This is a genomic window from Agrobacterium sp. S7/73 (genome assembly GCF_019355535.1).
In the GTDB taxonomy this organism is placed as follows: Bacteria; Pseudomonadota; Alphaproteobacteria; order Rhizobiales; family Rhizobiaceae; genus Agrobacterium; species Agrobacterium tumefaciens.
In genome coordinates, this window is sequence record NZ_CP072137.1 from 576,715 (window position 1) to 692,057 (window position 115,343).

Annotated in this window: 104 protein-coding genes and 1 riboswitch (1 of these 105 running past the window's edge); of the genes, 53 read left to right on the forward strand and 51 right to left on the reverse strand. The window is 59.7% G+C overall.

Going from position 1 to position 115,343, the window contains the following annotated elements:
* Window positions 1-83 precede the first annotated feature (83 nt).
* The 5 genes from J5276_RS17555 to J5276_RS17575 form a co-directional block, all read right to left on the reverse strand.
* On the reverse strand, window positions 84-566 hold the full coding sequence (locus tag J5276_RS17555; protein WP_065704224.1) for a pseudoazurin: 483 nt from the start codon (window positions 564-566) through the stop codon (window positions 84-86).
* Window positions 563-1,363, reverse strand: a complete 801-nt coding sequence (locus J5276_RS17560) for an ABC transporter ATP-binding protein (protein WP_035199503.1) — start codon at window positions 1,361-1,363, stop codon at window positions 563-565. The genes J5276_RS17555 and J5276_RS17560 overlap by 4 nt, the downstream gene beginning before the upstream one ends.
* Window positions 1,360-2,388 (reverse strand): iron ABC transporter permease, encoded by a 1,029-nt coding sequence (locus J5276_RS17565; RefSeq protein ID WP_003511052.1) that lies wholly within the window; start codon window positions 2,386-2,388, stop codon window positions 1,360-1,362. The genes J5276_RS17560 and J5276_RS17565 overlap by 4 nt, the downstream gene beginning before the upstream one ends.
* Window positions 2,385-3,416 (reverse strand): ABC transporter substrate-binding protein, encoded by a 1,032-nt coding sequence (locus tag J5276_RS17570; protein ID WP_019564729.1) that lies wholly within the window; start codon window positions 3,414-3,416, stop codon window positions 2,385-2,387. The genes J5276_RS17565 and J5276_RS17570 overlap by 4 nt, the downstream gene beginning before the upstream one ends.
* A gap of 164 nt (window positions 3,417-3,580) precedes the next feature.
* Window positions 3,581-3,817: riboswitch (cobalamin riboswitch) on the reverse strand.
* 39 nt (window positions 3,818-3,856) lie between these two features.
* Window positions 3,857-4,735, reverse strand: coding sequence for a GNAT family N-acetyltransferase (locus J5276_RS17575; RefSeq protein WP_065704227.1), 879 nt, complete (start codon window positions 4,733-4,735; stop codon window positions 3,857-3,859).
* 211 nt (window positions 4,736-4,946) lie between these two features.
* On the opposite strand from J5276_RS17575, the gene argE reads away from it, so the two are divergent.
* The 7 genes from argE (at window position 4,947) to J5276_RS17610 (ending at window position 11,703) form a co-directional block, all read left to right on the forward strand.
* Window positions 4,947-6,071 carry an acetylornithine deacetylase gene (gene argE / locus J5276_RS17580; RefSeq protein ID WP_065704229.1) on the forward strand — a complete coding sequence of 375 codons (1,125 nt, stop codon included), beginning with the start codon at window positions 4,947-4,949 and terminating at the stop codon, window positions 6,069-6,071.
* A 24-nt stretch (window positions 6,072-6,095) separates the two neighbouring features.
* Window positions 6,096-7,019 (forward strand): glyoxylate/hydroxypyruvate reductase A, encoded by a 924-nt coding sequence (locus J5276_RS17585; RefSeq protein WP_065704231.1) that lies wholly within the window; start codon window positions 6,096-6,098, stop codon window positions 7,017-7,019.
* 26 nt (window positions 7,020-7,045) lie between these two features.
* Entirely contained in the window at window positions 7,046-7,402 is a 357-nt protein-coding gene (locus J5276_RS17590; RefSeq protein WP_013761644.1) for a cupin domain-containing protein, read from the forward strand.
* Window positions 7,403-7,491: 89 nt separating this feature from the next.
* Window positions 7,492-7,680 carry a hypothetical protein gene (locus tag J5276_RS17595; RefSeq protein ID WP_003511063.1) on the forward strand — a complete coding sequence of 63 codons (189 nt, stop codon included), beginning with the start codon at window positions 7,492-7,494 and terminating at the stop codon, window positions 7,678-7,680.
* 29 nt (window positions 7,681-7,709) lie between these two features.
* The gene (locus J5276_RS17600; protein WP_065704234.1) at window positions 7,710-9,173 is read left to right on the forward strand and encodes an aldehyde dehydrogenase; all 1,464 of its coding nucleotides are present in this window, start codon (window positions 7,710-7,712) and stop codon (window positions 9,171-9,173) included.
* 13 nt (window positions 9,174-9,186) lie between these two features.
* Window positions 9,187-10,230 (forward strand): tartrate dehydrogenase, encoded by a 1,044-nt coding sequence (locus tag J5276_RS17605; protein WP_065704236.1) that lies wholly within the window; start codon window positions 9,187-9,189, stop codon window positions 10,228-10,230.
* A gap of 15 nt (window positions 10,231-10,245) precedes the next feature.
* Entirely contained in the window at window positions 10,246-11,703 is a 1,458-nt protein-coding gene (locus J5276_RS17610) for an NAD-dependent succinate-semialdehyde dehydrogenase (protein ID WP_065704238.1), read from the forward strand.
* A gap of 269 nt (window positions 11,704-11,972) precedes the next feature.
* On the opposite strand, the gene J5276_RS17615 is transcribed toward J5276_RS17610, so the two are convergent.
* Window positions 11,973-13,247 carry an FAD-binding oxidoreductase gene (locus tag J5276_RS17615; protein WP_065659587.1) on the reverse strand — a complete coding sequence of 425 codons (1,275 nt, stop codon included), beginning with the start codon at window positions 13,245-13,247 and terminating at the stop codon, window positions 11,973-11,975.
* A gap of 14 nt (window positions 13,248-13,261) precedes the next feature.
* Complete coding sequence (locus tag J5276_RS17620) at window positions 13,262-13,930, reverse strand: haloacid dehalogenase type II (RefSeq protein WP_003511068.1); 669 nt, start codon at window positions 13,928-13,930, stop codon at window positions 13,262-13,264.
* A 324-nt stretch (window positions 13,931-14,254) separates the two neighbouring features.
* Between J5276_RS17620 and J5276_RS17625 the strand changes: the two genes are divergently transcribed.
* From J5276_RS17625 to J5276_RS17655, 7 genes are all read left to right on the forward strand, one after another.
* Complete coding sequence (locus J5276_RS17625; protein WP_065662552.1) at window positions 14,255-15,091, forward strand: GNAT family N-acetyltransferase; 837 nt, start codon at window positions 14,255-14,257, stop codon at window positions 15,089-15,091.
* A 14-nt stretch (window positions 15,092-15,105) separates the two neighbouring features.
* Window positions 15,106-16,479: an aspartate aminotransferase family protein gene (locus tag J5276_RS17630; RefSeq protein WP_003511070.1), complete on the forward strand. Its 1,374-nt coding sequence runs from the start codon at window positions 15,106-15,108 to the stop codon at window positions 16,477-16,479.
* 256 nt (window positions 16,480-16,735) lie between these two features.
* The gene (locus tag J5276_RS17635; RefSeq protein WP_112178389.1) at window positions 16,736-17,449 is read left to right on the forward strand and encodes an HAD-IA family hydrolase; all 714 of its coding nucleotides are present in this window, start codon (window positions 16,736-16,738) and stop codon (window positions 17,447-17,449) included.
* An 88-nt stretch (window positions 17,450-17,537) separates the two neighbouring features.
* A complete protein-coding gene (locus J5276_RS17640) occupies window positions 17,538-19,148 on the forward strand; it encodes an ABC transporter substrate-binding protein (RefSeq protein WP_013761652.1) in 1,611 nt (536 codons plus the stop codon).
* A gap of 198 nt (window positions 19,149-19,346) precedes the next feature.
* Window positions 19,347-20,297, forward strand: a complete 951-nt coding sequence (locus J5276_RS17645; protein WP_003511075.1) for an ABC transporter permease — start codon at window positions 19,347-19,349, stop codon at window positions 20,295-20,297.
* On the forward strand, window positions 20,297-21,148 hold the full coding sequence (locus J5276_RS17650) for an ABC transporter permease (protein WP_013761653.1): 852 nt from the start codon (window positions 20,297-20,299) through the stop codon (window positions 21,146-21,148). The genes J5276_RS17645 and J5276_RS17650 overlap by 1 nt, the downstream gene beginning before the upstream one ends.
* Window positions 21,148-22,803, forward strand: a complete 1,656-nt coding sequence (locus J5276_RS17655) for an ABC transporter ATP-binding protein (protein ID WP_065704244.1) — start codon at window positions 21,148-21,150, stop codon at window positions 22,801-22,803. Before J5276_RS17650 ends, J5276_RS17655 begins: the two co-directional genes overlap by 1 nt.
* A gap of 103 nt (window positions 22,804-22,906) precedes the next feature.
* Here J5276_RS17655 and J5276_RS17660 read toward each other — a convergent pair whose 3' ends face one another.
* Window positions 22,907-23,383 (reverse strand): Lrp/AsnC family transcriptional regulator, encoded by a 477-nt coding sequence (locus J5276_RS17660; RefSeq protein WP_013761655.1) that lies wholly within the window; start codon window positions 23,381-23,383, stop codon window positions 22,907-22,909.
* A gap of 231 nt (window positions 23,384-23,614) precedes the next feature.
* On the opposite strand from J5276_RS17660, the gene J5276_RS17665 reads away from it, so the two are divergent.
* Complete coding sequence (locus J5276_RS17665) at window positions 23,615-24,940, forward strand: FAD-binding oxidoreductase (RefSeq protein WP_060642327.1); 1,326 nt, start codon at window positions 23,615-23,617, stop codon at window positions 24,938-24,940.
* Between the two features lie 88 nt (window positions 24,941-25,028).
* Here J5276_RS17665 and J5276_RS17670 read toward each other — a convergent pair whose 3' ends face one another.
* The 7 genes from J5276_RS17670 to J5276_RS17700 all read right to left on the reverse strand — a co-directional run bounded on the left by J5276_RS17670 (window position 25,029) and on the right by J5276_RS17700 (window position 33,103).
* Window positions 25,029-25,964, reverse strand: coding sequence for an ABC transporter substrate-binding protein (locus tag J5276_RS17670; RefSeq protein ID WP_035199520.1), 936 nt, complete (start codon window positions 25,962-25,964; stop codon window positions 25,029-25,031).
* A gap of 133 nt (window positions 25,965-26,097) precedes the next feature.
* Complete coding sequence (locus J5276_RS17675; protein ID WP_013761658.1) at window positions 26,098-27,036, reverse strand: ABC transporter substrate-binding protein; 939 nt, start codon at window positions 27,034-27,036, stop codon at window positions 26,098-26,100.
* A 25-nt stretch (window positions 27,037-27,061) separates the two neighbouring features.
* Window positions 27,062-28,867: an amino acid ABC transporter permease/ATP-binding protein gene (locus J5276_RS30740; RefSeq protein WP_080671286.1), complete on the reverse strand. Its 1,806-nt coding sequence runs from the start codon at window positions 28,865-28,867 to the stop codon at window positions 27,062-27,064.
* 13 nt (window positions 28,868-28,880) lie between these two features.
* A complete protein-coding gene (locus tag J5276_RS17685) occupies window positions 28,881-29,438 on the reverse strand; it encodes a GNAT family N-acetyltransferase (RefSeq protein WP_065704246.1) in 558 nt (185 codons plus the stop codon).
* 23 nt (window positions 29,439-29,461) lie between these two features.
* Window positions 29,462-30,649, reverse strand: coding sequence for a M20 aminoacylase family protein (locus J5276_RS17690; protein WP_065704250.1), 1,188 nt, complete (start codon window positions 30,647-30,649; stop codon window positions 29,462-29,464).
* 85 nt (window positions 30,650-30,734) lie between these two features.
* Window positions 30,735-32,075: an LLM class flavin-dependent oxidoreductase gene (locus tag J5276_RS17695; protein WP_065704252.1), complete on the reverse strand. Its 1,341-nt coding sequence runs from the start codon at window positions 32,073-32,075 to the stop codon at window positions 30,735-30,737.
* 23 nt (window positions 32,076-32,098) lie between these two features.
* On the reverse strand, window positions 32,099-33,103 hold the full coding sequence (locus J5276_RS17700) for an LLM class flavin-dependent oxidoreductase (protein ID WP_065704254.1): 1,005 nt from the start codon (window positions 33,101-33,103) through the stop codon (window positions 32,099-32,101).
* Window positions 33,104-33,407: 304 nt separating this feature from the next.
* Between J5276_RS17700 and J5276_RS17705 the strand changes: the two genes are divergently transcribed.
* Window positions 33,408-33,857: an Rrf2 family transcriptional regulator gene (locus tag J5276_RS17705; protein WP_003511094.1), complete on the forward strand. Its 450-nt coding sequence runs from the start codon at window positions 33,408-33,410 to the stop codon at window positions 33,855-33,857.
* Window positions 33,858-33,864: 7 nt separating this feature from the next.
* On the opposite strand, the gene J5276_RS17710 is transcribed toward J5276_RS17705, so the two are convergent.
* The 5 genes from J5276_RS17710 to J5276_RS17730 all read right to left on the reverse strand — a co-directional run bounded on the left by J5276_RS17710 (window position 33,865) and on the right by J5276_RS17730 (window position 37,975).
* Window positions 33,865-34,809, reverse strand: coding sequence for an acyl-CoA dehydrogenase family protein (locus J5276_RS17710; RefSeq protein ID WP_065704256.1), 945 nt, complete (start codon window positions 34,807-34,809; stop codon window positions 33,865-33,867).
* Window positions 34,810-34,860: 51 nt separating this feature from the next.
* The gene (locus J5276_RS17715) at window positions 34,861-35,406 is read right to left on the reverse strand and encodes a flavin reductase family protein (RefSeq protein ID WP_003511097.1); all 546 of its coding nucleotides are present in this window, start codon (window positions 35,404-35,406) and stop codon (window positions 34,861-34,863) included.
* A gap of 195 nt (window positions 35,407-35,601) precedes the next feature.
* Window positions 35,602-36,771 carry an FMNH2-dependent alkanesulfonate monooxygenase gene (ssuD, locus tag J5276_RS17720; protein ID WP_003511099.1) on the reverse strand — a complete coding sequence of 390 codons (1,170 nt, stop codon included), beginning with the start codon at window positions 36,769-36,771 and terminating at the stop codon, window positions 35,602-35,604.
* Window positions 36,772-36,942: 171 nt separating this feature from the next.
* Window positions 36,943-37,140: a hypothetical protein gene (locus tag J5276_RS17725; RefSeq protein WP_035199524.1), complete on the reverse strand. Its 198-nt coding sequence runs from the start codon at window positions 37,138-37,140 to the stop codon at window positions 36,943-36,945.
* Window positions 37,141-37,357: 217 nt separating this feature from the next.
* On the reverse strand, window positions 37,358-37,975 hold the full coding sequence (locus J5276_RS17730; protein WP_065704260.1) for an alpha/beta hydrolase: 618 nt from the start codon (window positions 37,973-37,975) through the stop codon (window positions 37,358-37,360).
* 399 nt (window positions 37,976-38,374) lie between these two features.
* Between J5276_RS17730 and J5276_RS17735 the strand changes: the two genes are divergently transcribed.
* Complete coding sequence (locus J5276_RS17735) at window positions 38,375-39,445, forward strand: LLM class flavin-dependent oxidoreductase (protein WP_065704523.1); 1,071 nt, start codon at window positions 38,375-38,377, stop codon at window positions 39,443-39,445.
* A 57-nt stretch (window positions 39,446-39,502) separates the two neighbouring features.
* On the opposite strand, the gene J5276_RS17740 is transcribed toward J5276_RS17735, so the two are convergent.
* The 3 genes from J5276_RS17740 to J5276_RS17750 all read right to left on the reverse strand — a co-directional run bounded on the left by J5276_RS17740 (window position 39,503) and on the right by J5276_RS17750 (window position 43,426).
* The gene (locus J5276_RS17740; protein WP_065704262.1) at window positions 39,503-40,678 is read right to left on the reverse strand and encodes an acyl-CoA dehydrogenase family protein; all 1,176 of its coding nucleotides are present in this window, start codon (window positions 40,676-40,678) and stop codon (window positions 39,503-39,505) included.
* A complete protein-coding gene (locus J5276_RS17745; RefSeq protein WP_065704525.1) occupies window positions 40,675-41,706 on the reverse strand; it encodes an ABC transporter substrate-binding protein in 1,032 nt (343 codons plus the stop codon). The genes J5276_RS17740 and J5276_RS17745 overlap by 4 nt, the downstream gene beginning before the upstream one ends.
* 112 nt (window positions 41,707-41,818) lie before the next feature.
* A complete protein-coding gene (locus J5276_RS17750) occupies window positions 41,819-43,426 on the reverse strand; it encodes an ABC transporter substrate-binding protein (protein ID WP_076845533.1) in 1,608 nt (535 codons plus the stop codon).
* A 269-nt stretch (window positions 43,427-43,695) separates the two neighbouring features.
* On the opposite strand from J5276_RS17750, the gene J5276_RS17755 reads away from it, so the two are divergent.
* The 7 genes from J5276_RS17755 (at window position 43,696) to J5276_RS17785 (ending at window position 50,958) form a co-directional block, all read left to right on the forward strand.
* A complete protein-coding gene (locus J5276_RS17755) occupies window positions 43,696-44,685 on the forward strand; it encodes an ABC transporter permease (protein ID WP_026330697.1) in 990 nt (329 codons plus the stop codon).
* The gene (locus J5276_RS17760; protein WP_065704266.1) at window positions 44,682-45,677 is read left to right on the forward strand and encodes an ABC transporter permease; all 996 of its coding nucleotides are present in this window, start codon (window positions 44,682-44,684) and stop codon (window positions 45,675-45,677) included. Before J5276_RS17755 ends, J5276_RS17760 begins: the two co-directional genes overlap by 4 nt.
* A complete protein-coding gene (locus J5276_RS17765; RefSeq protein ID WP_065704268.1) occupies window positions 45,674-46,672 on the forward strand; it encodes an ABC transporter ATP-binding protein in 999 nt (332 codons plus the stop codon). Before J5276_RS17760 ends, J5276_RS17765 begins: the two co-directional genes overlap by 4 nt.
* Window positions 46,650-47,585, forward strand: a complete 936-nt coding sequence (locus J5276_RS17770) for an ABC transporter ATP-binding protein (RefSeq protein ID WP_174012028.1) — start codon at window positions 46,650-46,652, stop codon at window positions 47,583-47,585. The genes J5276_RS17765 and J5276_RS17770 overlap by 23 nt, the downstream gene beginning before the upstream one ends.
* Before the next feature lie 18 nt (window positions 47,586-47,603).
* On the forward strand, window positions 47,604-48,659 hold the full coding sequence (locus tag J5276_RS17775; RefSeq protein ID WP_003511118.1) for an aldo/keto reductase: 1,056 nt from the start codon (window positions 47,604-47,606) through the stop codon (window positions 48,657-48,659).
* A gap of 69 nt (window positions 48,660-48,728) precedes the next feature.
* Window positions 48,729-49,967, forward strand: a complete 1,239-nt coding sequence (locus J5276_RS17780) for an acyl-CoA dehydrogenase family protein (protein WP_019564762.1) — start codon at window positions 48,729-48,731, stop codon at window positions 49,965-49,967.
* A 19-nt stretch (window positions 49,968-49,986) separates the two neighbouring features.
* Window positions 49,987-50,958: a LysR substrate-binding domain-containing protein gene (locus J5276_RS17785; RefSeq protein WP_065704272.1), complete on the forward strand. Its 972-nt coding sequence runs from the start codon at window positions 49,987-49,989 to the stop codon at window positions 50,956-50,958.
* A 16-nt stretch (window positions 50,959-50,974) separates the two neighbouring features.
* On the opposite strand, the gene J5276_RS17790 is transcribed toward J5276_RS17785, so the two are convergent.
* From J5276_RS17790 to J5276_RS17825, 8 genes are all read right to left on the reverse strand, one after another.
* Complete coding sequence (locus tag J5276_RS17790) at window positions 50,975-52,327, reverse strand: LLM class flavin-dependent oxidoreductase (RefSeq protein WP_003511124.1); 1,353 nt, start codon at window positions 52,325-52,327, stop codon at window positions 50,975-50,977.
* 55 nt (window positions 52,328-52,382) lie between these two features.
* Entirely contained in the window at window positions 52,383-53,978 is a 1,596-nt protein-coding gene (locus J5276_RS17795) for an ABC transporter substrate-binding protein (protein ID WP_065704274.1), read from the reverse strand.
* Between the two features lie 41 nt (window positions 53,979-54,019).
* Window positions 54,020-54,358, reverse strand: coding sequence for a DUF3088 domain-containing protein (locus tag J5276_RS17800; RefSeq protein WP_026330699.1), 339 nt, complete (start codon window positions 54,356-54,358; stop codon window positions 54,020-54,022).
* A gap of 296 nt (window positions 54,359-54,654) precedes the next feature.
* The gene (locus J5276_RS17805; protein ID WP_065704276.1) at window positions 54,655-56,244 is read right to left on the reverse strand and encodes an ABC transporter substrate-binding protein; all 1,590 of its coding nucleotides are present in this window, start codon (window positions 56,242-56,244) and stop codon (window positions 54,655-54,657) included.
* Window positions 56,245-56,278: 34 nt separating this feature from the next.
* Complete coding sequence (locus J5276_RS17810) at window positions 56,279-57,478, reverse strand: M20 aminoacylase family protein (protein WP_065704278.1); 1,200 nt, start codon at window positions 57,476-57,478, stop codon at window positions 56,279-56,281.
* 93 nt (window positions 57,479-57,571) lie between these two features.
* Window positions 57,572-58,741: an LLM class flavin-dependent oxidoreductase gene (locus tag J5276_RS17815; protein WP_065704280.1), complete on the reverse strand. Its 1,170-nt coding sequence runs from the start codon at window positions 58,739-58,741 to the stop codon at window positions 57,572-57,574.
* Window positions 58,732-59,628 (reverse strand): NmrA family NAD(P)-binding protein, encoded by an 897-nt coding sequence (locus J5276_RS17820; protein ID WP_065704284.1) that lies wholly within the window; start codon window positions 59,626-59,628, stop codon window positions 58,732-58,734. The genes J5276_RS17815 and J5276_RS17820 overlap by 10 nt, the downstream gene beginning before the upstream one ends.
* 7 nt (window positions 59,629-59,635) lie before the next feature.
* Window positions 59,636-60,691 carry an ABC transporter substrate-binding protein gene (locus J5276_RS17825; protein WP_065704287.1) on the reverse strand — a complete coding sequence of 352 codons (1,056 nt, stop codon included), beginning with the start codon at window positions 60,689-60,691 and terminating at the stop codon, window positions 59,636-59,638.
* A 359-nt stretch (window positions 60,692-61,050) separates the two neighbouring features.
* On the opposite strand from J5276_RS17825, the gene J5276_RS17830 reads away from it, so the two are divergent.
* Entirely contained in the window at window positions 61,051-62,358 is a 1,308-nt protein-coding gene (locus tag J5276_RS17830; RefSeq protein ID WP_065704290.1) for an NtaA/DmoA family FMN-dependent monooxygenase, read from the forward strand.
* Window positions 62,359-62,419: 61 nt separating this feature from the next.
* On the opposite strand, the gene J5276_RS17835 is transcribed toward J5276_RS17830, so the two are convergent.
* Window positions 62,420-63,448 (reverse strand): LLM class flavin-dependent oxidoreductase, encoded by a 1,029-nt coding sequence (locus J5276_RS17835; protein ID WP_065704527.1) that lies wholly within the window; start codon window positions 63,446-63,448, stop codon window positions 62,420-62,422.
* Between the two features lie 385 nt (window positions 63,449-63,833).
* On the opposite strand from J5276_RS17835, the gene J5276_RS17840 reads away from it, so the two are divergent.
* The 3 genes from J5276_RS17840 (at window position 63,834) to J5276_RS17850 (ending at window position 67,293) form a co-directional block, all read left to right on the forward strand.
* A complete protein-coding gene (locus tag J5276_RS17840; RefSeq protein WP_003511150.1) occupies window positions 63,834-64,982 on the forward strand; it encodes a mandelate racemase family protein in 1,149 nt (382 codons plus the stop codon).
* Between the two features lie 4 nt (window positions 64,983-64,986).
* On the forward strand, window positions 64,987-65,616 hold the full coding sequence (locus J5276_RS17845) for an SGNH/GDSL hydrolase family protein (RefSeq protein ID WP_065704292.1): 630 nt from the start codon (window positions 64,987-64,989) through the stop codon (window positions 65,614-65,616).
* A 78-nt stretch (window positions 65,617-65,694) separates the two neighbouring features.
* Window positions 65,695-67,293 carry an ABC transporter substrate-binding protein gene (locus J5276_RS17850; RefSeq protein ID WP_025595510.1) on the forward strand — a complete coding sequence of 533 codons (1,599 nt, stop codon included), beginning with the start codon at window positions 65,695-65,697 and terminating at the stop codon, window positions 67,291-67,293.
* Between the two features lie 282 nt (window positions 67,294-67,575).
* Here the strand turns inward: J5276_RS17850 and J5276_RS17855 are convergent, their stop codons facing one another.
* Genes J5276_RS17855 through J5276_RS17870 form a run of 4 tightly spaced genes read right to left on the reverse strand, consistent with a single transcriptional unit; the run spans window position 67,576 to window position 71,084 of the window.
* The gene (locus J5276_RS17855; RefSeq protein WP_003511153.1) at window positions 67,576-68,334 is read right to left on the reverse strand and encodes an ABC transporter ATP-binding protein; all 759 of its coding nucleotides are present in this window, start codon (window positions 68,332-68,334) and stop codon (window positions 67,576-67,578) included.
* Complete coding sequence (locus J5276_RS17860) at window positions 68,334-69,170, reverse strand: ABC transporter ATP-binding protein (RefSeq protein WP_013761686.1); 837 nt, start codon at window positions 69,168-69,170, stop codon at window positions 68,334-68,336. Before J5276_RS17860 ends, J5276_RS17855 begins: the two co-directional genes overlap by 1 nt.
* Window positions 69,171-69,174: 4 nt before the next feature.
* A complete protein-coding gene (locus J5276_RS17865; RefSeq protein ID WP_003511156.1) occupies window positions 69,175-70,062 on the reverse strand; it encodes an ABC transporter permease in 888 nt (295 codons plus the stop codon).
* On the reverse strand, window positions 70,062-71,084 hold the full coding sequence (locus J5276_RS17870; protein WP_065704295.1) for an ABC transporter permease: 1,023 nt from the start codon (window positions 71,082-71,084) through the stop codon (window positions 70,062-70,064). Before J5276_RS17870 ends, J5276_RS17865 begins: the two co-directional genes overlap by 1 nt.
* Window positions 71,085-71,415: 331 nt before the next feature.
* Between J5276_RS17870 and J5276_RS17875 the strand changes: the two genes are divergently transcribed.
* Complete coding sequence (locus J5276_RS17875; RefSeq protein WP_065704529.1) at window positions 71,416-72,051, forward strand: LysE family translocator; 636 nt, start codon at window positions 71,416-71,418, stop codon at window positions 72,049-72,051.
* Window positions 72,052-72,078: 27 nt separating this feature from the next.
* Here the strand turns inward: J5276_RS17875 and J5276_RS17880 are convergent, their stop codons facing one another.
* Together J5276_RS17880 and J5276_RS17885 are read right to left on the reverse strand one after the other, a co-directional pair.
* Window positions 72,079-72,810 carry a FadR/GntR family transcriptional regulator gene (locus J5276_RS17880; protein WP_003511162.1) on the reverse strand — a complete coding sequence of 244 codons (732 nt, stop codon included), beginning with the start codon at window positions 72,808-72,810 and terminating at the stop codon, window positions 72,079-72,081.
* Window positions 72,811-72,931: 121 nt separating this feature from the next.
* Complete coding sequence (locus J5276_RS17885) at window positions 72,932-73,918, reverse strand: GlxA family transcriptional regulator (RefSeq protein WP_174012029.1); 987 nt, start codon at window positions 73,916-73,918, stop codon at window positions 72,932-72,934.
* 129 nt (window positions 73,919-74,047) lie between these two features.
* Between J5276_RS17885 and J5276_RS17890 the strand changes: the two genes are divergently transcribed.
* The 7 genes from J5276_RS17890 (at window position 74,048) to J5276_RS17920 (ending at window position 78,864) form a co-directional block, all read left to right on the forward strand.
* Entirely contained in the window at window positions 74,048-74,875 is an 828-nt protein-coding gene (locus J5276_RS17890) for an alpha/beta fold hydrolase (protein ID WP_065704297.1), read from the forward strand.
* Between the two features lie 27 nt (window positions 74,876-74,902).
* Window positions 74,903-75,694 (forward strand): SDR family oxidoreductase, encoded by a 792-nt coding sequence (locus J5276_RS17895; protein WP_065704299.1) that lies wholly within the window; start codon window positions 74,903-74,905, stop codon window positions 75,692-75,694.
* A 13-nt stretch (window positions 75,695-75,707) separates the two neighbouring features.
* Window positions 75,708-76,193, forward strand: a complete 486-nt coding sequence (locus tag J5276_RS17900) for a hypothetical protein (RefSeq protein WP_065704301.1) — start codon at window positions 75,708-75,710, stop codon at window positions 76,191-76,193.
* Between the two features lie 193 nt (window positions 76,194-76,386).
* The gene (gene blh / locus J5276_RS17905; protein ID WP_174012031.1) at window positions 76,387-77,682 is read left to right on the forward strand and encodes a bifunctional sulfur transferase/dioxygenase Blh; all 1,296 of its coding nucleotides are present in this window, start codon (window positions 76,387-76,389) and stop codon (window positions 77,680-77,682) included.
* Window positions 77,676-78,029: a sulfite-sensing transcriptional repressor BigR gene (bigR, locus tag J5276_RS17910; protein WP_003511171.1), complete on the forward strand. Its 354-nt coding sequence runs from the start codon at window positions 77,676-77,678 to the stop codon at window positions 78,027-78,029. Before blh ends, bigR begins: the two co-directional genes overlap by 7 nt.
* Complete coding sequence (locus J5276_RS17915) at window positions 78,026-78,433, forward strand: YeeE/YedE family protein (RefSeq protein ID WP_003511172.1); 408 nt, start codon at window positions 78,026-78,028, stop codon at window positions 78,431-78,433. Before bigR ends, J5276_RS17915 begins: the two co-directional genes overlap by 4 nt.
* Window positions 78,430-78,864, forward strand: coding sequence for a YeeE/YedE family protein (locus J5276_RS17920; RefSeq protein WP_013761694.1), 435 nt, complete (start codon window positions 78,430-78,432; stop codon window positions 78,862-78,864). The genes J5276_RS17915 and J5276_RS17920 overlap by 4 nt, the downstream gene beginning before the upstream one ends.
* Window positions 78,865-78,924: 60 nt before the next feature.
* Here the strand turns inward: J5276_RS17920 and gpmI are convergent, their stop codons facing one another.
* From gpmI to J5276_RS17950, 6 genes are all read right to left on the reverse strand, one after another.
* On the reverse strand, window positions 78,925-80,442 hold the full coding sequence (gene gpmI / locus J5276_RS17925) for a 2,3-bisphosphoglycerate-independent phosphoglycerate mutase (protein WP_019564782.1): 1,518 nt from the start codon (window positions 80,440-80,442) through the stop codon (window positions 78,925-78,927).
* 212 nt (window positions 80,443-80,654) lie between these two features.
* Window positions 80,655-81,908, reverse strand: a complete 1,254-nt coding sequence (locus tag J5276_RS17930; protein ID WP_019564783.1) for a dihydrolipoamide acetyltransferase family protein — start codon at window positions 81,906-81,908, stop codon at window positions 80,655-80,657.
* A gap of 2 nt (window positions 81,909-81,910) precedes the next feature.
* On the reverse strand, window positions 81,911-82,924 hold the full coding sequence (locus tag J5276_RS17935; protein ID WP_013761697.1) for an alpha-ketoacid dehydrogenase subunit beta: 1,014 nt from the start codon (window positions 82,922-82,924) through the stop codon (window positions 81,911-81,913).
* A 3-nt stretch (window positions 82,925-82,927) separates the two neighbouring features.
* On the reverse strand, window positions 82,928-84,166 hold the full coding sequence (locus J5276_RS17940) for a 3-methyl-2-oxobutanoate dehydrogenase (2-methylpropanoyl-transferring) subunit alpha (RefSeq protein WP_003511177.1): 1,239 nt from the start codon (window positions 84,164-84,166) through the stop codon (window positions 82,928-82,930).
* A gap of 44 nt (window positions 84,167-84,210) precedes the next feature.
* Window positions 84,211-85,338 (reverse strand): acyl-CoA dehydrogenase family protein, encoded by a 1,128-nt coding sequence (locus tag J5276_RS17945; protein ID WP_065704306.1) that lies wholly within the window; start codon window positions 85,336-85,338, stop codon window positions 84,211-84,213.
* Between the two features lie 12 nt (window positions 85,339-85,350).
* Window positions 85,351-86,466 carry an acetyl-CoA C-acyltransferase gene (locus J5276_RS17950; RefSeq protein ID WP_065704532.1) on the reverse strand — a complete coding sequence of 372 codons (1,116 nt, stop codon included), beginning with the start codon at window positions 86,464-86,466 and terminating at the stop codon, window positions 85,351-85,353.
* A 230-nt stretch (window positions 86,467-86,696) separates the two neighbouring features.
* Between J5276_RS17950 and J5276_RS17955 the strand changes: the two genes are divergently transcribed.
* The 8 genes from J5276_RS17955 (at window position 86,697) to panB (ending at window position 95,554) form a co-directional block, all read left to right on the forward strand.
* Complete coding sequence (locus tag J5276_RS17955; protein ID WP_003500312.1) at window positions 86,697-87,170, forward strand: Lrp/AsnC family transcriptional regulator; 474 nt, start codon at window positions 86,697-86,699, stop codon at window positions 87,168-87,170.
* An 81-nt stretch (window positions 87,171-87,251) separates the two neighbouring features.
* The gene (locus tag J5276_RS17960; protein WP_035199562.1) at window positions 87,252-88,424 is read left to right on the forward strand and encodes an isovaleryl-CoA dehydrogenase; all 1,173 of its coding nucleotides are present in this window, start codon (window positions 87,252-87,254) and stop codon (window positions 88,422-88,424) included.
* A gap of 8 nt (window positions 88,425-88,432) precedes the next feature.
* On the forward strand, window positions 88,433-90,034 hold the full coding sequence (locus J5276_RS17965) for a carboxyl transferase domain-containing protein (protein WP_065704308.1): 1,602 nt from the start codon (window positions 88,433-88,435) through the stop codon (window positions 90,032-90,034).
* 7 nt (window positions 90,035-90,041) lie between these two features.
* On the forward strand, window positions 90,042-92,027 hold the full coding sequence (locus tag J5276_RS17970; RefSeq protein WP_209159629.1) for an acetyl/propionyl/methylcrotonyl-CoA carboxylase subunit alpha: 1,986 nt from the start codon (window positions 90,042-90,044) through the stop codon (window positions 92,025-92,027).
* A gap of 1 nt (window position 92,028) precedes the next feature.
* Window positions 92,029-92,955 carry a hydroxymethylglutaryl-CoA lyase gene (locus tag J5276_RS17975; RefSeq protein ID WP_065704312.1) on the forward strand — a complete coding sequence of 309 codons (927 nt, stop codon included), beginning with the start codon at window positions 92,029-92,031 and terminating at the stop codon, window positions 92,953-92,955.
* Window positions 92,945-93,721, forward strand: coding sequence for an enoyl-CoA hydratase-related protein (locus tag J5276_RS17980; RefSeq protein WP_065704315.1), 777 nt, complete (start codon window positions 92,945-92,947; stop codon window positions 93,719-93,721). Before J5276_RS17975 ends, J5276_RS17980 begins: the two co-directional genes overlap by 11 nt.
* 118 nt (window positions 93,722-93,839) lie before the next feature.
* Window positions 93,840-94,718 (forward strand): pantoate--beta-alanine ligase, encoded by an 879-nt coding sequence (panC, locus tag J5276_RS17985; protein WP_065704317.1) that lies wholly within the window; start codon window positions 93,840-93,842, stop codon window positions 94,716-94,718.
* The gene (gene panB, locus J5276_RS17990) at window positions 94,715-95,554 is read left to right on the forward strand and encodes a 3-methyl-2-oxobutanoate hydroxymethyltransferase (RefSeq protein WP_003511192.1); all 840 of its coding nucleotides are present in this window, start codon (window positions 94,715-94,717) and stop codon (window positions 95,552-95,554) included. The genes panC and panB overlap by 4 nt, the downstream gene beginning before the upstream one ends.
* Window positions 95,555-95,755: 201 nt before the next feature.
* On the opposite strand, the gene rhaI is transcribed toward panB, so the two are convergent.
* Both rhaI and J5276_RS18000 read right to left on the reverse strand, forming a co-directional pair.
* Window positions 95,756-97,048 (reverse strand): L-rhamnose catabolism isomerase, encoded by a 1,293-nt coding sequence (rhaI, locus tag J5276_RS17995; protein WP_003511194.1) that lies wholly within the window; start codon window positions 97,046-97,048, stop codon window positions 95,756-95,758.
* A gap of 99 nt (window positions 97,049-97,147) precedes the next feature.
* Window positions 97,148-99,244, reverse strand: a complete 2,097-nt coding sequence (locus J5276_RS18000; RefSeq protein WP_065704319.1) for a bifunctional rhamnulose-1-phosphate aldolase/short-chain dehydrogenase — start codon at window positions 99,242-99,244, stop codon at window positions 97,148-97,150.
* A gap of 201 nt (window positions 99,245-99,445) precedes the next feature.
* Between J5276_RS18000 and J5276_RS18005 the strand changes: the two genes are divergently transcribed.
* From J5276_RS18005 to J5276_RS18035, 7 genes are all read left to right on the forward strand, one after another.
* Window positions 99,446-100,276 (forward strand): DeoR/GlpR family DNA-binding transcription regulator, encoded by an 831-nt coding sequence (locus J5276_RS18005; protein WP_065704321.1) that lies wholly within the window; start codon window positions 99,446-99,448, stop codon window positions 100,274-100,276.
* A gap of 48 nt (window positions 100,277-100,324) precedes the next feature.
* Window positions 100,325-101,335, forward strand: a complete 1,011-nt coding sequence (gene rhaS / locus J5276_RS18010; protein WP_003511200.1) for a rhamnose ABC transporter substrate-binding protein — start codon at window positions 100,325-100,327, stop codon at window positions 101,333-101,335.
* 208 nt (window positions 101,336-101,543) lie between these two features.
* Window positions 101,544-103,079, forward strand: coding sequence for a sugar ABC transporter ATP-binding protein (locus J5276_RS18015; protein ID WP_065704323.1), 1,536 nt, complete (start codon window positions 101,544-101,546; stop codon window positions 103,077-103,079).
* 13 nt (window positions 103,080-103,092) lie between these two features.
* The gene (locus J5276_RS18020; protein WP_065704326.1) at window positions 103,093-104,094 is read left to right on the forward strand and encodes an ABC transporter permease; all 1,002 of its coding nucleotides are present in this window, start codon (window positions 103,093-103,095) and stop codon (window positions 104,092-104,094) included.
* A complete protein-coding gene (locus J5276_RS18025) occupies window positions 104,091-105,101 on the forward strand; it encodes an ABC transporter permease (RefSeq protein ID WP_065704328.1) in 1,011 nt (336 codons plus the stop codon). The genes J5276_RS18020 and J5276_RS18025 overlap by 4 nt, the downstream gene beginning before the upstream one ends.
* A gap of 3 nt (window positions 105,102-105,104) precedes the next feature.
* Complete coding sequence (rhaM, locus tag J5276_RS18030) at window positions 105,105-105,428, forward strand: L-rhamnose mutarotase (RefSeq protein WP_065704329.1); 324 nt, start codon at window positions 105,105-105,107, stop codon at window positions 105,426-105,428.
* A complete protein-coding gene (locus tag J5276_RS18035) occupies window positions 105,425-106,807 on the forward strand; it encodes an FGGY-family carbohydrate kinase (RefSeq protein WP_065704331.1) in 1,383 nt (460 codons plus the stop codon). The genes rhaM and J5276_RS18035 overlap by 4 nt, the downstream gene beginning before the upstream one ends.
* Before the next feature lie 55 nt (window positions 106,808-106,862).
* Here the strand turns inward: J5276_RS18035 and J5276_RS18040 are convergent, their stop codons facing one another.
* The 4 genes from J5276_RS18040 to J5276_RS18055 form a co-directional block, all read right to left on the reverse strand.
* On the reverse strand, window positions 106,863-107,699 hold the full coding sequence (locus tag J5276_RS18040) for an alpha/beta fold hydrolase (protein ID WP_065659631.1): 837 nt from the start codon (window positions 107,697-107,699) through the stop codon (window positions 106,863-106,865).
* Between the two features lie 335 nt (window positions 107,700-108,034).
* Entirely contained in the window at window positions 108,035-108,730 is a 696-nt protein-coding gene (locus J5276_RS18045; protein WP_003511210.1) for an FkbM family methyltransferase, read from the reverse strand.
* A gap of 164 nt (window positions 108,731-108,894) precedes the next feature.
* Window positions 108,895-110,817, reverse strand: a complete 1,923-nt coding sequence (locus tag J5276_RS18050; protein WP_236742517.1) for a bifunctional diguanylate cyclase/phosphodiesterase — start codon at window positions 110,815-110,817, stop codon at window positions 108,895-108,897.
* A 21-nt stretch (window positions 110,818-110,838) separates the two neighbouring features.
* On the reverse strand, window positions 110,839-111,345 hold the full coding sequence (locus J5276_RS18055) for a molybdopterin-dependent oxidoreductase (protein ID WP_003511212.1): 507 nt from the start codon (window positions 111,343-111,345) through the stop codon (window positions 110,839-110,841).
* A 625-nt stretch (window positions 111,346-111,970) separates the two neighbouring features.
* On the opposite strand from J5276_RS18055, the gene J5276_RS18060 reads away from it, so the two are divergent.
* The gene (locus J5276_RS18060) at window positions 111,971-113,407 is read left to right on the forward strand and encodes an NAD-dependent succinate-semialdehyde dehydrogenase (RefSeq protein WP_003511213.1); all 1,437 of its coding nucleotides are present in this window, start codon (window positions 111,971-111,973) and stop codon (window positions 113,405-113,407) included.
* 317 nt (window positions 113,408-113,724) lie between these two features.
* Window positions 113,725-114,822 carry a DNA alkylation repair protein gene (locus J5276_RS18065; protein ID WP_174012036.1) on the forward strand — a complete coding sequence of 366 codons (1,098 nt, stop codon included), beginning with the start codon at window positions 113,725-113,727 and terminating at the stop codon, window positions 114,820-114,822.
* 18 nt (window positions 114,823-114,840) lie between these two features.
* On the opposite strand, the gene J5276_RS18070 is transcribed toward J5276_RS18065, so the two are convergent.
* Window positions 114,841-115,343: the end of a sulfate/molybdate ABC transporter ATP-binding protein gene (locus tag J5276_RS18070; RefSeq protein WP_003511215.1), read on the reverse strand. It continues 523 nt past the right edge of the window; only the last 503 of its 1,026 coding nucleotides appear in the window; the start codon falls outside the window, past its right edge; the stop codon is at window positions 114,841-114,843.

Below are 115,343 nucleotides of genomic sequence, written 5' to 3' on the forward strand. Positions count from 1 at the left end.
AATAGTTTCTCACGGTGAAGACGCGCCTTGGCTGGATGCCGGATCTAGTCCGGCATGACGCATGAAAACGCGACGAAGGCACCTCATTTTTCCGCCCGCTCGAATAGCTCCTCAAAGCGCGGCTTCGCCCGGCCTGGGACCTCTACCGTCCTGTAGCTCTGCGGCAAAACCGCGTCCCCCACCTTGATCAGCATGACCATGCCCATGCCGTAATGCGGCGAGCATTTGATGCCGTAAAAGCCTGGCTTTTCGAAACCGGTCTCGAATTCGTCGTTGATCCGGCTTTTGAAACCTTCAATATCTTCGGGAACCATACCATCGATCGTCGCGGCATTATGGCTCTTGTGGCTCGGCACGAAGCGCACGCGGTCGCCGGGAGCGATCTTCAGAAAATCGGGCTCGAACACCATGGACCCCTTTTCGCCACGGTTCAGCATCTTCACCTCGAAGGTCTCGGCTCCGGCTTGAATGGAAAACCCTGTGGCCACAACCATGGCAAGTCCCGCGGAAACGCAAAGCTGTCGGGCGCAAAAGCGGAGATTTGCAAGTCTTTTCAATTTCATCATCGTGCCGTTGCTTTCCTTGCGTGATCGGCCGCACCGTGGGCCGGCAGAAAACGAATATGTGAAAATCCGCTTTCATCCGTGGTGACGACGGATTGCACCCCGAACACATCGGCGATGGTCGAAGAGGTGAGAACTTCGCGCGGTGGGCCGACAGCGATCATTTCACCGCGATGCATGATGGCGACGCGGTCGCAGAACATGGCGGCGTGATTGAGATCATGCAGCGCCGCCACAACCGTCAGTCCCTGCCTGCGCACCAGATCGAGCAGACCGATCTGGTGGCCTATATCGAGATGGTTGGTCGGTTCGTCCAGCAGCAGAATATGCGGCTCCTGCGCCAATGCGCGGGCAATGTGCAGGCGCTGGCGTTCGCCGCCGGAAAGGTGATGCCAGTTTCGCTCGGCCTTGTCCGCCATATCGACATTTCCGAGCGCCGCATCGACGATGGCGTCGTCCTTTGGCGACCATGCGGAAAGCGGGCCGAGATAGGGCGTGCGCCCCAGTTCCACGGCCTGTCGCGCGCTGATGCGCTCGGTGGTTTCGGCCTGCTGCTCCACAAAGGCCAGCCTGCGGGCAAGTTCGCGCCGCCCGAATGTGGCAAGCCGTTCCTCACCAAGCATGACATGACCCCGACGCGGCATGCGAATGCCGGCCAGCATGGAAAGCAACGTGCTTTTGCCCGAACCGTTCGGCCCGATGATACCCAGAAACTCGCCCGTGGCGACCTCCAGCGAAACACCGCGCACGATGTCGAGATTGCCGGCATGGAAATGCAGATCGTGGGCGGATAATTTCATGACCGGCCTCTCTTCTGCCCGAGAATAAAGGCGAAGGCGGGCGCGCCGACCAGCGCAGTGATCACGCCGATCGGCAGCACCTGCCCCGGAATGACGGTGCGCGAGAGAATATCTGCGATGATCATGAAAATTGCACCGGTCAGCGCCGTCACCGGCAGCAACATGCCGTGGCGAACGCCAACGAAGATGCGCGCCGCATGCGGGATGACGAGACCGACGAAGCCGATGGAACCGACCAGCGACACCATGACTGCCGTCATGACCGCCGAAACCGAGATCAGCACCGCATAGACCCGGCGCACCGGAATACCGAGCGAAGCTGCTGCCTGACCGCCGAAAGCGAAAGCATCAAGCGCGCGTGCGTACCAGAGGCACACCCCAAGACCCGCAATACTGACCGGCAAAGCCAGCCAGACATCCGGCCAGCGCACGCCCGAAAGATTGCCCAGCAGCCAGAACATGATGCCGCGCGCCTGTTCGGCATTGGCGGATTTGGTGACGATGAACGACGTCATGGCGTTGAACAGTTGCGAACCGGCGACCCCCGCCAGGATGATGGCGCTGTTGCCGTGCCCTGCCCGCACCGCCAGAAGGCTGACAAGCGAAAAAGCCACAAAAGCCCCGATCAGGGCGCCGGCCGGCATCGTCAGGAACCCCGCCCCGAAGCCCAGAAGCGCCACGGCCACGGCACCGGTTGAGGCGCCTGCTGAAATACCGAGGATATAGGGATCGGCGAGCGGGTTGCGCAGAAGTGATTGAAGCACCGCACCGGCCAGCGCCAGCGAGGCGCCACAGCACGCGGCAACAACGGCGCGGCTGAGGCGGTAACTCCAGACGATGCCCTCATCCAGCGGCTCCAGCGGATAACCCGCATGGAAGACACGATTGGCAATGGTCTTTGCCACCACGTCGAACGGAATGGCAGTCTCGCCGATGGCCGCACCGGCCATCAGCGCGACGAGCAGCAGGGCGAGTGCGGCAAAAGCCAGACCCGCCCTGCCAAGATTGACGGAAAGACCGTTCACTTGGCGAGACCGGCTGTTGAAATCGCCTCGGCCAGCGTTTCAATGCCTTCGATCGTGCGGATGGTCGGGTTCATCGCCTGCGCGTCCATTTCGAAGACATGGGCCGCCTTGACGGCGGGCATGATGCTGGCAACCGGATCGGTAGCGAGGAACTTGAGCTTGACGGCGACGTCATCGGCGGGGAAACGCCGGCGGTCCATCTTGCCGGCAACGATCACGGACGGATTGGCCTTGGCGATGGTTTCCCAGCCAACAGTCGGCCATTCCTCATCGCTTTCGATAACGTTCTTCAGCCCGAGCGCGGACATGATGTAACCCGGCGCACCATTGCGGCCCGCCACGTAGGGATCGATATCCAGCTCGGCGCTGGAAAACCAGAAGACTGCTGAAATCTTGCCATTCGCCGAAGCGATCTTGGCGCGGGCGGCTTCCTCACGCTTTTTCAGGTCGGCAACGACTTCCTCGCCGCGATCCTGCACGTTGAAAATTTTCGCAAGGTCGCGGACCTCCTGGTAGATCAGGTCCATGGTGAAAACGGACTTGCGCACGCCGTCGCCGCCGCCGGAATTGTCCTTGCCCATGCAATCGGCAGGCGAAGTATAAACGGGAATACCGAGTTCGGCGAATTGCTCCGGTGTTCCGACAACGCCTTCGGGACCGATCTGCCACTGGAACTGCGTCGTCACGAGGTCCGGCCTCTTGCCAACCACCGCCTCGAAGCTCGGATCATTGTCGGCAAGCCGCTCCACCTTGGCATTGGCGTCTTCGTAACCCTTCAGAACCGGGCCGATCCACAGCGCCGTGCCTACGACCTTGTCGGCCACGCCGAGCAGATAGAGAACCTCGGTCGTGCTCTGGCCGACCGATACTGTGCGGGCGGGCGCCTGCTTGAAGGTGATTTCGTGGCCGCAGCTATTGATCGTCAGCGGATAGGTGGTTTCGGCAGCCTGAGCGGCACCGGCGGGCAAGGCCGCTAATGCGACAGCCAGAAGACCGGCGGAAACCGGCAGGCGTTTGAAATGAAACATATGTTCTCCAGTCTAAATAAAGTGGCGTGATCCGCAGGCCGCGCGTCAAAACGCGTAGTGACAGAGCGACAACAAGTGTGGAGATGGAGAACGGGACTCTAAATACGTTTCCGCGGACGGAAAGGTCATAATAAGCTCCTCTTCCGGGCATCCCCGCCCGTAACGATGGTCAATATTATGACGGCAGGTCTCCTGGCTCACGAATATACGCCGTTCATCTGCCTTCCCGCACCTTGAAGGGTGCAGTGGCATGACGCTTTTCAGGCGTCACGAGGATGAACGGCAATCCGCTTACAGTTGCGGGGGCAGCCACGGCATTGGGCGATAGAAATCACCCGCACCATGTTCCCTATTAATCCCTTTGCCCTTCGGCTTCAGGAACCGTCGCTTTCTGACATAAGGGGCAAGCGCCGGGGCGTCAATTGCGATAGTGCTGCAGCTCAGCACAAAGACGGACCCGCCAACGCGAAAATTTTTGTAGCGCCGGAAAGCGCCGGTTGCGGCGCGTCTTTGGACATGGTGGTAAGGGTTTCAATCACGACCAGCCCGGATTGCGCAATAAAATCAATAAAGAGACTATTGTCGCTGATGGTGTCGAGACGCACCAGCTCATCATCCAGATCGGTAAAATGCCGCCTCACAAGCGCAATCGCATCCATGTCCGCACCCGCAACGACCGGACCGATAATGTGGCCCCGCCCCGCCGCACGGCGCAGCGCAAAAGCGGTAAGACGGTCCGCCTCAAACACACCGTAACCCGCATTCTGCGTCAAAAGTCGCTGCAAAACGTTCCGGCGCGAAACGCCAAAAGCCGCCCGGTCTAGTTCCACCACATCAGTCAGATGACCTGCGGATAACGGCTCTATTCGTTGTTTTCTGCCGGGCGGCGGTATCTCGAAAAGGCAATTCGCCCTTCCCCGGAACAGATATACTTTTTCCGTATCACCGGCAAAACCCAACCTTGAAAACAACCGCCGCGACGCTCCCGTCGCGTTCAATCGCAGGGAGACAGTGGGGAATTTCGCGACAAGTTTCTGCACCAGCCATGGTGCTACGCCCTGCCCCTGCAAACGGGGGGAAACAATGACCATGCCAAGCGTCGCAAACCCCTGATCATAGGGAAAGAGCATCGCGGTTGCGACAACACGGTCGATCTCATCGAGGGCGGCGAGACCCACGCCGCATTGCCGCAGAAAACACCATTCATTCGCGTGATATCGCCATCCGACGGCCATGGAGAGTGCATGCAGATGATCGGCATCCACGTCCGCGATATCCACGGTCCGCAGCTCGAAACTATCGACTTTGAGCAGGTCCATAACCAACGGCCCTCATCCCCTACGGCTCACAACCTTCATCCGGTCCCGGCCTAGCCCACGACATCCGACGGTAGCCGGTTACGCCAGCACGAATTTTCTGAAAGCACTGGAAGGTCACAACAATCTACCGAAATCATTCGCATTTCAGCAGATAAACGTCGCAGTCCATTCTAAGCTTTCGGGATGACAATCCGGTCAGCGGAGACGACCATTGAACGCAATCGAAATCCTTGAGCGTCTCGTCGGTTTCCCGTCGGTCGTTGGAACCGCCAATGGCGATATTGCCGGCTGGATCGCCGATTATCTTGAAAGCCACGGCGCGAAAGTATCGCTGCTTGCGGGACCGGAGGGCGACCGCGCCAATCTCTTCGCCACCTTCGGCCCGGCCGATCGCGCCGGCTATGTTTTGTCCGGCCATATGGATGTCGTACCCGCCAGCGAGCCGGAATGGTCTTCCGATCCCTTTATACTGCGGGCGGAAAATGATCGTCTCTACGGGCGCGGAACCACCGACATGAAGGGTTTTCTGGCCACGGTTCTCGCCGCGGCGCCTGCATTTTCGCGCATGGCGCTGAAACGTCCCGTGCATATCGCCTTTTCCTATGACGAGGAGGCGGGTTGCCGTGGCGTTCCGCATCTTCTCGCCAGATTGCCTGAACTGTGCGCCGCACCGGCCGGCGCAATTATCGGCGAACCGAGCAATATGCGGGCGGTTCGTGCACACAAGGGCAAAGCAGCAGCTCGCATTACCATCCGTGGCCGTTCCGGCCATTCATCCCGGCCTGATCAGGGGGTGAATGCCATTCATCTGATGACCGGCATCATGGCAAAGGCCGTAGAGACGGCACATGAGCTGACGAAAGGCCCCTTTGAAGCGACTTTCGAGCCACCCTACTCCTCGCTGCAGGTCGGCACGATGAAGGGCGGCCAGGCGATCAACATCATCCCCGATTTCTCGGCCATCGAGCTGGAAGCGCGGGCGATTTCCGGCATATCGCCGCTTGAACTCCTCGGGCCGGTTCGCGCAAGCGTCGAGGTTCTTGCAGCAAAGGGTGTCGATATCGAATGGACGCCTATGAGCGATTATCCGGCGCTTTCGCTTGCAGCCAATGCTCCGCTTGTTCTGCTTCTGGAGGAATTGACCGGCACCCCCTGTCTCGCCGCCGTCAGCTACGGCACGGAGGCGGGGCTGTTCCAGGCGGCGGGCATCGACGCCATCATCTGCGGACCAGGAGATATCGGCCGCGCCCACAAGCCGGACGAGTTCATAACGACGGGCGAACTTTCGGCCTGCCAGTCGATGCTGGAAACACTCGCAAGCCGCTGTGCGGCTTGAACCTTCGGGAAGCATAGATTTCAGATGACGTTTCTCTTCAATTCCGACGCCAAGCGCGGCGAGATTTTCCGGCAGGCTCTAGCTGCAGAACTGCCTGATCTGCCGTTTTCGATGGATGCATCAACTGTCGATCCCGATGCAGTCCGTTACCTCATCACCTGGACGGTACCGCAGGACATTGCCCGTTACCGCAATCTCGAAGTCCTGTTTTCGATCGGCGCGGGTGTCGACCAGTTTCACATCGAGGCGATCCCTGAGACGGTAAAGGTCGTACGCATGGTGGATGAGGGCATCATCCGCATGATGCAGGAATATATCTGCCTCGGTGTACTTTCCCTCCACCGCAACCTGCCAGTCTATTTAAACCAGCAGCGCCACCAACTGTGGAATGCCCTGCCCCAGCGTCAGGCGGAAGAGTGCCGGGTGGGCGTTCTCGGCCTCGGCATGCTGGGCGTTGCGGCGCTGGAGCGGCTGAAACCTTTCGGCTTTCCGCTTTCCGGCTGGAGCCGCTCACAGCGTCAGATCGATGGCGTCACCTGCCATCATGGCGACGACGGCCTCAAATCCATTCTCTCCACCAGCGATATTCTCGTCTGCCTGCTGCCTCTCACCGAAGAGACCACGGGGCTTCTGAACGCCGAGCGTCTGGGGATGCTTCCCGAAGGGGCTGCTCTGGTTCACGCCGGGCGCGGCAAACAGCTCGATCATGACGCTTTGCTCGATGCACTCAACAGCGACAGGCTTTCAGGTGCGGTGATTGACGTTACCGATCCGGAGCCCCTGCCCAAAGACCACCGCTTCTGGACCCATCCGAAAATTCTCCTGACGCCGCATATTGCCAGCGTCACCCAGCCCCATTCCGCTGCCCGCACCGTCGTCGAAAATATCAAACGATACGAATCCGGTCTCGAACCGCTCGGCCTCGTTGACCGTAGCCGCGGATATTGATCCTACCGTTCCAAGAAAGGACACCCATGTCTCTCCTCAAGACCATCGACACCAATCCCGCCTTTGAACCGAAAGCCTCCAAGGCCCTGCCCGAACGCCTCATCGCCGGCGACCCGTCGTTCAAAACCTGGCCGCTAGATGAAGCCCGTGATGGCACCGTGCATACCGGCATCTGGGAAGCGACCCCCGGCGAAAGCCGCTCGATCAAGGGCGAGACATTCGAGTTCTGCCACATTCTCGAAGGCGTCATCGAGATCACACCGGAGGGCGGCGCGCCGCTGCGTTACACGGCGGGCGACAGCTTCGTCATGAAGCCCGGTTTCGTTGGCGTCTGGAAGACAATCGAAACCGTGCGCAAGATCTATGTGACCGTGAACGGATGATTTGCCGAACAGCATGCCTGGCATCCCGGCTGATGCAGAGGCATTTTTGAGAACAGCGATGGCTGGCAATCCGCAGGTGGATGCCAGCCATGGTTTACATGGGTATCCTGCCCGGATGCCTTTCGACCGGATTTACGGCCCTCGATCGGACCCGTCGCAAGGTTTTCGGCGCGGTCTTCATGCCCGCCGAAGATTGCGCTGTGGGCCACCAGCAAAACAGGATTTTCGTTCACCGCCCCCGCCGCAGTCGGTCGATGCTGCTTGCCATCAGGGAGTAGCTTTGGCGCATATCCACAGAGGATCATCCATGACGCTCAGCTTCGATCCAGACAGCCTGTCCCTGCCGATCGGCCATTTCATCGGCGACCGGCTGATCCCGGCTAAAAACGGCATCGACATGCATCGTCCTTCGGACGGCATCGAATATGCCGGTTGCCCGAAGGCGGATGCGGCACTTGTCGATGAGGCGGTGCAAACCGCCAAAGCCGCACTGAAGAGCAGTAACTGGGGCGGCGTGCGCCCGCGTGAGCGCACCAGGGTGCTGCAACGCTGGGCAGACCTGATCGAGCAGGAAGCCGAGACGCTGGCGAAAATCGAGGCGCTCTCCTCAACCCGGCCCGTGGGCCACCTGATTGCCGGCGATATCGCCGTCACTGCCGAACAGATCCGCTTCTTTGCCGAATTTGCGGACAAGGAGGGCGGTGATCTCGTGCCGACCGACGACACAAGCGTCGGCATGATCATGACCGAGCCCTATGGCGTCGTGGGCGCCATTACGCCTTGGAATTTTCCGGTGTCCATGGCGGGCTGGAAGCTTGGCCCGGCACTCGCAGCCGGCAATGCCGTGGTGCTCAAGCCATCGGAGATGACGCCCTTCTCCAGCATTTTCATGGCGCAACTCGCCATCAAGGCAGGGCTGCCCGCCGGGCTTATCAACATCGTGCTGGGTGACGGGCCAGTGACAGGCAATGCCATCACCGGCCATCCCGAAATTTCCAAGGTCAGCTTCACCGGATCGACGGCAGCAGGTTCGGCCATCATGGCAAATATCGCGCGTACCGGCGTCAAGCCCATGACGCTGGAACTGGGCGGCAAAAGTCCGCAGCTGGTTTTTGCAGATGCCGATATCGAAAAAGCCGCCGCCGCGATCGCCGGCAACATTCTGTCCAATGCCGGGCAGGCCTGCGTTGCCGGCTCGCGCATCATCGTTGAAGAGAGTGTCGCAGAGGCGCTTTCCGCCGCAATCGTCGCCCGCATGAAGACGGTGAAGCCCGGCCCGACCTGGGACGAAGCAACACAGTATTCGCCGATCATCTCCGAAGTGCAGCGCCAGCGCATTGACGGCATCGTGCAGGCGGCTGTCGCCCATGGCGGCGAATGCCTGACGGGCGGCGCGATCATGGACGGTCCGGGTTATTTCTACCAGCCGACCTTGATCGCAAATGTCGACCAGACCTCACCTGCTGTCACAGAAGAGATATTCGGGCCAGTGCTGACCCTGCAAACCTTCAAGACGGAAGAAGAGGCGCTGGCGCTCGCCGATCATCCTACCTACGGTCTTGCCGCGGGTCTTTTCAGCCGCGATATCTCGCGCGTCATGCGCCTGTCTCGCGCCATCCAGGCAGGAACGATCTGGGTCAACCGTTATGGCCGCTCCCGCGACCATATCCTGCCGACCGGCGGTTACAAACGCTCCGGCATCGGCAAGGATCTCGGGCGGGAGGCCTATCTCGCCAACCGCAAGAGCAAAAGCGTCCTGATCGGACTGTAACAGGGGAAACATCTTGAAAACGCATCGCATCGCACTCATTCCCGGAGACGGCATCGGCAAAAGCGTGACTGATGCCGCCTGGCAGGTTCTCAACACCGCAGCAAAAAGCTCCGGTTTTGCGCTTGAAGGCACCGAATTCCCCTGGTCCTGCGCCTTCTACAAGGAGACCGGCGCGATGATGCCGAAGGATGGCATCGAGACCCTGCGCGGCTTCGACGCCATTCTGCTGGGCGCGGTCGGCTGGCCAGCGGAGGTGCCGGATTCGGTGTCGTTGCACGGCCTGCTTCTGCCGATTCGCAAGGCTTTTGTGCAATACGCCAATATCCGCCCGCACCGGCTTCTGCCCGGCGTGCAGGGACCGTTGAAAGCGGATGGATTCGACATTCTCTGCATCCGCGAAAATACCGAAGGTGAATATTCCGGTGCCGGCGGACGCGTGCATCAGGGCACCGAAGACGAGGTCGCTGTCGAAACCTCCATCTTCACCCGCAAGGGCGTGGAACGCATCCTGCGCTTCGGCTTCGAGCAGGCGCAAAAGCGTCGCGGCAAGTTGGCTTCCGTCACCAAATCCAACGCCCAGAAATATTCGATGGTGTTCTGGGACGAGGTGACGCAAAAGCTCGCCGCCGAATATCCGGATGTTGAAGTTTCCAGCTACCATATCGACGCCATGGCGGCGCGCATGGTGATGGCGCCGGAAAGCCTTGATGTCGTTGTCGCCTCAAACCTCTTCGGCGATATCCTGACTGATCTTGGTGCGGCCATTCAGGGCGGCCTCGGTTTTGCCGCCTCCGCCAATATCAATCCCAACCGCACGGCACCCTCCATGTTCGAGCCGGTGCACGGTTCGGCCCCTGACATCGCCCATCTCGGCATTGCCAACCCCATCGCCGCCATCTGGTCCGGCGCCATGATGCTGGAGCATCTGGGTGAGGCGGATGCGGCCAGGCGGGTCATGGCGGCGCTGGAAAAGGCGACCGGCCAGGGCATTGGCACCGTGCCGGGCAAGGACAACACAGACGTAATAACTGCCGCAGTTCTTGCGGCTCTCGACTGATTTCGGAGACAGATAATGCAGGGCTTGAAGGACAAGGAACTCTTTCGCCAAACGGGTTTGATCGGCGGGGAATGGAAAGCGGCCGCATCAGGCAAGACGGTCGACGTGATCGACCCGGCGACGCAGGCGGTGATCGGCACCGTGCCGGATATGGGCAGCGTGGAAACCCGCGCGGCCATCGAAGCCGCCAACGCTGCCTTCGTGCCGTGGAAGAAGAAAACGCACGCGGAGCGCGCGGCGCTTCTGGAAAAATGGTTCGCGTTGATGATCGAACACATCGACGATCTCGGCCTGATGTTGACCATCGAACAGGGCAAGCCACTTGAAGAGGCCAAGGGCGAAATCCGTTACGGAGCATCCTTCGTCAAGTGGTTTGCGGAAGAGGGCCGACGCATCAGCGGCGGCACCATTCCCTCTCCGACGCCGGATCGCCGTATCGTGGTGCTGAAGGAGCCGGTCGGTGTCTGCGGCATCATCACACCGTGGAATTTCCCGAACGCCATGATCACCCGCAAGGTCGCACCTGCATTGGCGGCTGGCTGCACCGTGGTCATCAAGCCCTCGGAATTCACGCCCTATTCGGCCCTAGCGCTCGGCGTTCTCGCCGAACGTGCAGGCATCCCGGCTGGCGTCATCAACATCGTCACCGGCATGCCGACGGAGATCGGCAACGAGATCATGGCCAATGAGACGGTGCGGAAAATTTCCTTCACGGGCTCTACCCGTGTCGGTTCGCTGCTGATGCGCGGTGCGGCCGACAGTGTAAAACGACTGTCGCTGGAACTCGGCGGCAATGCCCCTTTCATCGTATTCGACGATGCAGATCTCGATCTCGCCATCGAAGGCGCGCTCGTTTCGAAATTCCGCAATGGCGGTCAGACCTGCGTCTGCGCCAACCGCATTCTCGTTCAGGCGAGCGTTTACGATGCGTTTGCGAAAAAACTGGCTGATCGCGTCGATGCCATGCGTGTCGGACCCGGAACGGAGCTAGGTGTTTCCATCGGTCCGATGATCAACGAGCCGGCAATCGCCAAAATCCGCGCGCATATCGATGACGCCGTTTCCAAGGGCGCCGAGATCATTACCAAGCCTCATGATCTGCCTGAAGGTTCGCAATATACCGCACCGGTGGTGCTGACGGGCGCAACAACCGCCATGCGGCTGGCGAGCGAAGAGACCTTCGGGCCAGTCGCCCCGCTCTTCCGCTTCGAGACGGAAGAGGAGGCGATTGCGATCGCCAACGGCACGCCCTTCGGCCTTGCCGCCTACTTCTACACTGAAAGCCTCAAACGCGCCTGGCGCGTGGGCGAGGCGCTGGAGTTCGGCATGGTCGGCCTCAATACCGGCGCGATCTCCACCGAAGTCGCCCCCTTCGGCGGCGTCAAGCAATCCGGCCTCGGCCGCGAAGGCGCACAGGTCGGCATCGAGGAATATCTGGAAATGAAGACGTTCCACATCGGTGGACTTGCCTGAAGACTGTTTCTTTCTCCCCGCCTAAAGGGCCGCTCTGCGGCCCTTCTTTTTTGGTGCGAAATTGAAAAGCAGCACTCCCAGGGGTGGAAGAAAAATCCGGAGGCATGAATTGGTTTGGCAAAGCCACGGCATTCACGTGTCGTAACCCCCGACCAGATCCAGGGTCCAGCGCGATCACGTCATTGATCGTAAGAGACTATTCACAGTGCAGGCGCGCAGTGGCTGAATGCCAGATCAAGTCCGGCATGATGAAGAAATGAACTAACGCGCTACTGAATCTTATCCAGCATCTTGTAGTAAAGCCCTACCAAGGGAAGAAACCAGGGCTTGCCGAAATGGCCAGGCACCGCCGGCCAGTCCATCCCCTTCAGCGGGTTGTTGTCCGGGCGGCCCAGAATGGCGTCAGCCATGATCATGCCCAGATGGGTGGAAAGCTGGGCGCCGTGGCCGGAATAGCCCATGGCGTACCAGACGCCGTCATGGAAACCGGCGCGGGGATAACGGTCCTTGGTCATATCAACCAGTCCGCCCCAGCAATAATCGATTGGCACATGCGCAAGCTGCGGGAATATGCGGTGAAGGCTATCCATCAGGATCGCGCCACTTTTGGCATCCGAACGCTGGTCCGATGTCGTGGAAAAGCGCGCGCGGCCGCCGAAGATCAACCGGTTGTCCGGTGCGAGGCGGAAATAATTGCCGATATTCATGGTGTTGACGTAGGTGCGGTTACCCGGAACGGACGCCTTGATCTCGGCATCCGTCAACGGCCGCGTGGCGATGATGAAACTGCCGACCGCGATGATGCGGCGGCGGAAATAGCCGAAGCCGGAGGGCGTGTAGGCGCCGGTTGCCACAAGAACATTATCCGCGGTGACCTTGCCGCGCGCCGTTTCCAGCGTGTGTGTCTTGCCGTTCTGAGTTTGTTTCGTCACCGCCGCATTTTCAAAGATCACCGCACCATGGCGGCTGGCAGCCTGCGCAAGGCCGGCCACATAGCGGCCCATATGCATCATGGCGCTCTTCTTGGACAGCATGGCGCCATAAAAGGGAGAGCCGATTTCCGCCTTGAGATCGTCAACCGACAGAAGCGCCGTGTCGGGATCCACCTCGGCATGAACAGCCTCGAAATTCTTCGCCAGACTTTCGAAATGCTGCGGTTTCGAAGCCATTTTCAGCTTGCCGGCGCGGCGGAAATTACAATCGATCCCTTCCTCGGCGATCAGGCTTTCCAGCGTGTCGATCGAGGCATCCAGCGCCTTGTAGAGCGCGATGGCGCGCTCCTTGCCGAGTTCCGCCTTGGCGGAGAGGTAGGAGTGGGCCAGCCCGTTGTTGAGGTGGCCGCCATTGCGCCCGGAAGCACCCCAGCCGACGCGCTGTCCTTCAAGAACAACCACGCGCGCGCCCGCTTTTGCCAGCTGGCGCGCAGCACCCAGACCCGTGAAGCCGCCACCAATGACGGCCACATCGTAATGGCCTTCGACAGGACCTTGCGCCGCCCCCGCAAACAGGGGCGCCGTGTCGTGCCAATAGGAGACGAGCTTCATGATCCGGTCCTTCCTTACAGTCCAACGACGCCCGCGAGACCGGAAATATCGGAGATCTCCGTATAACCGTAATAGGGGTTTGCCGGTTCGTGGCCGCGGTTGACCCAGACCTTGTTCTTGATGCCGAGATCGTGCGCGGACATCAGGTCGTAGCGGAAGGAGGACGACACGTGCAGGATATCTTCCGGGCCGCAGCCGAGCATGTCGAACAAATATTCGAAAGCCTTGAAATGCGGCTTGTAGGCCTGCGCCTGTTCGGCGGTATAGACAGCATGGAACGGCGCGCCAAGCTTTGCCACATTCGACATGATCTGCGAATTCATGGCGTTAGACAAAATGACCAGCGGAATTTCCTTGGCAACCTTCGCCAGACCGGCCGGAACGTCCGCATGCGGACCCCATGTCGGAACGCGCTCATACACCATTACCGCATCTTCGTCCTTGAAGGCCACACCGTTGCGCTTGCAGGTGCGCGACAGGGCGTTATGGACAACTTCGGCGTAAGGCTTCCAGTCATGCATGACCTCGTCCAGGCGATATGCAGAGAAGTCCTTGATGAATTGCTGCATCTCGGCCTCGCCCAGACGATCACCATAGAGATCGCGGGCAGCTTCTGCCATCTGGAAATGAATCAGCGTACCGTGGCAATCGAAAGTGATGTATTTCGGGCGGAAGATGGTCATGTCGTCGTCGTCCTTGCTTGGGGATGGGTGGTGGCTGCAATAACAAGATCATAGAGGCCTTTGCCCGGTCGACGCACTGCAATTGCCATTCGCGAAAGCAGATTGTTGCGTATGCGGCCGCCAGTTTGGCAGAGAGTTGCGTGCGACAAAACCGGAAGCCGCCGCCCACCCCCGTTCTGCGGATGGAAGCAGATGATGTGCGGCATAAGATGCGGCGGCGGGTAAAAGCAACAGTGAAACATATCGAACCTTGCCATTCGTCGGGACAATGTTCTTTTGCCGCCGGTCTATCAATGAACATGAAGAATAAAACGGAGTTGGGCCATGCAAGCCAGCCTCATCGATATCCAGAAATTTGAGCCGCAACACCTCGACGCCGCCGTCGAGCTTTCCCGCCAGGCCGGATGGCCACACCGCCGGGAAGACTGGGCGCTCGTCCTTTCACTGAGCAAGGGTTTCGTCGCTATCGAAAACGGTCGCGTCGTCGGAACCGCAATGGCCACGCTTCTGGGAGACACCTGCGCCACCGTCAACATGGTGATCGTGGACGAGGCCATGCGCGGCCGTGGTCTCGGACGCAAACTGATGCAGGCGGTCGTCGATGCTGCGGAAAATCGCGAGTGCCGTCTGACCGCCACCGCTGAAGGCCTCCCACTCTATGAGAAGATGGGGTTCGTCGCATGCGGCGAGGTGCGTCAGCACCAGGGAATTCCTACGGCCGCCGATAAGCCCGCTAACGTGGCATGGGCAGAAACGATTGTACCGGCCGAGCTTGCCGCACTCGACGCGCAGGCATTCGGTGCGGATCGTACAGCACTCTTTACCGAGCTTGCGGATAGGGCACGGTTTGCGGTGGTTCAACAGCATGGCGCCATCATGGGTTTTGCAGGCCTTCGCGCCTTTGGCCGTGGTGAAGTCATCGGCCCGATTGTCGCGGAAACTGCTGAAATCGCGAAGGATTTGATTGCCTTCGTCGTTTCCGAGCGCCCCGGCGCATTCCTGCGCGTAGACACCACCACCGAGACGGGACTCGGTCCCTGGCTTGCCGAATACGGTCTTGCCCATGTCGGTGGCGGCATCGCCATGCGCCGGCCGAAGGCGGAAACCTCTGCCGACAAAAAACTGAAAACATTCGCGTTGACCAGCCAGGCGCTGGGCTGAATCCGGAGAGACCCATGTTAAGCAATTCACTGATCGAGCTCGACCGCGCCCATCTGGTGCACCCTGTCTCTTCCTTCCGCGGCCATGAAAAGCTTGGCGTTCGCGTGCTGAAATCGGCAAAGGGTGCCACGATTACCGACATGACCGGCCACCAGCTGATCGACGGTTTTGCCGGCCTCTGGTGCGTCAATGCAGGCTATGGCCATGACAGCATCGTGGAAGCGGCGGCAAAGCAGATGCGTGAACTGCCCTATGCCACTGCCTATTTCGACATTGGCAGCGAACCCGCCATCCGCCTCGCCTCCGAACTCGCCGACCGCGCGCCCGGCGATCTCAACCACGTCTATTTCACGCTTGGCGGATCCGACGCGGTGGACAGCACCATCCGCTTCATCCGCTATTACTGGCACGCCAAAGGCCAGCCGCAGCGCGACCAGTTCATTTCCATCGAACAGGGTTATCACGGCTCCACCACCGCCGGTTCAGGCCTGACTGCGCTGCCTGCCTTCCATGCAGGTTTCGGCGTGCCTTACGACTGGCAGCACAAAATTCCGTCTCACTATGCCTATCGCAATCCGGTCGGCAGCGACCCCGCCGCCATCATCGCCTCTTCCCTGCAAATCCTGAAGGACAAGATCGAGGCTATCGGCCCGGAGCGGGTCGCCGCCTTTTATGCCGAGCCCATTCAGGGCTCCGGTGGCGTTCTGGTGCCGCCGCCTGGCTGGATCAAGGCCATGCGAGAACTCTGCCGTTCCTACGGCATTCTCTTCGTTGCCGACGAAGTCATCACCGGCTTCGGCCGCACGGGACCACTGTTTGCCTGTGCCGACGAAGATATCGTGCCGGACTTCATCACAGCCGCCAAGGGTCTGACTTCGGGCTATGTGCCGATGGGCGCCGTCTTCATGGCCGACCATGTTTATGATACAATAGCCGACTTCGCCGGCGATGCCGCGGTCGGGCACGGTTATACCTATTCCGCCCATCCCGTCAGTGCCGCCGTTGGTCTCGAAGTGCTGAAACTTTACGAGGGCGGGCTGCTGGAAAACGGCCGGCGCGCCGGTCAGCGGCTGATGGCCGGGCTGGAAGGATTGAGAAGCCATCCGCTGGTTGGCGATGTACGTGGCCGGGGCATGCTTGCCGCTATCGAACTCGTGACCGACAAAGAGAAGAAAACCCCGCTGCCGGCTGCGGCGGCCCCTGCACGCAAGGTTTTTGACCGCGCCTGGGAAAACGGCCTCATCGTGCGCGCCTTCGCCAACGGCATCCTCGGCTATGCGCCGCCGCTGTGTTGCACCGATGACGAGATCGACGCCATTATAGAGCGGACGCGGAAAACCCTCGACCAGACGCTCGAGGACCCGGCAGTGCGGGCCGCCATGGCCTGAGGCGAACGGTGGATGGCGTTACGGCACCTTCTCGAAATGTCGCAACGCCGCACATATTCGCAATATTCTGCCGAAGACCCGATCCTTTTCGGAGAATCCGGCGCGCTGGAACTGCCAAACTATCAACAGAAAAAGCACTAAACGCCATAAAAAAGGGCGTTAGCAAGAATGGGAACGGGACAAGGATCCCGTCCGGGAACAGAATAAAATGCCGCAGCCTTCCCAAGGGCTCTGCGCGGCAAAGCGGAGACCGACATTGCCCAAGAAACTGAGCGACTTCAAATATATGAGCTTCGACGTGGTGGGAACTCTCATCGATTTCGAAGGTGGCATGAAATCGACCCTGATCCAGATCGGCGCTGAAAACGGCGTTGAGGTCGACGGTGAAAAGGCGCTCGGCCTTTACCGCGCGGCGCGTTACTCCGACGCCACCGATCTGTTTCCGGACGATCTCGTCCGCGTCTACCTGATCATCGCTCCGGAACTCGGTTTGCCGGCGGAGCGCGCTCTGGGTGAGCGCCTGCGCGACGCAGCAAAAAACTGGAAAGGCTTTGAAGACAGTCGTGCCGCGATGGCCGAGCTTGCAAAAACGCATCGTCTCATTGCCATGACCAACGCCCAGCGCTGGGCCTTCGAGTATTTCTCGAAGGAACTCGGTAGTCCCTTTTACGCCGCTTTCACAGCGGATGATACCGGCACGGAAAAGCCGGATCCCGCATTCTTCGAGAAGGTTTTCGCCTTCGTTGAAAGCGAAGGCGCATCGAAGGACGACATTCTGCACGTTGCGCAGAGCCAGTACCACGATATCGGCATTTCACGGAAACTCGGGATGACCAATTGCTGGATAGAGCGCCGCCACGCCCAGAAGGGATATGGCGGCACCATCGAGCCGGAGAACTTTACCGAACCGGACTACCACTTCACCTCGATGGCCGGCCTTGCCGAGGCCACGAGACACTCGGGCCGCTGAACCGCCTGTGGCATGACGCGCACTGGGGCGTGGATACCGAAAATTACTGCAGATGCCATTTCAACAAATCATACAAAAGGGGAAGACCATGAGTGACAGGATTACAAATTGGACCCGCTCTGACGATGCCGCCGTTGAACAGGCTATCCGTCGCGGCGCGACGCGGCGAGAGCTGCTTCACATGATGCTGGCCGGCGGCGTAGCACTTTCCGCCGGTTCGGCCATTCTCGGCCGCGCCTCGCAGGCGCTGGCGGCCACTCCCGTTTCCGGCGGCACGCTGAAGGCGGCCGGCTGGTCCTCCTCCACGGCCGACACGCTCGATCCCGCAAAAGCCTCGCTTTCGACGGATTACGTTCGTTGCTGCGCGCTCTATAACCGGCTGAGCTTCCTCGATGTTTCCGGCACGCCCCAGATGGAGCTGGCCGAATCCATCGAAACGAAGGACGCCAAGACCTGGACCGTGAAGCTGCGTTCCGGCGTCACCTTCCATGACGGCAAGGCACTGACCGCCGATGACGTGGTCTATTCGCTGAAGCGTCACCTTGACCCGGCCGTCGGTTCGAAGGTCGCCAAGATCGCCGCCCAGATGACCGGCTTCAAGGCGATCGACAAGAGCACCGTCGAGATCACGCTGGCAAACGCGAATGCAGACCTGCCGGCCATCCTGGCATTGCATCACTTCATGATCGTTGCCGATGGCGCGACCGATTTCTCCAAGGGGAACGGCACCGGTGCCTTCAAGCTGGAGAAATTCGAACCCGGCGTCCGCTCGATCATGTCGAAAAACACCAATTACTGGAAACAGGGTGGTCCGCACGTCGATAGCTTCGAATTTTTCGCGATTGCCGAAGACAATGCCCGCGTTAACGCCCTCATTTCGGGCGATATCCACCTCGCAGCGGCTATCAATCCGCGTTCGCTGCGCCTGCTCGACAAGCAGGAAGGCATCGTTCTGTCAAAGGGAACGTCCGGCAACTACACCAACCTCAATATGCGGCTGGACCAGACGCCCGGCAACAATGCCGATTTCATCGCCGGCATGAAGTCGATCGTCAACCGCGAGCAGATCGTCAAGGCGGCTCTGCGTGGCCTCGGTGAAGTCGGTAACGACCAGCCAGTGCCGCCCATGAGTCCCTACCACAATCCGGACCTCAAGCCGAAGGCCTTCGATCCTGATAAGGCGAAGTTCCACTTTGAAAAAGCGGGTCTTATCGGTCAGTCCATCCCGGTCATCACCTCGGATGCTGCAAACTCTGCCGTGGACATGGCGATGATCATCCAGGCGTCGGCCGCAGAAATCGGTGTAAAGCTGGATGTGCAGCGCGTTCCCTCGGACGGTTACTGGAGCAATTACTGGCTCAAGGCGCCTATTCACTTCGGCAACATCAACCCGCGCCCAACCCCGGATATTCTGTTCTCGCTGCTTTACGCCTCCGACGCGCCGTGGAACGAAAGCCAGTACAAGTCGCCGAAGTTCGACAAGATGATGCTCGAAGCACGCGGTATGCTGGACATGGACAAGCGCAAGCAGATCTACTTCGAAATGGAAAAGATGATCGCCGACGAAGCCGGCACCATCATTCCCGCCTATATCACCAATGTCGACGCCATCACCTCCAAGCTGAAGGGTCTGGAAGCCAATCCGCTCGGCGGCATGATGGGTTACGCGTTTGCTGAATACGTCTGGCTCGAGGCCTGATAGACCAAGGGGCCGGGCGCCGACGCGCCCGGCAACCTTTCCGCCGGTGCGGGAAGCCTCCACAGCTGGAGCGACACTTTGAAAAACAAGCGGTTTTCGCCTGATATCTCGCTACAGCTATATAATTTGGATCATGATGATTTCAGGTCGATCGGGCCTGAAATCATCATGATCCAGGCAGGTCGCAGGAGCATGTAAATGAACAGCCGGATACTCTCCCTTATCGCCAGGCGGCTGGTCGTCATGCTGACGACGCTGCTTATCGTATCGTTTATCGTCTTTTCCGCCACCAGCCTGCTGCCCGGCGACACGGCAACGATCCTTCTTGGCCAGTCGGCAACGCCGGAGGCCGTGGCCGGTCTGCGCACCGCCATGCATCTCGACGACCCGGCCCTTCTGCGTTTTGTCCGCTGGCTTTTTGGCCTGCTGCACGGCGAACTCGGCACGTCCTACGCCAACAATATGGCGATCGCCGACCTCATAGGCCCACGTTTCGTCAACTCCATGAAGCTTGCCGGCATCACCACTGTTATCGCCGTGCCGCTGGCCCTGACGCTCGGCATCAGCTCCGCCATGCTGCGTGGAACGCTTTATGATCGCGCCGTCACCATCCTGACCATCGGTGTCATTTCGGTGCCGGAATTCATGATCGCGACGCTCGCGGTTCTGCTGTTCGCCGTATATCTGAAGTGGCTGCCAGCCCTGTCGCTGGTCAGCGAGGTGCATACCGTGTTCGATGTGCTGCGGGTTTACGCCATGCCGGTCATCACGCTCACCTTCGTCGTGTCGGCACAGATGATCCGCATGAGCCGCGCCGCCGTCATCGAGACGCTCGATACGCCCTATGTGGAAATGGCGCTCCTGAAGGGCGCACCGCGCATGCGCATCGTCCTGCGCCACGCACTTCCCAATGCGCTTGGCCCCATCGTCAATGCGGTTGCTTTGTCGCTTTCCTATCTCGTCGGCGGCGTCATCATCGTTGAGACTATCTTCAATTATCCAGGCATCGCCAAGCTGATGGTTGATGGCGTCGCGACCCGCGACCTGCCTCTGATCCAGAGCTGCGCAATGATTTTCTGCGTCGGTTATCTCCTCCTCATCACAACCGCCGATATCATCGCCATCATGTCCAATCCGAGGCTGCGCTGATGACCGACAATATCAAAACAACTTCGGGGACCTCGCGCTTGGGTTACAAAATCAATGTCGTCGGCGTTTTCGGCTTTCTCGTCATTTTTCTCTGGGCCATGGTTGCGATCTTTGCGCCCTATCTCATCCCGCATCCCGTCGGTGAAATCGTCGATCTGGATTATTTCGGTCCGATGACCTCCGATCTCTGGCTCGGCTCCGACTATCTCGGCCGCGACGTGTTTTCCCGCATTCTCATGGGCGCGCGTTTCACGGTCGGCATTTCACTTGCGGCCGTCACGATCGCCTGCGTGTCGGGCGTCGTTCTCGGCATGAGCGCTGCCGTGGTCGGCGGCTGGTTCGATGCGGCCCTCAGCCGTTTTCTCGATGCGGTGAACTCCATTCCAAGCAAGCTTTTCGGACTTGTGGTTGTCGCTGCCGTTGGCTCCTCCATTCCTGTGCTGATCGTCACCCTGTCGGTTATCTATACGCCCGGCGCCTATCGCTTTGCCCGGGCGCTCGCCGTCAATGTCAACACCATGGATTTCGTCACCGTGGCCCGCGTGCGCGGCGAGAGCCTCTTGCACCTTATCAGCTCCGAAATCCTGCCCAACATCATCCGTCCCGTGCTGGCCGATCTCGGCGTGCGCTTTGTGTTCATCGTGCTGCTTCTGTCGGGCCTTTCCTTTCTCGGTCTTGGCCTGCAGCCGCCGAATGCAGACTGGGGTGCGCTGGTGCGTGAAAACATCGGCGGCCTGCCCTTTGCCGCGCCAGCCGTGATCTTTCCGTCGTTGGCGATTGCCAGCCTGACGATCAGCGTCAATCTGCTGATCGACAATCTGCCGCAGAAAATCCGCGACAGGAGCGAATAATGACAAATCTTGTTGAAATCCGTGGACTTAAAGTCGAGGCGACCACCGATTCCGGCCGCCGCATCCAAATCATCAGGGGTGTAGACATCGATATCGCCGATGGCGAGATCGTCGCATTGATCGGCGAAAGCGGCTCCGGCAAGACCACCATTGCACTGACATTGATGGGATATGCCCGCCCAGGCTGCCGTATTTCCGGCGGCAGCGTCACGGTGGCAGGCCGCGACATGGTACAGCTTTCCGAAATGGAACGGGCAAAGATCCGCGGTACGAAAATCTCCTACGTCCCTCAAAGCGCCGCAGCCGCCTTCAATCCGGCGCAAAAGATCATCGACCAGGTCATAGAGGTCACCCGCATCCACGATCTGATGCCGCCGCAGGAGGCGCGCCAAAGAGCGGTGGAACTGTTCAAGGCATTGTCGCTGCCCAATCCCGAAACCATCGGCGACCGTTATCCGCACCAGGTTTCCGGCGGCCAGCTTCAGCGTCTCTCCGCAGCCATGGCGCTGATCGGCAACCCGGACCTGGTCATTTTCGACGAACCGACTACGGCACTCGACGTAACGACACAGATCGAGGTTCTCCGCGCCTTCAAATCAGCGATGCGCAAGGGCGGTATCGGCGGCGTTTATGTTTCGCACGATCTCGCAGTCGTCGCCCAGATTGCCGACCGGATCGTGGTGCTGAAAGGCGGCGAGATACAGGAAACCGGCACGACCACGGATATTCTCGAGAATGCCCAGCATCCTTATACGCGGGAGTTGCTCACCGCTTTTAACGACAAGGTACGCACCGTAGCGCCGCTAAAACAAATTGACGCGAAGCCGCTGCTGGATATCGAGAAGCTGATCGCCGGATATGGAACGAAAGGCGATGACCATATGCCGCTGGTGCGTGCGGTCGATTCCGTTAGCCTTGCAGTCTATCCCGGACGCAATCTCGGCATCATCGGCGAATCCGGTTGCGGAAAATCGACGCTGGCGCGCGCCATTGCCGGCATTCTGCCCGCCGCCAGCGGTCATGTCATCTTCGAAGGTCGGCAGCTGGATGCCGATGCCCGCCGACGCACCAGCAATCAGTTGCGCCGCATGCAGATCGTCTTCCAATATGCCGATACGGCGCTCAACCCGGCCAAATCCATCGAGGATATTCTTGGCCGGCCGCTGACCTTTTATCACGGCATGAGAGGCAAGGCGCGCGACGCCCGGATCGACCAGTTGCTGGATATGGTGAAGCTGCCGCGCTCGGTTCGCCACCGCCATCCTTCCGGCCTATCGGGCGGACAGAAGCAACGCGTCAACTTCGCCCGCGCACTCGCAGCAGAACCATCGCTCATCATTTGCGATGAAATTACCTCGGCGCTTGATACGGTCGTCGCAGCCGCGATCATCGACCTGCTCGGCGAACTCCAGCGAGAGCTGAACCTCTCCTACATCTTCATCAGCCACGATCTCTCTGTGGTGGAAACCATCTGCGACGAAATCGTCGTGATGTATGGCGGGCAGAAAGTGGAGCATCTGGCAACGGAAGCGATCAAGTCGCCGACCCATCCCTATTCGAAGCTCCTGTTCTCCTCGGTACCGAAGCTCGACCCGAAATGGCTCGACAATCTTCAGCAGGATGCAGAGTTGGTGCGAGCGTTTTCCAAGAGGTGACAACATCATTTTCGTCATCCTCGGGCTCGTCCCCAGGATGACGTTGAGTACGAAGCGACGCGTCTCGACATTCTGGCGCCCCTGCAAAGGGACGTCTTCCACCTCAAAGCGGAAACAGGCTGGTCAGCGGCATATGCGATTTGATGATCGGAGATTTCAGCACAACGAAGCTGAAATATTTGTCGATACCGACATCCATGTCCGTCAGCCGCTCCATGATCGACTGATATTCGACGATGCCGGAGGTGACGAATTTCAGGAGGTAATCGTAACCGCCTGAAACGAGGTGGCATTCTACCACTTGATCGATCTTTTCGATAACGCCGAGAAAACGGGCGAAGTCGATCTGGCGGTGGTTCTTGAGCGTGATCTCGGTGAATACCGTCAGCGTCTGGCCGAGCTTGTTGATGTTGATCTGTGCCGAATAACCTTCGATATAGCCCTCGGCCTGAAGCTTCTTGACGCGCATCAGGCAGGGGCTTGGCGAGAGATTGACAAGCTCCGCCAGCTCGACATTGGTGATGCGACCATTTTTCTGGAGTTCGTAAAGGATCTTGATGTCGATCCGGTCAAGTTTCATCACGTGCGGAACCCCTTTTATATTTTTTCGTGCGCGCGGCATAAAATTCTGACGCGGCCATGGAAATCTTATCACATGAGCGTGCCCTGTCGACGCGGGGATGTTTTTTTCATCCAGCATAAAGAGTTGCAGACATGGCTACGAACAGCAGGAGATTCCGGCAATCGGCGCAGTCTGGCAGCGTTTACCCGGCGACCAAGGTAAATTAAGACGAATACAAGGAGCCCCACCATGCCTGCGCCGCTGCAACAGATCACGACATCACCGGAACTGCCGAAATCGGCGGACGCCGTCATTATTGGCGGCGGTATCGTCGGCGTGTTCGCAGCCTATTACCTCGCCCGGCGTGGCCTGAAAGTGGCTCTTGTCGAAAAAGGTCTTGTTGGCGCGGAGCAATCCAGCCGCAACTGGGGTTGGTGCCGGCAGCAGAACCGCGACGCCCGCGAATTGCCGATTTCAACGCAGAGCCTGACGCTCTGGGAACGGTTTGCCGCAGAAAGCGGCGAAGACACCGGTTTTCGCCGCTGCGGATTGTTCTACCTGAGCGACAACGAAGCTGAAATTGCCGGCTGGGCGCGCTGGCGCGACTTTGCCATCACCGCAGGCGTGACGACGCATATGTTGAGCGCGGATGAGGCGAGCAACCGCGGACGCGCAACTGGAAAACGCTGGAAGGGTGGCGTCTTTTCGCCAACGGACGGCACCGCCGATCCCTCGATGGCGGCGCCGGCCGTCGCGCGTGCCCTCATGAAGCTGGGCGGAACGGTGCACCAGAATTGCGCCGCGCGCGGTCTGGAGACGGAAGGTGGTCGCGTTAGCGCCGTCGTTACCGAAAAAGGCACGATCCGCACCAAAACCGCCATCATGTCCGGCGGCGCCTGGGCCTCGTCCTTCTGCCGCCAGCTTGGAATTCGTTTTCCGCAGGCCGCTGTCCGCTCCTCAATTCTGTCCGTCACGGCAGGTGCAGAAGGACTGCCGGATGCGCTGCATACAAAAGCCGTTTCTGTAACACGCCGGAGCAACGGCGGTTACACGCTCGCCATCAGCGGCCTCGGTCGCATCGACCCGACCGCGCAGCAAATGCGGTTTGCACGCGAATTCGTTCCGATGTTCCTCAAGCGCTGGCGCAGCCTGCGACCGGGTGGATTGGAGGGGATTCGCGGTGGGCACGAAACGCTGAAACACTGGCGGCTCGATGCGCCGACGCCGATGGAACGGGTTCGTATTCTCGATCCGAAACCGAATGCCGCCGCCATCCGTGAGACCCACAAAAGGGCGCTGGAACTTCTGCCTGCACTCCGCAAAACCCAGATATCCGCTGCCTGGGCCGGCTTCATCGACAGCACGCCGGATGGTGTGCCCGCCATCGGCGAGACCAGCGAATTGCCCGGCTTCATCCTCGCCGCCGGTTTCAGCGGCCACGGTTTCGGCATCGGCCCCGGCGCTGGCCACCTGATCGCCGATATCGTGACGGGTTCAACCCCGATCGTTGACCCCGCCCCGTATCATCCCAGCCGTTTCCTTGACTCGTCATGGGGCAAGGTCGCGGATTTCTGATTGTTCTGCGCAGGCCAACAGACGAATCAAAACAGCACCCGCAGGCATGACCTGCGGGTGCTGCCGTCCACCGCATTTATTCGACCGGTCAGCTTTTCGGCAGGCCGGGTGGGTTGGTTCTCGATTCCGGCAAGGCCTCTTCCGAAAGCTGCCAGCGTTCCAGTATCTTCGCGTAAGCGCCGCTCTTGATCAGATCGTTGGTGGCGAGCGTCAGCGCATCGGCCAGTCCCGAACCCTTGCGGGTGGTGATGGCGACATCCGAACGTTCCGGCCAGCCGGCGGAGAGTGTTCCGACACGCTTGATGGTCTTGTCACGCGCGGCGATGAAGACCAGCTGCGCATGCGGCTGGACGATCACATCGGCCCGCCCGGCAGAAAGCGCGACAAGCCGGGTGGCCTCGTCGTCATAATATTGCAGCTCGAGCGGTTTTAAACCGGCGGCTACATTCTCGTCATTCCATTTCAGCAGAATACGCTCCTGATTGGTTCCAGCGCCGACGATGATCTTCAGGCCCGCCGCATCCTTCGGCTCATTTATGGCGGTGATGCCGCTGTCGGACTTCACGAAAAAGCCGTGCAGGCCCTGACGATAGGTGGAGAAGTCGAACTTCTCCTTGCGCTGCTCGGTCACCCCGACATTGGAGATGACAGCATCGTATTTGCCGGAGGCAAGCCCCAGCGGCCAGTCGGCCCAGGCGACAGCAACCAGCTCAAGCTCAAGGCCGAGACTATCAGCCACCGCAAGCGCATAGTCCGGATCGGCACCCACCACGGTCTTGGCGTCCGTCGCATAGGTCGCGAGCGGTGGTCCGCCAGGTGCAACCGCGACCGTGAGTTTGCCCGGGGTGATGAATTTGAAATCTTTCGGGATGGCGGCGATCGCTGCGGGGTCTTTTTCTACCCTGATCCGGCCAGGCTGGTCTGGCGAAAGATCGAAGACATCAGTTGCGAAAGCCGACCCGAAAGCGGCGATAGAGAGAAAAACGCCGAACGTGACTGTGGCAAGACGAGAGGTGAGTGCCATTCTGGCTCCCCGATAAAATGAATTGCAGGACGGAGGTAGCGCGGACGGGAGGAGGCCCGCGCTACCGGCTGAGTGATGTCCCACCTTCAACTCAGCTTTGTGGAAACTCAGCTTTCTGGCAGCAAACCAGCACTCAGCTCTTGGGCAGACCGGGCGGATTGGTGCGGGATTCGGTGATGGCTTCCGAACCGAGGTTCCAGCGGGCGAGAACCTTGCCGTAATTGCCGTTCTTGATCTGGGCGTTCAGTGCCGCCGTGATGGCTGCGGCAATTCCGGCATCCTTTTTGGAGGCAACAGCGATTTCCGCCGCTTCCGGCCAGCCGCCGGAGAAGGTACCAACGAGCTTGGTCTTCTTCTGGCTTGCTGCCTGGAAGGCTGACGTCGCGTTGGGGCCGAGATAGGCGTCCGCGCGGCCGGATTGCAGGGCGACATCGAGCACGGCCTGATCGTCGTAATATTGCACATCGGTGTCGGCCAGACCCTTGGCCTTGTTGTCCTTGATCCATTTCAGCAGGATCTGCTCCTGATTGGTGGCAGCGCCGACGATAACCTTCAACCCGGCAACATCCTCGGGCTTACTGATGCTCGTCACCTTGCTGTTGCTGCCCACGTAAAAGCCGAGCAGGTCGTTGCGGTAGCTGGAGAAGTCGAATTTTTCCTTACGGGCTTCCGTCACCGTGATGTTGGAGGTGACGGCATCATATTTGCCGGAGGTGAGGCCCAGCGGCCAATCGGCCCAGGCGATGGGAACTAGCTGAAGTTCAAGGCCAAGACTGTCAGCAACCAGCTGGGCGATATCCGGCTCCACGCCAATAGGCGTTTTTGTATCGCTGGCATAATCGACCAGCGGCAGCCGGAAAGGCACGGTCGCGACCGTCAACTTTCCATCCGCGACGAACTTGTGGCCAGCGGGCAGAAGCTTGATCGCTTCTTCCACCTTCTCGGCGCGCACTCGCCCCTTCTGCTCCGGCGACAGGTCGATTTCCTGCGCATGCGCAGCCGGTATCAGCGCGGTGGTAGCGGTGAAAAGACCGCCTGCAAGGAACGACAATAATTTCGATGAAAAAGCCATGCGAGTGTTTCCTTTGTTGTTTTGATTAGAGAACTTTTGCGAGGAATTCGGCGGTGCGGGGATGTTCCGGGCTGTTGAACACCTGGTCCGGCGTGCCTGTTTCGATGATGCGGCCCTGTTCCATGAAGACGACCCTGTCGGAGACTTCACGGGCAAAACCGATTTCATGGGTAACGATGATGAGCGTGACGCCGGAGCGGGAAAGCTCCTTGATGACATCAAGCACTTCGTTGACGAGTTCAGGATCGAGCGCGGATGTCGGCTCATCGAACAGCAACACCTTCGGCCGCAACGCCAGCGCCCGGGCGATCGCCACGCGTTGCTGCTGACCGCCGGAAAGCTGACGGGGATAAGCGCCAGCTTTTTCGGCAAGGCCGACGCGAGCCAGAAGATCGCGCGCCTCGGTCTGCGCCTGCTCTTTCGATATGCCACGAACGGCTATGGGTGCTTCGATGATGTTCTCAAGCGCGGTCAGATGCGGGAACAGGTTGAAGCTCTGAAACACCATGCCCACTTCGGCGCGGCGCTTGAGGATTTCCCGTTCCTTCAGCTCATAAAGCGTATCGCCCTTTTGACGATAACCGACCAGTTCACCGTCTATGGCGATAAATCCGTCATCGACGCGCTCGAGATGGTTGATGGAGCGCAGCAATGTGGACTTGCCGGAGCCGGATTGGCCGAGAATGGTGGTGACACTGCCTGCCGGAATGGAAAGGCTGATATCATCAAGCACCTTCAGCGACCCGAAGGATTTCGAAACGCCATGAATATTGACCGACCCGCCACGATTTCCGAGCTGAAAGCTCACGGCACGGGCAGGCACCGAACGCTCGGGCCTTACGGCTGTCGTGGCCACCGTTTCCACGGCTTCAGGCAAGGGTTTGCGCGGCAGGAAGGTGCGGTAAATCGTGGCGAACAGCGATGGCGGCGGGTTGCGCAGTGCACCGCGTGAAAAATGCCGCTCGATATGGTGCTGCACGATCGAAAGCGCCGTCAGTATCACCAGATACCAGACGGTCGCGACCATCAGCAGCGGGATCACTTCCAGATTGCGGCGATAGATGATCTGGATCGTGTAGAACAGCTCCGGCAGGGCAAGGATATAGACCTGCGAAGTCCCCTTGGCGAGGCCAATGATGTCGTTGAAGGCGGTGGGCAAGATGGAGCGCATCGCCTGCGGCAGAACGATGCGGGACGCCTGCCGCCGCCGGGGAAGGCCGAGTGCTGCGGCAGCCTCAAGCTGCCCCTGATCAACCGAGAGAATGCCGCCACGGACGATTTCGGATGCGAAGGCGGCCTGATTGAGCGTCAGCCCTAGAACGGCGGCCGCAAACGGCGTCATCAGCTGCGTGGTATTCCAGCTGAAGAAGTTGATGCCGGTATAGGGCACACCGATCGTCACGGTCTCATAGAGATAACCGAGGTTGTTGAGGATCAGCAAAAGCACGATCAGCGGGATGGATCGAAAAATCCAGATATAGGTCCAGGATACGGCAACCAGCAGCGGCGAGCGTGAAACGCGCGCAAGCGCCAGCAGCGTTCCCAGCGCGAAGCCGAGCACCGCACCGAGCGCGGTCAGCAGCAGCGTCCGTCCTAAGCCGACCAACACCGGTTCAGCGAAAAACCATTCCGCAAAGACATCCCAGCCCCAGCGCGGATTGCCGAAAACGGAATGCAGAACGGCCGCAATGATGAGTACTGAGAAGACCGTTCCCACCGTCCGCAAGGGGTAGCGGGCCGGCACGATGCGGAAATGGGAATACCCACCCTTGATCGGTTCACCCTTCTGGTCGTTCAATGCAACATGCGGAAAATCAGAGGCTATCGTCATCGGAAAAAGCCTTTCACGGGTGGGCCGGGGAAGAATGCGGCCGGGCCGCCGGTATCGACGCGCTTTCCGCAACGGAGGCGGAGGCGCTATCGGCAAGCCATTTTTCGAAAGGCAGCGACCTGATCGTTTCAGGATCGGCCGACGTATCGAACAACGCGCGATAACCGTTGGTGAGATATAGGCCGACCGCTTCCGGCTGGCGGAAGCCCGTGGTCAGATAGACACGGGCGTAACCCTGCCGGATCGCCTGCCGCTCCAGCTCCTGAAGCACTATTTTGGCAAGCCCCTGCCGGCGGTGGGCCGAATGGGTCCAGACCCGCTTGAACTCGGCGGTTTCCTCGTCGTAGCGCATGAAGGCACCGCCGGCGATCGCCTTGCCGCCACGCAAGAGCAGCAGGAAATTGCCCGACGGCGGGCTGAAAGCCTCCGGCGGATATTTGTTAAGTTCCGCTTTGGCGCCTTCCGCGTTGAAATATGTGCCGTAGCGGCTGTCATATTCGAACAGCAACTCCTCCAGAAGCGGGGTTGCGAGCGGATCCTTGACCGATGTGTAGAGAAAACTGTCGCTCATCTCGTTGTCCTAAACTCGTTGCATCAGGAGAGGTATGCTTCGGCCAGACGCACCCAGAAGCGTGCCGCAGGCGCAATGATCGCATCGTTGAAATCGTAGTGAGGGCTGTGCAGCGGCGCGCTCTCGCCATTGCCGACGAAGAGATAGGAGCCCGGCCGCTCCAGAAGCATGAAGGCGAAATCCTCGCTCGCCGTTCGCGGCTGAAAGCCTTCTGCAACCTGTTCGGCTGGAAAATGCCGTTTGGCGACGTCGCGGGCAAACGTTGTCTGCCTGATGTGATTGATGACGGGCGGGAAGCCACGGGAGTAGGTGACATCGGCGCTTGCGCCGAAGCTTTCCGCCTGTGCTTTGGCAAGGGCGGGAAGCCGCTCCTCCAGTCTGTCGCGCACGGCGGGCGAAAAGGCCCGCGCGGTAATCTGCAGTTCGACACTCTCGGGAATGACGTTGGAAGCAGTTCCGCCATGGATGGAGCCTACCGTCAGCACCGCCATGTCTCGCGGGTCGACATTGCGCGAGACGATGCTCTGCAAGGCGGTGACGAAGCTTGCCGAGGCAAGAACCGGATCAACCGTTTCATGCGGCGCCGCCCCGTGCCCGCCCTTGCCGATGATCCGAACCTTCGCCTTGTCGACGGAGGCCATGGCAGGCCCTTCGACAAAGCCGAATTGTCCGGTTTCGACACCCGGCCAATTGTGCAGCCCGAACACGGCATCGACGGGAAACCGCTCGAAAAGCCTGTCCTTTATCATCGCTCTAGCACCCGCACCGATTTCCTCGGCGGGCTGGAAAATCAGCGTCAGCGTGCCGGAAAAACTCGATGTTTCAGCTAGATAACGGGCAGCGGCGAGCAGGATAGTCGTGTGACCGTCATGACCGCAGGCATGCATCACACCCTGTGTCTGGCTGGCATAGGCAAGACCGGTTTCCTCGACGATGGGCAGGGCGTCGATATCGGCGCGGATACCCAGACGCTTGTCACCATGACCACGTTTCAAGGTGGCGACGACGCCATGGCCCCCGACACCCTCGGTCACCTCATATCCGAAGGAGAGGAGATAACGGGCAACGAGCGCCGCCGTGCGCTTTTCCCCAAGCGAAAGCTCCGGATGTCGGTGAAGATCGTGCCGGATGGCGATGCTTTCCTCGATGAAGGCAAGGATTCCCCGTTCGGCGTCGTCCTGCGGACGCGCGCCGTCAATGCGGATATTCATGGTTCTGGTCTCCTGCGCTGCGCTTTACCCGCACAGCACCTTGAAATTCTCTCCGGGCGGCAATGGCTGCCGCCCGACCCCGCTTTTATGCGATCGCCTTGCTGGAACCGCTTTCAGCGTGGGAATAGATGCTGTCCTTGAAAGGCAGGCCGAGATGCTCACGCAGCGTTCTGCCTTCCAGATGCGGTTCGAAATATCCGCGCCGTTGCAGCACCGGTATGACGAGGCGGATGAAATCATCCAGCCCTTCGGCAATCACCGGGAAGCCCAGAATGAAACCGTCGGCCGCATCGTGCTCAACCCAGCGGATGATCTCGTCCGCCACCTTGTCCGGAGTTCCGATGAAACCTTCGCGCGGGGTCGCCGCCTCCAGCGCCGCTTCGCGCAACGTCTGGCTCTTTTCCTTCGCACGGCGCTTGATGCGGTCGGTCGTCGAACGGAAGCTGTTCTTGCCGATCTCGCCAAGTTCGGGGAAAGGCTCATCCAGCGGATAGACACTGAAGTCGTGGTGGTCGAAGAAACGGCCGAGATAGGCGAGCGCATCCTCGATGGTGATGAGGTTGCGGATGATGTCGTATTTCGCTTCCGCCTCCTCCTGCGTTTCGCCCACAATCGGCCCGATGCCAGGGAAAATCTTCACGTCGGCTGCGGATCTGCCCTGCGCGACAGCACTCTGCTTCACGCGCTTGAGGAATGTCTGGTTTTCCTCGAGCGACGCAGAATTAGTAAAAACGGCGTCGGCATGTTTACCCGCAAGCCCTATACCGGCATCCGAAGAACCCGCCTGGAAAATCACCGGCTGCCCCTGCGGCGAACGCTGGATGTTCAGCGGGCCTTCCACCTGGAAGAAGCGACCCTTGTGGCCGAGCGTGTGGAGTTTTTGCCTGTCGAAGAACTGTCCCGTCTCGCGGTTACGCACGAAGGCATCGTCGTCCCAGCTGTCCCACAGGCCCTTGATCACCTCCAGATATTCATCGGCGATCTCGTAACGCAGCGCATGTTCGGGATGGTTGCGGCTGTAGTTCTTCGCCGTACCTTCGAGTGGCGTCGTCACTGCATTCCAGCCGGCCCTGCCACCGCTCAGAAGATCGAGCGAGGCGAACTGGCGCGCGATGGTGAAGGGCTCGCTGTAGGAGGTCGAAACCGTGCCGGCAAGACCGATCTTCGAGGTGACGGAGGCGAGCGCCGAAAGGATGGTCAAAGGCTCGAACCGGTTGAGGAAATGCGGAATGGACTTGTCGTTGATGTAAAGCCCGTCGGCAACGAAGGCGAAGGCGATGCCGGCGGCTTCTGCCTTCAGCGCGTTCTTCCTGAAGAAATCGAAGTTGACGCTGGCATCAACAGGGCTTTTCGGGTGCCGCCAGGCGTTCATGTGCCCGCCGGGGCCCTGGAGCATAATGCCGAAATGGATTGTCTTTTTCGTCATGTCATTTCCTCCTGAGGACAAGTTCACGCGGCCCTGGAAAGGCGGTGTGTGGCCAGCAATTCGATCGAGGCGAGCCTCTGATCGGCCCCCACATGCGGCGGCTCCACGATGAATTCCTCGATACCGTGCTCATCGGAAAGCGCGCGCAGCGCCTTGTGAATATCGTCCGGCCCGCCATGCAGGACGTTGGGCTTACGCTCCTCGATGCGATAATCGGTATCGCCGGACTGGCGGGCGAATTCTTCCGCCTGTTCACGGCGGCCAAGGTTGAACGCCTTGCCGTCGCTGAGGAACACCCGGTAGATGCGCTGACCTTCCACCTGCCGCGCCGCATGGTCGGGATCACTGGCGGCAAAGACGGAGAGGGCAAGGATCGGCGCCCTTCCGCCGCTCTCCTCACGGAAAGCCGAGAGGCTGCTGCGAAGAACCTCCGGATCACCATTGAGGTGGCCGGCAAAGACGAAATTCCATCCTTTGGAAGCTGCAAGCCTTGCGCTTTCCGGGCTGGCACCGAGCAGAAACCGTTCCACCGCAACCGGCGGCACCGGTGTTGCCTGCAACCCGGCCTGCGCATGCCCCTTCGGCGCGGCACCGGAGAGAAATGTGGTAAGCTCACCAAAAGCCGTTTCGAAATCCGGCTTGCGAGCGGGATCATAGGCCTGCTGTAGGGCAGACGTCGCAAGCGGCAGCCCGCCCGGTGTCTTGCCGACGCCGAGATCGACCCGACCGGGGGCAAGCGACGACAGCACGTTGAAAACCTCGGCGACCTTGTAGGGGCTGTAATGCTGCAGCATCACGCCGCCCGAGCCGACGCGGATACGAGAGGTCTTCGCCAGAATCCATGCAACCAGCGCTTCCGGCGCGGAACCGGCAAGCTCCGGCGAATTGTGATGTTCTGCCACCCAGAATCGGCGATAGCCCAGTTCTTCGGCGCGTTTGGCGAGATTGATCGTGTCGCGGAACGCGCTTGCCGCGTTCTCACCCGTTGGAACAGGGCTCTTGTCCAGCAAACTGAGAGTATACATCATCACCTCGCATGTCTTTTGATGCATACTTTGTCTACTGATTTTATATAGTAATAAAGGACGTTCGTTCCACGTTGCGACGCGATCAGAGAAAATATTGTTTCCCGCTATGGTTTCGGCAGGCGTCTTTGGCAAAGCAATCCGAAACGATGAGGAAACAGGGCGAAAAACGATGGTGTAAAGCCGCTTTGTGCATCGAGCCGGGACGAAACGGACTTGCGCGGGAATTCGGTAAAAACTACTTAGTAAGTTGAGAACACCATAACCCGGCACTCAGAAGGTGCTGGCCCTCTTTGCGGATCATGCGATGTTGACCAAAAAAGGCAAATACGGACTGAAGGCTCTTGTCGATCTGGCGCGGTTGCCCCAGGGCGAGACCGCCTTTGTGACCGAGATTGCAACCCGCAACAATATTCCGAAAAAATTTCTGGATACTATTCTTCTGGAACTGCGCAACAGCGGCATTCTGCGTTCCAAGAAGGGACCGAATGGCGGTTATTCGCTGTCGAAAATGCCATCGGAAATCATGATCGGGCAGGTCATCCGAACGCTGGACGGGCCCTTGGCCCCCATCCGCTGTGCCAGCCGCACCGCTTTTGAAGCCTGCGACGACTGCGACGATCCCGAGACCTGTCAGGTCAGGGTTTCGATGACGGACGTGCGGGACGCCATCGCAACAATCCTGGACAATATGACGCTCGCACAATTCGTGGCAAAAGGCGGACAAGACGCGCAATTTATTCCGGCAGGCGAGTAAGCGCCGTTTACTGCCGGCGCAGATCGTCTCCCAGGGTCGCAATCAGGCCGGATTCGCTTGCACCATCGATAAGGCCGAGACGGGCCATTAGAATTTCCAGCGTGATGGCATTGTTGCGGACAGAGCGAAAGGTCACGCTTTCCGCCCCCACCTGCGCCGCATCGATATTGGCCGCGAGGCGGGAAATCTGTGCCTTCAGCAATTCGATTGCGAGAAATATTTCGCCGATAAGGGGGCGCGCATCACCGTCCTCGGCCAATCTGTCAATCAGCAACGCTGAAAGCTCACGCTGTTTCTCACCCAGAGCCACGGCGGCCTTCAGAAGGGTGAAAACGGAGGCTGCCAGATTTCCAGCGCCCTGCGCAAGAAACGCGACCTGATCGGCGCGCAGCAGGCCGTCCCATGATGTATCCGGGCGATTGCGAAGAACAACGAGCACGGCCTGCCCTGCCGCGTTGACTGCCGGGACAACGATCCAGTCTGCATCTGAGGTAACAGATCGGGCAATGTCAGCGGGCAGCCGCAAGCCATAGTCGTCGCCAGTCAACAGAACCGCCTGATCCACGCCGGCGTCAGATGAGGCAAGCGCAAAAGTCTCACCAAGATCGAGGCGGGCGAAGAGGGTTTTGCGCTGCTCTTCGCTACCGGCGTTCCTGATGAATTCGAGCGCCGTGAAGTGTTCGGCAAGCGCATGCGCCGCCTCCGCATCCGCCGCGGAAATAATCGAGAGAGCTTGCGAGAGAACGTCGTTTGTGATGTCCGCCCCGCCCAGATCGTTTGGAACGGAGAGGGCGAGAAGGCCGGAACGGGCAATCCGCGCGTGGATTTGTGCGGCACTTTCCACCGCGCATTTTTCGGCAATCGTCCGGGCAACGGTCAGTACATCCCCATCCGCGCCGAGACGCGGGGACACGAAACGAATTCTTTCGCCGAGCGGCGTGACAGATCCCATGCTCAACTCCCTCAAAGAATGACCCAGTGAAAGCGCCGGAAAGGCCGGAGCTCAGTCCAGCGAATGATAACGGCCGTTTTGATAGACCAGCGAGTGACCCGACCCGATGCGGATCGCCTCCACCTTGCCGATGATGATGACGTGGCTGTGGCGCTCGATCGCCTCCTCGATGGTGCAATCGATCGCGGCAACGGCGTCCTCGAGGATGGGCGCGCCGCTCGCCAGACGGGTCCATTCCGCGCCGCGATAACGGTCCACACCTTTCAGACCGCCAACACCGGCAAACTGGTTGGCGATGAACTGATGGTTCGGGCCGATAATATTCACCGCCAGATGGCCGAAGCGCTGCACCACAGGCCATGTGGAGGAGGAGCGGTTGAGCGCAACCAGAATTCTTGGCGGATCGACCGACAGGGCTGTGGCGGATGTTACCGTAGCACCCGTGCGCGCATCACCCTCGCCCGCCGTAATGACACTGACACCGCCGCCCAGCGTCCTGAGCGCCGCCTTAAGGCTATCGGCATCCGGCGCCTTGCCAGAGACGGGATCGCGGAGATTGATGAATTGTTGATCCTTGGCCGCATATTGCAATGTCATCGATCGCTCCTGAAAACAGCTTGTTGCTCAATAGTTAGCAGCGGCGGCGGGGCGTGAAATAGACATCGTATTCCATAATACTTATATTCTATGGAAATAATGTTTTATATGCCGCTCTCCCGTGAACGCTCCGCCGAATGACGCCCATAGGAAAGGCTAACCGGAAGACAGGGCCGCCTGCCTTCCGGCGATTGATCACGAGCCGGATACCAGCTTGACGTTACCGCCGTGGCCGCCGCCGCCGAAAACCTGTTTTGTGCCGAAAGACGAACGGATCTGATTACGTGGCCCATCAAGCCCGATTTCCGGAAACAGCAATTCGGATAGACGATAGGCTTCCTCCAGATGCGGATAGCCCGATGCGATGACGGTATCGATGCCCAGCGCCTGATACTCCCGCAGCCGTGCCGCAACTGTCTTCGGCGAACCCACCAGCGCGGTGCCGGCGCCAGAGCGGACAAGACCGATTCCCGCCCACAAGTTCGGAGAGACTTCAAGCTGGTCACGCCGGCCATTATGCAGCGCCCGCATCCTTGCCTGACCGACCGAATCCGACGCCTTTAAGAAGGCCTCCTGAGCGGAAGCGATGGTTTCGTCGGAAAGCTTGGAAATCAGTTTGTCCGCATCGGCCCAGGCCTCCTCATCGGTTTCGCGCACGATGAAATGCAGGCGAATGCCGAATGTCACTTCTCGCCCCTTTTTCGCTGCGGCGGCGCGAACCTTGGCGATTTTTTCCGCCACCTGTGCCGGCGGCTCACCCCAGGTCAGATACTTGTCGGTGATACCGGCCGAGAACTCGATCCCGGCATCGGAGGAGCCGCCGAAATAAAGGGGCGGACGCGGTTCCTGCACCGGTGGCAGGCCGAGCCTGGCACCCTGTGCCTTGATATATTTGCCGTCGAGATCTCCCTTGCCAGTTTCGATCAACGAATTGAACACCTGGAAGAACTCGTCAGCGTGGTCGTAACGCTCGTCGTGCGGCAGGAAGATGCCATCACCAGCCAGCTCCTGCGCGCTGCCGCCAACGACGATGTTGAGAAGCAGCCGACCATGGGAAACACGGTCCAGCGTGGAGGCCAGCCGCGCATAATAGGCCGGCGAGGCAACGCCCGGACGGATGGCGACGAGGAATTTCAGTTTCTCGGTATAGGCGGCGAGATTGGCCGCGAGGATGAAGGATTCCTCGCAGGCGACGCCGGTAGGAATAAGCACCCCGGAATAACCGAGCCGATCCGCAGCCTGCGCTATTTCCCGAAAATAGCCGGGATCGGCGGGACGTGACAGATCGTCGGAGCCAAGATAGCTGCCGTCGCCTGAGGTGGGTATGAACCACAGAAAATCGAGTGGTTTGTCAGCTGTGCTCATCGACAGGTCCTTTGCAATCCGCCCATCGGGCAATTCGGCTGGGTACTAAAAGGGTAGCCAATTCCCCGCCGCGTTTAAGAAATTTTGTTCCAATTTCCGTGCCGCAAGGAGAGTTTATCTCCGCTGGGAAATGGGTCTGGGAAGCGAAAACAAACCTTTCGCCTCCCTGTGTCAGAGGACCGGATAAAGTCCGAGCATCGCAAAATTCATTTCGTAAATCTCTTCCCGCTCAAGGTCGAGATCGCTCTTTTCCCGCTTGATACGACCGGAATGATCCAGCGGCTGGAGACTGCCCTGATCAACCCCTCGCGGCCTACGCCTGGCCAGACCGAACAGATCGACAGTAAACGCATGAAGTCCCTGCGGCATGTGCGCCTCCTTTGGTCAATTCGCTCTATCCTCCGGCGAGCGCCCAGATTGGTCAATATTTTCCATAAAATTACTATTCTATAATTGGCGGATTGCCGGCAAACGTGGACTAAGGTTGCGGCAGCGGGAAAAATTCCGTTTCGAACCGCCAATAAAGGGGTCATCGCAATGGCACCGACACGATGGCCGCTGAAAGCACGGACTTGGGACGAAAAGACTATAGAGCGCCGGCATCACCCTGCAGCAGCGCACCGTGCAGAACGGGTGATCCGCGCTTCCTCGATCTGCTGGCCTTGATTTCGGACGCCGCTTTCAGGCGTGCGAAAAGAGCATAGCCCTCGGACCACCGGCCGAAACCGGCGGCAATATTGATGTGTCCAACGGAGCCGAGATTGACGATATCGCTTCCCCAGTCAGCAGCGGTGCGGGCTAACTCGTCCGGGTTCATATAGGGGTCGTTCATGCTACCTACGACGAGACTGGGGAAGGTGAGCGGCGACCGAGGAAATGCGCCGAAGCGGACGATGCATGGATGCATTGCCTCCACTCTGTCGAGATGGGCGGGCGCCACCAGAAGCGCACCCCTGATTTTGCTGGCCACGGGTCGTGTCGCCATATTGGCGACGAGCAGGCAACCCAGGCTGTGGGCGACAATATAGGCGCTTTCGGTTGCGGCGAGCGCCGCTTCCAGACGCTCAAGCCAGTATTCAAGAACCGGGCATTCCCAATTCTGCTGATCGACCAGCTGCGCCTCCGAATCTTCCAGCAGCCAGTGCCGCTGCCAATGCCCCTCATCCGAACCGTTGAGGCCGGGGACAATCAAGGTGGTACACATGCCTACTCCGTGGTTTGCGGGCGGGGTGTGCCAAGAATGGTGAATTTCGCAATTTTAGTCGACTATTGCCTTGCTCAGCTTTTCCGAACTCGAGAAAAATCGATCCAGACAATTCCGTTGCGGCAAAAAATACGTTCTCGGCAGCAGCCTTGGCACTGCGCATGTGGAATCATTGCCTAAAATATTTTCCATAGAAAATATGTTCTAATCGAGCAAACCGCGCGGAAAGCTTTTCCTCTGCCGCATTCCAAAAGAAACGCCGCTGCTTGGCCGTGCCGCCGCCGGTTTGTCATTCTCGCACTGTCGGAGACCTCAACCTCCCGAACCTCAAAATGGCAAATGCCGAGCCTCGGCAGGGCCATTCCACCGCGACATAAAGCGAAAATTCAGGCGGATAATGTGAGCAGCACGAGCGAATTTCTCTGGTACATCCCCAATGACGTCAAACCCGGACATCGGGGCGACGCCGTCAGCGAAAACCACAACAGCCTCGATACTTTAACTACCCATGCCAGGGCGCTGGAAAACCATGGCTGGAAGGGCGCGTTGATCGGCACAGGCTGGGGGCGTCCGGATACCTTTACGGTTGCGGCGTCGCTTACCGCGCGTACCACCACTTTCGAGCCACTGATCGCTATCCGCCCCGGCTACTGGAAGCCGGCCAATCTCGCATCGGCCGCCGCCACGCTCGATCAGCTTTCTGGTGGCCGGGTACGAATCAATGTCGTTTCCGGCAGGGACGAGCTTGCGGCCTATGGCGACGAAGAAGGCGATCAGGCGCAGCGTTATGCGCGCACGAAGGAGTTCATGCGGCTGGTGCGGCGGCTCTGGACTGAGGAAAACGTCACTTTCAATGGCGACCATTTCCGGGTCAAGAACTCCACCGTCTCGCCGCGCATCAGCGAGAGTGCCGGCCGGCCACATCCCAAACTTTATTTCGGCGGCGCGTCCGAGGCCGCCGAACAGGTTGCCGCAACTGAAGCCGATGTCCAGCTCTTCTGGGGCGAACCGCTCGCCGGCGTGCGCGAAAGGATCGAACGTCTCAGACATTTCAGTGAGACCCTCGGCCGTGACCTGCCGCCGCTGCAATTCGGTCTGCGGATCACCACGCTAGTGCGCGAAACCGCGGCTGAGGCTTGGCGCGATGCGGAAGCAAAGGTGGCGGAGATGGCTGCGAACAATGGCGTGCGCTGGAACGATCATCTGCAAGGTGTCGCGGTCGGCCAGCGCCGCCTGCTGGATCTGCACACGCAGAGCGATGTGCTGGACGACAATCTTTATACCGCACCCGGCAAATTTGGCGGAGGCGGTGCCGCAACGACATGGCTCGTCGGTTCGGCGGAAGACGTCGCCGCGTCGCTGCGCAAATACCGCGCGCTTGGCATCACCCATTTCGTGCTTTCCGACACGCCCTATCTTCAGGAAATTGAACGGCAGGGCGACAAGCTGTTGCCGCTACTCCGGGACTGATGCGGGCGGCGTCAACATGGGCGGCCTGCCAAACAAAGCCGCCCATGTCTTCTACGGTCAGCCGCCAACAGCCTTGATGCTCTGACGGCCGAGGATAGTTCGGATCATGTGGCTTTGCGGCGCATGCGCCCTTGCCGTTATGGCGTCGCGGTGATGCCGCTCGAGATTATAGTCCCGGCGAAGGCCGCGATTGCCGCCAAGCTCCAGCGCCAGATCCGTCACTGCCAGCGCATTGTCGATCACCACATGACGAACGGCGAGCGCATCCGTGCCTACCCTCTCACCCGCATCGATATCACGCGCGACGGAGCGGAGCAGACGCCTGTTGGCCGCAAGAAGTACCTCGATCTCGCCCACACCTTCCTGAATGCGCGGAATGGATGACAGCGGCGCGCCGAGGCTTGCCGGAACATGGCCTGTCAGATGGCGCAAGAGGGCGTCACGCGCCGAAAGCGCGACACCGTGATAGACGGAGGCCAGCAGCACGAAGAAATTGTAACCGTCCGCCTCATCCCGCCGCAACGGCTCGTCCGCCGGCTGTTCGGCAACGATATCGGCGAGCGGCACCCTCACATTCTCAAGCAGGAGATCGTCGCTGGCGGTGGCATACATTCCTGTCGCTTCCCATGCCTTTTCCCGGCCGATGCCCGGCGCATCGAGCGGGACCAGAAGCTGGATCAGACGCGGCGCCTCTTCCGTCGTGACGGCAAGTACAATCGCCCATTTCAGACCCGGCAGGCCGGTGACGAAGCTCTTGCGGCCATTGACCACCCAGAAATCGCCCTCGATCCGCGCCGTCGTTTCCGGCAGTCCGCCATGGGCCGGGGAACCGATCCCCGGCTCTGCCTGCGCATTGTTCAGAAGCGCCCGCTCCCTGTTATTGGCGGCCAGCACTTTTGCCGCGAGATCTGCCGGCCACCTGCCGCGCCGGATGGCAGCATGAACGCTGTAATGCATGGCAAGGATGAGGGCGGTTGACGGATCACCCTTGGCAATGGCGGCGATGACGGCATGCGCGGTTTCCATGCCCTCTCCCCAACCACCGTCCTTTTCAGCCGTCACGAGACCAAGCAGGCCAGACTTGAAAAGTGCCTCGAAATTACCGGCGGCGAATTCGCCGCTTTTGTCATACTCCGCCGCAGTCAGGCTGAAATCTTCGGCGAGCGCGGTTGCGATGGCGACGGGATTCAAGTGCTGCTCCGGGCTCGGAACGGCGGATAAAGCGCCGCTCATGCCACCGCCCTTTCACTGGTCGTGACGAAACGGTCATCGATCCACGCAGCGAGATCGAAGTCGTTTTCAAGGAAACCCCATTGATGCAGGAAATCCTTGTAATGGCCGACGGCGGCGACGAGGTCTGCATCGAGGCCAAGACCTAGATGGCGGTGGACATCCGGGCCGTTGGCGGCCAGAACCTGCTCTTCGGTCGCACCCGCCTCGCGCGCGATAAAACGGCGGGTCTCTTCCGGATGCTGCTCCGCCCAGAGCGAGGCTTTGGCAATGGCGGCAACCAGCCGCTCCACCAGATCGGGGCGCTCATCGGCAAGTCGTCCGTCAACTGTCAGCACGCGGGGAGAGCCGGAGTTGATACGTATCTTCGGGTCGGGGTGAAAACCGAATTCCGCCACTTGCACGGCGCCGATCAGGTTCGCGGCGGCGATACCGGCAGTACCCTTGACGAAAATCGCATCGACCTCACCCCGCAACAGCGCGATGATCTCCTCACCGAAGGATTGTCGCCGCTTCAGGCCGAAAAGGGATGGTCCCTCCTGTGTCGCCAGCACGGAATCCTTGATCACGATATCCTTCAGCTCGATATCCTCGACCCTCAGCCCCTCCAGCGAAAGCGCCGAAACGATGCCCTTCAATGCTGTCGCTCGCATGAAATCGACAATCCCATCAGGTCTGCGCGGCACACCGAAACGGCGGCCGACGAGATCGGCAAGCGAGCGGATACCGTTTTCCGGAAGGGTGATGATCGCCTGGAACTCATCGGTCCAGGTAATGCCGATAAGACGCGTATTGCGCCCTTCCGAGCGGGCGCGGATAGGGGGCACATTACCGCCGTGGCGGAAGGACCATTCCAGCGTGTGGTTGAAATGGCTCTGCCGCACAGAACGATCCGGTGAATCGATGATGGATTTCAGCGATATCCCCACATCCTCAAAGGTCTGCGCGAGATAACCGAGCTGCGCCGCAAGCCCCACGGGCGTGGGCACCGGGCAACGTGTGTACCAGATTTCAGAAAGTGTCGTGCTCATGGCTTTGGCCTCGATGAAAACGATGACACCAGAAAGCGATGCTGCGGTGCCCGTCGACGAAAGGGAGATGCCCCTGCCCGCCGCAAACGGCGGGCAGGGGCTGGCGAGACGATCAGGATGCCGCGATATGCGCGAAGGCCAAGCTGCCCGCGACGCCTTCTGCACCGATAGTGTGATCGGCAATGCGCTTGTTGAAGATGGTGATTTCAGGTGCAGCAACGATATCGATGGCAGGAACGTCATCGACGAGGATCTGCTGTATTTCCTTCCATTGCGCGACGCGCTTGTCCGGATCGATCTCGACAGCGGCAGCTTCCAGCAGCGCATCCACCTTGGGGTTGCTGTAGGCGGCGCCATTTGAGAAGGGCACGCCCTTCTTGAAGTTTTTCGACCAGTATAGCCGCTGCACACCGACGGTCGGGTCGAAGAGATTGCTCATGCCCTCATAGGCAAAATCGAAATCGCGATCCGTGTAGATGCGCTTGGTATAGGTGGCGAAATCCTGCGTCCGCACCGTCACATCCACACCGACCTTCGCCAGCGCCTGGCGAATATAGTCCGCGCCACGCGGATAGGCTTCGGTGCTCGGCACATAGTCCAGATTGAGCTTGAAACGGATACCATCCGCGCCGCGCTTGTATCCCGCCTCGTCCAGCAGCGCTTCGGCCGCCTTCAGATCGATCGGATAGGTCTTCAGATCGTCCACGAACCATTTCGTCAGCTTCGGATTGATCGGGCCGGTGATTGTCGCGCCATAGCCATAATTGACCGTGTTGAAGATGACTTTGCGGTCAATGACATGCGCGAAGGCGCGGCGGACGCGGACATCCTTGAACACGTCCTTCTCGAGGTTGAACTCCACGCGGCTGATCGAATTGGTATATTGATAGCCATTGGTCTCGAAGCCGAGGCTCGGCAGCTCCTTCAGCCGGTCGAGATCGCTATAGGCGACCGGGGTGCTCGGAGCGAGATCGATCTCACCGGTTTCGATTGCGATGGCACGGGCCGACGCATCTGGAATGAAGCGAACAATCAGCTTGTCGAGATAGGGGCGCGGCGCATCCCAATAATCGGCATTGCGCTCAAAAACGATATGGCTGCCGCGCACCCATTCCTTGAACTTGAACGGGCCGGTACCAACAGGCGCGAGATTGATGGGATTTTCGGTGACTTTCGTGCCTTCATAAAGATGCTTGGGCACGATAGGCGTTTCAGCAGCGGCAAGCGCCGTTATCAGATACGGCGCAGGCTTGGAAAGAACCAGCACGGCCGTCAGATCATCCGGGGTCTCGACAGCAGTGAGGTTCAGGAAGGTATTGCGCCCGCGCGGATGCACTTCCTTGATGGTGTTGATGGAGAACGCCACATCGGCAGATGTGAAAGGCTTGCCGTCATGCCATTTTACACCGGGTCTCAGATTGAAGGTGTAACGCAGGCCATCGCCGCTGACATCCCATGATTTGGCCAGGAGCGGCTTGGGGTTGAGGTCGAAATCATAGGTCAGCAGGCCTTCCGTGACCTTGGGCGATATGTAGACGGAATTATAGGCCGTGTGCGCGATCGTCGTCAGAACCGGCGGCTCCGATGAGATGAGTAGGGTGGCTGTGCCACCGCTTGCCGGCTCCGCCGCGTTGAGCTTCAGCCCCGGCAACGACACCACGCCAAGAGCCACCGACGCCAGCAGAAATCCGCGGCGCGTCGTCTGGTTGAAAACAGTCATGCGATACCTCTCCTTAATTGAACCGGCGAAAAACCGGCAAAACTGAACGGCCGCGCTTGGGAAGAAGTTTGTTCCGCAGACGAGAGTGAGATTGGCATGAAGCACCAACCATTCTCATAAATAGGAATTATCTTTTCTTTATGGCGCATTTTTCCGTAAATTTCAGAAAATAATTCTATTACTCTTTGACAAATTCCATAAAATTAGTCAACTAATACCAACGCCTTTACGGGCCGATTTCATGTTTTCAAGCGAATGGACTGGAGCCGATGTCGAATTCGAAACGGATTTTATCGCAGGCAAGGCGGGTGGCCATTCAGGCCGTCCCGACGGTTCTCGGTATCGTCATCCTGAACTTCTTCCTGCTGCAGCTGGCGCCTGGTGATGCGGCTGACGTGCTGGCCGCGGAAGCGGGTTCGGCGACCGTCGAGACCATGGCCGAAATTCGCTCACGCTTCGGGCTCGACCTGCCGGTCGTCCATCAGCTCATGAACTATCTCGGCAATCTGGCCCAGTTCAGCCTCGGCTTTTCACCCCGCTACGGCATGCCGGTCGCCGATCTTATCGGCCAGCGGTTGCCCGGCACGCTGGCGCTGATGGGAGCAGCACTTGGCATTGCGATTTTCGTCGGCGTTTTCCTCGGCTCCATCATGGCGCTCTTTTCCGGCAAGCTGCCGGACCGGATCATTTCGATTGGCTCGCTAATCTTTTATTCCGTGCCGGGCTTCTGGATCGGCCTGATGCTTATCCTCACGTTCTCGGTCAAGCTCGGCTGGCTTCCGTCTGGCGGCGACAGCACCATCGGCAGCAGCCTCACCGGCCTCGACGCTTTTCTGGACAGGCTGCGCTATATCGTTCTCCCCGCCCTTTCGCTGGCGCTTTATTTTCTGGCGATTTATGCCCGCCTCACCCGCGCGGCGATGCTGGAAGTCAAATCCCAGGACTATGTGCGCACGGCACGGGCAAAAGGCGTTTCGCCTTTCCGGCTCACCACACGCCATATTCTGCGCAACGCGCTCATCCCAATCACCACCATGGCCGGCATGCATATTGGCGGCCTGCTGGGCGGTGCGGTCGTGGTCGAGACGGTCTTCAGCTGGCCAGGCCTTGGCCGTCTTGCTTTCGAGGCCGTCATGGCCCGCGATTTCAGCGTGCTGCTCGGCATTCTGCTTCTCTCTTCCCTTGTCGTCATCATTGTCAATGCCGCCGTGGACCTGTTGCAGGCATGGCTCGACCCCCGCATCGGAGAAAGCCGATGAATTCCTCCCAGACATCAGCAGTTCTCGACGCGGCCGAACTCAGTGCCGAAGAGAGCAATCCCAAACCTAAAAAACCTGAAGAAAAAGTCTGGCCCTATATCCATGCGCCGGACGCGCTTTCAGCCCGCTCCGTCTCCGTGCCGCGGCGCGGCTTGCGGCGGGAACTGAAGATTTTCCTGACCAATCCCAACGCCATCGTTGGGCTGCTGTTCCTTGCCACCGTCCTCATCGCCGCTGTCACGGCCCCGCTGATCTATCCGGGCGATCCGCTGGAAATGGTGGCCCGCCCCTTCCTCTGGCCCGGCCAGAATCCAGCCTATCCGCTCGGCACCGATTCCATGGGGCGTGATGTGCTGGCGGGCATCGTGCATGGCGCACGCATCTCGCTCACCGTCGGTGTCGTCGCCACCCTGATAGGGCTGACGATCGGCATAACAATCGGTGCTTTCGCCGGTTATTTCGGTGGCATCATCGACGATATTCTTGTGAAGATCATCGAAATCTTCCAGACATTGCCGAACTTCGTGCTGCTGGTGGTGCTCGTCGCCATTGCCCAGCCTTCGGTCACCACGGTAACCTCGGCAATCGGCATCATTACCTGGCCACTTGTTGCGCGCCTGACCCGCGCCGAATTCCGCGCCATCCGCGAGAAGGACTATGTGCTTGCCGCACGAAGCCTCGGTTATGGCCATGCGCGTATCGTGTTTCAGGAAATTCTGCCCAACGCCCTGCCGCCGATCATCGTCACCTCCTCCGTCATGGTGGCGGGTGCGATCCTCATGGAAGCAGCCCTTTCCTTCATGGGACTTGGCGACCCCAACCGTGTTTCCTGGGGTTCGATGATCGGGTCGGGACGCGACGTCATTCGCACCGCCTGGTATCTGACCGCCCTTCCCGGCCTCGCCATCGTCTTCACCGTCATTTCGCTGAACCTCATCAGCGACGGTCTCAACGATGCGCTCAACCCCCGTTTTTCGGAGGAACGCCGATGAGCAAACTTATCGAAGTCCACGATCTTTCCGTCAGCTTCGGCTCAGCCCAACCGGTCAAGGGCGTCAGCTTCGATGTGGAGTCCGGCGAAATGCTGGCAATCGTCGGCGAAAGCGGCTCGGGAAAATCACTGACTGCGCTCGGCCTGATCGGCCTGTTGCCGTCGCATGCAAAAACCGGCGGGCGTGTTCTGCTCGAAGGCCGCGATCTCCTGCCGCTTTCCGAGCGGCAATGGCGCGGCATTCGCGGCCGCGATATCGGCATGATCTTTCAGGAACCGATGACCTCGCTGAACCCGGTCCTGACGGTGGGCGAACAGATCATCGAGGTGCTGCGCATCCATGAAAGGATCGACAGGCACCAGGCGCGCAAACGCGCCATCGAGCTTCTGGACCTCGTCAATATTCCCGACGCCCAGCGCCGCGTGGACGATTATCCGCACCAGCTTTCCGGCGGCATGCGCCAACGCGTCATGATCGCCATCGGCGTTGCCTGCAATCCCAAACTACTGATCGCCGATGAGGCGACGACCGCGCTCGACGTGACGATACAGGCGCAGATCCTGCAGCTGCTCGACAATCTGCGCCGCGATCTCAACATGGCCATCATCCTCATCACCCACGATCTTGGCATTGTGGCGCAATGGGCCGATCGGGTCATGGTCATGTATGCCGGCCGCAAGGTGGAAGAAGGATTGCCTGAACCGGTTTTCTCCAATCCTTACCACCCCTATACGCGCGGCCTGCTGGCTGCCTCTCCGCGCGCCGAAGACGGCCAGCATTATCGCGACGGGCCACTCATCGAAATTCCGGGTTCAATCGTTTCGGCCACGGGGGAGCGCGGCTGCGCCTTCCGGCCACGCTGTCCGAGCGCCCGCGGTTTCTGCGGGCAGTTCGTACCGCCGCTGAGGCTCGTCTCGGAAGGCCGCTACGCCGCCTGCCCCTTCGTATCCCCCACATCCCAAGAGGTATCCGATGACGCTCTTGTCAGTGCATAGTCTTTCCACCCACTATTCGGGAGGACGCGGACCAGTCCGCGCCGTCGACGATGTGTCGCTCGACATCGAGGCGGGCGAGACCGTGGCGCTGGTGGGTGAATCAGGCTGCGGCAAATCCTCGCTCGGCAAGTCGCTGATGCGGCTGGTGGAGCCCACTTCCGGCAGGATCACCTTCAAGGGCGCCGATGTCACGGCGATGTCGTCGTCGCAGCTGCGCGGCATCCGCCGCCGCATCCAGATGATCTTTCAGGACCCATTCGCGTCGCTCAATCCGCGCCAGACGGTGCGAACCATCCTTACCGGGCCGTTGAAGGTGCACGGCATTGGCGACAGGGCGCAACAGCGGGAGATCGTCGAGGCGATCGTCGCGCAGGTGGGGCTGCCGCCTGATGCACTCGACCGCTATCCGCACGAGTTTTCCGGCGGCCAGCGCCAGCGCATCGGCATTGCCCGGGCGCTCGTTCTCGAGCCGGAACTGGTCGTCTGCGACGAGCCTGTCTCGGCGCTCGATCTTTCCATACAGGCGCAGATCCTCAACCTTCTGGTGGAGATGAAGAAACGGCTTTCGTTGTCCTATCTCTTCGTATCCCACGACCTTTCGGTCGTACGCTATTTTTCCGATCGCGTTCTCGTCATGTATCTCGGCAAGATCGTGGAAAGCGCGCCGACCGCGGAGCTTTGGGCCTCGCCGAAACACCCCTATACCCGTGCGCTTCTCGCAGCCGTTCCCGATCCCGCGCGCCGCAAGCAGGCAGCGCCCATTTCCGGCGACCTGCCGAGCCCCCACAACCCGCCATCCGGCTGCCGGTTTCACACCCGCTGCCCGCTCGCCACCGATCTCTGTCGCGAAAAAGCGCCGGATTACACCCTTTTCGGCAAGAACTACGCCGTGGCTTGCCACCATGCCCAATAAACTGAAGGAGCAACCATAATGGTCGACTATCGCTATCTCGGACGCAGCGCGCTGAAAGTTTCACCGCTGAGCCTCGGCACGATGATGTTCGGAGGCCCGACGCCGGATGACGTGGCCTTCCGCATCATCGACAAGGCACGCGAGCAGGGCATCAACTTCATCGACACTGCCGATGTCTATCACGACGGCAAGTCGGAAGAAGTCGTTGGTCGCGGTATCAAGGCCAGTCGCGATCACTGGGTTCTGGCAACGAAATTCGTCAATTCCCACACCAAGGGTCCGAACCTTGGCGGCCATTCGCGCAAATGGGTGATCGAGACCGTCGAGAATTCGCTTCGCCGTCTCAACACCGACTACATCGATATCCTCTATTTCCACCGCGCCGTCTTCGACGCGCCGCTGGAAGAGCCGGTACGCGCCATTGCCGATCTCATCCGTGCGGGCAAGCTGCGCTATTTCGGCGTTTCCAACTTCCGGGGCTGGCGCATCGCCGAAATTTCGCATTTGGCCGATCAGCTCGGCATCGACCGGCCTATCGCCAGCCAGCCGCTCTACAACATCGTCAACCGCACGGCCGAAGCCGAGCAGCTGCCTGCGGCACATAATTACGGGCTGGGCGTCGTTTCCTATTCGCCGCTGGCACGTGGCGTGCTGACCGGCAAATATCAGCCGGGTGAGCAGCCGGGCGCAGATACCCGTGTCGGCCGTGGCGACAAGCGGGTTCTGGAAACCGAATGGCGCCCCGAGTCGGTCGAAATCGCCCAGAAGGTTGCGGCGCACGCCGCATCAAAGGGTGTTTCGGCAGCGGATTTTGCGCTCGCCTGGGTGCTGAACAACAAGTTCGTCACCGCCGCGATCACCGGCCCGCGCACTGAAGACCATTGGGACGGTTACGTCCGCGCCCTCGATGTGAAGATCGATGCGGAAGACGAGGCGCTGGTCGACAGCCTTGTGACGACAGGCCATCCCTCGACACCCGGCTTCAACGATCCGAGCCATCCCGTCGAAGGCCGCGTGCCGCGCAATATCGAACCGGCTCCCCGCCCGGTCGTCAAGCCGCGCGCGGTCGCCTGATCGTCCAGAAGAAAATGCCTGCGGCGCGACCGTGCCGCAGGTCATCACATCCGCTCAGGGAAATCCGCAATGTCCAATCCTAAAATACAGACCGCAACCACCGATAATTCCAGCGTGCCGAGCCGAGACGACATTCTGGCCCGCGCCAGGGACATTGCGGCTGTTGCCGCCAAGGATGCCGCTCGCCGTGAGCGTCAGCGGGAACTTCCCTTCGAAATCTTCGGCCTGATCAAAGAAGCCAGGATCGGCACGCTGCGCATCCCCGAGGCCAAAGGCGGGCCGGGAGGCTCGATTGCGGACTATATAGAAGTCCTGATGATCCTCGGGGAAGCCGACAGCAATATTCCGCACGCACTCCGCAGCCATTTCAATTTCACAGAAAACCTCGCTCTCACACCGATCGAGCTCGAGGATCGGCGGCACCTCGAAAATGTCCTCACCGGCAAGCTCTTTGCGGGCGCCAGCACGGAACAGGGCACCAAACGTCCCGGCGAAATCACCACGCGCCTCAGCGCCGATGGCGACCGTTATCGTCTGAACGGCCGCAAATGGTATGCGACCGGCACCGCCTTCGCAGATTTCGGCACCTTTAGCGCTGTCGGCGACGACGAACAGCCGATCGGCGTCCTCATTCCGCTTGATCGGCCCGGGATCACCATCCTCGACGACTGGGACAGCATGGGCCAGCGCATGACGGCAAGCGGCGGCGTTTTGCTTGAAAATGTCGAGGTGCTCCCGCATGAACTGACGACCCGCAAGCTCGGCAGCCAGATCGGGCGCCACAGCTCGGCCATGCGACAATTGCACCTCGCTGCCTCTGCCGCCGGTGCCGTTCAGGGTGCACTCAACGATGGCATCGACTATGTTCTGCGCCAGGCGCGCACCACGCTCCACAGCAGCGCCGAAACCGCCAATCAGGACCCCTTTGTGCAGAAGATGCTCGGCGAGATCAGCGCCGGTGCCTTCGCCGTCAAGACGCTGATCCGCGAGGCGGCAAGAACGCTCGACAGGACCGCCGCCGCCTTTTCCAGCGGCGACGAAGAGGCGATAGAAGCGGCTTTGCTGGAAGGTTCTCTCGCCACCGCCCGTACCCAGATCATCGCATCGCAGCTTTCACTAACGGTCGCCACCAACCTTTACGAACTCGGCGGCGGATCGGCGACGTCCAGCGAGCGGAATTTCGACCGCCACTGGCGCAACATCCGCACGGTCTACAACCACAATCCGCTTGCCCACAAGGCGCGTGTCATCGGCGACTATTATCTCAACGGCACCACGACGCACCTCAGGGAAGGCCGGGTATTCTAGCGATAAAGGGAAAACGGCCATGAGAACGGAATTCATCCCTCCTTCGGTCGCAAGAGCGGCTTTCCGGTTGCCGACGCTTTCCCGGCTGCCGCCGCTGACGGCCCTGCGCGCATTTGTCGTGGCCGCGCGTCACGCCAGCTTCTCGCGGGCGGCGGAAGAACTGCATGTCTCGACTGCCGCAATCGGCCAGCAGGTGCGCATTCTGGAAACCCATCTCGGGCAAACACTCTTCAGCCGCCAGCGCGGCGAGCTGGTGCTGACCGAGGCCGGCAGCACGCTTTACCCCGGCCTTGCGGACGCTTTCGAGACGATGATCGGCAGTCTTTCCGATCTCATGGCCTCCGGCGGCCGGCGGCAGGTGAGGGTTCTGGCGGAAGGCTGTTTTGCGGCCCGATGGCTGGCACCACGGTTGGGAACCATCGTTCCAGCCCTTGGAGACGTAGATATCTCGATTGAATCTCTCGAGGGCGACGCCATCGACCTCACGCATTTCGATGCCGATTGCGCGATCGTCGCCACCCACGGACAAATCCCCGGTTTCATTCACGAACCGCTTTTTGCCGACACCGTCAGTGCCGTCTGCACCCCGGATTTTGCCACCCGCTACCAGCTTGGTGGTGAACCCGAGCGGCTTCGGGATATCTCTTTTGCGATGTTGCGCGGCAACGGCACCGATGCTGCCTTCGAATGGGCAAACTGGCTGCGCGCCTGCCGCATTCCGCTTCGGCTTTCCGCAGCAGGACCGCGCTTTTCGCGTCAGACCGCGCTGATAGAGGCACTCTTGTCCAGCCACGGCATCGGCCTTGCGCGCCACTCGCTCATTTCCGAAGAGCTTCGAACCGGCCGTCTGATCGCACCTTTCGGTGTGCCTCAGCCGACCGCCAGCCGGTATCATCTTCTGACCAGTCCTGACAGGCGGCGGCTGCCGGAAATCGCATCTCTACTCGCCTTGTTGCGCGAGGATACACGCTCTCTCGAAGCCGCCGCCTGAACACGCCCGTCCCACATCAGGCGCGTTCCCTTTGCAACTCCCTGGTCGTATGGATGTTTTCCGGCCGGGGCAGGCCGTAATGATCACGCAGCGTGTCGCCCTCGTAGTCCTCGCGGAACAGCCCGCGCTGTTTGAGGATCGGCACGACCTCGTCCACGAAAATATCGAACCCGCCATTCAGCCATGGCGGCATGATGTTGAAGCCGTCGGCAGCACCTTCACGGAACCAGGTCTCTATCCAGTCTGCCACCTGTTCCGGGGTTCCCGAAATCACCTTGTGGCCGCGCCCGCCGGCAAGCCGGTGCAGCAATTGCCGGATCGTCGGATTTTCCCGGTCGATGACATCGAGAACCAGCTGATGCCGGCTGCTGTCCGCCTGCGCACGCGTCGCTTCCACCGCCTCCTTCGGCAACGGCTGATCGAGATCGGCCGATGAGAGATCAATGCCTGTAATGCGCTGCAACTGCCCAAGCGAAAAGGCCGGCTGGATGAGATCGTTGAAACTCGCCTCGAGCTTTCGCGCCTCCTCTTCGGTGGAGGCGATGAAGGGGCTGATCCCCGGCAGGATTTTCACATGGGCGGGATTGCGCCCCGTGGCCGCCACGCGCCTCTTTATGTCGGAATAAAAAGACCGCGCACTCTCCAGAGTTTGATGCGCGGTAAAGATTGCCTCGGCATAACGGGCAGCAAAGCCACGACCGTCCTCCGAAGAGCCGGCCTGCACATAGACCGGCCTGCCCTGCGGCGAGCGTGGCAGGTTGAGCGCGCCCCGCACCCGGTAGAACTCGCCCTCGTGATTGGCAGGATGGATGCGGTCGGTATCGGCGAAAAGACCGCTCTCCTTGTCGGCGACGATGGCATCGTCTTCCCAGCTGTCCCAGAGCTTCGTCACCACATCGACGAACTCAGTCGCCTGCCGGTAACGGTCGGCATGCGGCGGATGCTGCTGGAGATTGAAGTTTCCGGCCGCCGCATCGGCCGAGGTCGTCACGATGTTCCAGCCGACCCGGCCGCCGCTGATATGATCGACCGAGGCGAACAGCCGCGCTAGATTGTAAGGCTCGTAATAGGTGGTGGAGGCCGTCGCAATGAAGCCGATCTTTTCGGTGACGGCCGCCAAGGCCGCCAGCATGGTGATCGGTTCCAGCCGGTGCCGGGCGGCATAGCGGATATTGGCGTCCAGCACCGGCGCATCGGCAAAGAAAATGGCATCCAGCTTTGCCGCCTCGGCCTTGCGGGCGATATCCTGGTAGAGCCTTATATCCGTGACGCGCAGTGGCTCCGACTCGGGGTGGCGCCAGGCTGCTTCATGGTGCCCACCCGGATAGATGAACGCATTGAGGACCAGCTTCTCGGATTTTCTGCTCATGGCGATGAACCCTTTTCAACTTTGACGCGGCTTTAAACGAGAGGTGAGGATGCGCTTACGCCTCCTTCGTCACCCACGCTTTGGCGAGATTGCCGCTGAGCCCCTCCGCCCCTGTCGCGTAATCCTTGATGCGGACGCTGCCGACGACCGGCTGGATTGGCGAAACGAGATTGATGACGGGAAGATCCTTGGCGACGACGGCCTGAAACTCCTTGAAGAAGGCTGCGCGCTTTTCGATATCCGGCTCCACCGCGGCCGCTTCCAGCAGCCGGTCCACTTCCGGATTGGCGTAGTGGCTGGCGTTTGAGAACGGCAGGCCGATCTTGAAGTTCTTGCTCCAGTAGACACGCTGCACGCCGGCCGTCGGATCGAAGGTATTGGAGAGGGATTCGACTGAAAGGTCCCAGGCGCGATCGGTATAAACGACCTTCACATAGGTGCCGAAATCGAATTTCTGGATATCCGCCTCGATGCCGATCTTGGAAAGCGCCTGCGCTATGAAATCCGAATAGGTCTGCGGGTTGAACGGGTTGGTGGTGACCCTGAGCTTGAAGCGCTTGCCGCCATCCTTGCGCGGAAAGCCCGCCTCATCCAGCAGCTTTTCCGCCAGCGCGACGTCGAATTTGGCAAAACCGATATCCGGATTGTGGAACTTCGCAAGGCCGGGGCTGATCGGCGTGGGCGATGGCACGGCGTAACCGTAAAGCACGGTATCGATCAGCGCCGGAACGTCGATCGCGTGGGCAATAGCCTGCCTCACCTTCAATTCCTTGAGATATTCGTTCTCAAGGTTGATGACGAGCTGGTTCTGCTGGCCGGCATAGGCGTAGATGCGGTCATCCACCTTCAGCGTCGGGATGGATTTCAGTCGTTCCAGATCGGCAAGCGCCACCGGGTTCGGGCCAATGTCGCCCTCTCCGGTTTCCAGCGCCGCCGCGCGAGCGCCCGCATCATTGATGAGGCGAATGACGACGCGGTCGAGATAAGGACCTGACGCGTCCCAGTAGTCGGCATTCTTTTCCAGAAGAATATGGCTGCCCGGCACCCATTCCTTCAGGACGAAGGGGCCGCTGCCGATGATCTGGGCGGGTTTTGGATTGTCAGTCGGCTTGAAGGTCTCGAAGATGTGCTTTGGCACAACAGGCGATTCCGACGAGGCGAGCGCGGTTATCAATCCCGGCGCCGGCTTGGAAAGCTTCACCTTCGCGACCAGCGGATCGGAAGTATCGACGCTTTCAACATGCGAGAAAGTCGCCCGGCCGCGCGGATGGGCTTCCTTCAGCCGCAGGATCGAGAACTCCACATCCGCCGATGTCACCGGCTTGCCGTCATGGAACTTCGCATTCGGCTGCAGATGAAAGACATATTCCAGCCCGTCGGCGGAAACGCTCCATTCTTTGGCAAGGCTCGGCTTGGGCGAAAGTTCGTAATCGTACGTCAAAAGCCCGTCGTAAATCTTCGAGCCAATGAACTGCGGACCGCCCGCACTGGTATTGATTGCCACGAGCTGCGTCGGCTCGGGAAAATAGACGATCTTGAGCGTGCCGCCCGAAACCGGCTCTTCAGCAGCAGCGAAAGAACCACCTGGAAGCGCCACGAAAGCGCCGGCGGCGAGTGCAATTTTATGAAACTGGCGTCTGGAAAAGGTCATGTCTATCTCCGATAAAAATCCGATGTGCGGGGTGCGGCATCTCAGTGCAGTTGCGGGAACCCGTGACGCTCGGCGAGGATTTGCAAAATGCGTTTCGTGTCCTGAATGAAGTGCGTGTCGCCTTTGGTCGTCGCATCGGCTGGTGCATCGCCGGTAAAGACGAACAGCGGCAACGACTGGTTTTCCTCACCCACGACGGCGATGACCGCTTCGCGCGGACGCTGAAAACCGACCCGGTGGATATCGATCCCGGCGGCAAGGTCCGGAAAGGCGGCAAGCAGGCCTTCGATCTGGTTACAATGCGGGCAGACGAACCGGACACCGGGGTGCTTGGGGTCTTCAAAACCGGGGGCGATCAAAAAAAGCGTATCCTTGGCCATGGCATCCATCGTGTGCGGGTGAGATTTCATGGACACAGTGCAGGCAGAGAAATCAGAGGTCCAGAAAGCTATTCTTCCCGCAAAACGAAGAATTCCTTCGCCCTAAATTATTGAAGAAATTGATTTTTTTAGAGTTCCGATAATTGGCATCACCGTTCCTGCCGGCCTGTTCCAAAGGCAACGTTTTTCCCGAAAACGCCGTTATCCCGCGATAGTGAAAAAAGGCCGGAGGGCCGTTTTCAGCAATAAAAAACCCGGCAAAATTGCCGGGTTTTTTATTGCCATATGCAAAACGCTCACTCGTTCTTCCAGGCCGTCGACAGATCGCCATAGGCAATGTCGATGGTGGTGACGAGAGACTGCAGGCTGGTGTTGCGCAGAATGACGGTCGGCAGGGCGACGATAGAGAAATTCGGCAATTCGTCACCGGTGATTTTCTGGATATCGTGGAACTGCCCCGCCCGTTTCGTTTCATCCACTTCAATCGCAGCGGCGCGGAAAAGATCATCCACCCTGGGATTGTTGTAGTGGGCGGCATTGACGTATGGCGCGGGTTTCTTGATGCCATCGGACCAGTAGAGCCGCTGCACGCCCGCTGTCGGATCAAACAACCGGCTGATGCCGTTCACCGTCAGGTCAAAACCGCGCTCCGTATAGACGCGCTTGATGAAGGTCGCGAGATCACCTTCGACGATATCCACCTTCACGCCGAGCTTGCCGAAGGACGAGCGTAGATATTCGGAGGTTTTGCGGAAAACGTCGGAGGGCAGGAAGGCCAGCCGCAGCGAAAAACGCGTGCCATCCGCACCCCTCGGATACCCCGCCTTGTCCAGCAGCTCATTCGCTTTGGCCAGATCGAAGGGATAGGTAAAGGGCTTCTCGTCATTATAGGCGGTGAATACCGCTGGAATGTTCGAACCGGCGGGTTTCGCCGTGCCGAAAAAGATCGCGTCGTTGATGAAATTGCGGTCGATGGCATGTGCCAGCGCGTGCCGCACCTCCTTTTTCGCGAGGATCGGGTTCTCCAGATTGAACTCGAATATGGCGGCGTTATTGAGATAGGAGTCGGTATAGACCTCCACCGAAAGCTTGGGATTCTGCCGCAAACGCTCCAGATCGCTGTAGGAGACATCGGCGGTATAATCCGCCTCGCCCGTTTCCACCGAGATGGTGGTGGAGGCCGCGTCAGCGACGAACCTCGCCACGAAGCCATCTAGATAGGGAAGATCGGCCTGCCAGTAGTTCGGGTTCTTCCTGAGCTTCACATAGCTGCCGCGTTTCCATTCCTCAAACACAAAGGGGCCAGTGCCAACGGGCGCGTTGCCGTTCGGACTCTCATTGTAGTTTTCCGAAGCATAGGCATGGGCCGGCAAAATGGGCGTTTCGCCACCAGTCAGCGCCCTCAGAAGATAAGGCGCAGGTTTGGAAAGCACCACTACCGCCGTCAGCGGATCGGGCGTTTCGATATCAGCAACATTGGCGAAAGTGATACGGCCGCGTGGGCCCACCTTCTTGAAGGCAAGCAGGGAAAATTTCACATCCTGTGCGGTGAAATCCTTGCCATCATGCCATTTGACGCCCTTGCGCAGCTTGAAGGTGTAGCGCAGCCCGTCGGTGGAGGTTTCCCAGCTTTCGGCGAGAACCGGATGCGGCTTGAACTCGCTGTCGAAGCGTACCAACCCTTCCAGGATCTTGCTGGAAATCGCGCGCGTTCGCGTATTGGAATCGGAAAGCGGCACAAGCGTCGTCGGCTCACCGAGACCCGCAAGGGTGACAATACCACCCTTTTTCGGCGTTTCTGCCGCCAGCACCGGCACGGATGGCAGCAGCATGGCCGCACCTAGCGCAGCACTCAAAAGCAATGTCTTACGTCTTGTAATATCCATGGATGTTTCCTCTTGCAGGCTTGTTTTCAAATTTTCAGGCAGGCTTCAGCCGGGTTTCGACCAGCCGGGCAAACAAGGTGGCGCCGACCGGCAGGATGGCATCGTCGACAATGAAACCGGGATTATGGGCTGGCACGGTGCCGGAATGACCGAGGGTGAAAAACGCACCGGACGCATGTTTCAGGAGGTCGGCGAAATCCTCGCTGCCCATGAAGCGGCTGGGCTCGGTGGAAACGCGCTCGTCTCCGAGAACTTCGCGCGCCACCCCGGCCACAATCTCCACCGATGCGTCATCATTGGTCAGAACCGAGAATATGTCGCGAATATCCACCTCGGCGGTGAGCCCGTAAGCGGCGGCAATGTGATCGGAAATCGTGCGGATTCGGCCCCTTATGGTCTCGCGCACGCTGTCGGAGAAGGCCCGCACCGTGCCTGCAATCGAGGCCGTTTCGGGGATGACGTTATAGGCAGATCCCGCCTCGATGCGGGTGATCGACAAGACGGCCGGATCGGTCGGCGGCACATTGCGGCTGACGATGGTCTGCAATGCCTGGATGAGTTCACCCGTCGCCGGCACCGGATCACGCGAGACATCCGGGTGAGCCGCATGCGCGCCCCTGCCCTTCAGCCGGATATCGAAGAAATCGGCGCCTGCCAGAATGGTGCCGGGCGAGACCTTCAGATGGTTGGGTGCTGCATGGGAGGAATTGTGCAACCCGTAAATTTCATCGACGGGGAAATCCTTGAACAACCCATCGGCGATCATGGCGCGTGCGCCACCCAGTCCTTCCTCGGCGGGCTGGAAAATGAAAATCACCGTGCCGGCAAAATCACGGGTTTCCGCCAGATAACGGGCGGTGCCAAGCAATATGGTGGTGTGCACATCATGCCCGCAGCCGTGGAACTTACCGGGATAGACCGATGCATAAGGCAACCCTGTTTCTTCCGGCATCGGCAGGGCATCCATATCCGCCCTCAACCCGATTGAACGGTTGCCAGCATGACGGCCACGCAGCACGCCGACCACGCCGGTCTTGCCATAACCGCGATGCACCTCGATGCCCCAGGAGGTGAGCTTCTCGGCGACGATGCCGGAGGTGCGCACCTCTTCGAAACCGATTTCCGGATGCTGGTGCAGATCGTGGCGGATGGAGACGAGTTCGGGAACATAGGTCCCGATCCGGTCTATGACTTTCGGCGCGGGCGTTTTGACGGGATCGACGGCAATATTCACGGTATCTCCTCAGGGCAAAAAAGATCGTTCTCGCAATCTCTGTGATTGCGAAGTGCTAAGCTTCAGAACTGGAAATCTGAGGCGGGAGAGGCGTCAGAGCCTCAGGCCAGCCTCCTTCATCAAGGGCAGAATGCGCTCAGCGAAATATTCGAGATCTTCGCGGAAATCGTAGAAATTCAGCTGCACGCCATCGATGCCAGCCTTTTTCAAGCCGACAAGCTGCTCGACCACCTGCTCCGGCGAGCCGATGATTTCGATATTGCCGCCGAGATTGCGCCCCTGCTTTTGGCGTGCATCGCCGCGACCCCGCCAGGCATGGGCGTCGCTGTCGTAATTGTTGGTCGCAAAGGCACGGGTGCCGGGCTGCGGTTTTCCCGCCTCGATGGCGTCGGCATAGGCGATCGCTTGCCTCTCCGTATCGCGGCTGACGATGATCGGATTGATGAGCGTCTTCACATGACGGCCATAGGCCCTGGCGCGGTTCTTGATGGTGGCGATATGATCGGGAAGCGTTTCCAGCGCGCTATCGATATGCGCGCCGCCGGGCGAGGTAACGAAAACCAGATCGGAATGGCGGGCGGCGAAATCGATACCGGCCGGCGAGCCGGTCGCCGTCACCAGCGGCGGGCGGCCAAAGGCGGGCTTTGGCGTTATCCAGCCGTTGTTGATGGCCCAGGGGTTAAGCTTGCCCTCGTAGGAGAAGTTTTCGGTTTCTCCCCACAGGCGATGCAGCACATCGAACAACTCGCCCGCCATGTCGTAGCGCTTGTCATGGTCGATCCGCTGCCAGCCGAACATTTCATGCTCGATGGCGCGGTGGCCGGTGACGATGTTGATGCCCCATCGTCCCCTGGCGATATGATCCAGCGTTGCGCCATATTTCGCGATATGAAGCGGATGCAGGGGACCGTAAAGCACATGGATGGTGGAGATTAGAAGAATACTCTTCGTGACCGCCGCCATGGCGCCGAGTGCGATGAAACTGTCGAGCGAGGATTCTCCGTCATAACCGCCCTTGGGCAGCCATTGCGTGCGGCTGAACGCGATTTCGAAACCAAGCTCCTCCGCGCGCTTCACCAGCTCCGCATTGTAGTCGAAGGTCCAGCTATTGCTGGTTGGCAGGCTGGAGAAGTTGATGTCCTGCAGATTGAGGAACAGCCCCAGCATCAGTGGCTGCTTCACCGCGCGGCTGAGCGGGCTGTCTTCGAAATCAGTGGGGCTTTTCAGTTCGGGACCTTCAGGCAGTGAAACAGTCAGCGCCATGTCTTTTCTCCCTCGGAATGATTACTCTGCGGGGTGGTCGCTGCCAGCCGGGCGCGCAAATAGGCCTCCACGCTGCGGGGCTGCCGACCGGTAATCCGCTCGATGTTGTCGTTGACGGGGGCCGCGAGGCCCTCGCGGATGAGTTGGCCAAATTCACCAATCGCCGTCTGTTCGAACGCTCCGATATGCGGCGGAAAAACGGAAGCGGAATGATGCGATATCCCCACGGGGCGATGCAGGATACGGGCCGCGATGCGGGCGATTTCCAGTGCCGTCAAGGCTTCACCGCCGGTTAGCACCAAGGCGCCGGAAACAGACGTGCTCGCAGTCAAGGCGTGAACCGCCACATCGGCTATATCGTCGGCATCAATGAAGGAAACGGCCGCATCGCCGAAACGGGCGGGCACATCCTCCCCCTGGCGTAGTGCTGCGACGACGGGTTCCAGCGCCACCTGCATCCAGGCATTCGGCCGCAGCACCGTATGCGCAATGCCGCTCCCGGCCAGATGTTTTTCGACCTCGGCATGGGCGGCACCCGAGATGGAGCGTGCGGCATTGGCGATGGTCCAGTCGGAGCCGGATATTTTCACGATCCGCGATACGCTGGCGGAGAGAGCGGCATCGATGACCGCTTTCTGGTCCGCCGCCAGCGTTTCACCGATTGGGGAAAGCAGGAACACCGTGTCTGTTGCGCGTGAGGCCTCTTTCAGGCTGGCGGGATCGGAGAAATTACCCTCCGAAATATCCACCCTGTCGCCCCAAAGCTTGAGCGCGTCCTCACCCCGCCGGGTCAGCACCCTAACCTTCGCCTCTTTCTGCAAAAGGCGGCTGACGACGCGTTGGCCGAGCTTGCCGGTTGCACCCGTTACAAGAATGGTTGCTGTCATGACGCCCTCACTTCGCCGCAGCCTGTTGCAGTAAAGAAAGGGCGCGCGGATCGGCCCAGTCGTTCACATCGAAATCGTCAGGGATGAATTTCCATTCCAGCAGGAAATCCTTGAAGTGGCTGAGCGCATCCAGCTCCGCCGGATCGAGATCGAGCCTCAGGCTTCGGTACACATCCGCCCCGTTGGCGACGATAACCGCTTCCTCGCTGACGCCGATCTCGCGGGCGATGAAACGCACCGCTTCCGCCGGATTGTCATTCGCCCAGCCGGCAACCCGCTGTACCGTGGCCACGAGGTCGGCGACGAGATCGGGCCTTTCATCGGCAAAGGTGGCATCCACGGTCAAAGGACGTGGCGTGCCGTTATTGATGCGGATTTTCGGATCGGGGTGAAACCCGGTCGACACGACGACGTGCGCGCCAATGAGATTGGCGACGGTGACGCCCTCCGCTCCTTTGACAAAAAACGCATCGATCTTTCCGCGATGCAGTGCCGCGATCTCCTCCCCATAGGGCAGCCGTCGGTGCAGGCCATGGAACCTGTCGTCAGGCGGTCCGAGCAGCACCGGCTCGGTTGCGGTGAGATCGACCAGCTCGACCTCCGCCACGGAAAGGCCGGAAACGGTCAGTGCCGACACGATGCCCTTGAGCGATGTGGCGCGCTGGAAGTCGATGGTTTCGTTCGGTCGTTTCGGCAGCCCGATGCGCCGGCCCTTCAGCTCGCCGCCCTTTGTTATACCACTGGCTGGCAGCGCTATGACCGCCTGAAACTCGTCGGTCCTGGTCAACCCCACCAGACGCGTCTGGCGTCCGCCGGATTTTGCCCAGATAGGCGGAATATTGCCGCCCTGACGGAAGGACCAGTCCAGACGGTGATCGAAATGGCTCTGGCGAATGGCCGGATCCGCCGCATCGCGAATGGAGGACACAGTAATACCGTGGCCGGCGAAACTCTCCTCGATCCAGCCAAGCTGCACCGCGATGGAAAGCGGCGTCGGCGCCGGGCAGCGCGTGTACCAGACGGTTTCAGGGTGGGTTATCTGGCGAAGGGCCGCATCAGCCATGGCGTTCGTCCTCTCAATTGCGATCTCTACGACACGCTACACGCCATAAAATATTTTCTATAGATAAAGTGTACTATTTGAGAGGCCATTGAGGAAATTCGTTTCCATATCAGCATGGCTTCGTGCTTCCGGTAAAATATCCTTTCGGAAACGGCGTCATTCGCGAGCGATACTTCGGCTGAGAGCGGCACGCGATGTGAGCCTCTCCTTGGGAGCGTCGGCCATGGCTCGGAAGTTTTTCTTCTCCTGACAGCAAGGATTTTTAACTCGCGACCGGAACACCGGCTGTTACGCTTCCCCGCAATTGCGCCGGACCCGCAAGCCGGCAATCCAACAGACCTGAAAGAAAAAGTGGCAGCATGAGCACGAACAAACGCCGGCTCAATCTCAATGTCGGCATCAATACCACCGGATACCTCGCCAATGCCTGGAAATACAGAAGCGGAGACCGGCACGATATCAACGATATCGGCTATTACCGGCGACTGACGGAACTGGCTCACAAAGGCCGGTTCGACGCCGTTTTCCTTTCGGATCACCCGGCATTGCTGACCGACCCGACAAGCCGGCCATTTCACACCATCGATCCGCTCATCCTTTCCACATCGCTTGCCGCACAGGTGCCGGACATCGGGTTCGTGGCGACCGTGTCCTCCACCTATAACTCGCCCTATAATTTTGCGAGACGAACGCAATCCATCGATATCGTCACGGGCGGTCGGCTGATCGTGAACATCGTCTCCTCCTTCAATCCGAACGTCGCCGCCAATTTCGGCAACGACCCGCTGCCGCCGCGCAATGAGCGATATGCCAAGGCCACGGAATTTCTCGATGTCGCGAAAAAGCTCTGGTCGAGCTGGGATCCGCGCCGCGAAGGCGAGATATCGGAAGACCGCTTCTGGGATGCGGCGACGGCCGAGACCATCGATCACGAGGGGCAATATTTTCATGTCAAAGGCCCGCTCAACGTCCCTCGTGGACCGCAGGGGCACCCCGTCATCGCCCAGGCGGGCGCTTCCGAGGGCGGCATCGATCTGGCGGCACGTCATGGCGAGATTATCTATTGCAACATATTGTCCCGTCCCGCCGGCCAGGCCTTTGGCAAAAAGGTCCGTGACCGCGCAGTGTCTTTCGGCCGCGATCCCTCCGGCATCCGCATCGTTCCCGGCCTCGTCGTCATTCTCGGCGAGACGCGCGAGGAAGCGCTGCGCAAACACGAACTCTACAGCGGAACCGGCTCGGAAGACGGTCTTCTGGCACGCTTCGCCAAGGAAAACGGTATCGATCCCCGCGATTTCGATCCCGATGCGAAACTGGATGGCGAGCGCTTCATTCCCGACCAGAACCGGCAATGGGCTGTCGGCATGGGGCTTGGCCTTTCCGAACTGCTGACCCATGAAAAGCTCACCGCCCGCGAGGCCGTGCGGCGCTCGGAGGGGCATCACCGGCTGCTGCTCGGCACAGCGGAAGAGGTGGCGGACGGCATCATCGATCTCTGGCAGGACGGAACGGTTGACGGCTACACATTGCAGCCGCCCCGTGCCCCTGACGATATCGCCGAATTCGTCGAACAAGTCGTGCCGGTGCTGCAAGACCGCGGCGTTTATCCGCGCGAATACGAAGGCACGACCATACGCGAGAGATACGACCTGCCTCAACCAAACTGACGCTGTTCGCCTCGTTCGCCATTCCCACGCTCGGCGCAGGAATGGCGACGTTGTGAACGCACTATTGAGCTGTTGCCACTTTCAAAACCGGCCTTTCGCCGGAAAGCTGCGGCAGCACAGATGCGAAATCCGTCACGATCTGGCGATAATCTTCCGGCTGGAATTCATAGGGCAGTTCCAGACGGAATTCCGAGACAAACGGCAGAACGGGGTCGCGCGACAGCTTCTCCAGAATTTCATCCGTCGTCCCGACAATATCAGGCAGAAAAAGCGTGCGGCGCGCACCATGCGGCGTATGCGTGCGCTTGTCGCGCTCGGCCGCAAACTCCGCATAACGGCGGCGTGTCGAAGGGCTGGCACTGTCCGTCGGTAAAATCACGCGGCCAAGGGCGACGCGCGGCTGGCGCTCATGCGCCCATTCCTGCCGGAACCGGGCAACGAGGGCCGCCTGCGCCGTCAGAAAATCATCGGTATTTTCACCGCTGACGATATTGCCGGTCAGCAGATTGAATCCCGCCTTCCCCGCCCAGCGAGCGGAATTCTGCGATCCGCCGCCATACCACAGCCGGTCGGTCAACCCCTTGGCGAAGGGCCGAAGGCGCGGCACCTGCGCGCCCGCTGCATTGCCCGCCTCCGTTTCGCTGGACAGCGGTTCTGATCTCAAGGCCCTGGCGAGCTTCTCGGCGCGGGCATGGCTGTAATCCGCATCGGGCGCCGTATCGACATAATCCGAAATCAGATGGGCGAAGGGCGGCGCGCCGACAGAGACGCCGACATTCAACCGTCCGTGTGACAGCACATCCACGGTGGCGAGATCTTCCGCCAGCCTGAAAGGGTTTTCATAACCCAGTTGAATGACGGCGGTGCCGAGGCCAATCCGCTTGGTGCGCTGCGACGCCGCCGCGAGAAAGGTGGCGGCCGAGGACACGCCGCGTTCCAGATGGCGCTGGCGGACCCAGGCGCTATCATAACCCAGCGCCTCGCCGGCTTCGAAAAGCTGCAGAGTTTCCTCCAGCCCCTGCGCAGGATCATCATCGTGATAGTTGCCGGGAACCAGAAAAGCAAAATGCGAGATATGGGAAATAGGCATGGTGTGCATCCGGGAATGTTTGTTGAGGCATGATGAAGCTCAGACAGCGCAGGTGCGGCCATCATCCTGTACCGCGCATACCCAAGCAGAATGCACGATGACCGGCATCGCTGGCGCGGCATGGTCTTTTATAGTCCCGGCGATTTTTGAAAGATCGTTGCGCGATTCAGTAGTCTACTAAAATTATAGATTAATCCTCAAGGAGCGGTCGCTTTGTCCCCTCTCCATCCTTTTAAATACGCCGACGTATCGAGCGCCGCGCGAATGCCCTTGATTTTCCTCCCCAACATGTAATACAGATTATCATACATGTTGACAAATAATGCATACATGTATGACATTGCAGCCATCACGAACGCTGCGATACCTGCATGAGGGAGGAATTATGATCATCACCGACGTCGAGGTCCGTGTTTTCCGCACGACGACCCGTCGGCACTCGGACAGTGCCGGTCACGCACATCCGGGTCCGGCGCATCAGGTGGAACAGGCCATGCTGACCATCCGCACGGAAGACGGGCAAGAAGGCCATTCCTTCACAGCGCCGGAAATCGTTCGCCCGCATGTCATCGAAAAATTCGTCAAGAAGGTGCTGATCGGCGAGGATTATCGCGACCGGGAACGCCTTTGGCAGGACCTTGCTCACTGGCAACGCGGCTCGGCGGCGCAGCTGACGGACCGCACGCTGGCGGTGGTGGACTGCGCGCTCTGGGACCTTGCCGGTCGCAGCCTCGGACAACCTGTATACAAGTTGATCGGCGGTTATCGCGACAAGGTGCTCGCCTATGGCTCGATCATGTGCGGGGACGAGCTGGAAGGCGGCCTAGCAACGCCTGAAGACTACGGCCGGTTTGCCGAAACGCTGGTGAAGCGCGGTTACAAGGGCATCAAGCTTCACACCTGGATGCCGCCCGTCAGCTGGGCGCCGGATGTGAAGATGGACCTCAAGGCCTGCGCGGCCGTGCGCGAAGCGGTCGGGCCCGATATCCGCCTGATGATCGACGCCTTTCACTGGTATTCCCGCACCGATGCGCTGGCATTGGGACGTGGCCTTGAAAAGCTCGGCTTCGACTGGATCGAAGAGCCGATGGATGAGCAGTCGCTCTCCTCCTACAAGTGGCTCGCCGACAATCTCGATATTCCCGTCGTCGGCCCGGAAAGTGCTGCTGGCAAGCACTGGCACCGCGCAGAATGGATCAAGGCCGGCGCCTGCGATATTCTTCGCACCGGCGTCAACGACGTCGGCGGCATCACGCCGGCGCTCAAGACCATGCATCTGGCCGAAGCCTTCGGCATGGAATGCGAGGTGCATGGCAATACGGCCATGAACCTGCATGTGGTCGCCGCCACCAAGAATTGCCGCTGGTACGAGCGCGGCCTCCTGCATCCCTTCCTCGAATATGATGACGGCCACGACTATCTGAAGTCTTTGTCCGACCCAATGGACCGCGATGGGTTCGTTCACGTTCCCGACCGACCGGGCCTTGGCGAGGATATCGATTTCGATTTCATCGACAACAACCGGGTGAGATAAGGCTATGAAAACCGTGCTCGCCTTTGGAGACAGCCTCACCTGGGGCGCAGACCCGGCAACGGGTCTCCGCCACCGGCCTGAGCATCGCTGGCCGGAGGTGCTGGAGGCAAAGCTTTCCGGAATGGCGAAGGTTCATGCCGAAGGACTTGGCGGACGCACCACCTGTTATGACGACCATGCCGGCCCGGCCTGCCGCAATGGCGCACGGGCGCTTGAAGTCGCGCTTTCGTGCCACATGCCGCTTGATCTCGTCATCGTCATGCTCGGCACCAACGACATCAAGCCGGTGAATGGCGGTCGCGCGGAAGCCGCCGTTTCGGGCATGCGGCGGCTGGCGCAAATCGTCGAGACCTTCATCTACAAGCCGCGAGATGCAGTGCCTAAGCTTCTGATCGTCGCGCCACCGCCCTGCGTCGCGGGCCCCGCCGGAGAACCGGCGGGCGGCCGCGATATCGGACAATCACTACGGCTTGCGCCGCTCTATCACAAACTCGCCGCCGAACTTGGGCATCACTTCTTTGATGCCGGATCGGTCGCCAGCGCCTCGCCAGTGGATGGCGTGCATCTGGAAGCGCTGGCAACGGCCGCAATCGGCCGGGCGCTCGCCGCTCCGGTCAGAGACATTCTTGGCTGATCACACGAAGCCTGTGGAGGAACAGGCGCGCGGATCGAAACGTGGAAGGCCGTATGAACCGGCCGTATGGGAGGAAAAATGAGACATTTTCTTGCAACCGCAGCCCTCGGTGCACTGCTGATCGGCGCCGTGCCGCTCAGCGTCTTTGCCGAAACGCCGAAGGACCAGCTCATCGTCGCCACGACCATGAGCAATATCCTGACCCTTGATCCAGCCGCCATTACCGGCCGCGAGACGGTGCAGGTTCTGAATAATATCTACGACACGCTGGTCGTGCTTTCGCCCAAAGACCGCAGCGTCCAGCCCCGCCTTGCCGAACGTTGGGAAATCGCCGAGGATCGGAAATCGATCCGCTTCCACCTGCGGGCCGACGCCAAGTTCGCGTCGGGCAACGCCGTGACGGCAAAGGACGTGGCTTGGAGCCTGAAACGTCTGCTCGCCCGCAATCTGGCGCAATCGTCTTTCCTCAAAACGCGCGGTTTCAAGCTGGAGGATGCCGACAAGCTTTTCGTCGCCGAAAACGACCAGACCTTCGTGCTTAATATTCCGAAGCCTGATGATCCCAACCTGCTGCTGATGATCCTTGCACAGAATGGGCCCGGCTCGATCATCGACAGCCAGACGGCGCTTGCCAACGAAAAGGACGGCGATCTCGGTGGCGCGTGGCTGACGCTCAATTCGGCGGGCTCCGGCCCGTTCAAGCTGACCCAGTGGAAATCCAACGAATATATCATTCTCACCCGCAACGACGATTACTGGGGTGAAAAAGCCAAGATGAAGCGCGTCCTGATGCGCCATCTGCCGGAATCGCAATCGCAGCGGCTGATGCTGGAAAAGGGCGATATCGATGTCGCCTATTCCCTGCAGGCGCCGGACCTGAAGTCGCTCGAAGCCGACAAGACCATCGCCATCGAATCCACACCCGGCTCCGGTTTTTATTACCTCAGCGTTTCGATGAAGGACGAGCGCTTTGCGAACAAGAAAGTGCGCGAAGCCCTGCGTTACCTGATCGACTACGACGGTCTCGACAAGGCGGTCATGCCCTATTACGGCAAGCTGCATCAGCGCTCTCTCAGCACCGGTGTGATGGGCGCGCTGCCGGATCAGGGCTACAAGCTCGATATCGCAAAAGCCAAGGCGCTTCTGGCTGAAGCCGGTTATCCAAACGGTTTCAAGACGACGTTGCGCGTGCTCTCGGAAGACCCCTTCATGAAAGCGGCAACGGCCATCCAGAACACACTGGCCCAGGCCGGCATCCAGGCCGAACTGATCAGCGGTTCCGGCGACCAGATTTACGGCGCCATGCGCGAGCGCAACTTCGAACTGCTTCTCGGCCGCGGCGGCGGCGGTCAGCAGCCGCATCCGGACAACAACCTGCGCTCCATCGCCTATAATCCGAACAATGCGGACGACGCCAAGCTCACCAACTATCAGAGCTGGCGCACGAGCTTCTTCGATGAAAAGCTGAACAAGATGATCGAGGAAGCCCTTGTCGAGCGCGACGTGGCGAAACAGACGAAGCTCTACGAGGACCTTCAGGCCTATATGGACGAAATCGTCATGTCCATTCAGCCATTTTCCGAAGTCGTCGACACCGCCGCTTTCCGCAGCGACATCAAGGGTATGATCGTCAGCCCATGGCTCTCGCGCTTTGAAGAGGTGAGCAAGGAGCGGTGATCGGCTGCCATATCTGCGATTAGGAAAAGGCGCGGCTAACCCCGCGCCTTTTTGCTGTAGTGAAGCTCCATTCACCCAAGGTGTTAGGCGCAAGCGAAGCCTCCGCACTCCGTAACGCCGGACGAGATCCGGGGTCTTGTGTGAGCAGCCCAAGCGCAGTTGGCGGCCCGCCCTCCCGCCGTAGCCATCCAAAAAAATTGCCCGGCACTGAAGGCCGGGCGAGGAAGGAGGATTTTATTATTCGTGATGCCCCGGAGGAGGACGATCACGCTTTGGGAGGTGTCATGCGCCTTCATATTCCAGCGAGGCACCGATCAGTTCGCGCGCATAGGGATGTGTCGCGCCATTGCCGGCGATTGCCTCACGCGGCAGGATTTCGGTGATTTCGCCGCGCAGCATCACGGCGAAGCGGTCGCACATGTGGTCGACCACGGCGAGATCGTGCGTCACCATGATATAGGTGAAGCCGCGCTCTTCGCGCAGGCGCTGCAACAGGTTGAGGATTTCGGCCTGCACCGAAACATCGAGCGCCGAGGTCGGCTCGTCGAGCAGAAGCAGCGACGGTTCAAGGATCAGCGCACGCGCAATCGCCACGCGCTGCCGCTGGCCGCCGGAAAGCTGATGCGGGAAGCGGTCCAGGAACGACACGGGCAGACCGACATCCGTAATTACCTTGCGCATGCGCTCTTCACGATCGCCCAGTTTATGGATGGCAAGCGATTCTCCGAGAACGGTGCGCACCGACTGGCGCGGATGCAGTGAACCATAGGGATCCTGAAACACCATCTGCAACGTGCGGCATCGCTCGATCAGCGGCATGTCGCGAACCGACTTTCCATTGATGAGGATTTCGCCGCTCCAGAAATCATTCAGCATCGACACGCAGCGCAACACTGTTGATTTGCCCGAACCGCTTTCACCGACTAGACCGAAACACTCGCCCGGCTCGACGCGAAAGGACACCGAAGGCAGCACTTTCAGCGCCGTGTGGCCGCTGCCGAAGGTGATTGAGAGATCGCGGGTTTCAACGGAAACGGCCATTATACTTTCTCCTCCAGCCATTCGGGGCGGCGATCCAGCACCGCAAGTGGCGCACGCGTGCCGCCAATCCGCGGCTGCGCCGCGAGCAGGCCGCGCGTGTAGGGGTGCTGCGCTTGATCGAGGTCGCGCGCGGCAAGCGTTTCCACCACCCGGCCGGCATACATGATGAGTACCCGGTCGCAGAAATTGCGCACGAGATTGAGGTCGTGGCTGATCATGATGAGACCGATGCCTCTATCCCGAACGAGGCCATCGAGAATATTCAGAACCTGCAGCCGCACCGTCACATCCAGCGCAGAGGTCGGCTCGTCGGCAATGACCAGATCAGGATCGGCAAGCAGCATCATCGCAATCATGACGCGCTGGCCCATGCCACCGGAAATCTCGTGCGGATATTGCTCGTAGACGCGCGCGGCGTCGCGGATTTTGACCGCATCGAGCATGGCGAGCGCCTTTTCCCGGGCTTCCGATTTCGACGCCTTGAAATGGCGCAGATAGGTCTCCGTCACCTGATCGCCGACACGGCGGATGGGATTGAGGGAGAATTTTGGATCCTGAAGGATCATCGACATGCGCCGTCCGCGAACCTTCAGCATCTCCTTCTCGCTGAGCGACAGAAGATCGAGGCCATCAAAATCAAGCTTGTCGGCCGTTATCGTCGCCGATGGCAGGAGGCGCAGCAAGGCCCGGCCGACGGTGGACTTGCCCGAGCCGCTTTCGCCGACAATGCCGAGACGCTCCCGGCCAAGGGTGAAGGAGATGCCGCGCACGGCCTCGGTGGGCGAGCCGCCATAACGGATGCGAAGATTTTCGACGTCGAGGATTGGTTTTTCCATGGCCCTATTTCCGGTTCATCTGCTTCGGATCGAGCGCATCCCGCAGGCCGTCACCCAGAAGGTTGAAGGCGAGGCTGACGGAAAGGATCGCAACGCCGGGGAAAGTGACGAGCCACCAGCTGTCGAGCATGTAACGGCGTCCGGTCGCGATCATCGCGCCCCATTCAGGCAGGGGCGGCTGCGCGCCAAGGCCGAGGAAGCCGAGGCCTGCGGCGGTCAGAATGACGGTCGCCATATTCAGCGTCAGACGGATCAGGACCGAAGGCAGGCACATGGGCATGATCGATTTTATGATGATGCGCAGCGGCGAAGCACCCTGCAGCCTTGCGGCGGCAATGTAGTCCGCCTTGCGGAATGTCATTGCTTCGGCGCGTGCGAGCCGCGCGATCGGCGGCCATGAGGTGAGCGCGATCGCGATGATCGCATTGTTGAGGCTGGGTCCGAGCGCGGCCACGAAGGCGAGCGACAGGATGAGGCTCGGGAACGACAGGAAAATATCCGTGATGCGCATCATCACCGTATCGAACTTGCCGCCGAGATAACCGGAGGCCGTGCCGACCAGCAGACCGACCGGACCGACAATGATCGACACCAGCGAGATGATGGTCAGCGTGATGCGCGCGCCCCACAGAAGGCGACTGTAAATATCGCGTCCAAGCTCGTCCGTGCCGAAGAAATGGCCGTTACCGGGCGGCTGCAGCGTCTTGGCGAGATCCTGCACGTAAGGATCATGCGTCGCAAGCCAGGGCGCGAAAATCGCCGCGATGACGAGAAGCAGCAATATCACCAGGCCGAAGGCCGATGTCGGGCTTTTCAGCAGGAAGACAATGATGTTCTTCAGCGCGTTCAAAGGCACGGGAAGACGCAAGGAAGTTTCAGCACGAGCCGTCATCAGCGGGTCCTCGGATCGAAAAAGCGGTACAGAATGTCGGACAGGAGATTGAGCCCGATGAAGATGACGCCGACGATAAGCACGCAGGTCATCACGGCATTCATGTCGCCGATGATAAGATTGCTGGTGAGATATTGGCCGAAGCCCGGCCAGGCGAAGACGGTCTCGATAAGGACAGCGCCTTCCAGCAGTGAGCCGTAAGCAAGGGCAATGATGGTGACGAGCTGCACGCGGATATTGCCGAAAGCATGCAGCCACACCGTCTGGCGTTGCGACAGGCCTTTGACGCGCGCAGTCGTCACATATTCCTGGCCCAGCTGGTCGAGCATGAAGCTGCGCGTCATGCGGGTGATATAGGCCGACGATGAATAACCAAGCAGAGCGGCGGGCAGGATGAGGTGATTGATGGCCGACCAGAAGACTTCCATATCGCCCGCCAGCAGGCTGTCGATGAGCAGGAAGCCCGTTCGTTCCTCCACGAGGCCGATATAGAACTGGTCCATGCGGCCACCGCCGCCGACAAGCCCGAGATGAGCGTAAAAAACGATCAGCGCAATCATACCGGTCCAGAAAATCGGCATGGAATGGCCGAACAGGCTGAGCACCCGGACCAAATGGTCCTGCCAGCGGTCTTTCTTGACGGCGGCATAAACCCCCATGGGAATCCCGAGGCCGGCACCGATCAGGATCGCGAAGGACGCAAGCTCCATCGTCGCCGGCATGACGCGTATGATATCCTGGATGACGGGCTGGCCCGTGCGGATCGAGGTTCCGAAATCGCCGGTGAACACATCGCCGAGATAATAGATGAATTGTTGCCAGAGCGGACGGTCGAAACCGAGCGCATGGTAAACCTGCTCATAGGTTTCGCGGGTCGCGTCCTCGCCGACGATGGCCCGCACCGGATCAGCGGGCATCAGGCGGCCGATGAAAAAGGTCAGCAGCAGCAATCCGAGCAGCGTGACCGCAATACTTCCGATCTGGCCGGACAGGCCATACAGCGAAAGGCGTCTTTTTGGCATGGTTCCTCCCTTGCCAGAAGTCGATTGCACAAAATAACAAAGGCGCAATCCTGTCTGACAACTATTCGCAAGTTGTCACAGGTGTGGAGAGCTGTCAAGCATATGCCGATAAAATTGGTCCTGCGGCAGGCTTGGAAAATGAGTGAAGCAGGCAACAACGCTGCCTTTCAAGACCGAGATTTCATCCGAAATCCAGCGGTTCTTTGCTTTGCCGGAGAAAGGAATCACACATATTGCCGCGATGACAAAAGCCTGTATTCTTCGCTTCGAACTGCCTGTGGAGATGCCGGTCCGGCACCGGCATATCTCCTGCTTCACCGGGGAGGAAGACATGGCGGAAATGACACTTCTGGCATTTGCGATAGTTGCCTTTATCGGTATTGCCACACCTGGCCCGACGGTTTTGCTGGCGCTTGCGAATGGCTCGCGTTTCGGGGTTCGCCGCGCCTTTACAGGTATGGCCGGCGCGGTGCTGTCAGATTTCGTCCTGATCGGCGCGGTTGCACTGGGATTGGGAGCATTGCTCGCCGCCTCGGAGTTCTGGTTCGGCGTCGTCAAATGGGTCGGCGTTTGTTATCTCGCCTTCCTGGGCGTCATGCTTTTGCGCTCCAGAGGCTCGCTCGATGGCGCTCTTCAATCGGCAGACACTTCCGGGGCCACTTCCGCCCGCTCGATTTTCCTCAAAAGCTTCCTTGTGGCCGTGACCAACCCCAAGGGATATCTGTTCTTTTCGGCTTTCCTGCCGCAATTCATCGATCCGGCAGCACCGCAGATCCAGCAATATGCGGTGCTTGCGCTGGTTTTTGCCGGCATCGATTTCATCGTCATGTTCGGATATGCCCTGCTGGGCTCGCAGGCCGTCAGACTGTTGCGGAAGTCAGGGGCGTTATGGCTCGACCGCATTTGCGGCGGCGCACTTTTGACGCTTGCCGCCTCTCTGGCTTTCTACCGACGGGCGAGCGCTTAACCTGCTGAGAAAGCTGAAATTTCCTAGTTATTCAGCGGCTGTACGGGAGCGCAAAAGCACCTTGTAGCGCTCAAGACTACCGCGCAGATGCGCCGCCATATATTGGCGGGCAGCATCGGCATCGCCTTCGATGATGGCGTCAACGATCTTCGCATGCTCCTCCTGGAGATGAAGATTGTAGTCCTTCGGACGGGAACCGGGCGCCGCCCCCTGTAATTCGCCACGCGGGATGATGCCGGAGCGGATGAGTTGAAGAAACTCGGGGAATCGCCTGTTCTGCGTCGCCTGTGCAATGGCCAGATGGAACTCGAAATCGGCATCCCGCGTCGGCAACCCGGCGGCGAGACAGTCGCCAACGCGCCGATGCGCATCGACAATCGACTCCACCTGCACGGCGGAACGGCGCGATGCCGCAAGCCCGGCGGACTCAACTTCGAAGACGGTGCGCAATTCCAGCAGTTCGATTACCGAGGAGATCCGCCCCACGGCGAGATCATTGAAAGGCACTTCCTTGGCCGGCTTCACCTCAATGGCAAAAACGCCCGCTCCCTTGCGGGCCTCAACGAGACCATCCGCGCGCAGAATGGCGATGGCCTCCCGTACCACGGTGCGGCTGACGGAATATTCGCGTGTCAGCGCGCTCTCACTCGGGAGACGGTCGCCGGGACGGAACACGCCTTCAGACAAATCCCGCCGCAATGCGGAGCTGATTTTCGCCGCGAGCGATATTCCCGGCTTCGTGCTGCTCTCAACGTCCATTCCGGCCCACCTGTTTTAAACTTGTCTGGCATGTTAGCAAACACCCGCCACATTGCAAGGGCCGCGCTTCTCGCACCAAACTCGTTGCGAAGCGGCAATGTCGCAACAGCGGGATTTGCCCTCAGGCGGCCAACATGGCCGAACCGCTGGAAAAGCGGTTTCTGTACTCGCCCGGCGAGAGGCCGAGAATACGGTGAAATACACGACGGAAGGCAGCGGCATCCTCGTATCCCACCGACCAGGCGATCTGGTCTACCGAACGACGGGTGAATTCCAGCAGTTCCCGCGCCTTGCCGACACGAAGATGCTGGACATATTCGATAGGTTTCATACCGGTGGCGGCCTTGAAGCGGCGAAGGAAGGTTCGCTCCTCAAGCCCGGCATGTGCGGCCATATCGGAGACACTGGTCGCCCGCCCGGCGCGCGCCTGCAGCCAGTGCTGTACCTTCAGGATCGGCTCGTCGCCATGCGTCAACCGCGGCGCAAAACTGCTGTAATGTCGCTGCTCCCGACCGGAGGGGTCTATCAGCAGGAATTTACCGGTCTCGATCATCACCGAAGGCCCAAGCAGCCGGTCAACAATGCGCAGACCAAGATCGGTCCATGCCATCAGCCCACCCGCAGTGATGATATCGCCGTCTTCGATGACGATCTTGTCTATCTCCAGGCGGATATCGGGAAAGCGCTCGCGAAACCGTTCTGCAAACAGCCAGTGGGTCGTGGCCGGGCGGCCGGCCAAAAGACCTGTCGCAGCGACGATAAAGGAACCGCCGCAACTGGCGGCCAGCGTCGCGCCCTGCGCATGCCGGTCCAGCAGCCAGCGGGCATAGGGCCCGGCCTCGTCGATTTCGGCTGGCCCGGTCAGCCGGCCGGGTACGACGAAGATATCGGGATGCCCCGGCCTGCCCGGCTCGGTGTCATGACAGCGGGAAAACTCACCGCCCTCACCCATGCTCCAGTGGCTGACGCGCAGTTTCGGCCCACCACGATCCTCTGAGAAGACCGACGCGATGGCAAAAAGATCCGTGATGCCGTGCACCATGGCGACCTGACAGTCCCGGTAGAGAACCAGACCGACTTCCCGCGCACTTCCCGCAACACCCGCCATGCCCCACATCCCCGTTTTGTCAGTTTCGGCTCGTTTTCTGTCAGAAGCGCCAATCCAGCCCCGGCTGTCTCCAGAGTATCTCTATTCCCACGGGACGCAAGCAAACCACCCGCAACAGGAGAGAGAGCCATGACAACGATAGTCACCAGAGACGGAACGCACATCTTCTACAAGGACTGGGGTTCGAAAGACGGCCAGCCCATCATCTTTTCCCACGGCTGGCCGCTCAGTGCCGATGCATGGGACGCGCAGATGGTATTCTTTGCCAATAACGGTTTCCGCACCATCGCCCATGATCGCCGCAGCCACGGCCGCTCCGACCAGGTCTGGCACAACAACACCATGGATCAATATGCTGACGATCTGGCCGAGCTAATCGAACAGCTCGATCTTCACGACATCATTCTCGTCGGCCATTCCACCGGCGGCGGCGAGGTGACGCGCTATACTGGCCGCCATGGTACGGCCCGCGTCGCCAGGATCGCCCTCATCGGCGCAGTACCGCCGCTGATGCTGAAGACGGAAAGCAATGCCATCGGCCTGCCGATCGATGTTTTCGACGGCATCCGCAAGGGTACCTACGACAATCGCAGCCAGTTCTTCAGGGATCTGACCATTCCTTTCTACGGCTATAACCGTGAAGGTGCTGTGATTTCTGAAGGTATTCGCGACGAGTTCTGGCGGCAGGGCATGATGGGCGGCCTCAAGGGCCAGCTCGACAGCATCCGCGCCTTTTCGGAAAGCGATTTCCATCAGGACCTGAAGGCTTTCGACAAGCCAACGCTCGTACTGCACGGCGACGACGACCAGATCGTGCCGATCGGCGCTTCGGCGCTCTCCACGGTCAAGATCGTCAAACATGCGACCCTCAAGGTCTATGAGGGCGCCGACCATGGACTGACACAGACCCATCAGGACCGGTTCAACGCCGACCTTCTTGCTTTCATCAACGCCTGAAACCATCAGACAAAGGAAACACGGGACATGACACAGAATACGTTTCTCATCACCGGCGCGTCCGATGGCATTGGCGCTGTTTATGCCGAGCGCCTGGCAAAACGCGGCCACGATCTTATCCTCGTGGCGCGACGCGCCGAAAAGCTGAAGGCGCTGGCCGAGCGGCTGGAAAAGGATCACCAGATCGCTGTCGAGGTTCTGGCAGCAGACCTTTCACGGGCGGAAGACCTCGAAAGGGTAGAGGCACGGCTGCGCGAGGACCGGCGGATCACCGGTCTCGTCAACAATGCCGGTATTGCCGGAGACGGCGCTATCACGGAACTGGACCCGGCCCATGTCACGACGATGATCAATCTCAATATCCTTGCCGTCACCCGGCTTGCAGCGGCGATCGCACCGCGTCTTGCAGCAGATGGAAAGGGCACGATCATCAATATCACCTCGGTCACGGCCTTGATGCCGGCGGCATTTACCGCCGTTTATCCGGCGACCAAAGCCTTTGTGCTTGCCTTCACCGAGGCGCTGCACGCGCAGCTTTCCCCTTCCGGCGTGCGGGTTCAAGGTGTCCTGCCGGGCATCACCCGCACGGCCATCTGGGAAGAGGAACGTCTCGACGCCATTCCCGCCGCCATGGTCATGGATGCTCACGAGATGGTGGATGCAGCCCTGGCCGGTCTTGATCTGGGCGAGACGCTGACCATTCCTTCCCTGCCGGATACGGCAGACCTTGAAAATTTTCTTGCGGCCCGCGCTGCATTGAGGCCCAATCTATCGCATGCACATGCCGCCAGCCGGTATCGTGCAACCCAAACTGAATAGAGGGAGACGCATCATGATCCTCGGACTGACCATTCCCCAATTCACGACATTGCACGTTGCCTTGAGCCTCATAGGCATTGTAACCGGATTGATCGCCCTGCCCGCTTATGCGGCAGGGCGATGGATGCCGCGCATGATGGCGCTGTTTCTCGTCACCACGCTCGCCACAACGCTCACCGGCTTCCTGTTTCCAATCGGCAACTTCACACCGGCACTCGGCGTCGGCATCATCTCGACCATCATTCTGGCGGTCGCGCTGGTCGCGCTTTACGGATACGGTCTCAATGGCAGGGCGCGAACTGTTTATTCGATCACCGCCACGATGGGCCTTTATCTGAATATGTTTGTGCTGATCGTTCAGTCCTTTCTCAAGGTCGAGGCACTGAACGCACTGGCTCCGAACGGCAACGAACCACCATTCCTTGTCGCTCAACTCGCCCTGCTTATTGCGGCAATCTGTCTTGGCTGGAAAGCGACGCGCCGCAAGCTTTTAGCCTGAAGCCAGCCCCCGCCCACACTCACCTGCGGGCTTCCCGGAAAAGCACACTTGCTCGATCCCCTTCGGGCAAGCTTGTGATTTCGTCGTGAACACAGGAAATCGCCGCCTCTGAAATTTTCTCTTCCGTCTGTTGCCGCCGAACAATATACATTATATGATAACGTATATTAATTTAGAACAACAGGAGAAACCGATGAGTGCCGTGAGAATCAACGAACGTCTGACGGTCGCAGGCCAGCCGGATATCTCCGACTTTTCATCGCTTTCCGATCAGGGCTACAAAAGCATCATCAATGCCCGGCCGGATGGCGAAGAGCCCGGCCAGCCGGGCAATGAACATGAAAAAAGCGCCGCCAATGCTGCGGGTCTTGCCTACAGTTTTATTCCGGTCAATGGCCCGACTATTACCGAAGCCGATATTCGTGCCTTTCAGCAGACGATGACCGAGGCAAAAGGCCCCGTATTCGCCCATTGCAAGGGTGGAGCTCGGGCGCTAACGCTTTATGTGCTTGGCGAAGCGCTGGACGGGCGCATGAAACAAAGCGAGATCGCGACTTTCGGCCAACAGCATGGTTTCGATCTTTCCGGCGCCGTCCGCTGGCTGGAGCGGCAGGCTGCGGCAAAGCCGCACGTCAAGGCTTTCTTCGATCCGAGCACATCGAGCGTGCAATATGTCGTTTCCGACCCCGCAACCCGGCGCTGCGCCATCATCGATGCGGTCTACGATTTCGACGAGAAATCGGGGGCGACCGGCACGGTGAATGCCGATGCCATTCTGGCCTATGTCAAGGAGCAAGGCCTGTCGGTGGAATGGGTTCTGGACACGCATCCGCATGCCGACCATTTTTCCGCCGCGCACTATCTCAGCCAAAGAACCGGCGCGAAAACGGCAATCGGCGCCAAGGTCACCGGTGTGCAGCGGCTGTGGCAGGAGAAATATAACTGGCCCGATCTTGAAACAGACGGCTCGCAATGGGACCGGCTGTTTGAAGCGGGAGACCGGTTCAACATCGGCTCGCTGGAAGCTCGCGTGCTGTTTTCACCCGGACATACGCTTGCCTCCGTAACCTACGTGGTGGGCGACGCCGCATTCGTGCATGACACTCTTTTCATGCCTGATTCCGGCACGGCGCGCGCCGATTTTCCAGGCGGCAGCGCCAGAGAACTCTGGGCATCCATTCAGGAGATTCTCGCCCTTCCCGACGAAACGCGGCTTTTCACCGGACACGACTATCAACCCGGTGGCCGCGCGCCCAAATGGGAAAGCACTGTTGGAGAACAGAAACGCGGCAATCCGCATCTGGCTGGCATGACAGAGGAAGGCTTCATCCAGCTGCGTGAGGCGCGGGATCGCACCTTGCCGATGCCGAAGCTCATTCTGCACGCCTTGCAGGTCAATATCCGTGGCGGGCGCCTGCCTGAGCCGGAGGCCAATGGCAAACGTTATCTGAAGTTCCCGCTTGACGTGCTGGGGGGCAGCACATGGTAAAGGAAAACATGCGGAAACAGATACCTGATATCACCGAAATCCCGCTTGCCGAGATGGAGGAACGCGCAGTCGAGGTCGCCATACTCTTGAAGACACTTGCCCATCCCGCGCGGCTGATGCTCGCCTGCACGCTGGCGCAGGGGGAGTTTTCTGTTGGCGAGCTGGAAGCCAAGCTGGATATCCGCCAGCCCACACTTTCCCAGCAACTTGGGGTTTTGCGTGAGGCGGGCGTTGTTGAAACGCGGCGCGAGGCCAAACAGATCTTCTACCGGTTAACCGAGGAAAAAGCGGCGCAGCTGATCGAGGCTCTCTATACCATCTTCTGTGCGCCGGAGGAAAACCCGTGACAGCCTATTGGCCCTCTCTATTCGGCGGTATGCTGCTCGGCCTCGCGAGTATTCTTCTGTTTCTCTTTAACGGCCGCATCGCCGGTATCAGCGGCATCCTGGGCAATGTGCTCGGCAAGGAACGGCGCTTGACGGATGTGGCCTTCGTCGCAGGTTTGCTGACAGGCCCGTATCTTTACGCCGCCGCATTCGGCCGCTTTCCCGCGCTCACCATATCTGCACCCTGGCCGCTGATCGTCATTGCTGGGCTGCTGGTGGGGTTCGGTACGCGCATGGGATCCGGCTGCACATCCGGCCATGGCATCATGGGTCTTGCTCGATTTTCCCGGCGCTCCATCACCGCCACTGCCATCTTCCTGATCACCGGTATCCTTGCCGCTACGATAACCGGAGCGCTGTCATGAAAAATCAGGTCATGGCGCGTTTCGTGGTGGCACTTGCGGCCGGGGCACTGTTCGGATTTGGCCTCTCCCTGTCCGGCATGATCGATCCTGCCCGCGTTTCAGGCTTTCTCGACGTGGCAAGCGGCCATTGGGATCCGAGCCTGATGTTCGTTCTCGGCGGTGCGGTTTTGGTCGCCGTGCCGGGCGTTCTGTTGTGCCGTTTCCTTGCCAAACCAGTTCTCAGTGCTGAATTTCACCTTGCCGCCAAAACTCGGGTCGACGCGCCGTTGGTTGTGGGCTCGGCTATTTTCGGCGCAGGCTGGGGGTTTGCCGGTTTCTGCCCCGGCCCGGCGATATCGGCGCTTGCTCTCGGCCTAATGCCGGTCATTCTCTTCGTTTGCGCCATGATCGCCGGCATGCTCGTTCACGACCGAATCTACGCCAAACGGTAGGCATTTCCGCCTTGCCTGGACATGCGCGAGAGCAGCAGGCTCTCGCGCATCATCGCTGGATTACAGGTCGATCAGGCTTTTGCCCGTCATTTCCGCAGGCAGCGGCACATTCATCAATTGCAGCAGCGTGGGAGCGACATCGGCAAGGATACCGTCATGCAGCTTCGCGCCTTCAGGTCCGCCGAACAGGATCACCGGCACCGGATTGGTGGTGTGCGCGGTGTGCGGGCCACCAGTTACCGGGTCAACCATGGTTTCACAATTACCGTGGTCGGCAATCACCAGCATGGCGCCGCCAACCTTTTCCAGAGCGGCAACGACTGCGGCGAGCCCCCGGTCCACGGCTTCGCAAGCCTTGATCGCGGCTTGCAGATCGCCGGTATGGCCCACCATGTCGGGATTGGCGTAATTGGTGACGATGAGATCGTAACCCTTGCCGATCGCCTCGACGAATTTCTCCGTCACCTCAGGCGCGCTCATTTCCGGCTGCAGATCGTAGGTCGCAACCTTGGGAGACTTCGGCATGAAGCGGTCTTCGCCCACTTCAGGTTCTTCCTTGCCACCATTCAGGAAGAAAGTGACATGCGGATATTTTTCCGTCTCGGCCAGTCGGAACTGCCGCAGACCCTGCTTGGCAACCCACGCGCCCAACGTATTTTCGATATCGCGCTTAGGGTAAGCCGTCGTCATGAAGGTCGCATGTTTGGTGGAATATTCCACCATGCCAAGCAGCGCCGAAAGCACTGGCTTTTCACGGACAAACCCGTCGAAATCATCCGCACCGATAGCAAGCAGGATTTCACGAGCGCGGTCGGCACGGAAATTCAGGCAGAAGAGACCGTCGCCCGATTTGAAGCCTTCGTAACCATCGATGACCGTTGGCAGGATGAATTCGTCCGTAACATCATTTTTGTAGCTTGCGGCAACGGCGCTCACCGCGTCCGGCGCATGTTCGCCCCGGCCGAGAACCATGGCGTCATAGGCCTTTTCAACACGCTCCCAGCGATTATCGCGGTCCATCGCATAATAACGGCCGATCACCGTGCCAATGCTGGCGCCTTGCGGCAGGCTTGCCGCAAATGCGGCGACGAAGCCTTCCGCGGACTGCGGCGCGACATCGCGACCATCGGTGATGGCGTGCACGACGACCTTCAAACCCAGATCGGTCAGCAGCTTCACCGCCGCCCGACCGTGGACGATGTGGCCGTGAACGCCGCCATCGGAAACGACGCACATCACATGCGCCACGCCGCCCGCAGCCTTCACCTTGGCGGCGAAATCGAGCATCGCAGCGTTCCTGAAAAAGCTGCCGTCTTCGATAGCCAGATCGATCTGGCCAAGATCCATGGCGACGATGCGACCGGCGCCGATATTGGTGTGTCCAACTTCCGAATTGCCCATTTGCCCGGTGGGCAGGCCGACATTCGGGCCGAAGGTGGTCAGCCGCGCATTCGGGCAGGTGGCGAAAAGCCGATCCATGGTGGGCGTGTTTGCCAGTACCGGCGCATTGCTGGACGTGTCCTCGCTCAGTCCCCAGCCATCGAGAATAGTCAGGACAACGGGTTTGGGAGTGCTCATGAAAGGACCTTCTTCTTCATTCGGTTGCCGACGAACAGCGAAGCGCTGGGCACCGGAGCGCCCCCGTCCGCCACTATGATCATGATGAGAAAACACGCTTCTCGTTCTTTCTCTTCTATACTCGAAGATCGCGAACGCAAGCCTATACCGACACCGAAACAGTTCCGTGAAGCTGAAGTGCTTCACGGAAGAAAATCCTTTTCGAACGAAGCTCAGCCGTCGATGAAGATCAGCGCCGGCTTTTCCAGCAGCGCCTTGATGGCCTGAATGAAGACGGCGGCATCCCAGCCGTCGACGACTCGGTGATCGAAGCTGGAGGAGAGGTTCATCATCTTGCGCGGCACGAAACCGCTGCCATCCCAGACCGGTCGCGTCACGATCTTGTTCACGCCGATGATCGCCACCTCCGGGTGATTGATGATGGGCGTCGAAACGATACCGCCAAGGGGGCCAAGCGAGCTGATTGTGATGGTGGACCCCGTCAACTCGTCCCGTTGCGCGGCGCCGGTGCGCGCCGCCTCGGCCACGCGCACAACTTCAGCAGCACACTCCCAAAGGCCGAGCGCTTCCGTGTGGCGAACGACCGGGACCATCAGCCCCGTAGGTGTCTGCGTGGCTATGCCGATATGCACCGCTTCGTAGTGACTGACGACCCCTTTTTCGTCATCGAAGGTGGCATTCATGCCGGGATGATCGGCGACCGTTTTCACAAGTGCGCGCATCAGGAACGGCAGGATCGTCAGTTTCGGCTGTCCTGACCGGCGGTTGCCATTCATGGTCGTGCGCAAATCCTCCAGATCGGTCACGTCGATTTCCTCGACATAGGTGATGTGGGGAATGCGGGAGACAGAAAGCGTCATCTTCTCGGCGATCTTGCGCCTAAGCCCTGTCACCTTCACCTCTTCGACAGCGCTATCGCGGGAAGCTATCGGCGCAGCGGGCCGCTCAGATTGCGACCGTGCGGTCAGAAATGTATCGAGATCGGCGTGGGTGATATGCCCGTCCGGCCCTGTTCCCCTCACTTGTCCGAGATCGATATCGAGATCGTCGGCGCGCTGGCGAACGGCTGGCGACGCCAGAGGTTTATGGTGTTCCACCTCAGGGGAAGGCGGCGCATCCTGTATTTCGCGGGCGGGCTGGATTTCAGCCGCTGGCGGCTCTTCCGTCATGTCGGATGGCGCTTCCGGCTCGGTCACATCCGCGGGGGCAGCAGCAACAGCGGAGGCATTGGTTTCGATGCGCACCAGCGGCGCCTTAACCGCCACCGTATCACCCACCTCCGCTGCCAACCATGTGACGACGCCCGCAACCGGCGATGGGATTTCAACCGTCGCCTTGTCGGTCATCACAGCGGCCAGCACCATATCCTCGTGCACGGGATCGCCGGGTTTGACATTCCATTCCACCAGTTCGGCTTCCGCAACACCTTCGCCGACATCAGGCATAGTGATAACAAATTCCGCCATCTTCAGGCCTCCATGACTTCGACGAGAGCGCGCCCGACGCGGGCCGGCCCCGGAAAATAATCCCACTCCTGCGCGTGGGGATAAGGCGTATCCCAACCAGCCACACGGACGACCGGTGCTTCCAGATGATAGAAGCAGTGCTCCTGTACCAGCGACACGACCTCCGCACCGAAGCCTGACGTGAGCGTTGCCTCATGCACCATGACGCAGCGACCGGTCTTGGCAACGGACTTCACAATGGTGTCCAGATCGAGTGGCAAAAGGCTGCGCAGATCGATGATCTCGGCATCCACGCCCGTTTCTTCCGCTGCGGCGAGCGCAACATGCACCATGGTGCCGTAAGCGATGACAGTGACATCCTGCCCGGCGCGGCGGATTTCGGCCTTGCCGATCGGAATGGTGTAATGTCCTTCCGGCACCTCGCCCATCTCGTGCTTCGACCATGGCGTTACCGGCCGGTCGTGATGGCCGTCGAAGGGGCCGTTATAAAGCCGCTTCGGCTCCAGAAACATCACCGGATCCGGGTCTTCGATCGAGGCGATCAGCAACCCCTTGGCGTCGTAAGGATTGGAGGGAACCACCACCTTTAGCCCGCAGACATGGGTAAAAAGCGCCTCCGGGCTCTGACTATGCGTTTGCCCGCCAAAAATGCCGCCGCCGGTCGGCATGCGCAGGACTATGGGGCAGGTGAAATCACCATTGGAGCGATAACGAATGCGCGCCGCTTCCTGGGTGATCTGGTCATAGGCCGGGTACATGTAATCCGCGAACTGGATTTCTACGCAGGGGCGCAGGCCATAAGCGGCCATGCCGATGGCCGTGCCGACAATACCGGATTCGCTGATCGGCGCGTCGAAACAGCGGGTCTTGCCATATTTGCCCTGCAAGCCCTGCGTCGCACGAAACACGCCGCCGAAATAGCCCACATCCTCACCGAAAACCACCACATCGTCGCTGCGCTCCATGGACACATCCATGGCGCTGCGGACGGCTTCGATCATCGTCATTCTTGTCATGTCTCACCACCCTGCCTTCTGGCGCTGGCGGGCGAGATGCGGCGGCATCTCGGCGTAAACGCCCTCGAAAATATCCTTCTTTGGCGGCTTACGGCCCTCATGCAGCGTACCGTGGCTTTCCGCCTCACGCTGCGCCTCAAGCACCTCGTCGGCAATTTCCGCTTCCGCCTGCCGGTGCCGCTCCTCCGACCAGACGCCGCGCAGGATGAGATGTTTCTTCAACCGCAGAACCGGGTCACCCAGTGGCCATGCCTCGGACTCGGTCTTGGGGCGATAGGCGCTCGGATCGTCGGAAGTGGAATGCGCACCGACACGGTAGGTCACGTATTCGATCAGCGTCGGTCCGAGATTGCGCCGCGCCCGCTCCACCGCCCAGCGTGCCACGGCATAAACGGCGAGATAATCGTTGCCGTCGACCCGGAGCGCCGGAATGCCGAAGCCCAGGCCTCTGGCCGCAAAGGTGCCGGAACCGCCGCGCGCGATACCCTGAAAGGTGGAAATGGCCCATTGGTTGTTGACGATGTTGAGTATGACCGGCGCCTTGTAGGTGGAGGCGAAGACCAGCGCCGAGTGGAAATCCGATTCCGCCGTTGAGCCGTCACCGATCCATGCTGCCGCGATCTTCGTATCGCCCTTGATGGCAGATGCCATCGCCCAGCCGACCGCCTGCACATATTGCGTGGCAAGATTGCCGGACACGGTGAAGAAGCCATGCTCCTTCGAGGAGTAAAGAACCGGCAATTGCCGCCCATGCAGCGGGTCCAGTTCGTTGGAATAGATCTGGTTCATCATGGTGACGAGCGGGTAATCGTCGGCGATCAGCAGACCCGCCTGCCGGTAGGTCGGGAAATTCATGTCGCCTTTGGAGAGCGCCTTGCGGAAGGCGCAACTGACCGCTTCCTCACCCAGATGCTGCATGTAAAAGGAGGTCTTGCCCTGCCGCTGTGCCATCAGCATGCGGGCATCGAAAGCCCGCAGCCGCATCATGTTCTTCAGGCCGACGAGCAAATCCTCATCCGAAAGCAGCCCGGCCCACGGGCCGACAGCCTCACCCTGATGATTGAGGACGCGGATGATGGAATAGGCCAGATCGCGCATGTCTTCAGGTGCTGCGTCCACCTCCGGGCGTGGCACGGAGCCGGCCTTGGGTATCTTCACATTGGAGAAATCCGGCTGGTCGCCTGGCCGCACCGCTGGTTCGGGAACATGCAGGCTGAGATGCGTGGTTTCGGTAATATCCATTCTACTCCTCCCATCGCCATCTCCTCCAGACGACGAAACAATTTTCAGAGGTTTCGCGCGATGACCATGCGCTGGACATCGCTGGTTCCCTCGTAAATCTGGCAGATGCGCACATCGCGATAGATCCGTTCCACCGGATAATCCGCCATGTAGCCGTAACCGCCGTGAATCTGGATGGCGTCCGAGCAGACACGCTCCGCCATTTCCGAGGCAAAGAGCTTGGCCATCGAGGCCTCCGAGAGGCAGGGCTCGCCCGCTTCCTTCAGCGCCGCCGCATGCAGCACCAGTTGCCGCGCCGCCGTTATGCGCGTTGCCATATCCGCAAGCCTGAACGCCACGGCCTGATGCTCGATGATGGCTTGCCCGAAGGCCTTGCGCTCGCGGGCATAATCCCGCGCCGCCTCGAAAGCCGCCTGCGCCATGCCAACCGCCTGTGCGGCAATGCCGATACGACCGCCTTCCAGATTGGCGAGCGCGATGCGATACCCCTGCCCCTCTTCACCGAGCCGCAATTCGGCTGGGACCGCCATGTCGGTAAAGGCAATCTGGCAGGTATCCGAAGAATGCAGACCGAGTTTTTCCTCGATCCTGATTACCTCGTAACCGGGCGTATCTGTCGGCACGATGAAGGCCGTGATACCTTTTTTGCCGGCAGCCGGATCGGTGATGGCAAAAACGATGATGACATCGCCGTTCTTGCCCGACGTGATGAACTGTTTTGCGCCGTCGATGATATAGCGGTCGCCATCGCGCCGCGCTTTTGTCTTCAGATTGGAGGCGTCGGAACCGGCCTGCGGTTCGGTCAGCGCAAAACCGCCGATCCATTCGCCGGAGGCGAGCTTGGGGAGGAAGCGCTGCTTCTGCTCTGCCGTGCCGAATTTCAGGATCGGCACGCAGCCAACCGAATTGTGGACGCTCATGATGGTGGAACAGGCGCCGTCACCGGCAGCGATTTCCTCCAGCGCCAGGGCGTAGGCGACAGCACCGGTTTCCGACCCGCCATAGTCCTCCGAGACCAGCATGCCGAGAAAGCCGAGTTCACCCATTTCTTTCAGCTCGTCTTTCGGGAACCGGCTTTCCCGGTCGCGCGCGGAAGCGCCGGGGGTGAGCCGCTCGCGGGCGAAATCGCGGGCCATGTCCCTGATCTGTTGCTGGGCTTCGTTCAGGATCATCTCCGCCTCCCTTCAGTGCCGCTCGACCGCAAGCGCAGTCGCCTCGCCGCCGCCGATGCAGACGGCGGCAACGCCGCGTTTCAGTCCGTGACGCTGCAAAGCGGCCAGCAACGTGACGACGATGCGTGCACCGGAAGCCCCGATGGGATGGCCGAGCGCGCAGGCGCCGCCATGCACATTCACCTTCTCATGTGGCAGATCGAGATCACGCATGGCCGCCATCACCACAACCGCGAAAGCCTCGTTGATTTCGAACAGATCGACATCCTTCGCCGACCAGCCGGTTTTTTCGAACAGCTTTGTCATCGCGCCGATGGGAGCCGTCGGATATCTGGCAGGTGCATCCGCATGGGATGCCTGACCGATAATGGTCGCCAGCGGTGAAAGGCCTCGTCTTTCCGCTTCGGAACGGCGCGTGACAACGAGAGCGGCTGCGCCATCCGAAATAGAACTGGAATTCGCCGCCGTCACCGTTCCGCCGTCGCGAAAGGCGGGCTTCAGCTGCGGTATCTTTTCCGGCTTTGCCTTCCCCGGCAACTCGTCCACGCCATCATCGCCAACAGGCGCGATTTCCGCTTCGAACGCACCTTCCTCTATGGCGCGTCGCGCCCGTTCCAGTGAGGCGAGCGCAAAATCATCCTGCATCGCGCGAGTGAATTGATACTCTTGCGCGCAATCTTCAGCAAAAGTCCCCATCAGCCTGCCCTTGTCATAGGCGTCTTCGAGACCGTCGAGAAACATGTGGTCGGTGAGCTTGCCGTGGCCAAGACGATAGCCGTTGCGGGCGCGGTCCAGCAGATAAGGGGCGTTGCTCATGCTTTCCATGCCACCTGCAAGCACGATGGAAGAGCTTCCCGCCGCAAGCTGGTCATGTGCCAGCATGATCGCTTTCATGCCCGAGCCACACATCTTGTTGATTGTTGTTGCGCCAACCGAGTTGGGAATGGCGGCGGCAATCGCTGCCTGTCTGGCAGGAGCCTGTCCCTGCCCGGCTGAGAGCACGCAGCCCATCAGCACATCGTCAATGTCAGCGGAAGAAATTGCAGCACGTTCGACGGCCGCGCGGATTGCCGCCGCCCCAAGATCGGACGCCGCCACCGATTTGAATTCGCCCTGGAACCCACCCATAGCAGTACGGGCGGCCCCGACGATAACGACAGGGTCATGCACAGCCAAATTCACCTCCCTTGGCCATCCTCCCACCGAGAGAACGACCGTCATCGCAATCTCCTCCAGACCGCGACTGACGTGAACGCTATCACTATCTCGAATTCATTTCAAAGCTATTTTGATTGACAGTTTTTTGATTGGCGATATCTTTGATCCAACAATTAGTCATATCATAGAGCAAATGATCCATGATTGAGCTCGACAGTTTCGACCAGAAGATTCTCCATGTGCTTGGCGATGACGGGCGTGTGAGCTGGCGCGATCTGGCAGCCCGGATCGGGCTTTCCTTCACGCCGACACTGCGCCGCGTGCGCAAGCTGGAAGAAGAAGGCATCATTCGCGGTTATACCGCCGTGTTCGATGAGAACCGGCTGCTCGGCAATATGGGCGTCTTCATTTCCGTCACGCTGGAACGGCAGATAAAGGAAGCGCTGACGACGTTCGAGCACCATGTCGCCTCCATTCCGGAAGTGGTGGGCGGCTACCAGACGAGCGGCAGTTCCGACTATCTCATTCATGCCATGGTGCGGGATCTACCGCATTATCAGCAGCTTCTGGATTTCCTGACCACGGTTCCCGGTGTGTCGCGCATCCAGTCCAATTTCGCCATCAAGACATTCGTGCGCCGTTCCGCCGCCTTCACCGGAGGTGACGCGCCATAAATGAGAGTTGCCAGCACGGAGGAGGTGCTGGCCGCTGACGAGAGGGACGGAGACAAATGGCCGTCCGGAGGAGGAGACGCGATGAGTTTGAACCTCGCCGCCATTTTCGATGCCGATCTCGGCCCGGAAATCGCAGCATTGCGCGACAGCGCAAGAGCATTCGCAGACGATGAAATAGCGCCGCTCGCAGCAGAAATCGATCGCAACGATCAGTTTCCGCGCCAGCTCTGGCCGCGGATGGGTGAACTCGGTCTGCACGGTATTACCGTTTCGGAGGAATTCGGCGGTGCTGACATGGGCTATCTCGCTCATTGCGTGGCGATGGAGGAGATAAGCCGCGCTTCCGCGTCCATCGGCCTGTCCTATGGCGCCCATTCCAACCTCTGCATCAACCAGATTCATCGCTGGGGAACGGAAGAGCAGAAGCGGCGATATCTGCCGAAGCTGGTTTCGGGCGAGCATGTCGGTTCGCTCGCCATGAGCGAGACGGAGGCCGGCTCGGATGTCGTCTCGATGCGGCTGAAGGCGGAACGTAAGGGCGACGTCTATGTGCTGAACGGCACAAAGATGTGGATCACCAACGGTCACGAGGCAGACACGCTGGTTGTCTACGCCAAGACGGACATGTCCGCCGGTGCGCGTGGCATCACGGCCTTTCTGATCGAAAAAGGCTTCAAGGGTTTTCGCCCCGCACAAAAACTCGACAAGCTTGGCATGCGCGGCTCACCCACCTCCGAACTGGTGTTTACGGATTGCGAGGTCCCGGAGGAAAACCTCCTCGGGCGCTTGAACGACGGCGTGACGGTGCTGATGAGCGGGCTTGATTACGAGCGCGCGGTGCTGGCTGCCGGCCCTGTTGGCATCATGCAGGCGGCTATCGATCTGGTGCTACCCTATGCGCGCGAGCGCAAGCAATTCGGCAAGCCGATCGGCGAATTCCAGCTGGTGCAGGGAAAGCTTGCCGATATCTATTCGGCCATGAACGCCTCCCGCGCCTATGTCTATGCCGTGGCGCGCGCCTGCGACAATGGCCGCATCACAAGGCAGGATGCGGCAGGTGCGATCCTGTTTGCCGCCGAGCGGGCGACGCGAGTTGCACTGGATGCAATCCAGCTTCTCGGCGGTTCCGGCTATGTCAATGAAAGTCCGGCCGGGCGGCTGCTTCGGGACGCCAAGCTTTATGAAATCGGCGCGGGCACCAGCGAAATCCGCCGGATGCTGATCGGCCGCGAACTGGTCAAAGGCAATGGGTGAGGAATGCGATGAAGCTTACATCCAGTCTGAACCGCGATCCTACCTTTTCCGCCAACGTCACCTTCATGTCGGGCCTGGTGGATGACCTGCGGCAGCATGTCGAAAAAATCTCCAAGGGCGGCGGCGACAAGGCGCGCGAACGGCATCTGTCACGCGGCAAATTGCTTGCGCGCGACCGGATAGAAGCACTGCTCGATCCCGGGAGTCCGTTTCTCGAATTCTCGCAATTCGCAGCATACGAGGTCTACGACGAACCCGTTCCGGCCGCCGGCATCGTCACCGGCATCGGCCGGGTCGCAGGCCGTGAATGCGTCATCGTGGCCAATGACGCGACGGTGAAAGGCGGCACCTATTATCCGCTGACGGTCAAGAAACATCTGCGCGCGCAAGAGATCGCTGCCGACAACCACCTGCCCTGCATTTATCTGGTCGATTCCGGCGGTGCGAACCTTCCCAATCAGGACGAGGTTTTTCCCGACCGCGATCATTTCGGCCGCATCTTTTACAATCAGGCCAATATGTCGGCGGCAGGCATCGCCCAGATCGCAGTCGTGATGGGAAGCTGTACGGCTGGTGGGGCCTATGTGCCGGCTATGAGCGACCAGTCCGTGATCGTCAAAAATCAGGGCACGATCTTCCTCGGCGGTCCGCCGCTGGTGAAGGCCGCAACGGGCGAAGTGGTGACTGCGGAAGAACTGGGTGGCGCGGATGTGCATTCGCGGCAATCCGGCGTGACTGATCACTATGCCCACGATGACCGCCACGCGCTTTCGCTGACCCGAAGGATCGTCTCCACCCTCAACCGCCGCAAACGCGTGGAGCTGGATATTCGCGAACCCGCAGAACCGCTTTATCCATCGGAGGAGCTTTACGGCATCGTGCCCACCGATACGCGCAAGCCTTTCGAGGTGCGCGAGATCATCGCGCGTCTGGTGGATGGCTCCGAATTCGACGAGTTCAAGGCGCTTTATGGCACGACGCTTGTGTGCGGTTTCGCCCATATCCACGGTTATCCCGTCGGCATCGTCGCCAATAACGGCATTCTGTTTTCGGAATCGGCGCTGAAGGGCGCGCATTTCATCGAACTCTGCTGCCAGCGCGGCATTCCCCTGGTTTTCCTGCAGAACATAACCGGCTTCATGGTCGGCAAGGCCTATGAGGCCGATGGTATCGCCAAGGATGGCGCCAAGCTCGTTACGGCCGTTGCATCGGCTAAAGTGCCGAAATTCACCGTCATTATCGGCGGCTCCTTCGGTGCGGGCAATTACGGCATGTGCGGGCGCGCCTATTCGCCGCGCTTTTTGTGGATGTGGCCGAATGCGCGCATTTCCGTCATGGGCGGCGAGCAGGCGGCATCCGTTCTGGCGCAAATCCGGCGCGACGGCATCGAGGCGGATGGCCGCCACTGGTCCAAGGAGGGCGAGGAGGCGTTCAAACAGCCGATCCGGGAAAAATACGAGCGGGAAGGTCACCCCTATTATGCCAGTGCAAGGCTGTGGGACGATGGCATCATCGACCCGAAGGACACCCGCCTCGTGCTCGGCCTTGGCCTGTCGGCCGCGCTGAACGCGCCGATTGAACCCACCCGTTTCGGCATATTCAGGATGTGAGGCGACGATGTTCTCAAAAATACTGATCGCCAACCGCGGCGAAATCGCCTGCCGGATCATCCGCACCGCCCGCAAGATGGGCATCCGCACCGTCGCGGTCTATTCGGATGCCGACCGCGACGCCATGCATGTGGCGCTGGCCGACGAGGCCATTGCGATCGGTCCTGCACCTGCCCGCTCGTCGTATCTCGATGCTGAAAAGATCATCGCCGCCGCACAGGCAAGCGGCGCGCAAGCCATTCATCCCGGTTACGGTTTTCTCTCGGAGAATGCCGGTTTCGCCGAAGCCTGCGCCTCTGCCGGCATCATTTTCATCGGCCCGACACCCGATGCCATCCGCGCCATGGGCGGAAAAAGCGAGGCGAAGGCGCTTATGGCGCAGGCGGGCGTTCCCGTGGTGCCCGGCAATCACGGCGAGGATCAGGCCGACGAAAAGCTTGCCGGCGAGGCAGAAGCCATCGGCTATCCGGTTTTACTCAAGGCTTCAGCTGGCGGCGGTGGCAAGGGCATGCGCGTTGTCCGTGAAAAGCGTGAATTTGCGGCAGAGCTCGCCGGCGCAAAACGCGAAGCGCTCGCCGCCTTCGGCAATGACCGTATGCTGATCGAGAAATATCTGGAACGGCCGCGACATGTGGAGGTGCAGGTCTTTGCCGATGGCCATGGCAATTGTCTTTCGCTTTTCGAGCGCGATTGCTCGATCCAGCGCCGGCACCAGAAAGTCATAGAGGAGGCCCCTGCCCCCGGCCTGCCCGATACGCTCAGGCAACGCATGTACAACGCGGCGGTGGCCGCCGCCCGCGCCATCGACTATCGCGGGGCTGGAACGGTGGAGTTCCTGCTCGACCCGTCCGGCGCGTTCTATTTCATGGAAATGAACACCAGGCTTCAGGTCGAGCATCCGGTCACGGAATATATTACCGGGCTCGATCTGGTAGAATGGCAGATCCGTGTTGCGAATGGAGAGGCGCTGCCGGACGACTGGGGCAATCTGCGCATCAACGGCCATGCCATCGAGGCACGGATTTACGCCGAAGACCCGACGCATGATTTTCTGCCGTCAATCGGCACGGTCAGCCACCTCGCCTTTCCGGAAGAAGGACCTCACCTTAGGATAGATAGCGGCATACGCACCGGCGACGCCATCAGCGTGCACTATGATCCGATGATCGCCAAGCTGATCGTCTGGGACTACGACCGTCCGTCTGCCGTGCGGCGTCTGCGTCTTGCACTCGAAAAACTGGCGATTTGCGGCGTCACCAGCAATGCCGCCTTTCTGACACGGCTTGCGGGGCTGGACGCTTTCGCCGCCGCCGAACTCGATACCGGCTTCATAGCCCGCAACGAAGCGGCGCTCTTTGCCCCCGGAGCCACGAGCGAGAACGAAATAGCTTTGGCCACGCTCGGCCTGCTTCTCTCACGCCGGAACGGGGCCAAGCCGCAGGCCGATCCTTATAGCCCTTGGAACAATACGAACTCTTTCCGCCTCAATGCGCCAGCGCGGGAAACCCTGCGTTTCGTCCTGGATCAACAGCCGGTCGATGTCGCCGTTACACATGAGCCAGATGGTTTTTCACTGGAGATCGGCACGCGGGCAATCCGCGCTCATGGCAGCATCTCACAAGACGGCGCACTGCGGGCGACCGTCGATGGCAGGCAAAGGCAGTGCCGTTTCTTTGCCAGCGATAACGGCCACGCGCTTTTTCTGGATGGCGAGCACTATCGCATCAGCCAGCCCGACCCGGTCGATGTAGCTGATACCTCCACCCATACCGGCGGTCTGGAAGCCCCGATGCCCGGCGTCATCCGCGCCATTCTAAGCAAGCAGGGCGCAGCGGTTGAGGCCGGTGACGCGCTTGTGGTGATGGAGGCGATGAAAATGGAGCACACTATCCGTGCGCCAGCAAAAGGCACCGTCACCGCCATCAACTGCGCCGAAGGTAATATGGTCGAAGCCGGCGCCATGCTGGTGGATTTCGAACCGGAGGGCGCATGAGATGGCCTTGCCCAAAACCGTCAAGATCGTCGAGGTCGGCGCACGTGATGGCCTGCAAAACGAAACTGCTGAGGTTCCCACCGCCTTCAAGATCAGGTTGATCGAGCGGCTGGCTGCGGCCGGATTGGCGGCGGTGGAGGCAGGAGCCTTCGTTTCGCCAAAAAAAGTTCCGCAAATGGCAGGGTCGAAGGAGGTGCTTCTAGGCCTCAAACGACATCCCAATACCGGCTATCCGGCGCTCGTTCCCAATATCAAGGGTTTCGAGGCCGCCGTTGAAGCCGGTGTGACGGAGATAGCCGTTTTCGTCTCCGCATCCGAAGGCTTCAGCCAGCACAATATCGCCTGTTCGCGCGCCGAAAGCCTCGAGCGCCTGCGCGATGTTTCGGAGGCAGCGGCCAGCCGTAACATCCGCATGCGCGGCTATGTCTCCTGCATCGCCGGTTGCCCCTATGACGGCGCGGTCGCACCCGATGATGTGGCGGCGATGGCCGAAGCGCTTGTCGCCATGGGATGCTACGAAATCTCGCTCGGCGATACGATTGGCGTCGGCACGGCCGGGCAAATCCGCAAGCTCATCCAACATGTATCGACCCGCATCCCGCGCGAAAAACTCGCCATGCATTTCCACGACACCTATGGGCAGGGCGTCGCCAATGTGCTGGCTTCGCTTGAGGAAGGTATTTGTGTGTTCGACAGTTCCGTGGCCGGGCTCGGCGGTTGCCCCTTTGCGCCGGGCGCAAGCGGCAATGTCGCCACCGAAGACGTTATTTATCTGCTGCACGGGCTTGGCATCAAAACCGGCATCGACCTGATGGCGGTGGCGAGAACGGGAGACTGGATAAGTCGCCATCTCGGCAGGGCAAATGCGGCACGCGCAGGTAAGGCACTGCTTGCCGTAAAGATGGAGGATAATGCACATGGTGGGTGAGCTGTTGAGCGAGAAGCGCAAGGACGTTCTGTGGCTGACGCTTAACCGGCCGGACGTCCACAACGCCATGAACGCCGCGATGACGGACGCCTTGACGCATGCGATCCGGACGGCCTCCAGCGACGGCGACCTGCGTGCCGTGGTGATAACGGCGGCGGGCGACCGTAGCTTCTGCTCAGGGGCCGATCTGAAGGAAAGCGCTGGTGGCATGTTCCTCTCGCGAGACGGAACGAACCCCATCGCCAATGTGATGCGCGCTATCGAGACCTGCAACAAAATCGTCATCGCCCGCGTCAATGGCCGGGTGCTGGCGGGTGGGCTAGGCCTCATCGCGGCCTGCGATCTCGCTTATGCCGCCGATCATGCTGAGTTCGGCCTGCCGGAAGTTCGCGTCGGCCTTTTCCCGGCCATGGTGGCGGCGAAACTTCTGGCCAAAATACCGCTGAGCCGCCTCCACGAAATGGCCTATCTGGGGCAACCGGTCACCGCCGCAGAGGCCGAAGGCATCGGCCTCATCAACCGCACGGCGCCACGTGCCGAACTCGATGGCGTGATCGAGGGGGTACTCGCCCGCTTGCGGCAGAACGCGCCGGGCGCAGTCGCCGCCGGAAAGGCAGCGCTGCTGACGATGCGCGACATGCCGGCCAGTGAACGGCTCGCCTTTGCCGAAAGCGTCATCGCGAAGATCAGCAGCAGCGAGGAGGCGCGCGAAGGCAGAGACGCCTTCGCTGGAAAACGCCCGCCGCTCTGGGCTGGCGGGTCCTGAACCACCGCTCAAGGTCTTAATCGATATAATGCCCACAGCCGCGTTGACCCCGTTCGGCAAATCGAGTTCTATCCACCACCTTTCGCCGGAGGGCGATCGGGGAGCTGGAGGAGAACCTATGCGCCTTGTAAAAACCGTCGCCGAGTTGCGCGGTCTGACCGCCAAGTTTCGTCGCGATGGCAAGACCGTCGGCTTCGTGCCGACCATGGGTTTTTTGCATATCGGCCATCTGACGCTGGTTGCCAGGGCGAAGACGGAGAACGACGTGACGGTGGTCTCGATCTTCGTCAATCCGCTGCAATTCGGAGCCAATGAGGATCTTGCCCGTTACCCCCGCGATCTCGCCCGCGATAGCGCGCTGCTGGAAGAGGCAGGTGTCGACATTCTTTTCGCACCCGAGGTTACGGAGATGTATCCGCGCCCGATGCAGACCGTGGTGGATGTGCCGGAACTGGGAAGCCAGTTGGAAGGTGCGGTACGGCCGGGGCATTTTGCCGGGGTTACGACTGTTGTCACCAAGCTTTTTAATCTCGTGCAGCCGGATGCCGCCTATTTCGGAGAAAAGGACTACCAGCAGGTAACGCTGATCCGGCGCATGGTGGACGATCTCGCCCAGCCAGTCCGCATCGTTCCCGTCGCCACCGTACGTGAGGCGGATGGGCTCGCCTGCTCCTCGCGCAATGTCTACCTGAGCCTTGAAGAGCGTGCCGCCGCCGTAATTGTGCCGCGCGCGCTTGATGAGGCCGAGCGGCTGTACAATGAGGGCTGCGACGACCCGGACGCGTTCGAAGCAGCAATAGAAAAATTCATCGCCACCGAGAAGCTGGCATTGCCCGAAGTCGTGGCGGTGCGCGATCCCGACACGCTGGCCCCCGTGGCTTCGCTGCAGGCGCGGCCTGTGCTGGTGGCACTGTTTGTGCGGGTCGGCAGCACCCGCCTTCTCGACAACCGCGTCATCGGACGTGATAAAACTGGCAAACAGGAGGCTGCACGATGAGCACGCACGCGAAACAGAAGCGGCTGACGACAGCCTCCATCAAGCAAATGAAAGGCGGTGCGCGCATCGTCTGCCTTACTGCCTATACGACGCCGATTGCCCGCCTGCTCGATCCGCATTGCGACCTGCTGCTGGTTGGCGATTCAGTCGGCATGGTACTTTATGGCATGGACACGACGGTCGGCGTCACCCTGGATATGATGATCGCCCATGGCCGCGCCGTCATGCGTGGTGTGGAACACGCCTGCGTCATCGTCGATCTCCCCTTCGGGACCTATCAGGAATCAAAGGAACAGGCGTTCCGCAACGCCGTGCGGCTGATGCAGGAAACCGGCTGTGATGGCGTGAAGCTGGAAGGTGGTGAGGAAATGGCCGAAACCATCGCCTTTCTCGTGGCGCGCGGCATTCCGGTGTTCGGCCATGTCGGGCTGATGCCGCAGTTGGTCCACACCGCCGGAGGTTTCCGCTCTCTTGGACATTCAGATGCGGAAACGCAGAAAATCTGGCGCGATGCGATTGCGGTCGATCAGGCCGGTGCTTTCGCCATTGTCGTGGAGGGTACCGTCGAGCCGCTTGCGCGCGAATTGACCGAAAAACTCTCCGTCCCGACTGTCGGCATCGGCGCATCACCAGCCTGCGATGGGCAGGTGCTGGTTTCCGACGACATGCTCGGTCTCTTCACCGATTTCAAACCGAAATTCGTCAAACGTTTCGCCGATCTGGGTGCGACCGTTTCACAGGCAGCAGCAGGTTATGCCGAAGAGGTGCGCTCCGGCGCGTTTCCGGGGCCGGAGCATACGTTTCAGGTCCGTAGGCAATCGCCTTCGGCGGAGTGAGGGAACGGCGCAGATGAGGTGGTGAGGTGGTGACATACACCTTCACCTTCGTCACGCTCGGGCTCGTCCCGAGCATCTGCTACCTATCTATTTTGTGAAATGTCGGCAGATCCTCGGCACAAGGCCGAGGGTGACGTCGCGTTTGCGGCAAGGTTTGTAAGTAGGCTCGGCTTCTCCGCCTATCCCCTCAAACCCCAACCCCTAAACAATCCCGCCGCTGCCACCGACCGAAGCCGGGCGTTCCGCCGCAACCCGTTTGCGATAACCACTGGCCCGGTAGGTGGCAACAGGATCGATCGCGCCGCCCGCCAACTGCCTTGCTTTAGCGAGAACCGGCTCGACATCGGTGCGATAGGCCCGTTTCAGCGTATCGGAGGCCATCAACGCATCATTGTCTTGCTGGTAGCCATCCAAAGCCGCGCGATCCACCAGCAGCGCCTGCGCATAGGCGCGGCGGATTTCGTTGGCACTGGAAATCAGGCTTTCGATTGGGTCGGTCACATTGTGCGACTGGTCGATCATATGGGCGGGATGGAAGCCCTTCACGCCACGATGTTCGGCATCTACCAGCTCGTTGAAGACGAGGAACAGGCGGTAAGGCTCGATGGAGCCGGCATCCAGATCGTCATCGCCATATTTCGAATCGTTGAAGTGGAAACCACCGAGCTTGCCGAACTGGATGAGCCGGGAGACGATCATCTCGATATTGGTGTTCGGCGCATGGTGACCGAGATCAACGAGGCAGAACGCCTTTTCACCGAGCGTATTAGCGATGAGGTAGTTGGTGCCCCAATCCTGCACGACGGTGGAATAGAAAGCCGGCTCGAACATCTTGTGTTCGGAAAAGATGCGCCAGTCATCCGGCAGCGCCTTGTAGATATCGGCCATGGCCGCGAGATAGCGCTCGAAACTTCTGGTGAAATTGCTCTGGCCGGGGAAGTTGGAACCATCGCCCACCCACACCGTCAGCGCCTTGGAACCAATTGCCTTGCCAATCTCGATACATTCGATGTTGTGCTCCACGGCTTGGCCCCGCGTTGCGGCATCGGTGTGGCTGAGCGAACCGTATTTGTAGGAATGGCTCTGATCCGGTGCATCCGAGAAGGTATTGGAATTCATGGCGTCGAAGCCGAGACCTAGCGTGTCGGCATGGTCCTTCAAACGCTTCGGGTCCTGCTTGTCCCACGGAATATGCAGGGAGACATTCGGGGTCGCCCGTGTCAGCTGGTTGATGACGGCGCAATCATCCAGCTTGTCAAAAATGCCGCGGGGCTCACCTTCGCCCGGAAAGCGGGCGAAACGGGTGCCGCCGGTGCCGACGCCCCAGGATGGAACAGCGACGAAGAATTCCGCGACCTTGGCGGTGACAGCATCGATATCGATGTTGCGGCGCGCAAGCTGGTTGCCCAGCGCATCGTAGTCGTCCTTCAGCGCGGCGGCGCGCTTGTCGTTTTCGGCCGCGATCACATCGGCGGCGATTTTGGTGTCGGTCATCTCTTCCTCCCCGGAATCGGTCCAGTGCATGCTCGATCATCGCCCCCTCCGTCATTCCGGCCTAAGCCGTAATGACGGAGGTGAGACGTGCCGAAATTCCTACCGCGTAAAGCTCTGCGCATTGCCGGCATCGACATTGATGATATTGCCGGTTGATTTGGCCGACGCGTCGGACGCCAGGAAGTAGATCGCTTCGGCGATGTCTTCCGGGAACACATTGAGCTTCAGCATAGAGCGCTTGCGGTAATGTTCCTCCAGATCGGTCACCTCGATCTTCGACGAGGCCGCGCGCTGCTCGCGCCACTCGCCGTTCCAGATCTTCGAACCGCGCAGAACGGCATCGGGATTGACGGTGTTGACTCGAATGCCGGCTTCCGCCCCTTCCAGAGCAAGGCAACGGGCAAGATGGATTTCCGCCGCCTTGGCCGTGCAATAGGCAGAAGCATTGGGCGAAGAGGCAAGACCGTTTTTAGAGGCGACGAACACCACGTTGCCGCCGAGATTTTGACGCCTGAGTAGCCGGAATGCTTCTCGCGACACGAGGAAATAACCCGTCGCGAGAATATCGATATTCTTGTTCCACATGGCAAGCGTCGTGTCTTCCACCGGTGCAGAAGAGGCGATGCCGGCATTGGAGACGAGAATATCCACACCGCCAAATTCCACGCTCGCTTCCGCAAAGGCGGAAATGACCGCGTCTTCCTGCGTCACATCCAGCTTGACGCTGCGCACCGCATCAGCACTGTAGCGCTTCGCGAAATCGCCCTTGGCCGCTTCCAGCGCCGCCTCGTCAATATCGGCGAGAACAACGCAGGCGCCCTCCGCTGCCAGCCTTTCCGCCGTCGCCCGGCCGATGCCGCCGGCGCCACCGGTGACAAAGGCCACGCGTCCGGCAAGGCTTTTCGGCTTCGGCATGCGCTGCAGCTTTGCCTCTTCCAGCAGCCAATATTCGATATCGAAGGCTTCCTGTTCGGGTAGGCCCTGATATTCGGACACGGTGGAAGCGCCGCGCATGACGTTGATGGCGTTGACGTAAAATTCACCGGCGATACGTGCGGTTGCCTTGTCCTTGGCAAAGGACAGCATGCCGACACCGGGGATCAGGAAAATCACCGGGTTCGGGTCGCGCATATCAGGCGAATTATCATGGCGGCACGCCTCATAATATCTGACGTAGTCGGCGCGGTAGGCCTCTAGCGCCTTGTCGAGACCGGCTGTCAGCGCATCCACATCGGGATTTGCCGTATCGAGATCGAGGATCAGCGGGCGGATTTTCGTTCGCAGGAAATGATCCGGGCAGGAGGTGCCGAGATTTCCGAGCGGCTTCAGATCCTTCGAATTGACGAATTCCAGAACCGCGTCCTGATCATCGAAATGGCCGAGCTTGCGCTCCTTGCGGCCGATCCGACCACGGATTTCCGGCATCAACCGCGCAGCAATCGCGCGGCGTTCGGCAAGTGGCAGGCTCCTGGCAACGGCACCGCCGAAAATCGTCTTGCCTTCGGTCTTGGCCGCAAACCATTCGATCGCCTTGTTGATGATGGCGAGCGTCAGTTCGTAACATGTCTTGGCGTCGTTATCCCAGGTGAACAGACCGTGGCTTTCCAGCACAACGCCCTTGGCCTCGGGGTTGGCTTTTACGAAAGCCTCGAGATCGAGACCCAGTTGGAAACCGGGACGGCGCCAGGGAAGCCAGCCGATGTCATCGCCAAAGATCTGCTGCGTCAGTTCTTTCGAATTTTTGGAGGCGGCAATCGCGATGATCGCATCCGGATGCATGTGATCGACATGATCAAAAGGCACGAAGCCGTGCAGCGGCGTATCGATGGAGGCGGCGCGTGGGTTGAGGTTGAAGGTGCAATGCGGCAGGAAGCCGACCATGCGGTCCTCATCCTCGACACCCTTGTAAATGCCCTTTAGCGCTTCCAGCTTGTCGAGATAAAGCGTCGCAAAACCATCGAGCTTGATGGTACCGACATCGCCGCCGGACCCTTTAACCCACATGACGCGGACTTTCTCGCCCGTCAGCGGATCGGTTTCGAGCACCTTCGCGGATGTGTTTCCGCCGCCATAATTGGTGATGCGCTTGTCGGCGCCAAGCAGATTGGAGCGATAAAGCAGCTTGCCAGGCTCATCGAGCGTTTTGGCATAGGCATCGTCCCAACGGCTTTCGAGAAGGCGGGATTTTCCCGTCATGTCTTCCTCCCAAGTCAAGTCTGCATTCGCGGGTGCCGAGATCGGTCCGCCTCCGTTGACGGCAGATATCGCGCATACAAAAGCGTAATGTCAATCAAAAACGATCATAAATTTTCATGTTGCAGCGCGATATTGATTAATTTGATCGTTCTTGATTGACAACGTAAAGAGATTGCGAATAATCACAATCAGGAGGACCACATGCACGAACGCGAACGCCATCGCATCATCTTGAGCGCCACACAGGAAAAAGCTGTCGTGACGGTGCAGGATATTGCCGAACTGACGGATGCGTCGGAAGCAACGATCCGCCGGGATATCGCGTCCCTGCATGTTCAGGGAAAGTTGCGACGCGTGCGTGGCGGTGCCGAAGCGGTGCATCCACCGCAGTTGGGTAATCTGGCCGCGCGACCGTTCCGCGTGTCCGAATCGGTCAACATCGACAAGAAACGCGCAATTGCGCGCAAGGCGGTTGATCTCTGTAATGAGGGTGATGCGATCATCTTAAATGGCGGCACGACTACATTCCAGATGGTGCACTACATGGCGGCGCGACGGCTGCAGGTGATGACCAATTCCTTCGCGATTGCGGAGCATCTGGTCAAACATTCCAAATGCAATGTCAGCGTGCCGGGTGGCGCAATCTATCGCGATCAAAGCCTTATCCTGTCGCCCTTCGAAAACGATGCCATCCGCAATTTTTACGCAAGACGAATTTTTCTCGGCGCGCAGGGCATAGGCGCACTCGGCATCATGGAATCGGACGCGCTGGTGATCCAGAGCGAGCAGAAGCTGATGCGGCAGGCGGAAGAGCTGATCGTGATGGTCGATTCCTCGAAATTCAAAAAACGATCCAGCCTGATTTTATGCCCACTCGAAAACGTCTCGACCATCATCACCGATGACGGGATTTCGGATGAGGCGGCGCGGATGGTTGAAAATGCCGGCGTCGAATTGCTGATCGCCGGCGCAGCGGGGGATGGCAAGATAGCCAACCCGCCTGATGAGGAGGATTCCTCTTCGGTCGCTTGAGGAAGCACCGAAAAGAGGAACAGGTTCAAAAACGGGAGGAAAAGGAACATGAAACTTACACGCAGAACATTGACGAGCGTCCTGGCACTTAGCGCGGCGCTCTCCGTCGCGGGTCTTGGCGGCGTTGCCCAGGCAGCCGATGTGAAGATCGCGCTGGTGGTCAAATCACTTGGCAACGGCTTTTTCGAAGCCGCCAACAAGGGCGCGCAGGAGGCGGCAAAAGACCTCGGTGGCGTCGAGATCATCTATACGGGCCCGACCAGCACCACCGCGGAAGGCCAGATCGAGGTCATCAATTCGCTGATCGCGCAGGGCGTGGATGCCATCGCTATTTCCGCCAATGACCCGGACGCCGTAGTTCCGGCGCTGAAAAAGGCGGCGCAGCGTGGCATCAAGGTCATCTCCTGGGATTCCGGCGTGGCACCTGAAGGCCGCATTTTGCAGCTCAACCCCTCGTCCAACGCGCTGATCGGCAAGATGTGCCTGCAGCTTGCCGCATCGCACCTGGAAGGCGGCAAGGGCGATTTCGCCATCCTTTCTGCTACCACCACCTCCACGAACCAGAATATCTGGATCGATGAGATGAAGAAGCAGTTGAAGGACTTCCCCGGCCTCAACCTCGTTACCACCGTTTATGGTGACGACCTTGCCGACAAGAGCTACCGCGAAGCACAGGGCCTGCTTTCCTCCCATCCTGATGTAAAGGTCATCGTCGCACCGACGACGGTTGGCGTTCTTGCGGCCTCTCAGGCCGTGAAGGATGCGGGCAAGATCGGCAAGGTCTTTGTGACGGGCCTTGGCCTGCCCTCGGAGATGGCTGGCGCCATCAAATCAGGCGCAACCAAGGAATTCGCCATCTGGAACCCGATCGACCTCGGTTATTCCGCCACCCAGATTGCCTACCGCCTTGTGAAGGGTGAAGCAGACGGCAAACCGGGCTCGGAAATCGAAGCCGGCCGCATGGGCAAGATCAAGGTTGGCGAAAATAGCGAAGCGGCCATGGCCGATCCCTTCATTTATGACGCCAAGAACATCGATCAGTTCTCGAAGATTTTCTGATCTGAATAATTTCCGGCAGTGCGAAGGCTAACCCCCTTTGTCCTGCCGGACATCTCCCCCTGAAGGGGGGAGATCGATATGCCGCACCCGCTCGTTCCATAGGCAGGGTGTATCCGCTTGCCGATCTCCCCCCTTGTGGGGGAGATGCCCGGCAGGGCAGAGGGGGGTGCCTCTCGCCGCTTCACTCAAAACCAACCGGTAAGACGGAATGATGCGTGCTGAAACCAAAATCTTAGACGTTACCGAGACTTACAGCGCGACGCCCATTCTGGAAATGCGCGGCATCAGCCAGATATTCCCCGGCGTGAAGGCGCTGGATGGCGTCGATATCGCGCTTTATCCCGGCAAGGTCACGGCGCTGATCGGCGAGAACGGTGCTGGAAAATCCACGCTCGTCAAAATTCTCACCGGAATCTACCGCCCGAATGAAGGGGAAATCCTTCTCGATGGCCGGCCCGTCACCTTTCACGGCGCACAGGATGCCATCGATGCCGGCGTGACCGCCATTCATCAGGAAACCGTGCTGTTCGACGAGCTTTCCGTGGGAGAAAACATCTTCCTCGGTCATGCGCCCAAAGGCCGTTTCGGCCTCATTGACTGGAAGACCATCAATGCGCGCGCCGGGGTCCTGCTTGAACAGCTCGAAAGCACCATCGATCCGTCCATTCGGCTGAAGGACCTTTCCATCGCGCAGCGCCACCTCGTGGCAATCGCCAGAGCGCTTTCCGTCGAGGCACGCATCGTCATCATGGACGAACCGACAGCCGCCCTTTCCCGCAAGGAAATCGATGATCTGTTCCGCATCGTTGAAAACCTGAAGCGGCAGGGCAAGGCCATCCTGTTCATCAGCCACAAGTTCGATGAAGTATATGAAATCGCTGAAAATTACGCCGTATTCCGGGACGGAAAGATGGTCGGCGCGGGTAATCTCGCCGCCACCCCGCAGGATGAGATCGTGCGCCTGATGGTTGGCCGCGACGTCACGAACGCCTTTCCCAAGCAGGCGGTCGCGCTCGGCCCGACGGTTCTTTCGGTCCAAAATTATTCACACCAGACGGAATTTCGCGATATTTCTCTCGATCTGCGCAAAGGCGAAATTCTTGGCCTTTATGGGCTGATCGGCGCCGGGCGGTCGGAACTGTGCCAGTCGCTTTTCGGCATCACCCGCCCAGCCTCAGGACAGATTACCCTCAACGGCCAACCGCTCGTCATCCGTTCGCCGGAGGATGCGATCCGCGCCGGCATCGTTTATGTGCCGGAAGAGCGTGGACGGCATGGGCTGGCGCTGGACATGCCGATCTACCAGAACATGTCGCTGCCCTCTCTTGCCCGCACCTCTCGCAAGGGCTTTCTCGCCGCAGCAAACGAATTTGCTCTGGCGCGCAAATATGCCTCCCGCCTCGACCTGCGCGCCGCCGCCCTGTCCGTGCCCGTCGGCACGCTTTCCGGCGGCAACCAGCAGAAGGTGGTGATCGGCAAATGGCTCGCCACGCAGCCGAAAGTCATTATTCTCGATGAACCCACCAAGGGCATCGATATCGGCTCCAAGGCCGCCGTGCACGGCTTCATCAGCGAGCTTGCAGCCGAAGGTCTCTCCATCATCATGATTTCATCCGAACTTCCCGAAATTCTCGGCATGTCCGACCGCGCCATCGTCATGCGCGAAGGCCTGATGGCAGGTCAGTTCGAACGCGCCGATTTTTCTCCGGAAAAGCTGGTGCGCGCCGCCACCGGCAACGCCTGAGAGGGGCAAAACCATGCAACGTTTTCTCAAAAATCGCGAATGGCTGCTGGCGGGCATCATCGTCATCATGATCGCAGGCTTTGCGCTGCGCGCGCCCGGTTTCGGTAAGCTGGCCAATCTCGTCAATATCTTCAACGATACCTCCATCCTCATCATCCTGGCGCTTGGCCAGATGGCGGTCATTCTCACCAAATCCATCGATCTTTCGGTTGCCGCCAACCTCGCCTTCACCGGCATGGCAGTGGCGATGACCAATGCCGCCTTCCCGGGAATTCCACTGCCGCTTCTCATCGCCATGGCGGTCGGCATCGGTGCGTTTCTGGGATCGATCAACGGCATTCTCGTCTGGTGGCTCGGCATTCCGCCCATCGTCGTCACGCTCGGCACGCTCACCATCTATCGCGGCATGGCCTTCGTGCTGTCGGGCGGCGGCTGGGTGAATGCGCACCAGCTTTCGCCGACTTTTCTCAACGTGCCGCGCACCATGATCCTCGGCATGCCGGTTTTATCTTGGGTCGCCATCCTCATCATCGCCGGTGCCTGGCTGGTGCTCAGCCGGACCTCTTTCGGCCGCTCCGCCTACGCTTCCGGCGGTAATCCGGGCGCTGCGGTCTATGCCGGCATCGATGTCGGCCGCACGCGCTTTCTGGCTTTCGTTCTGTCGGGTGCACTGGCAGGACTTGCAAGCTATCTCTGGGTATCGCGTTATGCCGTTGCCTATGTGGATATCGCCGCCGGTTTCGAACTCGATAGCGTTGCGGCAAATGTGATTGGCGGCATCTCCATTGCCGGCGGCATTGGCTCGGTGGCAGGCGCTGTGCTCGGCGCACTGTTTCTCGGCGTCATTAAGAACGCCCTGCCCGTCATCGGCATTTCTCCCTTCGCGCAAATGGCGATTTCCGGCGTGGTTATCGTGCTCGCCGTCGTCTTCAACGCCCGCGCCGAAGCTCGAAAAGGGCGCATCATCCTGCGCGACCGGGCGGCAAGCGATCAGGCCAAGGAGGCCGCAGCATGAGTACGAATTCTCAACCGGCGCAGAAGCCACGTATCATTCCAGACAAGCTCGGCACGCCGTTGCGCCGTCTCCTGGCAAGCTGGGAAGTGCTGCTGCTCGGCGTCGCGATCCTCATCTTCATCGCCAATTCGTTTGCCTCGCCCTATTTCCTCAATGCCTGGAACCTGTCCGACGCGACGTTCAACTTCACCGAAAAGGCGATCATCGCCTTTGCGATGGCGCTTCTGATCATCGCTGGCGAGATTGATCTCTCAGTCGCCGCCGTCATCGCTCTCGCCTCCACCGCAATGGGTGCGGCGGTGCAGATGGGTGTTGGCACGCCGGGACTCGTCGCCATCGGCATCGGAACCGGGCTACTCTGTGGGGCGTTCAACGGCTTTCTCGTCGCTGGCCTCAAACTGCCATCCATCGTCGTCACCATCGGCACGATGAGCCTGTTTCGCGGTATTTCCTATATGGTGCTGGGTGACCAGGCCTATGGCAAATATCCGGCGGATTTCGCCTATTTCGGTCAGGGTTACGTATACTCGGTCATCTCCTTCGAATTCGTGCTGTTCCTCGCCATGGCCGTCATCTTCGCCATTCTGCTGCACGCCACCAATTTCGGCCGGCAGGTCTACGTGATCGGCAACAATCCGTTTGCCGCCCGTTTTTCCGGTATCCCCGTCGAGCGGGTGAAATTCATCCTCTTCCTTTTGACCGGCCTGATGAGCGGCATCGCCGCCATCTGCCTCACCTCGCGGCTCGGTTCCACCCGCCCCTCGATTGCTCAAGGCTGGGAGCTTGAAGTCGTGACCATGGTGGTGCTCGGCGGCGTGTCCATTCTCGGCGGCTCCGGCACCATTGCAGGTGTCGTCATCGCTGCCTTCGTCATGGGCCTCGTCACCTTCGGCCTCGGTCTTCTGAACGTGCCTGGCATCGTCATGTCGATCTTCGTCGGCCTGCTTTTGATCATCACCATCGCCATACCCATCGTTGTGCGCCGCCTTCGCGCCATCAGAGGCTAAGCCATGCCGGAATTAGAAAAACACGCTTTCAAGATGAAACTCTTCGCCGGCAAGCAAGCCGAATATAGACGGCGCCACGACGAGATATGGCCGGAACTGGTTGCTCTACTGCACGAAGCGGGTGTGAGCGACTATTCAATCCACCTCGACCCGGAAACCGACATCCTGTTCGGCGTGCTGACCCGCCCGAAGAACCACGGTATGGCAGCTTTGCCCGAGCATCCCGTGATGAAGAAATGGTGGGCGCATATGGCTGACATCATGGAAAGCAACCCCGATAGTTCGCCTGTCGCGACTGACCTTGTGACAGTGTTCCAACTGCCATGAATGACATGACAAAGCCACGCCGCGTCGCGGTCATCGATATAGGCAAGACCAATGCCAAGGTCGTTGTCATCGACACCCGAAGCGGCGAAGAGATAACCGGTGACAGACGTTCCAACCCTGTCCTTCGTGACGGCATTTATCCGCATTACGATGTGGAGATGCTCTGGAGCTTCATTCTCGCCTCTCTGCGGCGGTTCGCGGAAGAGCCGGGTTTCGACGCGATTTCCATCACGACCCATGGCGCGTCTGCCGCACTTCTTGACGAAAACGGCGATCTTGCCATGCCTGTGCTGGATTACGAGCACAGCTACCCCGCAAGCGTTGCGGAAGCCTATCTCCGCATCAGGCCAGATTTTGCTGAAACCGGCTCGCCCTCGCTTCCAGCCGGATTGAACCTTGGCGCACAAATCCATTTCCAGAAAACCGCCTTTCCGCAGGAATTCGCTGGGGTGCGCAGCATCGTCACCTACGCGCAATATTGGGCGGGGCGGCTGACCGGCGTTCAGGCCACCGAGACGACCTCGCTCGGTTGCCATACGGATTTGTGGAATCCGCGGCTGAAGGCGTTTTCATCGCTGGTCGAGCGCTTGGGCATTGCGCAATTGATGGCGCCGGTGCGCTCCGCCTTCGATGTACTCGGGCCAGTCCGCGAATCGGTGGCGCTGGAAACCGGGCTTTCGGGGGATATATCGGTCTATTGCGGCATCCATGATTCCAACGCCTCGCTCCTGCCGCATCTGCTGCGGCGGCAGGGTGATTTTTCGGTCGTCTCCACCGGCACCTGGGTGGTGAATTTCGCCATCGGCGGTACGGCAGAGGCGCTGGATCCCGCCCGTGATACGCTTTTGAATGTCGATGCCCTCGGGCGTCCCGTTCCCTCCTCCCGCTTCATGGGCGGCAGGGAATATGAAATGCTGACGCACCAATTCGGGCCTGCTCCGGGCGAAGAAACCGAAGCCGCTCTCGGCGGCGTGCTCACAAGAGGCATGATGCTGTTGCCCAGCGTCGTCAGCGGTTCCGGCCCCTTCCCCGGCAAAACAGCGCGCTGGATTGCCGACGACAATGCCACTGTTGCGGAACGGCACGCGGCAGCGGCGCTTTATCTCGCCCTGATGACGGAGTTCAGCCTATCGCTCATCGGGCGGAAAGGCCCGATACTGGTCGAAGGGCCATTCGCCAGCAATGCGCTTTATCTCAAGGCGCTGGCAGGTTTTGCCGAAACTGAGGTCATCGCCGTCAGCGGTTCCACAGGCACCAGTGCCGGGGCAGCACTCCTCACCGGTATCAAACCACTTGCCGGTCGCGAGCGTCATTTCGCTCCCGATGCCATTGCAGGGCTTCCCGCCTATCACAGCGAATGGCAGGCCCGTCTGGCTTGACGCAAGACGACAAAATGCGGCCGGGTATCCAGCCGCATTCCGTTTTGCAAAAGGATCAAGCCTTGATGAAGGCCAGAAGATCGGCGTTGAGCACGTCTGCATTGATGGTCAGCATGCCGTGCGAGAAGCCGGGATAGGTCTTCAGCGTACCGTTTTTCAGGAGCTTCACCGATTTCAGCGCAGAGTCCGCAATCGGCACGATCTGGTCATCTTCACCGTGCAGCACGAGTGTAGGCACGCTGATGGCCTTCAGGTCTTCGGTCTGGTCGGTTTCCGAGAATGCCTTGATGCCATCGTAATGCGCCTTGGCACTGCCCATCATACCCTGCCGCCACCAGTTCTGGATCACGCCTTCCTGAACGGTCGCTCCATCGCGGTTGAAGCCGTAGAACGGGCCGGAGGGCACATCGCGGAAGAACTGCGCGCGGTTTGCGGCAAGTGCTGAACGGAAGCCGTCAAAAACCTCCATCGGCAGGCCCTCGGGGTTGGCCTCGGTCTTGAGCATCAGCGGCGGCACGGCGGAAACCAGAACGGCCTTCGCGACGCGGCCTGCGGGTTCACCGTGTCTGGCAACATAACGCGCCACTTCGCCACCGCCGGTGGAATGACCGATATGCACGGCATTTTTCAGGTCCAGCGCTTCTGCAACCGCAAAGGCGTCTGCGGCATAATGGTCCATATCGTGACCTTCGGAAACCTGCGCGGAGCGGCCGTGACCACGGCGATCATGGGCGACGACACGATATCCTTTCGAGAGGAAAAACAGCATCTGTCCATCCCAGTCGTCGGAGCTGAGTGGCCAGCCGTGGTGAAACACGATGGGCTGAGCATCCTTCGGGCCCCAGTCCTTGTAGAAGATGTCTGTTCCATCTGTCGTCTTAACAAAGCCCATGATCGTTTCTCCTTCGGTTGCGTTGGCATCTTCCGGTGCGATCTATGTTGTGCGCCGGTTTGATGGAGGGATGATGACGCAGGAAAACATCCGCAACAATTGCAACAATAATTCTGAATGAATTGCTGATCTGGTAATAATGGCCGTGCCGCCCGCTGTCTTATGCCCCGTTACCGGCGCTAAACGGCACCGCGACCGAAAAGTTGCGACAGAAGACGCAAACGGATTGAAATAACCAACCGGATAAGTTGCGTTTTAAATTGTAATCAACGGCGCACGGGCGCGGTCGCGACTGCACACCGCCGGAAACGAAACTCGCGAAGTTGCTCGAACTCTCAATCCACGTCGGGATCGTATTCCCTCGGGCTGTCGTCCTTGGAAAACAACACGCAAGGGCCGCGTGAACCGCGTGGATCATAGGCGTATCCCTTGGCGGTCAGTGCCTGCATGATGTCGCGAACACCTTCGAGGCCATAAAGGTGATCGTGCAGCTCGACGAATATCCGCTCCACGCCAGCAAGCTCGGCATTGCCGAGCAGATCGCGTTCCGCGCCCTCGATATCCATCACGAGCGCCGTGATGCCCCGGCTGGCGACAAACGCATCGATATTCTCGGACGAGATTTCGATGCGCCTTTCATAAGGACCCTGATTTTCGTCCATGGACGACATCCAGAGATCCTTGCGGACATAGAAGGGATAGGTACGCGGCTCGTCGGCCGTGAGAAGTCCTTGGGAAAACACGACATTGCCACGGCAATTTGCCTTGATCACCCGTTCCGCCAGTGCCGCTGTGGACGGATTGGCCTCGAATGCCCAAACGGAAACATCCTGAATACCGGCAATGATCGAGGTTATGATGCCGATGCCGGACCCCAGTTCCAATACGCGGTCGCCGGGCTTGATGGCTTTCAGGACGCTGCGGGCCTCTTTCGCCTCATAGCTGCCGTCGGTCAGCGCCTGCCATATGACGGGCGATACCTCATCGGAAGAAAGAGGCAGGGCTACTCCATGCACATCCAGAATTTCCATATTTCCCAAGCCCTTTCTCAAAACCCGGTCTCGTCAACAGAACGATCCCGCATAGACCGCGAATGCTCTACAGTATCGGTGCGACAACCGGTATTGGTTTTCGCCGTCAACGATGTATCCCACTGAAATTTAACATGGCTTGCCCTGTTCGAAAGCAAACCCGTTCAAACGGAACTCCAGGCCACCAGCTCCTTGGCCGGCAACGGCCGGCTGATCAGATAGCCCTGTACCAGATCGCATCCCAGACGTTTGACCAGCTCATATTGCTCCTCCGTCTCGATGCCTTCGGCGATGGTGGTCATTCGAAGGCTGCGCCCGACGCCGACCACGAATTCGACGATCGCCAGCGCGTCGCGGTCGCTGGTGATATCGCGCAGGAATGACCGGTCGATCTTGATCTTGTCGAACGGCACGCCGCGCAAATTCGCAAGCGAGGAGTAACCGGTGCCGAAATCGTCCATGGCGATCTGGATGCCGACGGCCTTTAGCCGCGTTAGCGTGTTGATCGTCTGGTCGCTCTTGTTCAGCAGGATCGATTCGGTGATCTCAAGCTCGAGCCGGCTCGGCTCCAGCCCGCTTTTATCAAGGGCACCCATCACGTTCTGAATGAGGTTGGTACTGTGGAACTGAACCGGCGAGAGATTGACCGCCACCTTCATGTCCTCATCCCATCGCATCGCCTCGCGGCAGGCAGTCTCCATCACCCATTTTCCGAGCGAATGGATAAGGCCGGTTCGTTCCGCAACGGGAATGAACACGCTGGGCGGAACATCGCCGCGCACTGGATGTTTCCAGCGCAAAAGTGCCTCGAAGCCACAAAGCTTGCGGGTCTGCGTCGCCACCTGCGGCTGGTAATAGACCTCCATCTCGTCGTTCTGCAGCGCAGTCTGCAGATCGGCCTCGAAGGATTTCTTTTCGGTCAGCTGCTTTTGCATGCGGACCTTGAAAACACTCGCCCGGCCAGGGCCGATGGCCTTGGCTTCATAGAGCGCCAGATCCGCGCGCTTGAACAATTCATCCGCATCGACGGTACCATGCGATATGGCGATACCGATGCAGGTGCCGATTTTCACCTCCTGCTCGCCGAGCTGGTAGGTCCGGCTGATCTGCTCGATAAGCTTGGAGGCGAGACGGCGCGCCGTGTCCTCATTGAGATCATCGGACACGACAGCGAATTCATCGCCGCCAAGGCGGCAAACCATGTCGTAATCACCGCCGATCCCCGAAAGGCGCTGTGCCACGGCCTGAAGCAAGGCGTCGCCCGAATCGTGGCCAAGCGTGTCGTTGACGTCCTTGAACCCATCGAGATCAAGCAGAAGAATGGCCGTCGTTCCATTGCCGCCGAAAGAGCGGCGCAACCGCTCGATAAGTTCCTGCCGGAACAGCGAGCGGTTCGGAAGGCCCGTCAACGCATCATGATAGGCATCATGCTCAAGCCGGACATTCTTGGCCTGCAATTCAAGCGTGGCGGCGCGCAGGTCGTCCGTCAGCCCGCGCATGCTTTTCTGCGCGCGGTTCAACAGATCGTTCTGACGAAGCAGCAATATCACCAGCGCGATGCCGCACAGGATCAATCCGCCCGCAAGCGCGGTGTAGACGATATGCAGCTTGCGCACGTCCTCATGGGCCGTATCGATCAGATTGACGTCATAGGCGACCGACGACGAAGCCAGCGTCGTCATCGGCGCATCGAGCGAGCTCATCTCGGAGAGCAGATCCGGAACATCCCTTGGCTCCAGGGTGTTCATCTGCTGTTCCAGGCGGGCCAGAACCGCGTCAAGGCGGGTTACGAGATCCCGCCATTGCTGTTTTTCATTGATGAAAGCGCCGAGGTTACCCTGCTTCAAGAGCTCCAGGCGGCTTAGCATGATGTCCATGCGCAGCTGCAATTCGTCCCGGTCGATGACACCGGGACTGAGCGCAAAAACGGCCAATTTGTTCTGAAGGCGGAGATACTCCGCCACGGTCTGACTGACCGCCCACGAATCGTTATAGCGGGCAAATTTCTGCAGAGCGGTCTGACGCTCGGCAATGACGAAAGCGATATAGCCCGTTGCCAGGACGAAGCAACAGATGATCACCGCCACAAGTTTTCGCAAACGGCACCTTTATTCCACTATCAATTTGGCAACTTGCCATGCGGACCGCGAATAATAGGTCTGCTTCTGCAATTCCGGGTCGCTATCATAGGGATAGATGACAAACAGCGGACCCTTTTCGCGAACTGTCATGTAGTTGCCATCCAGCTTGATCGCGAGGATAACGTTAAATTTCTTAAAATCCTCAACCGGTATGGTGCTCACATAATCGTTGAGTGCAACTGCCGTTACGCTGGTGCCTTTTGCGCCGACGAGATCCATCAACTTTGCCAGTGACACGCCGTCAAAACGAACGCGGCCATCGTGCCAGGGCGTCGTGGTCTCCACCGTCACCATGCCCAATCCCTCCAGCATGTCGCGATCGAATACCGCAGCGCCATCGGCATTGGTGTTGGTGATGTTTCCGGAGATGGTCAATATCGGCTTGCCTTGCGGCTTGGCGATCGTCCCGGCCTCGGCACAGGAAAGCCACATGAGCGACAGAAACGCACTGAGAAGTACCCGGGCGAAACTCATACTCTTTCTCCATCTAGCGTTCAGGTCGAGGGGTTTTCGCCAACCTCTGAGGGTCAAGGGAACCGACGCTCGCAATATATATCAGGAATGAATGTTATATCCTTAGTGAGATTTTATCCGTATTTTCTCTAGGTTTTGAGTAAACCGTTTGGATAATTTTTCCGTCTTATTGTACTTTTTTACACTTCACGCCCTGTTATGACGCAAGCAACACTACAAGTTACGTCTTCGTATCAATCCGTCTGGTGCGACAAAGGCCAAATTGCGGCATATGCGTGATTGCTTAACAACAGCAACACATGATTCGCGCGTATCGGACAAGACCAATGCGCGTTCGGCATCCGCCTGCCTGTCAGGCAGGAAAGCCGAGAGACAAGTTTCGCATCACAGAAAAATCATGGCGATTGCCAGAGCGAACGGTTGAAACATACCGTACGCAACTTAATATAAGAGCTGTCATTTCCGTTTCCGGCATTTTCAGCTTCCTCTTGCCGGAAATGCCCAGACGCCCGTTCCGCGCAGCGCAAGCGGCGATACCGGATATAGTCCGGTCAGGAAAATTCTGTTCACGTCTCCGGGCTGGACGGCACCCTGCCGTATCGGCCACATCATGAAGGTAGTCCCTATGCACACCTATCCCGACATCAAACTTCTCATTGATGGCGAATGGCGAGACGCCGTTTCCGGCAAGACGATCGCCGTATCCGACCCTGCGACCGACGAAATCATCGGCGCGATCGCCCATGCCGAAAAGGCGGACCTAGATCTCGCGCTTGCCGCCGCCGAGCGTGGCTTCAAGGTCTGGCGCGACACCTCGCCATTCGAGCGTTCCAAGATCATGCGCAGGGCAGCCGATATCCTGCGCGAGCGCAAGGACAAGATCGCCTATATAATGACCCGCGAGCAGGGCAAGCCGCTGTCGCAATCGGCAACCGAAATCATGGGCGCCGCCGATACCATCGACTGGTTCGCCGAAGAAGCACGTCGCACCTACGGCCAGGTCATTCCGGCGCGTGCAACCGGCGTTTCCCAGCTTGCCATCAAGCTGCCGGTTGGTCCCGTCGCGGCGTTTACGCCATGGAACTTCCCGATCAACCAGATCGTCCGCAAGCTTTCGGCTGCCCTTGCCACGGGCTGCTCCATCATCGTCAAGGCCCCGGAAGAAACACCGGCATCGCCGGCGGAACTGATCCGAGCGTTTGTGGATGCGGGCGTGCCGGCGGGTGTCATCGGTCTCGTTTACGGCGTGCCATCCGAGATTTCGGAATATCTGATCCCGCATCCGGTCATCCGCAAGATTTCCTTCACCGGCTCCACGCCGATCGGCAAACATCTGGCAGCCCTTGCCGGCAAGCACATGAAGCGCGCCACGATGGAACTCGGCGGTCATGCGCCAGTGATGATCTTTGACGATGCCGATATCGAAAAAGCGATCGAGGTGACCTCGCTTGCCAAGTTCCGCAATGCCGGTCAGGTCTGCGTCGCTCCCACCCGCTTCCTCGTGCAGGACGGTGTGGCGGATCGCTTCCTTGAAGGTTTCGTGGAAGCCACGAAGGCGATCAAGGTCGGCAACGGCCTGGAAGAAGGTGTCGTCATGGGGCCGCTCGCCAATGAGCGCCGCATCCCAGCGCTGGAAGGCCTGATCAACGACGCCGTTTCCCATGGCGCGGAACTGAAGACCGGTGGCCGCCGCATCGGCAACAAGGGCAACTTCTTCGAGCCCACGGTGCTCGCCAACGTGCCCGTGACAGCCAAGATCATGAACGACGAGCCCTTCGGTCCCGTCGCCATCATCAACCGCTTCTCGACATTCGATGATGCCATCAACGAAGCGAACCGCCTGCCTTTCGGCCTTGCCTCCTACGCCTTTACCAGCTCGGTCAAGACAGCGCATGCGCTCGGCCACCAGGTCGAGGCGGGCATGCTGACCATCAACCACAACGGCCTTGCGCTTCCCGAAGTCCCCTTCGGCGGCGTCAAGGATTCCGGTTATGGCACGGAGGGCGGTTCGGAGGCGGTTCAGGCCTATCTGGAGACGAAATTCGTCAGCCAGATGAGCTGAAGCTTTGGATGCAAGCTCAGGGCGGATGACAATATCCGCCCTGAACCTGAATTTGGCGAACTCGGAATCTCCACGCGTCGTCACCCCGGACTAGATCCGGGGTCCAGCGCGATCAAGTCATTGACCGCAAAAGACTATTCACCGCGCAGGCGCCCAGTGGCCGGATGCCGGGTCAAGCCCGGAATGACGGAGTGAAAGACCTTCGTCAATCTGTGAAGAAGCAAGATCTGCTATGTCTTTTCTTCGGTAGTACCACCTCCCTTGCCTCCGTCCTCATCATGCCCTAAAAGAACAAAAAGTGAACTTAGAGAGGTACTATGAGCGAGACAGCGGCACCCGCGTTGAAGGAAATCTTCAACCACGAAAAACTGCGACACATCGCCGATCAGACCAAAGCCGTTCATGCGCCTTTCGATGTTCCCGCCTTCATGGCGCTTGCCACGACAAATCTCGAAGCGCTGGGCATCATGCAGCGCATGCGGCAGGTGGCGACCAGCCTGCACGCCACGCTTCCCGGCGACTATGCCCGCAACATCGAAATTCTGACAGCCGCAGCACCCGGAATAGGCAACGGTTTCGCATCCATTTCGCTGCCAGAATATGTGGCGCTTTACGGTCTCGACGATTTCGATCTTTCCATGCAGGCGCTGCAATATTTCACCCGTTTCGGCTCCTCGGAATTTGCCATCCGCCATTTCCTGCAAAGGGATCTGGCCCGAACACTTGCCGTGATGGAAACATGGTCGCAACATGACAACGAGCATGTGCGGAGGCTGGCGAGCGAAGGCTGCCGGCCGCGCCTGCCTTGGTCGTTCCAGCTCAAAGCCCTGATCGATGATCCCTCACCGGTCACCGCGATCCTTGATGCCATGAAAGCTGACGAGGCGCTTTACGTGCGCAAATCCGTCGCCAATCATCTGAACGACATCACCAAGGACAATCCCGCTTTCGTGCTGGCGCTCATCGACACATGGCCGAAGGAAAACCCGCATACACGCTGGATCGTGCGGCAGGCCTTGCGCACTCTGGCCAAGAAAGGTGACGCTGCCGCGCTCGCCCATTTCGGTGCCCATAAGGAGGCTCAGATCGCACTCTCGGCGTTTCAGGTTTCTCCTGAAAGGGTCGCTCTCGGTAATCCGGTGCGGATTTCAGCTTCTTTCACCTCGACGGCAGAAAGCCCGCAGAAGCTGGTGATCGATTATGCCGTGCATTACGTGAAAAAGAGCGGTGACGCCTCCGCGAAAGTCTTCAAGTGGAAAGAAATCGAGTTGCAGCCGGGCGAAACATGCGCGCTCTCGATAAGCCGCGCCATGCGTGATTTCACCACCCGCAAGCACTATGCGGGTGTTCACAAGGTTGACCTGATGGTCAACGGCAGGCTGGCGGCCGAGGCCTCTTTCGAACTGCTGATATGAAGCTGGCGAGAGCGTCCCTCAAGCCGCCGGGAAAATCTTCGCACGGCGGATGATGACGGAACCGCGATCGCCTGCCGCGACATCATTTTCCGGCGGCACGTCGAATTCCAGGAGATCGCCGCCATCTGTGCTGGCGATCACCCGCCGCTCGCCTGCCCGGTCGAGAACCCGCGAAACCGAGGCTGGAATGCCCTCGTGCAGATCTTCCCATTCCAGGTCGGAGGGACGGGCATAGATCTCGACGGCGCCATCTGCCTGACCGTAGGAGAAAGGCAGTTCGTTGTCACCGACATAGACCTTTCCGCCGCGCGCCACGCCGGACACACGGTTGGCATCGCCGAGAAAGCGCATGACGAAGGCGCTGTTCGGCTGGCGGCAGACTTCCTTCGGCGTGCCCTGTTGCACGATCTCGCCCTGATTGAGGATGACGACGCGGTCAGCGAGATCCAGTGCCTCTTCCTGATCATGCGTCACGAAAATCGTGGTAATGCCCAGCGCGCCGTGAATTTCACGCAGCCAGC

Coding starts and splice junctions, on each gene's coding strand:
- J5276_RS17765 (WP_065704268.1), top strand. CDS start 45,674: ATGAGCAAACTTATCGAAGTCCACGATCTTTCCGTCAGCTTCGGCTCA.
- J5276_RS17980 (WP_065704315.1), top strand. CDS start 92,945: ATGGTGGGTGAGCTGTTGAGCGAGAAGCGCAAGGACGTTCTGTGGCTG.
- rhaS (WP_003511200.1), top strand. CDS start 100,325: ATGAAACTTACACGCAGAACATTGACGAGCGTCCTGGCACTTAGCGCG.
- J5276_RS17850 (WP_025595510.1), top strand. CDS start 65,695: ATGAGACATTTTCTTGCAACCGCAGCCCTCGGTGCACTGCTGATCGGC.
- J5276_RS17830 (WP_065704290.1), top strand. CDS start 61,051: ATGAGCACGAACAAACGCCGGCTCAATCTCAATGTCGGCATCAATACC.
- J5276_RS17845 (WP_065704292.1), top strand. CDS start 64,987: ATGAAAACCGTGCTCGCCTTTGGAGACAGCCTCACCTGGGGCGCAGAC.
- J5276_RS17665 (WP_060642327.1), top strand. CDS start 23,615: ATGCCTGCGCCGCTGCAACAGATCACGACATCACCGGAACTGCCGAAA.
- J5276_RS17710 (WP_065704256.1), bottom strand. CDS start 34,809: ATGGGATCTGTCACGCCGCTCGGCGAAAGAATTCGTTTCGTGTCCCCG.
- blh (WP_174012031.1), top strand. CDS start 76,387: ATGAGTGCCGTGAGAATCAACGAACGTCTGACGGTCGCAGGCCAGCCG.
- J5276_RS17890 (WP_065704297.1), top strand. CDS start 74,048: ATGACAACGATAGTCACCAGAGACGGAACGCACATCTTCTACAAGGAC.
- J5276_RS17880 (WP_003511162.1), bottom strand. CDS start 72,810: ATGGACGTTGAGAGCAGCACGAAGCCGGGAATATCGCTCGCGGCGAAA.
- J5276_RS18055 (WP_003511212.1), bottom strand. CDS start 111,345: ATGAGTTTCGCCCGGGTACTTCTCAGTGCGTTTCTGTCGCTCATGTGG.
- J5276_RS17705 (WP_003511094.1), top strand. CDS start 33,408: ATGTTGACCAAAAAAGGCAAATACGGACTGAAGGCTCTTGTCGATCTG.
- J5276_RS17975 (WP_065704312.1), top strand. CDS start 92,029: ATGGCCTTGCCCAAAACCGTCAAGATCGTCGAGGTCGGCGCACGTGAT.
- J5276_RS17555 (WP_065704224.1), bottom strand. CDS start 566: ATGATGAAATTGAAAAGACTTGCAAATCTCCGCTTTTGCGCCCGACAG.
- J5276_RS17900 (WP_065704301.1), top strand. CDS start 75,708: ATGATCCTCGGACTGACCATTCCCCAATTCACGACATTGCACGTTGCC.
- J5276_RS17935 (WP_013761697.1), bottom strand. CDS start 82,924: ATGACAAGAATGACGATGATCGAAGCCGTCCGCAGCGCCATGGATGTG.
- J5276_RS17960 (WP_035199562.1), top strand. CDS start 87,252: ATGAGTTTGAACCTCGCCGCCATTTTCGATGCCGATCTCGGCCCGGAA.
- J5276_RS17795 (WP_065704274.1), bottom strand. CDS start 53,978: ATGACCTTTTCCAGACGCCAGTTTCATAAAATTGCACTCGCCGCCGGC.
- J5276_RS17955 (WP_003500312.1), top strand. CDS start 86,697: ATGATTGAGCTCGACAGTTTCGACCAGAAGATTCTCCATGTGCTTGGC.
- J5276_RS17785 (WP_065704272.1), top strand. CDS start 49,987: ATGAGAACGGAATTCATCCCTCCTTCGGTCGCAAGAGCGGCTTTCCGG.
- J5276_RS17610 (WP_065704238.1), top strand. CDS start 10,246: ATGCAGGGCTTGAAGGACAAGGAACTCTTTCGCCAAACGGGTTTGATC.
- J5276_RS17730 (WP_065704260.1), bottom strand. CDS start 37,975: ATGTGTACCACCTTGATTGTCCCCGGCCTCAACGGTTCGGATGAGGGG.
- J5276_RS17875 (WP_065704529.1), top strand. CDS start 71,416: ATGGCGGAAATGACACTTCTGGCATTTGCGATAGTTGCCTTTATCGGT.
- J5276_RS17620 (WP_003511068.1), bottom strand. CDS start 13,930: ATGACCATCTTCCGCCCGAAATACATCACTTTCGATTGCCACGGTACG.
- J5276_RS30740 (WP_080671286.1), bottom strand. CDS start 28,867: ATGACGATAGCCTCTGATTTTCCGCATGTTGCATTGAACGACCAGAAG.
- J5276_RS17615 (WP_065659587.1), bottom strand. CDS start 13,247: ATGAAGCTCGTCTCCTATTGGCACGACACGGCGCCCCTGTTTGCGGGG.
- J5276_RS17640 (WP_013761652.1), top strand. CDS start 17,538: ATGAGTGACAGGATTACAAATTGGACCCGCTCTGACGATGCCGCCGTT.
- J5276_RS17740 (WP_065704262.1), bottom strand. CDS start 40,678: ATGAGCGGCGCTTTATCCGCCGTTCCGAGCCCGGAGCAGCACTTGAAT.
- panC (WP_065704317.1), top strand. CDS start 93,840: ATGCGCCTTGTAAAAACCGTCGCCGAGTTGCGCGGTCTGACCGCCAAG.
- J5276_RS17590 (WP_013761644.1), top strand. CDS start 7,046: ATGTCTCTCCTCAAGACCATCGACACCAATCCCGCCTTTGAACCGAAA.
- J5276_RS17950 (WP_065704532.1), bottom strand. CDS start 86,466: ATGGGTGGGTTCCAGGGCGAATTCAAATCGGTGGCGGCGTCCGATCTT.
- J5276_RS17755 (WP_026330697.1), top strand. CDS start 43,696: ATGTCGAATTCGAAACGGATTTTATCGCAGGCAAGGCGGGTGGCCATT.
- J5276_RS17625 (WP_065662552.1), top strand. CDS start 14,255: ATGCAAGCCAGCCTCATCGATATCCAGAAATTTGAGCCGCAACACCTC.
- J5276_RS18035 (WP_065704331.1), top strand. CDS start 105,425: ATGAATGACATGACAAAGCCACGCCGCGTCGCGGTCATCGATATAGGC.
- J5276_RS17940 (WP_003511177.1), bottom strand. CDS start 84,166: ATGGATATTACCGAAACCACGCATCTCAGCCTGCATGTTCCCGAACCA.
- J5276_RS17825 (WP_065704287.1), bottom strand. CDS start 60,691: ATGGCTGATGCGGCCCTTCGCCAGATAACCCACCCTGAAACCGTCTGG.
- J5276_RS17835 (WP_065704527.1), bottom strand. CDS start 63,448: ATGCCTATTTCCCATATCTCGCATTTTGCTTTTCTGGTTCCCGGCAAC.
- J5276_RS17600 (WP_065704234.1), top strand. CDS start 7,710: ATGACGCTCAGCTTCGATCCAGACAGCCTGTCCCTGCCGATCGGCCAT.
- J5276_RS17670 (WP_035199520.1), bottom strand. CDS start 25,964: ATGGCACTCACCTCTCGTCTTGCCACAGTCACGTTCGGCGTTTTTCTC.
- J5276_RS17790 (WP_003511124.1), bottom strand. CDS start 52,327: ATGAGCAGAAAATCCGAGAAGCTGGTCCTCAATGCGTTCATCTATCCG.
- J5276_RS17675 (WP_013761658.1), bottom strand. CDS start 27,036: ATGGCTTTTTCATCGAAATTATTGTCGTTCCTTGCAGGCGGTCTTTTC.
- J5276_RS17970 (WP_209159629.1), top strand. CDS start 90,042: ATGTTCTCAAAAATACTGATCGCCAACCGCGGCGAAATCGCCTGCCGG.
- rhaI (WP_003511194.1), bottom strand. CDS start 97,048: ATGACCGACACCAAAATCGCCGCCGATGTGATCGCGGCCGAAAACGAC.
- J5276_RS18045 (WP_003511210.1), bottom strand. CDS start 108,730: ATGGAAATTCTGGATGTGCATGGAGTAGCCCTGCCTCTTTCTTCCGAT.
- J5276_RS17965 (WP_065704308.1), top strand. CDS start 88,433: ATGAAGCTTACATCCAGTCTGAACCGCGATCCTACCTTTTCCGCCAAC.
- J5276_RS17760 (WP_065704266.1), top strand. CDS start 44,682: ATGAATTCCTCCCAGACATCAGCAGTTCTCGACGCGGCCGAACTCAGT.
- J5276_RS17585 (WP_065704231.1), top strand. CDS start 6,096: ATGACGTTTCTCTTCAATTCCGACGCCAAGCGCGGCGAGATTTTCCGG.
- J5276_RS17700 (WP_065704254.1), bottom strand. CDS start 33,103: ATGATGTATACTCTCAGTTTGCTGGACAAGAGCCCTGTTCCAACGGGT.
- J5276_RS17820 (WP_065704284.1), bottom strand. CDS start 59,628: ATGACAGCAACCATTCTTGTAACGGGTGCAACCGGCAAGCTCGGCCAA.
- J5276_RS17895 (WP_065704299.1), top strand. CDS start 74,903: ATGACACAGAATACGTTTCTCATCACCGGCGCGTCCGATGGCATTGGC.
- J5276_RS17745 (WP_065704525.1), bottom strand. CDS start 41,706: ATGAGCACGACACTTTCTGAAATCTGGTACACACGTTGCCCGGTGCCC.
- J5276_RS17930 (WP_019564783.1), bottom strand. CDS start 81,908: ATGGCGGAATTTGTTATCACTATGCCTGATGTCGGCGAAGGTGTTGCG.
- gpmI (WP_019564782.1), bottom strand. CDS start 80,442: ATGAGCACTCCCAAACCCGTTGTCCTGACTATTCTCGATGGCTGGGGA.
- panB (WP_003511192.1), top strand. CDS start 94,715: ATGAGCACGCACGCGAAACAGAAGCGGCTGACGACAGCCTCCATCAAG.
- J5276_RS17685 (WP_065704246.1), bottom strand. CDS start 29,438: ATGAGCGACAGTTTTCTCTACACATCGGTCAAGGATCCGCTCGCAACC.
- J5276_RS17570 (WP_019564729.1), bottom strand. CDS start 3,416: ATGTTTCATTTCAAACGCCTGCCGGTTTCCGCCGGTCTTCTGGCTGTC.
- J5276_RS18020 (WP_065704326.1), top strand. CDS start 103,093: ATGCAACGTTTTCTCAAAAATCGCGAATGGCTGCTGGCGGGCATCATC.
- J5276_RS17865 (WP_003511156.1), bottom strand. CDS start 70,062: ATGACGGCTCGTGCTGAAACTTCCTTGCGTCTTCCCGTGCCTTTGAAC.
- J5276_RS17660 (WP_013761655.1), bottom strand. CDS start 23,383: ATGAAACTTGACCGGATCGACATCAAGATCCTTTACGAACTCCAGAAA.
- J5276_RS17695 (WP_065704252.1), bottom strand. CDS start 32,075: ATGACGAAAAAGACAATCCATTTCGGCATTATGCTCCAGGGCCCCGGC.
- J5276_RS17920 (WP_013761694.1), top strand. CDS start 78,430: ATGAAAAATCAGGTCATGGCGCGTTTCGTGGTGGCACTTGCGGCCGGG.
- J5276_RS17750 (WP_076845533.1), bottom strand. CDS start 43,426: ATGACTGTTTTCAACCAGACGACGCGCCGCGGATTTCTGCTGGCGTCG.
- J5276_RS17860 (WP_013761686.1), bottom strand. CDS start 69,170: ATGGAAAAACCAATCCTCGACGTCGAAAATCTTCGCATCCGTTATGGC.
- J5276_RS17725 (WP_035199524.1), bottom strand. CDS start 37,140: ATGCCGCAGGGACTTCATGCGTTTACTGTCGATCTGTTCGGTCTGGCC.
- J5276_RS17655 (WP_065704244.1), top strand. CDS start 21,148: ATGACAAATCTTGTTGAAATCCGTGGACTTAAAGTCGAGGCGACCACC.
- J5276_RS17770 (WP_174012028.1), top strand. CDS start 46,650: ATGACGCTCTTGTCAGTGCATAGTCTTTCCACCCACTATTCGGGAGGA.
- J5276_RS17800 (WP_026330699.1), bottom strand. CDS start 54,358: ATGGCCAAGGATACGCTTTTTTTGATCGCCCCCGGTTTTGAAGACCCC.
- rhaM (WP_065704329.1), top strand. CDS start 105,105: ATGCCGGAATTAGAAAAACACGCTTTCAAGATGAAACTCTTCGCCGGC.
- J5276_RS18005 (WP_065704321.1), top strand. CDS start 99,446: ATGCACGAACGCGAACGCCATCGCATCATCTTGAGCGCCACACAGGAA.
- J5276_RS17885 (WP_174012029.1), bottom strand. CDS start 73,918: ATGGCGGGTGTTGCGGGAAGTGCGCGGGAAGTCGGTCTGGTTCTCTAC.
- J5276_RS17560 (WP_035199503.1), bottom strand. CDS start 1,363: ATGAAATTATCCGCCCACGATCTGCATTTCCATGCCGGCAATCTCGAC.
- J5276_RS17780 (WP_019564762.1), top strand. CDS start 48,729: ATGTCCAATCCTAAAATACAGACCGCAACCACCGATAATTCCAGCGTG.
- J5276_RS17945 (WP_065704306.1), bottom strand. CDS start 85,338: ATGATCCTGAACGAAGCCCAGCAACAGATCAGGGACATGGCCCGCGAT.
- bigR (WP_003511171.1), top strand. CDS start 77,676: ATGGTAAAGGAAAACATGCGGAAACAGATACCTGATATCACCGAAATC.
- J5276_RS17575 (WP_065704227.1), bottom strand. CDS start 4,735: ATGGACCTGCTCAAAGTCGATAGTTTCGAGCTGCGGACCGTGGATATC.
- J5276_RS17840 (WP_003511150.1), top strand. CDS start 63,834: ATGATCATCACCGACGTCGAGGTCCGTGTTTTCCGCACGACGACCCGT.
- J5276_RS17715 (WP_003511097.1), bottom strand. CDS start 35,406: ATGACATTGCAATATGCGGCCAAGGATCAACAATTCATCAATCTCCGC.
- J5276_RS17690 (WP_065704250.1), bottom strand. CDS start 30,649: ATGAATATCCGCATTGACGGCGCGCGTCCGCAGGACGACGCCGAACGG.
- J5276_RS17805 (WP_065704276.1), bottom strand. CDS start 56,244: ATGGATATTACAAGACGTAAGACATTGCTTTTGAGTGCTGCGCTAGGT.
- J5276_RS18060 (WP_003511213.1), top strand. CDS start 111,971: ATGCACACCTATCCCGACATCAAACTTCTCATTGATGGCGAATGGCGA.
- J5276_RS17775 (WP_003511118.1), top strand. CDS start 47,604: ATGGTCGACTATCGCTATCTCGGACGCAGCGCGCTGAAAGTTTCACCG.
- J5276_RS17815 (WP_065704280.1), bottom strand. CDS start 58,741: ATGGCGCTGACTGTTTCACTGCCTGAAGGTCCCGAACTGAAAAGCCCC.
- J5276_RS17645 (WP_003511075.1), top strand. CDS start 19,347: ATGAACAGCCGGATACTCTCCCTTATCGCCAGGCGGCTGGTCGTCATG.
- J5276_RS17650 (WP_013761653.1), top strand. CDS start 20,297: ATGACCGACAATATCAAAACAACTTCGGGGACCTCGCGCTTGGGTTAC.
- J5276_RS17630 (WP_003511070.1), top strand. CDS start 15,106: ATGTTAAGCAATTCACTGATCGAGCTCGACCGCGCCCATCTGGTGCAC.
- J5276_RS17870 (WP_065704295.1), bottom strand. CDS start 71,084: ATGCCAAAAAGACGCCTTTCGCTGTATGGCCTGTCCGGCCAGATCGGA.
- J5276_RS18065 (WP_174012036.1), top strand. CDS start 113,725: ATGAGCGAGACAGCGGCACCCGCGTTGAAGGAAATCTTCAACCACGAA.
- J5276_RS18000 (WP_065704319.1), bottom strand. CDS start 99,244: ATGACGGGAAAATCCCGCCTTCTCGAAAGCCGTTGGGACGATGCCTAT.
- ssuD (WP_003511099.1), bottom strand. CDS start 36,771: ATGAGCACAGCTGACAAACCACTCGATTTTCTGTGGTTCATACCCACC.
- J5276_RS18025 (WP_065704328.1), top strand. CDS start 104,091: ATGAGTACGAATTCTCAACCGGCGCAGAAGCCACGTATCATTCCAGAC.
- J5276_RS18040 (WP_065659631.1), bottom strand. CDS start 107,699: ATGGGCTTTGTTAAGACGACAGATGGAACAGACATCTTCTACAAGGAC.
- J5276_RS17595 (WP_003511063.1), top strand. CDS start 7,492: ATGGTTTACATGGGTATCCTGCCCGGATGCCTTTCGACCGGATTTACG.
- J5276_RS18015 (WP_065704323.1), top strand. CDS start 101,544: ATGATGCGTGCTGAAACCAAAATCTTAGACGTTACCGAGACTTACAGC.
- J5276_RS17855 (WP_003511153.1), bottom strand. CDS start 68,334: ATGGCCGTTTCCGTTGAAACCCGCGATCTCTCAATCACCTTCGGCAGC.